Genomic DNA, 111,911 nt, shown 5'->3' with positions numbered 1-111,911 from the left:
GCCTTTGGAGCGCGCGGCAGGCGCGACCACTGGGCCGGGCCGTGCCGGGGCTGGCGGCGTTAGGCATGTTGCTGGGGGCAGGGCTTGCCTGGGGCGGGCTGAGTCTTCCCGGCGTCGAGACCGGAATCTCTCTGTCGGTATTGTTGGCGGGCGTGCTGCTCGCCGGCCTGGTGCGTATGCCCGCGGGTATCAGTGCAATGCTGGTGGTAGCCTTCCTGGTCTGTCACGGTCAGGCTCACGCAGCCGAAATGCCGGTTGGGGCATCGCTGATGGCGTATCTGGCCGGTTTCCTGCTGACAACCTTGTGCATTGGTCAGCTTGGACGGTCAGTCGGTCAGGTGCTGTTGCATCGTGTACCGCACCTTGATCGTGTGGTTGGCGGTCTGGTGGCGCTTGCCGGAGGGCTGCTTGTCATCGGCTGAATGAGACGCTGGATTATTGGCGAGTCGTCAACGCCCGGCCTTGTGCCGGGCGTTGATGTTTGTGAGCCGGGAAAAATCAAGAAAAACGAGGTGTTGCCGATGAGTGTTCAAGAAGGGATCATTGCCCTTCCTACAAGAAGTAAAATAGTCTGCTTTAAGTGGTACTTTCTTCTTGGCGCATGACGTCGACGTATCCCTTGGGCTCAGCCCTCTGGGGGCGCTTGAAGCTGAATTTGGTCGGGAGGACACCAGTCCATGGCGCCACCCCTAGCCTCGGAACAGGTATTTCGCGAGCTGGCTGACGGATTGGCCCTAGACAATCCAACAGACAGTTTCTTTTCGGAGCTTGCTGTCTGTCTGGCACGAATACTGCGAGTCGATCATGTGATCGTCGCCTGCATAGACCCATCGGATAGTAAGATGGCACGTACCCTCGGCCTTTGGTCGCGGGGTCGCTTGCTAAATAATTTCAGTTATCCTTTGGCGGGCAGCCCATGTGAGCAAGTGATCCAAAATGAGCCTTGCCACTACCCGGAAAGGGTCTGTGCGGCCTTTCCGGATGACGACCTGCTGTCTGACCTGGCCGTTGAGTCCTATCTGGGCATGCCTATCATTGATCGCAGCGGCGAAACGCTGGGGCTGATTGCTGTATTGGATATCGCGCCCCTATGGTCGCCTGACCTCGCCAGGGAGGTCCTGCGAATCGCCGCGATGCGCGTGGGAGCCGAGCTTTCCCGTCAACGCACCATGAGCGCCGTGGAAGAGAGCGAACGCCGGCTCTATACCCTGATGAACCATCTGCCCGGGATGGCGTATCAACGACTTCACGACGGTAAGGGCAGTCTCACCTTCGTGAGTCGCGGTGCCGAGGCCCTAACCGGCTACAACGCTTCGCAGTTGACCGCTGATCAGGGCTATCCCTTCATGGACATGGTGCATCCCGACGATCGGCAGCGTATTCATCACCAGATCATGGAGGATGTCGAACGGCGTCGCCCATATCAGTTGAACTACCGCTTGCGAACGGCGGGTGGCGATACTTCCTGGGTGTCTGAGCAGGGGCAGGCCGTTTTCGGTGCCGACGGGGAAACTGTCTGGCTCGAAGGTTTCATCTTCGATAATACCCGTCAGCACGAATCCCGCCGCATCCAGCAGGCGGTGATGCAGATTGCCTCATCGGTCACGGCGATGGGCGGTGAGCTGTTCTTTGATCAACTGGTCGACCACCTGACCCGTGCACTGGATGCTGATGCGGGTATCATCGCGACTCTCGAAGACACCTTGGCTGACGGCTGGATGACGACCCAGGCTGCGGTGGTCGATGGCCGCAAGGTTGAGAACTTCAGCTATGTGCTCAAGGGGACGCCCTGCGCCGAGGTCATGGAAAAAGGGGCCTGTGTCATCACCGACGAGGTCGCAAAAATTTTGCCGCCTCAGGCCGACCGTTTCCTCGGTTGGGCTCGGGGCTATGTTGGTCTGCGGCTGGATCACAGCAATGGAGAGGCGCTGGGTCTGCTGGTGGTCATGTTCCGTTCACCCCTTGAGGATCCCGACTTTGTCACCACGGTTCTGAAGATTTTCGCTGCCAATGCGGCCGCCGAACTCGAGCGACAGATGAGTGGCGACTACATCAAGCGTCTGGCTTTCTCCGATCCTGAAACCGGCTTGCCCAATCGTGCGTCTTTCATGGCACAAGTGGGCGATGCCTTGGAAAAGGCCTGTTGCGAAGATAAGACGCTTGGCCTGTTGTTAATGGACCTCAGGCGCTTCAAGGAGATCAACGATACCTTCGGTCATAGTGTCGGCGACAGCGTGCTGGCGGCCGCTGGGCAGCGCTTTTGTGGCATGCAGCACCAGGATAGCGAGTTGCTGGCACGTCTTGGCGGCGATGAGTTCGCGGTGCTGATCGAGGCGCCGACTGCATCAATGCTGGCTGAACGCATGCTCTGTTATCAGCAGAGCCTGGAAGCACCGCTGCAGGTTGATGAGCGCTGGTTCATGCTGGATGTCAGCATTGGCGGTGCGCTTTATCCCGAACATGGCAAGAGCCCTGGCGAGCTTTTTCAGCATGCCAGTCTGGCGGCGCATCACGCCAAGCGTCAGGGGGAAGGGCGATGGCTTTATGATGATCAATTGGGTAGCGCCATCCTGCGTCGCCAGCAACTGCTTGATGACTTCATCGTGGCGCTGCGCGAAGATCGCTTGATGCTTCAGTATCAGCCTCAAGTGGATATCGTCACTGGAGAACTTACTGGTGCTGAAGTGCTATGCCGTTGGTTCGATGGCGAACGTGGTTGGGTGAGTCCAGCAGAATTCATCCCGCTTGCCGAAGAGAGAGGCCTTATGAAAGAGCTCGGTGGCTGGGTGCTCAAGACGACCAGCCAGCAGCTGCGAGACTGGAAACGGTCCGGGGTGGCAGTGGTGCCCCGTATCTCAGTGAACGTGTCGGCTCAGCAGTTGGAGGATGTGCGCTTTGGCGAAGAGGTCGCGCTGCATACTAAGGGTGTCTGCCCGGCGAACATCGGGCTGGAATTGACCGAGAGCGGCTTTATGCGCGACCCGGAACAGGCCATTGGACTCATGCAGGCGCTCAAGGCCCAGGGGTTTGGTCTCGCCATCGACGACTTCGGCACCGGCTATTCGTCGCTGGCATATCTCAAACGTTTCGCTGCCGATACTCTCAAGATCGATATCTCCTTCGTGCGTGACATGCTCTCTTCGAGCCATGACTACACCATCGTTACCACGATCATTGCGATGGCGCGGAGTATGGGGATGAAGACGGTCGCCGAAGGTGTCGAAACGGCTGAACAGGCTCAAGCGCTTGCAGAACTCGGCTGCGACCAGGCCCAGGGGTTTTACTATGGCCGCCCCATGAGTGCCGATGACTTCGCCATGCAGTGGCTGCGATGACCTTGATGGACAGTGCACTTGCGGCATCGCCACATGCAGGGTTGCGTGCGGTTCTGCGTGATGAAACCAGCGACTTGCATCGACGCGTCGAGCGTCATCCGCTGTTGTCGCCATTGATAAAGCCAGGGCTGACGCATCAAGCCTATGCACTGGTGTTAAAAGCCTTTCATGAATTCTATGTGTCGCTGGAGCCGTGGCTGCTACCAGCGCTGCGAGATGAATGGCCTGACTTGGGGCGATATCATTATCAGAGCCGTGCGGCACTGCTTGCCCGTGACCTTCGTGATCTTGGCTATCGGCCTGCCTCTCCTTCTGCGCGCCCCTTGTCCTGCGAGTCACCTAGCGAGCTTGGCTCTCGTGGAAGCGTGTTGGGAGTGTTATATGTGTTAGAAGGCGCTACTCAGGGAGGAAGCGTCATAGCACCGCGCGTCGTCCGCGAGCTGGCACTGTCGCCTGACGTTGGAGCGCGCTATTTCCATTTGTATGTCGACCAGTGTTGGGATGATTTTCTCGCGCTGATAGCGTCTCCCTCGCTGCAGCCCTGTTCTCGACGCGCGGCGCTAAGTGCCAGACAGACCTTTCTTACCCTGCAGGTTCATCTTGATCACTGGCATCAAGTCGCTATGCGGAGCTGAAATTGTGCCAACCTATTCTGAAGAAGAACTTACAGAGGCGCTGGCCGAATGTGCCCGCGAGCCGGTGCATATTCCCGGCGCGATTCAACCAACCGGTTGTTTGGTGAGCCTTAATGCCGACCTTAGCCGTGTTCTGCAGGTCAGCAGTAATCTACAAGAGCTTCTTGGCATATCGGTTGATGAAGCGCTTAGTCATCCTCCCGCCCACTGCCTTGGCGAGGCGCTACTCACGCGTCTTGATAGCCGCTTGGCGGCGGATGCCGGCACGATAGTCCTGGATGACGTCCAGTTGTCAGCCGGCACTGGTGAGCGCTGTCGCGCCACGGCCTATCGCAGCGGGTCGGGGGTAGTGGTAGAGATCGAGTCGTTGGGGCTATTGGACGAGCTCGAGATTTTGGCCACCGTCAGCCACTGGCAAACGCGCCTTGCCGCCCAGGACAGTGAGGCTGAATTGCTGCAGGCCCTGGTCGAAGGGGTGCGGGCCCTGACACAGTATGATCGGGTGATGGTCTACTCCTTCGATGCCGAATGGAATGGGCAGGTGAAGGCTGAATGCCTCAGCGAAGGGATTGATAGTCTGCTCGGGCACCGTTTTCCGGCCAGCGATATCCCGAGCCAGGTCAGGGCACTCTATGACATCAACCCGGTGCGCAGCATTCCCGATGCCCAAGCCAAGGCTCTGCCGCTGAGGCCGGAGCGATGCCCATTGAGCGGCGAACCACTAGACCTGTCTATGGGAAACTTGCGGGCCGTATCGCCTGTGCATCAGGAGTATCTGCACAACATGGGGGTGGCGGGGTCGCTCTCGGTGGCTATCCACGGAGATAAGGGCCTTTGGGGGCTGGTGGCCTGCCATGCGATGACCCCGCGTACGCTATCACCTGCCTCTCGTGACGCAGCCCATTTGTTGGCGCAGATGGCTATTCAGCGCTTGCAGCGCCTGCGTCTCATGTCTCAGCAGCGCTTTCGCCAGCGTGTTCAAGAGACCCGCGGACTGCTTTTTGAAACGCGCAAAGAGCTGCTGGTCGCCAGCGACCTGGTTCAGCGTCACGGCCATGATTGGTTGACCCTGTTTCGGGCCAGCGGCGTGGGCATGGTCTATGCCGATACGGTGTCGCGAGTGGGTAATTTGCCCGACGCCGATACGCTGAAAAAGGTGGCCGCCTGGTTAGGAGAGTCACAATCGCGAGCGATTGCCTGGCACAGCGATGCGCTGGGAGAGACTCCTTTAGGTGAGTGGATCCCGCCTCAGTGCAGCTGCGGCTTGCTCGCTGTGCCGCTGTCAGTGGATGTCGATCGCCAGGGCTGGTTGATGCTGTTTCGTGACGAACAGCCCGAGACGTCCCTTTGGGCGGGGCGTCCTGAGGACGTTCCCAGGATGAAGGATGGACGGTTGGTGATGTCGCCCCGGCGTTCCTTCGAGGTTTGGCAGCAAGAGCTGACGGGGCATAGCGCACCTTGGCAGGAAGTCGAGGTTTTGGCGGCCCAGGATCTGGGCGAGGATCTTGCGATTGCCGCCTCGGCGAGCGAAATCTTCAACCTCAACGAGACACTTTATCAAGAGCGTAAGGCGCTGGCCGAGGCCAACCGTCGGCTTGAGCGACTGGCGCTTACCGACCCTCTGACCCAGATATGGAACCGTTATCGCACCGAAATGGCACTGGAAGCGGAGCTGAATGCCGCCGCACGCTATGGCCGCGATGTTTCGATTTTGCTGTTCGATATTGATCACTTCAAGTTAGTGAATGATTGCTTTGGCCATGAGGTTGGCGATCGAGTATTGACCTTGCTCGCACAAACGGTGTGGAAGGCATTGCGATCCTGCGATGCAGTTGGCCGTTGGGGCGGCGAAGAGTTTCTCGTGCTTTGCCCCGGGTGCACCGGTGAGGATGTGATGGGGTTGGCGAGTCGCTTGCTGAAAGCAGTTTCAGAAGTGGACTTCGAGGAAGTCGGGCAGGTGACCATCAGTATTGGCGCTGCCTGCTGGAAGCCGGGCGAGTCACAAACCGACCTGATCAGGCGCGCCGATAAAGCCATGTACCAAGCCAAACAAGATGGGCGCAACCGGGCAGAAAAGAGCGAATAGCCTTGTTTGAAGAGGGGGCGAGCATGGCTACGATCACTCTGCTCGTCTGCTCGTCTGCTCGTCTGCTCGTCTGCTCGTCTGCTCGTCTGCTCGTCTGCTCGTCTGCTCGTCTGCTCGTCCGCTCTCAACAAGCTCAGGCCTTGACGCTGAGCAGCTCGCCCCACTGAGTCGTCCACCTCGGGGTTCGATGGGCACAGCGCAGGTGCCAGGCGGCATTTTGGCGGGGCACGCCCAGGCGTACGGTGCCGCGGCCCATCTTCTGGTTCAGTTCGTCCAGGGTGCTCATCAGCCGTTCGCTACGCTCGCGATCGGCGGCGCTGCCGGAACTATCGAGCAGCGAGAGCTGCTCCCGGTGGGCGTCCACCAGGTCAAGTAGCATCACGCCGGCTTTCATGAAGCGATAGCCGGGCCGGTAGATCGCTTCCAGTGCCTGCTGGGCAGCGGCGAGAATCGGCCGGCTGTCGTCGGTGGGCTCGGGCAGCTCAGCGACGATGCTGGGAGAATACTGGGCCAGGTCTTGCCGGTGACGGTGGGTCTTCAAGAATACCAACACGGCGCGAGTGTGGCTCTGCTGGGCGCGCAGCTTCTCGGCGCCACGCTGGGCGTGCTGGCGAATGGCTTCCTGCAGCTCGCTCAGCTCGCCGGTCAGACGGCCGAACGAGCGCGAGGTCATGATGCGCTGGCGGGGTTCATCACTTTCGTTCATCTCGATGCAGGGGGTGCCCCGTAGCTCGCGGGCGGTGCGTTCGAGCGTCACCGCAAAACGCCGGCGAACGGTCTTGGGGTCGGCGCAGCGCAGGTCCCAGGCTGTCTTGATGCCTTGAATGGCCAGCCGCTCGACCAGTCGCTGGCCCACGCCCCACACGTCGCCCAACTCGGTCTGTTCGAGTAGGTGGCGCGTTTCGTCATCATCGCCTGTCAGCATGCATACGCCGCCGTATTCAGGCCGCTCTTTGGCGGCACGGTTGGCGAGCTTGGCCAGGGTTCGGCTGGGGGCCACACCCACGCAGACAGGAATACCGGTGAACTGGCGCACCTTGCGGTACAGGGTGCGGGCCAGGTCGAGAGTGGCGGGATCATCGAAGCCATCGAAGCGCACGAACATCTCGTCGATGGAGTAGGGGTCGACGCCGGCCGAGAACTCCTCGAGGACCTCGCGTACCCGGGCGGACATATCACCATAGAGCTCGTAGTTGGACGACAGCAGATGGATGCGACCCTGGCTGACCCATTGCTGTAGCTGGAAGGCCGGCGTGCCCATCTTGACGCCCAGCGCCTTGAGCTCGCGTGAGCGGGCGATCACGCAGCCATCGTTGTTGGACATTATCCCTACGGGCACGCCTTCCAGGCGCGGCTGAAAGACTCGCTCGCAGCTCACATAGAAGTTGTTGCAGTCCACCAAGCCGATCATCGGGTAGGTCATACCGGGAACTCGTGGATCACCGAACGCACCACGCCCCACACCTGACAGTCCAGATCCGAGACCGGGACCGGCGCGTAGCGATCATTGCCGGAGCACAGGTAAGGCCGCCCACTGAGCAGCTCGTAGCGCTTGACGATCACCTCGCCATCCACCAGCGCTACCAGGATATGGCCGGGCTTGGCATTCACCGAGCGATCGACCACCAGGGTGTCGCCATCCTGAATGCCAAAGCCTTCCATGCTGTCACCAGTCACGGTCATGAAGAAGGTCGCCGAGGGGCGCTTCACCAACCGCTGGTTGAGATCCAGCGTGCGGCCCACGTAGTCCTCGGCGGGGGAGGGGAATCCGGAAATGCCCGCGCGAATGGTGGTCTGTGGGTGCGGCAGTCCCTGGGCAGGTGGCGCCGGGTGCGCCTGGAATATCTCGGAAGCTCGCATGGCTGGCCTCTTGTTGAAGACTGTTCGTATATACAGTATTCGTCAAAAGAGCGGTCTTAGGCAAACGCTAATGTGTGGATGGGTAGGTCCCCGGGGAGGGGAGTGACTTGTCCTGTGGTTTCGCTCGTTGGCATGACTCTAGATACTATGAGTTCGTATTCTCTAATGTGAAAGCGGAGCCGACGGAACGATGAGGACAACTCCCTGGGTGATGGATAGGTGTGTGAAATCAAGTTTCGGCGCGCTTGTGAGCAGCTCGCCGGTAGGTAGGGAAGCAAGCCGGGGCTATCGGTCGAAGTAGGTTAGTGATGGTTGGATCCCAAAGGTGCAATTACCCTGATCGGTCTCTTTAGGCTATATTATGCGCTGAGGGATGGGAAATTTTATAGGATTATCATGGGGATAAGACCTGACACAGCCAGCTGCTTTGGGTTTTCCAGTTGGCGAGGAGCCGGATTCGACATGTCCTCCCCTCTGGGCTATCCTCGAAGATCGGTAATGTGGACGGATTGACATAATTACGCCGCCATGGCAGGGGATTTGCCTACCAAATGCAGGGTACAGCGAAGACCGTCCGCTAGCGCTTCTATAATAAAATCGAATATCAGCGCCCTAATGGAGGAACTTTTTTTATGTCTACTGCGATTGTGAAAAGTTGGTTGAAAAAAAGTGGGATGAAGGCTGATGACGTAAAAGTTGTTAGCGGTCGTAGCGTGTATCTCACAGGCCATGCGATCGAAGAGGCTGTTAATCATTATCGAGATATGCCTAGTGTGGAATCTGCAAAACGTCATTTGTCAGAAAAAGCAAAGCAGCACCACGACGAAGAAAACAAAGTTATGTAAATAGCTTCTATGCCCGGTTATATTTTTCATGGAATTTTTAACTAAAGAGGAGGGCTGGCCCTTCCTTTTTGTCGAAAGGATTCTAGTTTGTACGCACTCCTCCTTCTCCCTATCCTTGTATCTGGCTACATCATATGCCGAAGTCATCCTAGTCATTCTTGGAAATTTCAAAGATATGAGGGGCAGCGTCTCTACTTGCATGTTTGTTTGTATGGCCTTATTTCTTTAGCTGTTTCTTTTATCTGCTTTCTTACTCCTATTGGTCCTTGGTCTCTTGAGCTAATTTCTCTTCACTTTGGTGACGGTTTGAAAGTGGTTTATCATTCTTTAGGAAGGAGTATTGATGAAGAGAAAAGGTTGGTGAGTTTTGCCAATCTTGCTCTTGTATCCTCTTTGTCCATGATGACGGTTTTTGTTGCCCTTCTTTGGAGTGCCTATTGGAAGTTGAAAGGGTTGAAAATGTATTATCCGCAGGCATGGAAGCTTTCATGGTGGAAGAGAATCTTGGTTCAGGTTGCAAGTGATTGGCGTCTCCATGGGTTCATTGGTGCTGTGAATAGCGCTTTAGGAAGATATAAAAAACTTTCTCATGAGGTTGGCCAAGAAAGGCTTTTAGAGAATCTTAGGAAGTCTGTGGAAGATAGTCCTCTTGAGCTTTTTCTTTATCGAAGTTTTATTACTCAGTCTCTGGTTCAAGTCTCAGTGAAAAACGATAAAGTATATGTGGGGCTCATAGTTGCTATGGGGGATCCCGACGGTGGTGAAACTTTTAAGGAAATTGCTTTGCTTCCGATAATGAGTGGCTATAGAGATAAAGAAGAAAGGAAGATTTACCTTTCCAACGATTATCCCCAGTTCTTTTCTGACAGCAATGACAGGTTTATGGGTGCTATTTATATACCTCGTGAGGAAGTATATAGCTATGGTGGTTTTGACCTTGATGTGTATTCGCAAGTTAATGGCGGTAATGATGAAGTATGAAGAAGGTTGTCGGCGAAAGGTGCTTTGTTATATGTTTTCGTTATAAGGGCTTCAGGTACTGCTTCCTAAGCGGCAGGCGGTTGACGGATTTATCCTTCGTACTTGCGCTCTTAACGCTTGCGCCTCGTCTTCTGTTATGTGGGGTTTCAAGGTATCCAAACAATCGCAGTACCATTGCAACATCTCCCGCTGGTGCTCAAGGTGCTCAGCCTGATTATAGACCCCTTCAGCCTTTTCTTCGTGTAGGCCAGCATCGCTTCCGTCCAGTCTGCAGCCCAACTATTGAGCTACTTATGTGAAGCCTATTTCGCTGCCACTGCATTTCGTTAGCTAAGCGGAATGCTCGCGTGAGGGTAACGATAGAGGTGGAAAAGCAAATCCCCGGCCATTTGGCCGGGGATTTGCTGTGTGTATCAAAGCAAGCTGCAGGAACGTCACGCCTTGGGTGCGCGTTCTCACAATTCCTGGGTCTGATCCTTGCTCGCTCCATCTGTCAGGGCATCAAGGTAGTCGCTGTACCACTGCATCATTAACAGAAGGTAAGCCGCCCAGCCCTTCCACGACCGGCGCCCATTCGCTTGCTTGTATCTAAGTTCCCATGACTTCACGCCGTTTTTACGCACGCGCAGATAGAGGCCTTGGCCGTCGAGCTCGCGATAATCCTTGGCTTCGGGTTCCATGGATGTCAGTACGGTGTCGGCGAGAGGTCGCCGCTTAATCTGAGATCGTTTCATGGTCCTGTACCGCCGCGTATACCTCGAACTCTTGGGTACACATAGGTATACACCGTGAGCGCTCGTGGTCTCGATAATTCCGGTTAGGTCAGGTGATAGATTGGAGGGAGAAACGTAGGCGCCGCAAGGGCTTAATGGTATATCAGGTAAGGTCAGATCAATCGATTTGGTGCGGATGGGGAGACTCGAACTCCCACGCGCTAGGGCACTAGAACCTAAATCTAGCGTGTCTACCAATTCCACCACATCCGCAACGCTGCAAAATTATAGAGATAACAGTCGCTAAGTCAAGGTAAATTCGGAAGTTTCAGGTAGCTGGCGGTCTGTTCGGGCAGTATGGCGTTCGGGCCACCGGTAAGGTGCGGAATGCGGCCCAGGCAGGGGCCTGGCAAGTGGTGGCCGAGGCTCGCCAGGTTGTCATCGGCTTCGTCGAAGTCGGTGGTGATGCCATTGGCGACCCAACCGGCAAGTCGCAGGCCTTGAGCCCTAATCGCTGCGGCGGTGAGCCGTGCGTGGTTGATGCAGCCAAGCCGTAGCCCGACGACGAGAATCACTGGCAGTTGCAAGGCGTCGGCCAGGTCGCTCAGGTCTTCGTCATCGTTGAGCGGAACCCGCCAACCGCCTGCACCCTCGATCAGGGTCAGGTCGCGCTTGAGGGCCAGAGCGTCCGCCATGGCGTCTGTCAGCGTCGCTAAATGCAGCCTGTCGCCCGCCTGGCGGGCCGCAAGGTGTGGTGCGATGGCGGGTGCATAAGCAAAGGGGTTGATGGTGGCGTAGTCGACCTCTGGATGGCTGTGAGCCTGCAGGGCCAGGGCATCTTCATTGCGCAAGCCTTCGGCATGCAGGTCACATCCCGAGGCCACGGGCTTGAGGCCCAGGGTCGTCAGGCCGTGACGTTGCGCCAAGGCCAGCAGCCCTGCGGTGACCAGCGTCTTGCCGGCATCGGTGTCGGTTCCGGTGATGAAATAGGTCGCCATGCAATATCCGTAAATCTTCGGGTCGTCAGGTCTTGATGAGCTCAAGTGTCAGGCGTTGATAGCTGACCGGTAGGCCCTGGCTGTCGCGAATTTGCTCGAAGCGCTCCTTGGCACGAGCGACGTCACGCCGGGTCAGGGCGCTGGCAGGTCGCGACAGCTGCGCCCCTACGCCCTTGATCGAGGCCATCACCGCCGTCAGGTCCGGGTAATGAAAGCGCTCCTCGACCTGCTCGAGATCCCTGTCAACGAAGCCGGCTCGCTGCGCCGCTTGCTCCAGTGCCGAGGCAGGCATGAAGGTGAGCAGGGCGCGGGGCCGGGACCAGGCCCAGCCGACTTCGCTAAGGGTGCCAGGGGCTAGGGTGTTGATCAGCGCTCGACCGCCGGGCCGCAGCACTCGCTGGAGCTCTGCCAGCACGGCGTCCAGGTTCGGGCACCACTGGATGGCCAGGTTGGAGAACACCAGGTCCAGGCTCCGGTTAGCAAGCGGAAGACGGGAGGCGTCACCGCACAGCCAGCCCAGCCGCTTGCCATGCTCGGCGCGGGCCCTTTCCAGCATGCCCGGGGCCAGGTCGAGCCCGAGCACCTGGGCAGGCAGGCCTGGGGCCGAATAGCGTTGGGCCAGGCGGGCCGTCCAGTGGCCGGGGCCGCAGCCGAGGTCAAGAATCCGTGTCGCCGTGTCGGGAAGCCGCCGCCAGAGAGCTTGTCCCATGGTCTGCTGTGCCTTGGCCAACTCGCCATAGTGGGGAGCGGCACGGCTGAAGGCGTGGGCGACGCGCCGACGCCAGTCGTTGGAGGCTGCTGATCGTGTCGCGTCCGTTAACGGGTCCGAGAGAGTCGTTGCTAGGTGCACGGAGGCTCCCCGTGAGGCAGTGGGTGGGTGTCCGCATGTAGGTTTATTTCATGCTCGTGGGCCAGTGCGGCCAGCCGGCCGGCCAGGATCTGCGGCTGTGAAAGCTGCGGACAGTGGCCGGCTTGCTCGATTGAACGAGACATATGATGCGCCGAGGCGGGGTCGGCGATTGCGGTCAGCGGATCCCGCTCGCCTGTCACGGTGAGTATCGGGCAGGGGGGAGAGGCACAGATCCCGGTATTGTCGAGTCTTTCTAGCCAGTCGAGGCCAATGGCAAGGCTGGCATAGGTGGCGGGTGGCTCCTTGCCAATCAGCGCTTGCAGTTGGCGATGCGCATGACGGGGGCTTGGCTCTCCGCTTAGCTGCCAGCGCAGGAAGTGGCGCCAGGCGGCCAGCGGGTCATGCTGGAAGGCGTCGTTAAAGGTGGCCAGGGCAGACGGCGTCACGCCGCCTCGTGCTGCGTCCAGGGTCGTGAAACGCTCGCGCATGCCCAGTAACACCAGCGACTTGGGCGCCGGCAAATGCTTCAGCAATGCGGTGGCCAGTAGGCCGCCCAGTGACCAGCCGACCCAAAGGCTGTCTTGGCGAAGGTCATCCGCCATGGCCCTGGCCAATGTCGTCAGATCCTCGGGTGTGTCGGTACCCTGGCGAGTGCCATAGCCGGGCCAGTCCGGCGTGCTCACGTCGATATCGGTGGGCAGTGAGGTCATCAGCGGCTGCCAGATCCGGGCGTCTATGCCCCAGCCGGATAGCAGAACGAGTCGCGTCACGGTGCTTTAGCCTCGAGGAACTTGAGTTCGGCGAGCGCGTCGAGCAACGCCTCGATGTCGTGCGACTCGTGCAGGGCGTTGAGTACGACTCTCAGACGTGCCGTGCCGCGGGGTACGGTTGGGTGACGAATCGCGCCGACCATGAAGCCGGCGTCGCGCAGGGCCAGGCTCCAGCGCATGACGCGCTGATTGTCGCCGAGCAGAATGGGCTGAATGGGGGTGGCGGAATCCATCAGCGGGAGCCCGATGGCCTCGGCTGCCTGGCGGAAATGCTGGACATGGCCATGCAGCCTCTCTCTGCGCTCGGGTTCCTGCTCGCTGATATCTAGCGCGCGCAGCGTTGCATGGGCCACCCCTGGAGGCTGAGCCGTCGTGTAGATATAGGGTTTGGCGAATTGTGTCAGGGCGCTGATCAGCACGTCGTCCCCTGCCACGAAGGCGCCACAGCTGCCAAATGCCTTGCCGAGTGTGCCGACCAGCACGGGTACCTGTCGGCTGGAGAAACGCTGGCCCACCAGGCCGGCACCTTGCTTGCCTAATACGCCGATGCCGTGCGCATCGTCGATCATCAGCCAGGCCCCCTGGCGCTGGCAGGCGGCGGCGAGGCCTGCCACGTCGGCCGTGTCGCCATCCATGCTGAAGACGCCGTCGCTGACCACCAGTTTGGCGGACTCTCGCGGCGCCCGGCTAAGGAGGCGCTCGAGATCGTCAAGGTCACGGTGATGAAAGCGCCGCGAAGGTGATTGAGCCAGTCGCGCTCCATCGAGCAGCGAGGCATGGTTCAGCCGGTCCTGAAATACCCGTGTCTCGCCATCGCATAGGGTCTGGAGTGCGCCGAGATTGGCCATGTAGCCCGTGGAGAAAAGCAGCGCCCTTGGCCGTCCGGTGAGCTCGGCCAAGCGTTCCTCCAGTGCCTGGTGGACAGGAAAGTGTCCATTGACCAAGTGGGAAGCGCCAGCGCCGGCGCCCTCGCGACGGGCGCCGACTGCCATGGCTTCGGCGACCCGCGGATCACGCGCCAGGCCCAGGTAGTCATTGCTTGCGAAGTCGCGCAGCTGGGCCCCTGGATTCGGGGACATACTCAGGCGTTCGCGCCACAGGTCCTGCTGGCGCTGGCGCGCCAGCCGCGCTTCGAGACGGCTCCTGAGCACGTCAGGCGATGTTGTGGGTTTCAGCGGTGGCATCATAGAAAAGCTCTTGGGGGGCCTTGCGTTCGACGACCTGGCGGCGCAATGAGGCATCCAGGGCTGCTTCCTGCTCGGTCTCATCCTGACAAGTCCGGTTTTCCTCGGGATGTAAGCCAAGCTTGTCGAACAGGGTCCGGTCACGCAGAACGTCGGGGTTTTCGGTCGTCAGCAGCTTGTCACCATAGAATATCGAGTTTGCGCCGGCGATAAAGGCCAAGGCCTGTGTCGACTCGCTCATCAGCTCGCGCCCGGCGGACAGACGAACGTGACTCTTGGGCATCATGATGCGTGCCACGGCGATGGCGCGCACGAAATCGATGGGGTCCAGGTCATCGACGTCCTCTAGCGGGGTACCCTTGACCTTGACCAGCATGTTGATGGGCACCGACTCCGGGTGTGGGGACAGGCTGGCCAGTTGCTTGAGCATCGAGGCGCGGTCGCGGGGTGCCTCGCCCATGCCGAGAATGCCGCCGGAGCAGATTTTCATGCCGGCCTCGCGCACGTTGGCTAGCGTCTCGAGGCGCTCGTCATAGCTGCGTGTGGTGATGATCTCGCCGTAGTACTCCGGTGAGGTATCCAGGTTGTGGTTGTAATAATCCAGCCCGGCGGTGGAAAGCTGCTGCGCCTGGTCATCGTCGAGCATGCCAAGCGTCATGCATGTCTCGAGCCCCAGGGATTTGACCTGGCGGACCATCTCCAGCACCACATCTAGATCCTTCTGTCGCGGGCTGCGCCAGGCGGCCCCCATGCAGAAGCGGCTGGCGCCGGCGGCCTTGGCGTCACGTGCCTGCGCGACTACTTTCTCGATTTCGAGCAGCTTCTCCTTGCCAAGTCCGGTGTTGTAGTGGCCCGACTGCGGGCAGTACTTGCAGTCTTCCGGACAGGCCCCGGTCTTGATCGACAAAAGGGTCGACACCTGAACGGCATTGGCATCGAAGTGTTGGCGGTGGACTTGCTGGGCCTGGAAGAGCAGATCATTGAAGGGCAGGGCGAACAGTGCCTCGATCTCGGCGAGGTGCCAATCATGGCGAATGGCAGCGGGGCTGGCTAAGGTCATATCAGAGGCGCTCGTGATGTTTGGTTAACTTTTATTTCGCTTGGGGTTAACAGTGATGATAGAGGCTGCGACGTTGCTGTCAACTGGGTGGCTTTCGATGGTTGACCGTTGGCTGCGGTTTGCTCTGCCCGGGCATTGCGCCTTTTGTCTTGGTACACCACCTCCCGGTGCGCACTGGTGTACTGCCTGCGCGGCGACATTGCCCTGGAATACGCTCGCCTGCGTTGGCTGTGCCGAGCCGATGACAGAAACGTTGATGTCGGGCCGTTATCGGTTCGATGGCGATATTCGCTGCGGTGCCTGTCTGACCCAGCCTCCCACTTTTGATAGTGCTTGGGTGCCGCTGCGCTATGAGCAAGAGGTCGTGCGCCTGGTGCGGGCGTTCAAGTTTTCGGCTTCGCCGCGGGCAGGTACGCTCTTGCTGGCGCTGATCGAGGCGGGTCTGGAAGAGCGTCTTGAAGAGGGGGTTAAAGAGAGAGTCAAGGAGAGAGTCAAGGAGGGAGTGACAGGTGGGGGTGTCGAGGATTCGGCAAGCGCGACGACAGAAAGCAGGGTGTCATCGGCTTTTGGCCGGCGGCCCGACGCGGTGATCCCGGTGCCGCTGCATCCGCTGCGTGCAAGGGAGCGTGGTTTCGATCAGGCTGACTGGCTGGGGCGACGACTCGCCCGCCGATTGGGCTTGCCCTGCATGACGGCGCAACGGGTACGCATGACGCCGACCCAGCGCGGTCTACCGCGCAAGGCGCGCCGTGCCAACCTGCGCAATGCCTTCAGGATCGACCGGCCGTTGCCCGCGCATGTGGTGCTGCTCGACGATGTGATGACCACCGGTGCCACTTTCGATGCCCTGGCGAAGGCCTGCCGGGCGGCGGGTGCTCAGCGCATCGAGACCTGGGCGGTGGCGCGCACTCCCAGGCGTTGATCTCGAGCGCAGTACTTTTCAGACATTGCCTAGTCAGGTGACAAGGGCGATATCTGCTAGCATGCGGGTCTATTCGCCAATCAGGATCACGCCGTGGCCGACGCTCCCCATCCCTTCGAACAGCTAAGTCCCTCACGCATCGTCGATGCCGTCGAGTCGCTGGGCTTCTGGTTGCCAGGCGAACCCTTTGCGCTCAACAGCTACGAGAACCGGGTCTTCCTGTTTCACGATGACGAGCGGCGTCGCTGGGTGGCCAAGTTTTACCGTCCCCAGCGCTGGAGCGATGCACAGATTCAGGAAGAGCATGATTTTCTGGTCGAGCTGGGGGCCGCGGGGGTTCCGGTGGCAGCCCCCTGGCGCGATGCCAAGGGCGTCAGCCTGCATCACTTCGAGGGCTTCCGCTTTGCGCTTTTCCCGCAGCTCAGCGGCCAGGCACCGGAGCTCGATAATCCGGTCCACCTCTTTGCCCTCGGAGATCTGGTCGGTCAGCTGCATGCGGTTGGCGACCAACGGCCCTTCGAGCATCGCCAGCGGCTGGACATGACCCGCATGGTCGAGGAAAGCCGCGAGCAGGTGCTGACATCTCCCTGGCTGAGCCGCCAACAGCGCCAAGCCTACGAGCGTATCAGCGCCACCCTGGGCGAGCAGCTCAAGGCGAGGGCGTTTCCTGCCGATGCGCTGATTCGTACCCATGGAGACTGTCATCTGGGCAATATCCTGGGGCGGGACGAGCACTTTGCGCTGGTCGATTTTGATGACTGCCTGATGGCACCGGCGGTTCAGGATCTATGGATGATGCTGACTGCCCAGCACGATCAGGAAGCACAGATGCAGCTATCCGAGTTGCTCGAGGGCTATGAGCAGCATCGAGACTTTCCCCGCGGCGAGCTGGCCTGGATCGAACCGTTGAGAAGTCTGCGGTTGATCCGCTACGCCGCCTGGCTGGTAACGCGCTGGTCAGACCCAGCGTTCCCCAGGGCCTTCCCTTGGGTAGCCGACGAGGGTTACTGGGATCAGCATCTGCGCACGCTCGAGCAGCAGCGTCAGCTGCTAGAGTCCAAGCCCCGCTGGCTGGCCTGAGGCACTAGACAGTAGAGAGAGCAAGCAGGGAAAAGCGGAGTCACAGGACGTCAAGCAGCAAGCAAAGAGGCGCGCTGATGGCCGCTGGCAATGGCCACGATGCCGATACTCGACCGGGCCTTGGTTGCGGGGCTGACGTTCGGCTTGAAGGTTGCCTACTCGGCTGGCGCTTGATTGGCATTAAGGCGCTGTTCATTGAGGCGACGCGAGGGGTTGTCCTGGGCCTCGATGGCCAGTGCCTGCCCCAGTTCCAGCTGGAACGCATGGGCCGGGCGCAACTCGACGCTCTGGCAGCCTTGTGCGTTGCTTGCGAGGCAGGTGGCAGTGACTCCGAAGTCGCCATTGGTTTCGCGAGCCGCCGCCGAGAGCTTGCCACTGTAGATCTCGCGTGTATCGCCCATCATGTCGATGCAGGTCAGCGTGTTGGCGGATAGCCGTATGCGCCCGTCGACCAGGTGGGCATCGGCGGTGATCAGGCAGTGCGATGGCAGCTGGTGTGATGCCTCTCGTCCGTCGACGGCTGCAGGACTGTCCACGGATTTGCGTACCACCCAGGGTTTAAGCAGCACATTGGCACGGCTGGGGGTCGCCTGATTCAGACTCAGGGTATCGATGACCTGCACGTCGATGCGGGCCTGTGAAGGAAGACGCAGGGTATCGCCCATGGCCAGGCTCGGCAGTATCAGGCTGGCTGCCAGCAGGAGAACATGGCGTTTCATCATAGGAGCATCTCGGTATCCAGCGGGCCTTACAGGTAGAGAAATCCACTTTACCATAGGGCGTTTTGCAGGCATCAGCCACCGAGAGAGGGCTGCACGCGGCATGATGTCACGTCATTGCCGGGGATTCTCCGCGAGCAGCGCTGCATGGTGGCGCCGGGTAGGATAAAATTAACGGCTTTATGACATTTTGATGTTGTACGAAAAAAGAAATCTGTATACCTTTTGTAGATTATTTAGCGTAAAGGCCCCATCATGACTGAACAACTCGCCGATCATTTTCGTCAGATCATCACCGGCCTGGGCGAAGACCCGGAGCGAGAGGGCCTACGCGATACCCCTAAGCGGGCCGCCAAGGCCATGCAATTTTTGACTCACGGTTACGAGCAGTCGCTTGAGTCGCTGATCAATGGGGCCGTTTTCGAATCCGAAACCGATGAGATGGTGCTGGTTAAAGATATCGAGCTTTATTCGATGTGTGAGCATCACATGCTGCCCTTTATCGGCAAGTGCCATATCGCCTACCTGCCGAGCGGCAAGGTACTGGGGCTTTCCAAGTTCGCCCGCATCGTCGACATGTATGCGCGACGCCTGCAGATTCAGGAGAATCTGACCCGCCAGATAGCCGAGGCCGTTCAGCAGGTCACCGATGCTCGTGGTGTGGCGGTGGTCATCGAGGCCAAGCATCTCTGCATGATGATGCGCGGCGTCGAGAAGCAGAACTCCAGCATGAGCAGTTCCGTCATGCTGGGCGCTTTCCGTGCCAACCAGTCGACTCGCCAGGAATTCCTGACCCTGATCAACGGACGCTGAGCCGCTCACTCGAAGGGAGTTCGTCATGCCGCTGCACGCCTTGAACGACCAGCATCTCGATCATGACCTTGCCACCATTCGCATCAAGAACCTCAGGTTGCGAACCTATATCGGCATCAAGGAAGAAGAGATTCGCAACCGTCAGGATGTGGTGATCAATGCGGTGATTCGCTATCGTGCGGATCGTGCGGTGCAGTTCAACCATATCGACCAAGCGCTGAACTATCGCACCATCACCAAGCACGTCATCACGCATGTGGAAGAGAACCGCTTCCTGCTGCTCGAACGCATGACGCGGGAGGTGCTCGATATCATCATGTCCTACGAGCAGGTGCTGACCGCACAGGTCGAAATTGACAAGCTCCATGCCCTGCGTTTCTCTGATTCGGTGTCGATCACGCTGTCTGATTCTCGGGAAGTGGCTGCTGATGTCTGAATGACTTGGTGACAGTGGCCAATTCGGCTTAGCATGGAAGCCAGCGTCGATTGACAGGAGATTCCCTTGGACGGCGACATCCTCGCCTTCGATGATGACGCCCAGCAAGGCGTCGTCGAGGCCACTAACGGTCAGCGATTTACCTTCCAGCTTTCTGACTGGCGTGGCCGGGGCCTGCCTGGGCCTCACATCGCGGTGCGTTTTACGCCGCGAGGTGAGCGAGCCGAGCAGCTGATCAACCGGCCGGAAGCCCAGCTAAGGGCCAGGGCCAGTCAGCCCCATCCCCCTCAAGATGGCGCCGGGAATGCCGTACCTCGACGGCATTCCGGTTTTGCCATTGCGGCCATCAGCGTGGCCTTTCTCAGCATGTTTTTGGACGGACTCGCCCCCTTGTTGGGGCTGGTGGCTGCGGTGCTGGCCGTGTTGGGCCTGAGACAGATCCATCGTGCGCCTCAGCGCTATTCGGGGCGACTATTCTGCTGGGGGGCCATCGGCCTGGCGCTGTTGCTGGCCGTGCTGTCGGTCTTGGTTGATACATCGGTGTCGGTGGAGCCATCGATACAGCCTCCCAACTGATTTGGCATCATCCGCATGCGGTTCGGGTTATCCCGCCGCTTCACAGGAAGGAGAATTCCCATGGAAAATCTGCAAGACAACCCGCTGTTTCGTCCCTTTGCCTATATCGATGGCAGTTGGGTCGCTGCTGACAGCGGCGAGCAGATCGAGGTGCTCAATCCGGCCACGGGTGAGGTGATTGGCCAAGTGCCGCGCCTGGGTCGGGGCGAGACCGAGCGTGCTATCGCCGCCGCCGAGTATGCCTTCCCCGCTTGGCGTGCGCTGACCGCCCTTGAGCGTGCCGACATCCTCATGAAGTGGCACGACCTGATGCACGAGCACCAGCAGGAGCTGGCGCAAATCATGACCCTGGAACAGGGCAAACCGCTCAAGGAGGCCGCTGGTGAAATTGCCTATGCGGCAAGCTTCCTGCGCTGGTTCGCAGAGCAGGCGCGGCGCGTTTATGGCGAGACGGTGCCCGCGGCCAACGCCAACCAGCGGGTTGTGGTCACCAAGTCGCCGATCGGAGTGGTCGGGGCCATCACGCCCTGGAACTTCCCGGCGGCGATGATCACCCGCAAGGCCGGTGCCGCCCTTGCTGCCGGCTGTCCGATTGTGGTGAAGCCGGCCAGCCAGACCCCGTTCTCGGCTACCGCCATGGCGCTGCTGGCCGAGCGTGCGGGAGTGCCGCGCGGGATCTTCAATGTGGTGCCGGGGCAGGCCAGCGCCATTGCGGCTGCCATGACGGAGTCACCGGTGGTGCGCAAGATCACCTTCACCGGCTCTACCGACGTCGGTCGTCAGCTGATGGCGCAGGCCTCGCAGAATATCCAGAAGCTGTCGCTGGAGCTGGGTGGCAATGCGCCCTTCATCGTCTTCGAGGGTGCGGATCTGGATGCCGCCGTTGACGGTGCCATGGCCGCCAAGTTCCGCAACGCCGGTCAGACCTGCGTATGCACCAACCGTTTCCTGGTGCAGTCCAGCGTCGTCAATGCCTTCTGCGAGAAGCTGGCTGCGGCCATGAACTCGGAGCTGCATGTCGGTGACGGCACCCATGAAGGCATCAATATCGGCCCGCTGATCGACGAGAAGGCAGTGGCCAAGGTCAGCGAACACGTCCAGGATGCCGTCGACAATGGCGCCCATGTGCTGCTCGGCGGCCATCCGCATCCGCTGGGTGGCAGCTTCTTCACGCCAACGCTGGTCAACGGCGTTACCCCGGGCATGCGAGTGGCCAAGGAAGAGACCTTTGGTCCGCTGGCGGCGGTCTTCTCTTTCGATGATGAAGAGGACGCCGTCGGCATGGCCAACGACACCGAGTTCGGGTTGGCGGCGTACTTCTATAGCCGCGACCTGGGGCAGGTGTGGCGCGTCTCTGAGGCGCTGGAATATGGCATGGTCGGTATCAATACCGGTGCGATCTCCAATGCCGCCGCCCCCTTCGGTGGGGTCAAGGCCTCAGGTCTTGGACGCGAGGGTGGTCATCAGGGCATCGAGGAATTCCTCGAGACCAAGTACCTGTGCATCGACCTGGGGTAGTGAACCCGAGTAGTGAGCACGAACAGGTAATAAGGAAGCAATAAGTGCGTAAGAGAAAGCCCCTACAGGCACGAGTCCTGTAGGGGCTTTTACGTAGCGGAAGTCACGCTGATGTTGTGTCTTCCGTCTTCCGTCTTCCGTCTTCCGTCTTCCGTCTTCCGTCTTCAGTGACGGAAGTGACGCATGCCGGTAAACACCATAGCGATGCCAGCTTCGTTGGCCGCTTCAATCACTTCGGCGTCGCGCATCGAGCCGCCGGGCTGAATCACCGCGGTAATTCCGGCGGCGGCGGCGGCGTCGATGCCATCCCGGAACGGGAAGAAGGCGTCACTGGCCATCACCGAGCCGGGCACCGAGAGGCCTTCGTCGGCGGCCTTGATACCGGCGATCTTGGCCGAGTAGACCCGGCTCATCTGGCCGGCGCCCACGCCGATGGTCTGGCCTTGCTGGGCATAGACGATGGCGTTGGACTTGACGTGCTTGGCGACTTTCCAGGCAAAGGCCAGATCACGCAGTTCCTGCTCACTGGGCGCACGATCTGTCACCACCTTGAGTTCATCGCGGCCGACCATGCCCAGGTCGCGGTCCTGTACCAGCAGGCCGCCGGTGACGCGCTTGAGGTCATGGGCCGGGTGACGTTCGCCGGGCCAGTGGGCGGCCACGTCGAGCAGGCGGACGTTCTTCTTCTCGGCAACGATGGCCACTGCCTCGTCGCTGACGCCCGGGGCGATGATCACTTCGACGAACTGACGGTCGATGATCGCGCGAGCGGTCTCGGCATCCAGCGGCACGTTGAAGGCGATGATGCCGCCAAAGGCGCTGGTCGGGTCGGTGGCGAAGGCCTTCTCATAGGCTTCGAGCGCTGTCTCGCCGACGGCCACGCCGCAAGGGTTGGCGTGCTTGACGATCACGCAGGCCGTGTCGGTATAGGCCTTGACGCATTCGAAGGCGGCGTCGGTGTCGGCGACGTTGTTGAACGACAGCGCCTTGCCCTGCAGCGAGGTGGCGGTGGCGACACTGGCTTCGCTGGCATCGTTCTCGACGTAGAAGGCAGCCTGCTGATGCGGATTCTCGCCGTAACGCATGTCCTGCTTCTTGACGAACTGGGTGTTGTAGGTGCGCGGCAGGCCGTCGGCGCCGCCCTCGACCTTGGTGCCCAGGTAGTTGGCGATGGCGCCGTCGTAGCGGGCGGTATGCTCGAAGGCCTTGACCGCCAGGTCGAAGCGGGTGGCGTCGCTCACGGCGCCGTTCTGCTCGGCGATTTCGGCTAGCACTCGCGGATAGTCGTCCGCGTCGACCAGGATACTGGTGTGGGCGTGGTTCTTGGCGCAGGCGCGCACCATGGTCGGGCCGCCGATATCGATGTTCTCGATGGCGTCCTCGAGGGTGCAGTCCGGACGGGCCACGGTCTGGGCGAATGGATAGAGGTTGACCACCACCATGTCGATCGGTGCGATATCGTGCTCGGCCATCACGGCATCGTCTTGGCCGCGGCGACCGAGAATGCCGCCGTGGATCTTGGGATGCAGGGTCTTGACCCGACCATCCATGATCTCCGGGAAGCCAGTATGCTCGGACACCTCGGTGACGGTGACGCCTTCTTCCTTGAGCAGGCGGAAGGTGCCGCCGGTGGAGAGCAGTTCGACGCCGTGGGCGACGAGGCCCTTGGCAAACTCGACGATGCCTGTCTTGTCGGAGACGCTGATCAGGGCGCGGCGTACCGGCAGCGGTGAAGGGGCTTGATTGGCCATGGGCGGACTACCATTCGTTGCGTTAAAGGAGGGAGAAACGGCCAAGGGCGCCGCGTGGGCGCCCTTGAGGGGAATCAGATCAGTGCATACTGCTTGAGCTTCTTGCGCAGGGTGCCGCGGTTGAGGCCGAGCATCTCGGCGGCGCGGGTCTGGTTGCCATTGGCATGCTCCATGACCGTGGCCAGCAGCGGCGCCTCGACCTCGGCCATGACCATGGCATAGAGGTCGGTCACCACGCCGCCGTCCAGGTGGTCGAAGTAGCGACGCATGGCGGCATCGACCGCCTCGCGTAGCGGTTGTTCCTGATGATGGGGGGCACTTGCCAGGGCGGTACCGCGTTCGATGGCGGTGAGGCTCAAGGCGTCCTGGCCGGTGGCCATGAGATCGTCGGGCGTTGTCGCTTGCCTACTGGTCATGCTGCACTGGTTCCATCTGTTGTCAGGGTCCGTGGCGAGCCTTCGGCGCCGTGACAAAACAGTTCGTCCACGAAATGAAGTTGATCCCGGGCGCTGTCCAGGATGTTAAAGCGGGCCCGATGGGCCTTGAGTTCATCGGCCGGGCAGTGCCAGGCCAGGTACCACCCGAGGTGCTTGCGTGCGATGCGTACGCCCATGTGTTCCCCATAGAAGTCGTGCAGGGCGTTGAGGTGCCCTTGCATCACTCGGCGACGCTCGTCCCGAGAGGGGGCGGGCAGTGTCGTGCCGTGGCGCAGGTAATGGTCAGTTTCCTGAAAAATCCAGGGATTGCCCTGTGCGCCACGTCCGATCATCACCGCATCCGCACCAGTATAGTCGAGGACGGCGGCTGCCTTGGCCGGAGAGTCGATATCGCCGTTGGCGAATACCGGCATCGACACGGCGGCCTTGATGGCGGCGATGGTGTCGTACTCGGCATAGCCGCTGTAGCGCTGCTGGCGATGGCGACCATGCACGGCGAGGGCCTGAATGCCTGCCTGTTCGGCTAGCTTGGCGACCCGCACGCCGTTGTTGCTGTCGGCACACCAGCCGGTGCGAATCTTCAGCGTCACCGGGATGTCGACGGCATCGACCACGGCGTCGAGAATCTCGGCCACCAGCGCCTCGTCGCGCAGCAGTGCCGAGCCAGCGGCCTTGTTGCAGACCTTCTTTGCCGGACAGCCCATGTTGATATCGATGATCTCGGCGCCCTGGTCGGCGTTGAGGCGTGCCGCCTCGGCGAGCATTTTGGCATCGCCGCCGGCGATCTGCACGCTACGCGGCCCCGGCTCGCCGCTATGATCGAGCCTCAGGCGCGACTTGCGCGTATGCCAGAGGGCGGGATCGGCGGTCACCATCTCGGAGACCACCAGGCCAGCACCCAACTGCCGGCAGAGCTGGCGGAAGGGGCGGTCGGTGACGCCGGCCATGGGGGCCAGGATCACGCGATTGGTCAAGCGGTGCCGACCGATGGCGGGCAGGCTAGCGGACATGGGCGTCACGGGGTTGCTCGAACAGGGGGGCATATCATACCCATCGACCGGCGTCGGGTGAAGGTGAAAATGCGCCTTTGCCGTGCCGGTCGTGGCGTCAGGCGCCAATGCGGTGGCCTTCAAGCCGCACCCAGCCCTCGCGTTCCTCGGGTTCGGCCATGCTGAGACCCTGAGCCAGATAGGCTTCCAGTACCTCGTCGGCCTGATGGGTGAGGATGCCCGACAGGGCCAGGCGGCCGCCGGGGGCAACGTGCCCGGCGATGGTAGGTGCCAGTTCGATCAGCGGGCCGGCGAGGATATTGGCGACGACGATCGGGTAGCGGTCGGCGCCGAGCTGCTCGGGGTAGTAGAGCGCCAGCCGCTCGGCCTCGACCTCGTTGCGCTCGGCGTTGTCACGGCTGGCGGTAAGGGCCTGGGGGTCGATATCGCTGCCGGTGGCTCGCCGAGCACCGAGCTTGAGGGCGGCGATCGCCAGGATGCCCGAGCCGCAGCCCACGTCGAGTACCTCGTGGCCCTCCAGCTCGCCAGCAACCGCCAGGCCATCGAGCCATTCGAGGCACAGGGCGGTGGTGGGATGAGTGCCGGTGCCGAAGGCCAGGCCTGGGTCGAGTCGCAGGTTGACGGCGTCCGCGTCCGGCGCTTCCTGCCAGCTTGGCACGATCCACAGGCGGCTGCCCATCTTCAGCGGGGCGAAGCCGTCCATCCACTCGCGCTCCCAGTCGCGATCGGCCAGCAGCTCATACTCGATCTCAGGGCAGGGCTCGTCGGGGACCTCGGCGGCCCAGGCCGCGCGGACCTGTTCCAGCATGGCGTCGATGCCTTCCAGGTCGTCATAGAGCCCGGTCAGGATCGTCTCGTCCCACAACGGGGTGGTACCTCGGTCGGGTTCGAAAACGGGGTCGTCGTGGGCATCCTGCAGCGTAATGGCGCTGGCGCCCTCGGCGAGCAGCAGCTCCTCGAGAATCTCGGCCTGAGCCGGGGCGATGCGAGCCTTGAGTTGTAACCAGGGCATGGCGTCAGTCTCTCGTTGAAAAGTCTCGGTGAAAAACGCCAGCGGGGCGGCATAGGCCGCCCCGCTGAGGGGAAATCGCTCGACACGCCTGTCGATGGCACCTGTCCTTAACACCTTTCGTTAACACCTTTCGTTAACGCCTATCGTTAACACCTGTCGTTAACATCGGGGGCGAGCGTTAGGCCGCCCCAGGCTCACGTTCAGGTTAGGTTCAGGTTCCGGACTCGAGCTTTTTCTCCAGGTAGTGGATGTTGACCCCGCCCTGCTGGAAATAGCCGTCGCGGACCAGATCCTTCTGCAGGTCGATGTTGGTCTTGATGCCTTCCACCAGCAGCTCGTCCAATGCGTTGCGCATACGCGTCAGGGCGTTCTCGCGATTCTTGCCCCAGGTGATCAGCTTGCCGATCAGGGAATCGTAGTGGGGTGGTACCGAGTAGCCGGTGTAGAGGTGTGAGTCCATGCGCACGCCCAGGCCGCCCGGCGCGTGATAGAGGCTGACCTTGCCCGGCGACGGCATGAAGGTGCGCGCATCCTCGGCGTTGATGCGGCACTCGAAGGCATGACCGTTGAGGGCGATATCCTCCTGGCGAATCGACAGCGGCAGGCCTGAGGCGATGAGCAGCTGTTCCTTGACGATGTCGATGCCGGTGACCATTTCGGTGACCGGGTGCTCGACCTGCACGCGCGTGTTCATCTCGATGAAGAAGAATTCGCCATTCTCGTACAGAAATTCGAAGGTGCCGGCGCCACGGTAGCCGATTTCGATGCAGGCATCGGTACAGGCCTTGAGCACCTGAGCGCGGGCATCAGGGTCGAGCCCAGGTGCCGGCGCTTCCTCCAGTACCTTCTGATGGCGGCGCTGCAGTGAGCAGTCGCGGTCATAGAGGTGCACGGCATTGCCTTGGCCGTCGGCGAGTACCTGTACCTCGACGTGGCGAGGCTGCTCCAGGTACTTTTCCATGTACACGGTGCCGTCGCCGAAGGCGGCATTGGCCTCGTTCTGGGTCACGCTGATCGAGGACAGCAGGTGAGCCTCGCTGTGCACCACGCGCATGCCGCGACCGCCGCCGCCGGAAGCTGCCTTGATGATGACCGGATAGCCGATGCGGCGTGCCACCGCCATCGCTTCTTCCGGGTCTTCGGGTACGGCGCCGTCGGAGCCGGGGACCGTCGGCACGCCTGCCTTCATCATCGCCTCGATGGCGCTGACCTTGTCACCCATCAGGCGAATGGTGTCGGCGCGCGGGCCGATGAAGGTGAAGCCCGAGCGCTCGACCTGCTCGGCGAAGTTGGCATTCTCGGAGAGGAAGCCATAGCCCGGATGAATGGCATCCGCATCGGTGACTTCCGCGGCACTGATCAGCGCCGGGATGTTCAGGTAGGACCTCGCCGAAGAGGCCGGGCCAATGCACACCGCTTCGTCCGCCAGGCGCACATGCATCAGCTCACGGTCGGCCTGGGAATGCACCGCCACGGTCTTGATGCCCAGCTCTTTGCAGGCACGCAGGATGCGCAGGGCTATCTCGCCACGGTTGGCGATGAGTACCTTGTCCAACATCTTGTATCCGCCCAGGTTGGAATGGAAAGAGGAGGTGAGAATGGCGTTAGCCGATGACCAGCATGGGCTGATCGTATTCCACCGGTTCGCCGTCTTCGGCCAGGATGGCTTCGATGACGCCGTCCCTGTCCGCTTCGATCTGGTTCATCATCTTCATGGCTTCGACGATGCAGATCGTTTCCCCTTTCTTGACGCTCTGACCGACTTCGACGAACGCCTTGGCGCCCGGCGCCGGTGCACGATAGAAGGTGCCGACCATCGGCGAGTTCACGGTATGGCCGGTGGGCTCGGCCGGAGCGGCGGGCTCTGCCGGTGCCGCAGGCGCTGCCGGAGCGGCAGCAGCGGGTGCCGCCGGCGCAGCAGGGGCCGAGGCCGGCTGATAGGCCACGCCGTTGGGGTGACGGCTGATACGAACCGACTCTTCGCCTTCCTGAATCTCGATTTCGCTGATGTTGGATTCTTCCAGCAGCTCGATCAGCTTCTTGACCTTGCGGATATCCATGAGTCTGTCTCGATCGGGTGATATGGGGTGGGTCTGGCGGGCAGGTTGATCCGGCTCAGGGCGCTGTCAACCTGCTCAAACTTTGTCTAGATCACGGCATGATGTTGCACGATGCCGCTGATAATCGCCTCTGAACGGCGTGTCGGCGGAGTGTGCCGAAAAAAACGGGTCATGTCCAGTGACGCTCGGGGCCTCTCAGGCGGAGTGCCCGGCGGGCGCATCGCCCTTGCCAAACCATTCCAGCAAGGCGCTCAGGTGATCGGCAAAGGGAGCAGCTTCCACTTCACCTTGAATACGGGCATCCCTGATTTCCTTGCCGGCGTTGAAGAACATCAGGCTGGGAGGGCCGAATAGCTCGAAGCGTTCGAGCAGGGCGCGGCTTTCAGCGTTGCTATCGGTCACATCGACGCGAATACGATAAAAGTCGTCGAGCCGTGCCGCCACCTGCGGGTTGGGAAAAACGTCGCGTTCCATGAGCTTGCAGGATATGCACCAGTCGGCACTGACGTCGACGAAGGCCGGTTGGCCGCTGCGAGTGGCGCGGTCGAGCTCGGCGTTGAGCTCCGCGAGCCCCGTGACCGTGGTGAAGCGTGGCGAGGCAGCCGGTTGGCTGGCGCTGGTGGCAGCCTTGCTGGTTTGCCAGGCCAGCGGGCGCAGCGGGTCTTTTGCGCCGCCGGCCGCGCCGACGACCAGCGTGACCCCCCAGGTCAGCAGCATAAGCCCCCCGGCCTGGCCCAGCCGGGCAACCCCCTTGGGGTGATCTAAGCGCAGAGCGCCCAGCGCCAGGGCGCTGCCAATGGCCAACGCCCCCCATAGCAGCAGCGTCAGCGGTCCTGGCAGCAGGCGCTCAACCAGCCAGATCGCAACACCCAGCAATAGCACGCCGAAGGCGGACTTGACGTGCTGCATCCAGGCGCCGCTGCGGGGCAGCAGCGTGGCCCCGAAGGTGCCAACGATCAGCAGCGGTACGCCCATGCCCAACGCCAGGGCGAGCAGCCCCAGCCCACCCATGGCGGCATCGCCGGTGGAGGAGATGAACACCAGTGCGCCGGCCAGAGGGGCCGACACGCAGGGTGATACCACCAGCACCGACAGGGCGCCGGCGAGCGCCAGTCCCAGCGGGCCACTGCGCTGAGCGCGATCCTGCCAGGCGTCCAGGCGCTGGCTGAGCCTGGCGGGCAGTCGCAGCTGGAAGACGCTGAACATGGCCAGGGCGAACACCACGAATAGCGCGGCGAAGGGAATCAAGACCGCCGGAGATTGCAGGCGCGCCTGGAGGTTGAGGCCGGCACCGAACAGTCCCATCAGCACCCCGACGCCTGCATAGGTCAGCGCCATGCCGGTGACATAGCTACCCGACAGGGCAAAGGCGCGTAGCCGAGAGGGACGCTGGCCGACGATGATCGAGGCAAGGATCGGCATCATCGGCAGTACGCAGGGGGTAAAGGTCAGCCCCAGCCCAGCGAGGAAAAAGAGGCCCAGCACCAATGTCGGAGAGGCATCCTGCAACAGGTTGCTGAACTGGCCGTCTTCGCTGGTCAGCGAGGAGGTCTCAGGCGTTGTCTTGGTGGGGGCGGTCGTGTCTTCCTGTGGGGAAGAGGAGGGCTGGGTAAAGGCCGCCGGAGTGGAGCCAGGCAAGGCCGTCAGCTCGACCTGCTGCGGGGGGTAGCAGAGCCCAGCCTCGGCGCAGCCTTGATAGTGCAAGGTGACGTCGATCGAGTCAGCCCCGCCTTGGGCCTTGATCGGTACCGGGAAAATGACGCGGTCATGAAAGACATAGACCTCGCCCAGGAATTCATCATTCTTGAAGGTGCCGGCAGGCAAGACAGGCTCGCCAAGCGTTACTTCAGAGGTGTCGCTGCTGACGCTAAGCCTGTGGCGGTAAAGATAGTAGCCATCGGCGGATTCGATGCCGACCATAAGCCGGTCGCCATCGATCCAGACCTGGGGGCTGAAGGCCTCCTCTACCGGCAGAAAGTCGCCATTGCCGCCCCCCGAGGGAAACAGTTGGGCCTGTACCGGAAGCGAAAAGGCCAGCAACAGGCCAAAGGCGAGAAAGAAGCGTGAGATCAACATCAACATCCTTGCAGGTATTCGGGGCTTTTAGACAAGCAGAGAGTAAGACGGCAAGTGTTTGAGTCAGGTGTAATTCAGGTATAACTCAGTTATCACGGCAGCCAGAGGTCAGCGCTTGTCTGCGACCGGAACGCCAGGCAGGAGTTCCTTGGCCGTGGAAACCTTTTAGGGCATTCACCTGCTAGGATAACCCATGCGCCTCGTCGCCTGCATGACCAGCATGTGTCGGCAATGGGGGCGAATTCTTTCCCAATCGCCAAGGACCTAGACGATGTCATTGTTCGGATCACGCAAGGCGCGCCCCACCCGGCCCACGGATATTCTGGAGCGCCCCGAGTATGGTTGGGTGTGGAAGCCGCTGCTGGGGCTGGTCGTTGTCTACCTGGTCGTTACCCTGGCGCTGGGTGCCTGGTGGAGCCTGACGCCGGACGGTTTCGACGTACAGCAGGCTAGCGCCGAGCAGCGTGGCCGGCTTGCATCTGACTCGCCCAAGGCGGTGTCACTCGATGCCAGCCCGGCAGGGCGCGGGGCGGTCATCATCGCGACCCAGATGACCCTGCTCGACACGCTGCTCGACAAGCCGGGGGGCTATCTGCGTAACGACATGCTGCCGCCGGGACTATGGCTCGATAACATGCCCGCCTGGGAGCTTGGCGTGCTCAAGCAGGCTCGCGGCGAAGCGCATAGCCTGGTGGAAAAGAGCGCCCGGGAGGCAGGAGCCTTGAGCGAGGCCCAGGAGCGGCTGGACGGTGACAGTCGGGATTGGCTTTATCCTTCCACCGAACACCGGATAGCCAAGGCCCGCGATGCCTACGCCGTAGTGTTGGGTGATCTCAATCAGCAGCGTGATGCGCTGCCGGCAGCGGGCGATGTGCCGGCGTATTGGCTGTCTCGCGTGGCCCGGCGCCTGGATGAGCTGACCTACCGCCTGTCGGCCAGCGTCGCTGACCCAGAGGCCATGCGCGAACTCGAGGTGGATGTCGAGCAATTGCCGGGTCGCACGCCCTGGTACCGGGTCGACGATATTTTCTTCGAGGCGCGGGGTCAGGCCTGGGCGCTGGAGCATCTGCTGGCTGCCATGGTCGCCGACTACGGTGACGTGCTGGCAGCCGCCGATGCCGAGCCCTTGGTGGAGCGCCTGCAGGCCGAGCTCAAGCAGGCGCAGCGCACGCTGTGGAGCCCGGTGGTGCTGAACGGCACGGGGTTTGGCATCTTCGCCAACCATTCGCTGATGATGGCCGCTTATACTCAGCGCGCCGCGAAGCTGGTCGAGGCGCTTTCCGGACGCCTGGCGGGTGTCAGTGTGCCGGACGCCTCGCTGAATCAGTCGGGTGACGCGTCAGCGCAAGCCCCTGTGATCGACCAGCCGGCCACTCAGGCCGGAGCCGAGACAGGTGATGAAGCGCAAGACTCGTCGTCAGGCCGAGATGACAACAGCGCTTCAGCAGCCGACGATGCCTCGAGGGCCGATGACGCAGCGTCATCGGATGCAGAGGCCAAGGCGCCCGACGCCACTTCTGGGGCAGCCGGTTCTTCCGGGGCGGCCGCTGCCGATGAGTCAACGGCTGTGCCATCGTCCAGCAGTGACGATGACAGTGCTGTCGAGCCATCGGCCGGCTCGGCGGCTGATAAGGTGGATACCAACGCGGATAGCTAGGCATCGATAAGCCGCCAGGTCACGCGCTATGGCATACCAGCCAGTCGGAAACGAAGGCGGCTTAGCCAGGCAAGCGTAAGATAGTCAGACGGTACTGAAAAGCAGGTACTGAAAAGGGGCGCTCAGTGAGCGCCCCTTTTGCATTGTGCCCGGTCTTGCGGCACGAGTTTCTTACCTGGCTGCGTAACGATTTGGCTCGTTACCTAGGCGTTCGCCCGTCCACTGAACGATTCCACTGAACGACGCGCGGATCGCTTCAGGCTTTTGCGTAGGCGGCAGCGGCCTTTTCGATGGCCTTGCGAGCGGCGTCGGCGCCGTCCCAGGATTCCACCTTGACCCATTTGCCTTTCTCGAGATCCTTGTAGTTCTCGAAGAAGTGAGCGATCTGCTGACGCAGCAGCTCGGGCAGGTCGGTGACTTCCTCGATGTCATCGTACAGGGCAGTGAGCTTCTGGTGCGGCACGCAGACCAGCTTGGCGTCTTCGCCGGCTTCGTCGGTCATGTTCAGGATGCCAACCGGGCGCGCGCGGATCACGCTGCCGGGTTGCACCGGGTAGGGGGTTACCACCAGTGCATCCAGTGCATCGCCGTCGTCGGCCAGGGTGTCCGGGATATAGCCATAGTTGGCCGGGTAGAACATCGGTGTGGCCATGAAGCGGTCGACCAGCAGGGCATCGAGGTCCTTATCGATTTCATACTTGATCGGCGCATGGTTGGCAGGAATCTCGATGGCGACGTAGATGTCGTTGGGGAGATCTTTGCCGGCGGGAATCTTGTCGAAGCTCATCGTCGCGTCCTTGGGTTGGCAGTAATCGTTGCCTGTTAAGTCTGGCGAATTATACGAACTGCGCGGCGCGATTACCAATGCAACCAAGGCCGTTATGGGCTCCGAGAGGGCCTTTGAGTGTGTATGATAGGCCCAGCCTCCAATAGAGGAGGGGGTATGACCGCCGGATCAAGGAGACAGACAGGTGGATTCCGAGTTAGCGCTGAGCGTGGGGCAGGCCTTCGTGGCGCCGGAGCGTCGTCGTCACCGCAGTTCAATGTCGGTGCGCATTCCCGAGCCACGGTTGTTGGCACTGAAGGGGGCCTGTGCACTGATCAGCGACTCGAATTCGCGTAACGCGATTGCCCATCAGGCCGGCGAGCTCAGCGTGCGGGGCTTTCTTGCCGACTATATTTCCACTCCCGAGCATTGGGATATCAAGACCTCGGCGACGCGGGTGCTAAGGGCGCTCAACGGCTGGTGCCACAGCCAGAGCGGCCATGTCAGCGGCGGCAGCTATGTCTGCTCGCTGTCGGCGATGATCTATCGCGGCCGTGAGGCGCATCTTTTCCATATGGGCGATACGCTGGTCTTTCGCCTGCGCGGGGCCGAGTTCGAGCAGCTCTCTCGTGACCATGTGACGGACCTGGGCGGGTATCGCTATCCCTCCCGCGCCCTGGGCATGGATGGCAACCTGGATATCGACTACATCACCATGCCGCTGAAACAGGGCGATATCTTCCTGTTCACCACCCCGGCCGTGCGCGGCACCCTGATGCCTTCCGACTACGTGCAGTTGATTCGCGAGGATGCAAGCGATCTGGATGCCGCCTGCGAGCGCTTGGCCGCTACCGCACTGGAGCGTGCCCAGGAGCGGGGCTACGGAGGCGAACAGTTCTGTTTCCAGCTGGTTCGTGTCGATCGCCTCCCGGAAGACGAGACCGAGGCCCCGGACAAGCTGTATGGCGACCTGCCGGTGCCGGCGGAGCTCAGCGTTGGGCAGCGTCTGGATGGTCTCGAGGTGCGAGGCGTGCTGTCGCGCACGGCTCAGTCGCGGGTCTATCGGGTCTTTGACCCGGTCAGTCGTCGGGAAATGGTCATGAAGGCACCCAGCCCCGAGCTGTCCAGCCGCAATGCCTATCTCGAACACTTCCTGCTGCAACAGTGGGTGGTCGAGCGCGTCAGGTCGCCTTTCGTGGCGCGCATCATGGAGCCGTCGCGACCGCGCACCCATCTGTATTATTTGATGAACCTGATCGAGGGCGAGCGGCTCTCTGATTGGGCACGGCGCCACCCTCAAGCGAGCCTTTCTCAGCGTTTGGACATCGCGCGTCAGCTGGCCAAGGCGGTGCAGGCGCTGCATCGCCGTGACCTGCTCCATCAGCAGATTCACCCCGACAACGTGCTGGTAGATACCCACGGGCAGGTGGTGCTTGCCGACTTCAGTGCCTGCCGGCTGCGGGAAGGCGACGGTCATAAACATTCACGGGAGCTGGCGCGTCAGCTAGGCCTTACCGAGCACAGTGCGCCGGAATACGCGCTGGATGACGACGTGGGCCGGCGCAGCGATCAGTATGCTCTGGCCTCGACGGTCTATTGGCTGGTCACCGGCGGGCTACCCTACGATATGCCGCCGCATCAGTTGCGAAGCCACACGGATCTGGAGCAGCTGAGCTACAAGAGTGCCCGTGCGTTGAATCCCGAGGTGCCTCAGGCATTGGATGACGCCCTGCGCCGGGCCCTTGATCCGCAGCGGGCGCTGCGCTTCCGTCGCCTTTCGGAGTTGGTGGTCGCGCTGCGGGAGCCTCGCAACAAGGGCGAGGCCGCCAAGGCGACGTCATCGGTCTCCAATCGCTTCTGGCAGGGGATGGCGGGGCTGTTGCTGGCGCTGCTGGTGATCTCCTGGCTGATGCGCTAAAGCCACCCGCTCCGGTTGGCGCCCAAAAGCGCCCCAGCAGGCACACCAAAACGCCCCGTCAAACCGGGGCGTTTTCGTGTTGATCATCGGCTGTCGTCGGGCGAATGCCCGGCGCCATGATGCTTACAGAGTAAAGACAGGCAGTTTGCGCTCGACGCGTTCGAGCTTGAGGCGTGCCACTCGCGGCAGGCCGTTGTCGAACGGCGGGAAATCTTCGCCCTGGATCAGCGGCGACAGGTAGCGGCGGCAGGCCTCGGTGATGCCGAAACCGTCCTCGCGGATGAAATCCTTGGGCATGAATTTCTCGCGGTTGGCGATCTCGCTCAGCGGCGCGGCGCCGATCTCCCAGGCATAGGGCGTATCGCTGACCCGGTCGATGGTCGGCATCATGGCGTTCTCGCCGGCCACGGCAAGCTCCACTGCTTTCTCGCCGACGGCGTAGGCCTGGTCGACGTCGGTCTTGGACGCCAGATGGCGTGCGGCGCGCTGCAGATAGTCGGCGACCGCCCAGTGGTACTTGTAGCCCAGGTCCTGCTTGACCATGCCGGCCAGCGTCGGCGCCACACCGCCCAGTTGGCGGTGGCCGAAGGCATCGGTATTGCCGGAGTCGGCCAGGAAGGTGCCGTCCTCATAGCGGGCCCCTTCGGAGACCACGATCACGCAGTAGCCATAGTGCTTGACCGCTTCCTCGACCCGCGCCATCACCGCCTTACGGTCGAAGGCGACCTCGGGGAAGATCACCAGGTGGGGCGGCTCGCCTTCACCTTCACCGGCCAGGGCGCCGGCCGCGGCGATCCAGCCGGCATGGCGGCCCATGACCTCGAGCACGAAGACCTTGGTGGACGTGGCGCACATCGAGGCGATGTCCAGCGACGTCTCGAGGGTCGAGGTGGCGATGTACTTGGCCACGCTGCCGAAGCCTGGCGAATTGTCGGTGATCGGCAGGTCGTTATCGACGGTCTTGGGCACGTGGATAGCGGTCAGCGGGTAGCCGAGCTTTTCCGACAGCTGAGAAACCTTGAGGCAGGTATCGGCGCTGTCGCCGCCGCCGTTATAGAAGAAGTAGCGGATGTCGTGAGCCTTGAAGACTTCGATCAGCCGTTCGTACTGGGCGCGGTGAGTCTCGATGTCCTTGAGCTTGTAACGGCAGGAGCCGAAGGCGCCGCCTGGGGTGTGGCGCAGTGCAGCGATGGTCTCGTCGGACTCTTGAGACACATCGATCAGGTCTTCGGTCAGGGCGCCGATGATGCCGTTGTGGCCGGCATAGACTTTGCCGATCTTGTCGTCGTGGCGACGGCACGCTTCAATCACGCCGCAGGCGCTGGCATTGATGACGGCGGTGACGCCGCCGGACTGGGCATAGAAGGCGTTGTGCTGGGCCATGGGGCTGCTGAGCTCCTGGAAAGCGGGTCATCGAAGGGACGAATTGTCAGGTCGCCATAGTAGCCCAAAGTGAGGCGCCCTGCACCCGCCGGGGGCGCTGACAGGCACCAGGATGGAGGCGGCGAGGGCGCCATGCTAGTCTGCCTGCCACCCTGGCAGGAGGCACGCGATGCACGTACATATCCTTGGAATCTGCGGTACCTTCATGGGCAGCCTGGCACTGCTGGCCCGTGAGCTTGGCCATCGGGTCAGTGGCTCGGATGCCAACGTCTATCCGCCGATGAGCACCCAGCTTGAGGCTGCGGGGATTACCCTGCAGGACGGCTATGGTGCAGCCAATCTCGCCTCGCGCCCGGATCTGGTCATCATCGGCAACGCCCTCTCCCGGGGCAATCCGGAGGTGGAAGCGGTGCTCGAGGCTCGGCTGCCCTACATTTCAGGCCCCCAGTGGCTCGCCGAGCATGTCTTGCCCGGACGGCGGGTGATCGCCGTGGCCGGTACCCACGGCAAGACCACCACGGCGAGCCTGACCGCCTGGCTGCTCGAGGCGGCGGGTCTCGAGCCCGGCTTTCTGATCGGTGGGGTGCCGCGCAATTTCGGTGTCTCGGCGCGCCTCGGCGGGGAGGGTGCGCCCTTCGTGGTGGAAGCCGACGAATATGATACCGCCTTCTTCGACAAGCGCTCCAAGTTCGTGCACTACCGCCCGGAGATCGCGGTACTCAATAACCTTGAGTTCGATCACGCCGATATCTTCCCGGATCTCGCGGCCATCGAGCGCCAGTTTCATCATTTGGTGCGCACCGTGCCCGGCGACGGCGCGCTACTGGTGGCGGACGGTGAGCCGGCACTGGATCGGGTGCTGGCACAGGGCGCCTGGACGCCGGTCAGCCGCTTCGGGACCGACGTTGAGAGTGACTGGCGGCTTAGCCTGGAGGCGGCCGATGCCCATCATTTTCGTGTGCAGCATGCCGATGAAGGAGGGGGCGAGGAAGCGATGGTGCACTACGGCCTGAGCGGCGAGTATAACGCTCGCAATGCCCTGGCCGCGCTGGCCGCCGCCCGCTGCCTCGGCGTCGGTCTAGAGGAGGGTGCAGCGGCGCTAGCGCGCTTCGAGAGTCCGCGGCGCCGCCAGGAGCTGCGCGGCGAGATCGCCGGGATTCGTGTCATCGATGACTTCGCCCATCATCCTACTGCCATTGCCGCGACGCTTGGCGGCCTCGAGGCCGCTGGTGATGGTCGCCTGCTGGCGGTGATCGAACCCCGCTCCAACACCATGCGGCTCGGCACCCTGCGTGCCCGCCTGGCCGAGAGTGTAGCGGCGGCCGACGCGGTCTGGTGGTACCAGCCCGCAGGGCTCGACTGGTCTCTTGGCGAGGTGGTGGCGGCGAGCCCAGTGGCCTCGCAGGTAGTCGATGACCTCGATGCGCTGGTCGCAGCAATAGTGGCCGAGGCCAGGCCGGGTGATCGCATCGTGGCAATGTCCAACGGTGGCTTCGGCGGTATTCACGAGCGGCTGCTTGCCGCCTTGGAGGTGGCTCATGGCTGAATCTCAGCTATCGCCTCAGCCATCGTCGCCAGGATCGGCGACCGAGGGCTTTGCCTTTCCGGTCAGCGTGGCGCTGACCGGTGCCTCAGGGGCCCAGTACGGCCTGCGCCTGATCGAGGCGCTGGTGGCGGCGAACCATGAAGTTTGGGTGATGATCTCCAAGGCGGCTCATCTGGTGATCGCCACCGAGACCGACGTCAAGCTGCCGGCACAGCCGGAGCGGCTGACAGAAGCGCTGTCGTCGCGCAGTGGGGCGCGCCCGGGGCAGATTCGCTGCTTTGCCCGGGAGGATTGGATGGCACCGGTGGCCTCGGGGTCTGGGGCGCCTTCGGCAATGGTGGTGTGTCCGTGCTCCACTGGGTCGTTGTCCGCGATTGCTTGCGGTGCCAGCAATAATTTGATCGAGCGGGCCGCAGACGTGGCCCTTAAGGAGCGCCGCACCCTGGTGTTGGTGCCGCGGGAAACGCCGTTCTCGGCGATCCATCTTGAGCACATGCTGAGTCTGACCCGCATGGGCGCGGTGATCCTGCCGGCGGCGCCTGGCTTCTATCATCAGCCGACCAGTATTGACGACCTGGTCGACTTTATCGTCGCCAGGATTCTCAACCAGCTAGGCATCGAGCACCGGTTGATGCCCCGCTGGGGAGAGTAGTTTGTGAGCTATTTCAAGGAGGAAGCATAATGGCAGCGGTCACATTGTCGGTATTCGTGCCGACCTTTTTTCTGGTGTCACTGACGCCGGGCATGTGCATGACCCTGGCGATGGTGCTGGGGATGACGCAGGGCGTGCGCCGCGCGCTATGGATGATGCTTGGCGAACTCACCGGCGTTGCTTTGGTGGCGGTATCCGCCGGGGCAGGGGTGGCGACGCTGATGCTGGCCCAGCCGGCGCTGTTCACCGCCTTCAAGTGGCTCGGTGGTGCCTATCTGGCCTACCTGGGCATCATGATGTGGCGCGAACGGGGGCGCATGGCGATCCCCGAGCTCTCCGGCGAGCAGCAAGCGGTTGGACGCCGGACACTGATGATGCAGGGATTCGTGACCGCCATTGCCAACCCCAAGGGGTGGGCCTTTTTCGTGGCTCTGCTGCCGCCGTTTCTCGATGCCAGCCGTCCGTTGGCGTCGCAGCTCATGGTGCTGGTAACGATGATCCTGGCCATCGAGTTCGTCTGTCTGATGCTGTATGCCGCTGGCGGTCGCGGCGCCGGGAGGCTGCTTGGCAGCGCCGGGCGCGTGCGGCTGCTCAATCGCCTGGCCGGGACGCTGATGATCGGCGTTGGTGTCTGGCTGGCGCTGGGCTAAGCGGATCTGGCGATTGGGTTTGGCTGTAGATTCGGGCCAGAGGTTGAGTTTGGGGTTTCGCCCGGAATGGTCGGCATCCTAGATCGGGGGCAGCCAGATAAGCCGAATCACCAGCAGCGCCAGCGACGCCAGGGCAAGGCGAAGCCACGGTGCGTCGTTCATCGGGCGGTGAGGCGTACGATGGTAGCTGATGTTGACCATGGCACAGCCCGTCAGGCCAAGCAGTACGCCACCGATCAGGTCGCTGGCCCAGTGCACGTCCAGCACCAGCCGCGACAGCGCCATTGGCAGACAGGCGAGAATCGCCAGCCAGTAGGCCATATGGCGGCGCTGGGAGGTGAACTCCTGAGCGAAGAAGGCAGCCGTGAGGCCAAACAACAGCACCGATGTCGAGGTATGGGCGCTAGGGTAGGACGCCGAATCGGCCAGGTAGGCCGGGGCCTCGGGCCGCATGCGCCCGATCAGATGCTTGAGCAGGGTGTTGGCCATGGCCATGCCGGCAAGCCCTGCGGCCAAATGCACCAGGGTCGTCGTATGCTGCCTTGCCAGCAGCCACCCGGCCCAGGGCAGGCAGAGCGCAACAATACCGGCTGCATCGCCGATTTTGGCCATCCCCTCGGCCAGCCGCGTCAGCCAGGGCGATTCGATGGCGGCCATCAGGGCGCGAATTTGTTCGTCCATGACCAGCGGTCCGTGGGACTCCAGGACGGCCAGGGTCCACAGGCAGAGCCCGGTGGAAGAAAGCACCAGCAGGCTCAGCGAGGCCAGCGGAATCTCGCCGTGAGGTTTTGAGCCTAGCCGCTGCCATAGCCGGCGACTCCAGGGGCGCGCAAGGGCCAGTCCGGCCAGCTGCCGGTAGAGCCAGCCCTCCTTGGCCAACTGGTGACGCAGCCAGGAAAAAGCCAGTGCTGCTAGGCCGGTGGCGACGGCGAGCAGAACCAGCCACTTATCGCTGCCTACAGGCAGGTCCAGCAGCTGTTTCCAGGTGCGTCCCAAGAGATAGCCCGGCAGCACATAGGCCGGTGCCCAAACCAGCGCCGAGCCGATGTTAGCCCAAGCAAAGGTAAAGGGACGCATGTGCATCATGCCGGCGATCATCGGCACAATCGGACGCACCGGGCCGGCGAAACGGCCGAATACCACTGACAGGGTGCCATGGCGCTGAAAGAAGCGCGCACCGTGTGCGAGCCACTCCGGGTGGCGGGAGAAGGGCCATAGCCTGGGCACGCGGTCACGCTGGGTGTAGCCCAGGGCAAAACTCAGGGCATCTCCCGCCACGGCGCCAAGAAAGGCCGCCAGCAGTACCAGTGGGATCGCCAGCTGCTGATTCCCGGCCAGAGAGGCAGCGGCAGTGATCAGCACTACGCCGGGCACGACCAGTCCGATGACAGCCAGGCTCTCCACCAGGGAAATGACGGCGATGCCCAATAGCAGTAACGGCGGCGAAGGGGTGAGCTGATACAGCCAGTCGACGAGGCTCATGGCGTACTGTCCATTAGGGCGCGTTCCTTGATGCGTAGACGCTGCTCGAAGGCCGACAGGCTCTCGCCCGGGTGCAGGGTGCAGGCGACCACCATGGCGCTGAGATGACCGGTTTCGCTGATCGCGGTGTCATTGAGCGTGGTCAGCAGTCGGTTGCGTGTCATCAGCGCATCGTTTTCGTCGGTGCCGGGCAGCAGCATCCATAACAGGGATTCGCCGGTGCGGCCGAGTGTATCGTCGAGTCGGCAACTGCGGCGAGCCGCCTGGCAGAAGCGCTGCAGCAGCTCAAGACGCAGTCGAGCGCCAAACTGTTCGTGGGCCATTTCAAGCTGCGGCAGATGGATCACCAGTACGCTGAGGCGGCGACCGAGCGCGGTGGCACGTTTGTGCTCCTGAGGCAGGCGCTCAGCGATCATGTCGCTGGACAGGGCGTCGCACTCAGGGTCATGGGGCGAGGTCAGCTTGTCGAGCGTCAGTTGACGCATCATTTCCCAACGAGCCAGGGCGCAGACCAGGCTGACTGCCAGGTAGGACAGGGGCGCGATGAGAGACGGCCAGTGGCCATTGAGCAGCAGCCAGACCGGGGCCATCAGCAAGTTGATGCACAGGGCATTCCGCATAGACAGTAGCAGCGTCGTGAGTACTGGAGGAAAGCCCAGCCAGAGCATGTCAGGCGTCTCCCCGTGGCGCAGCAATTCAGCGCAGAGCAGATAGCTTGACAGCAGGGTGATGATGGCCGCGGCACGCCGCGTCGAGGGTGTGCCCAGGCTCATCAGCGTGGCGGTCAGCAGGGCCATGCTCAGTGCCGCCGGTAATAGGATCCGGTCGAAGTGGCCCATCTGGTAATGCCACAGAGCCGCACCTGCGGTCAGTAGGGTGACCCAGGCGTGAAAAAAGGTGTAGAGCCCCGAGTTAGGCAAGCTGTCTTGTTTCATGGCGCTACCCCTCTTCTATGATGACCAGTGGCTGGCGCTGGTCTCGGAGGGCCTGATATTCGCTGGCCAGGGTCAGCGGTTGAGCCAGGGTGACAATCCGGCTGCGCAGCGGGGTGGGCATGCCATCGAGCAGGGTCTTGCGTCGCGCGCGAGCCTGTTCGAGATCGCGGCTGATCAGCACAGTGGCCAGGGTGCGGTTGTCGAGTTTGTAACAGGCCTCGTAGTCGTTTAGGCGTTGGCTGAGCTTGCTCATCAATGGCCAGAACTGCCGGGCCTGGGTGCGTAAAAGCACCAGTTCGGCGTATGACCCTTCACGTTCGCTGCGAATGATTTCGCGAGTCAGGTCTTCCCCCAACTGATGAGCCGACCACAGGGGGGCGCCGGGTATCAGTCGCCGCCGCCTGCCGATCCGCAGCCAGGCGGACTGTACCTCGCGGGCGCGGGCGAGACCCAATAGCATAAGGCCAACGAGCAACATGGCAACCAGCAGCGTCTGGCCTACGTTGAGGTAGGCTTGCACCTGCCAGACAGCATAACCCGCCACCAGGCTATGCAGGATCATCAACCAGGCAGGCTGCGGCAGCATCAGCAACAGGGCGAAGCACCACAGCCAGATGGCCTGATGCTGGGTATCGACATTGTAAAGGCCTGCCAGCAAGAAACTGGGGAGCAGTTGCCAAGGAACGCTGGACGGCCAGCGGACACTGCACTTCAGCGTCAGGGCGGAGCCTGTCAGCCAAAGTCCTGCGAGCGCCAGAAGCATGCCGCTGGGCAGCATGGGGGCCGACAGCGCGAGCAGAATGAAAAGGAGGGCGCATCCCAGCATAGCCGCTTGCAGTGGGCCGACTTTGTACTTGCTTCCCATGGGCCTTATATTGTTTCCCTTGCGCAATATTGCATGATGATACCGGCCCTGGAGCCGCCTACGAGGAGTTTTCGTTTCGCATGTCAGCACACTACTCAGAGGCCGTCGTCGGCAATGGCGACATGGCGCCGACCGGCGACGTCGACGCCTACGTGACGCAGTTGGGTCAGCAGGCCAGCGTCGCTGCCGCCATGATGCGGCGTTGCACTACGGCTAGCAAGAATTCGGCACTGTTGGCGATGGCTCGACACCTCGATGAGTCGCGCGTCAGCGTTCTCGAGGCGAATCAACAGGATTTGCTGCGCGGACGGGAAGCGGGTCTCGATGATGCCCTCTTGGATCGATTGGCGCTTGATGATGCGCGTGTCGACGCGATGATCAGCGGCCTGGAGCAGGTCGCCGGGCTGCCCGATCCTGTCGGTGAAATCGATGGCTTGCGGGCGCGGCCCAGTGGTATTCAGGTTGGCCAGATGCGGGTGCCTCTGGGCGTGATCGGGATCATCTACGAGTCTCGGCCCAACGTCACCCTGGAAGCGGCCAGTCTGTGTCTCAAGTCTGGCAATGCCTGCATTCTGCGTGGTGGCTCCGAGGCCCGAGACAGCAATGCTGCCCTGGCGCGTTGCATTGCCGCCGGCCTTGCCGAGGCCGGACTGCCGGCGGCGGCCGTGCAGGTGGTGGCGACCACGGATCGCGCCGCGGTAGGGCGTCTTATCGCCATGCCCGAGCACGTCGATGTGATCATTCCTCGCGGCGGCAAGTCGTTGATCGAGCGCATCACGCGCGAGGCACGGGTGCCGGTCATCAAGCACCTTGACGGCGTTTGTCACGTCTATGTCGACGCCACGGCCGATCTGGACAAGGCGCTGGCGATCGCGGTCAATGCCAAGACCCAGCGCTATGGTACCTGCAACACCATGGAGACCCTGCTGTTGGACGCGCCGGTTGCCGAGGTGCTGCTGCCGCGGCTCGCCGCGGCCTATGCCGAGCACGGGGTCGAGTTGCGCGGCTGCCCGCGAACCCAGGCCTTGCTACCCCAGGTGGTGCCGGCCGAGGAGGCCGACTGGCATGCCGAGTATCTGGCGCCGGTATTGGCGATTCGGGTGGTCGACGGCATTGAGGCGGCGATGGATCATATCGGCCATTACGGCTCTCATCACACCGATGCCATCATCACCGAGCACTACGGCCTGGCGCGCCGCTTTCTGGCCGAGGTCGATTCCAGTTCGGTGATCGTCAACGCCTCGACCCGCTTTGCCGATGGTGTCGAGTATGGTCTGGGAGCCGAGATCGGCATCTCCACCGACAAGTTGCATGCCCGCGGCCCGGTGGGTCTCGAGGGGCTGACGACTCGCAAGTACGTAGTGATGGGCGATGGTCATGTGCGAGGCTGAGGAGAGTCCATCGGCCGGCGCGATGAGTCGCCCGCCTCGTGTGGCGATGCTCGGCGGCACCTTCGATCCGGTGCACTTGGGCCATCTGCGCAGCGCCGTCGAGCTGCGCATGCAGTTGGGGCTGGATCGCGTGCACATGATTCCGGCCCATGTGCCGCCCCACCGGGCGGCGCCTGGTGTTTCCAGTGCCGAGCGCCTGGCGATGCTGCGTGCCGGTATTGGCGACACGCCAGGGCTCTATGCCGACGACCGTGAGCTCAGGCGTAAGGGGCCTTCCTATTCTGCCGATACCCTTCAAAGTCTGCGCGAGGAATACGGGCGCGAGGCGCGACTGTCGATGGTCGTTGGCCACGATGCCTTCCTGAAGCTTGCCGATTGGCATGACCCCGAGGCGCTTTTCGCCCAGGCGCATGTGGTGGTCATCGCTCGGCCCGATCACACAGCTCCCTTGCCGCCAGCCCTTCAGGAACTCATCGCCGGTCGCGAGGTCCAGAGCCCCGAGGCGCTGTTTGAAACGCCGCAGGGCCGTCTCATGCAACTGGCGCTGCCCAGTCGTTTGGCGGTGTCCGCCACCGCTATCCGTCGTTGGCTGGGGAGAGGAGAGAGCGTGCGCTACCTGCTGCCCGAGGCGGTGCTCTCGCATATCGCTCGGGGCGGGTTATATCGCGATGCATGAGGCGCTGTCGCCTGGGTCTCAAACGGGTAGAATAGGCGTCGAACCATGCATTCATGAATGAGGCGATATGCACATCGACGTTTTGAAACCCCTGGTCATTGATGCCCTGGAGTCACTGAAGGGCCAGGACATCACCACGCTAGACGTATCCGATTTGACTGATGTGACCGATCAGATGCTGATTGTGAGCGGTACATCCAGCCGTCACGTGGCGGCGCTGGCCAATAACGTGGTCGAGGCCGTCAAGGAACATGACGTCATGCCGCTCGGCGTTGAAGGCCATAGCGGTGCCGACTGGGTGCTGGTCGATCTGGGCGACCTGGTGGTGCACGTGATGCTTCCCGAAACCCGTGACCTCTATGACCTCGAACGGCTGTGGACCGAGTTGCCCCGCGAAGGCGCTCATGAGCGTCAAGGCGGAGGCCAGGCGTGAAGCTGCGCGTGCTGGCGGTCGGCACGCGCATGCCTGACTGGGTGGAGAAAGGCGTTGAGGAGTATCGCAAGCGCCTGCCCCGAGACTTCGCCCTGGAAATACACGAGATAGCCCCCGGCGCTCGGGGCAAGAACGCCGATACGGCGCGAGCCATTGCCCTTGAAGGCGAGCGGATGCGCGACAAGCTGCGCGGCAACGAGCAGCTTGTCGCGCTGGAAGTGGGTGGCAGGCCCTGGAGTACTGAACAGTTGGCCCAAGAGGCTGACCAGTGGCGCCTGGAAGGACGTGACGTGGCCCTGCTGATCGGTGGGCCTGAAGGCTTGGAACCCAAGCTCTCGGCGAGCGCCCACCAGCGCTGGTCGCTGTCACCGCTGACGCTGCCGCATCCGCTGGTGCGTATTCTGCTGGCCGAGCAGCTCTATCGGGCCTGGACCCTGCTGGTCGGCCACCCTTATCACCGTTGAGTCGTCTAAGCCCTAGGGCCTGTCGCTCCCGTGGAGAGTGATCGTTTTGATGTTGTCGGAATCCGCGAGAGTTCCTCATGCGTAAGCATCGTCAGGCGCTGAAGAATGCCCGTCAGGAAATGCATACCTTCCGTGTCCGCTCGCTGGTCGCGGCTTGCCTGGTGGTTCTGCTCACCGGTGCCTTGATGGCGCGGCTCGTTTATCTGCAGGTGGTTCAGCATGATGTCTACATCACGCGCTCGGAGAACAACCGGGTGCGGGTCGAGCCCCTGCCACCCACCCGTGGCCTCATCTATGACCGTAACGGCGAACTTCTGGCCGAGAATCGTCCAACCTACAACCTTACCCTGGTGCGCGAGCGGGTCGATGACATCGATGCCTCCCTGGAACTGCTGATCGATCTTCTCGATCTGCCTGACGCCGAGATCGAGGCGTTTCGCGAGCGCTCCCGGCAGCGCCAGCGACCCTTCCAGCCGGCATTGTTGATGAGTGACCTCAGCGAGGAGCAGATCGCCAAGCTCGCCGTTAATCGCTATCGGCTGCCAGGTGTCGAGGTCGAGGCACAGTTGCTGCGCTATTATCCGGATGCCGAGATCATGTCTCATGCGCTGGGTTTTGTCGGGCGCATCAATGCACAAGAGCTCAAACAGCTGGACCCCGGCAACTACGCCGGTACCCACTTCGTCGGCAAGACCGGGGTGGAGCGTTACTACGAGGACGAGCTTCACGGCCAGGCGGGGCTGCGCAAGGTCGAGACCAATGCTCGGGGGCGGGTGCTGCGCGAACTGGGCCGCACCGACCCCGTGCCAGGAAAGAATCTGACCCTGACCATCGACAAGGATTTGCAGTCCCTCGCCGTAGACCTGATGGATGGGCGGCGCGGTTCGATCGTGGCCATTGCCCCGAAGACCGGCGAGATTCTTGCCATGGTCTCGACGCCCGGGTTCGACAGCAACCAATTCGTGACCGGCATCGATGTGGCGTCCTACCGGGCGCTGCAGAACGATATTGACTTGCCGTTGTTCAATCGCGCTGCTCGCGGCCACTATCCGGCGGGCTCGACGATCAAGCCGTTCATGGCGTTGTCTGGTCTGGTCGAGGGCGAGATCACGCCCAGCGATACCATCTATGATCCTGGCTATTACCAGTTGCCCAACGATTCGCGACGCTATCGCAACTGGCTGCGCTGGGGCCATGGCAAGGTCGACATGGAGCGCGCCATCACGGTGTCCAATAACACCTATTTCTATAGCCTGGCCCATGAGCTGGGCATCGATGCCATCAGCGAGCATATGCATCAATTCGGCTTCGGTGAGCACGTCACTCAGGACGTCTATGGCGAGAGCACCGGCTTGATGCCCTCGCGCGAATGGAAGCGAGAACGCTTCAACCAGCCCTGGTATCCCGGCGAGACCCTGTCGGTGGGGATCGGGCAAGGCTATCTGCAGGTCACGCCGCTTCAACTGGCAACGGCCACGGCCGTGTTGGCGAACCGCGGCCACTGGGTAAAACCTCGACTGGCCAAAAGCATCGGTGACGAAGAGGTGCCGGTCGATCTTCCAGGTACCAAGGATGACATCACCATCGCCAAGGCCGAGTGGTGGGATGACATCTACGCCGGTATGGAGAACGTGCTCTCGGGACGCGAGGGTACGGCGCGTCGCGCCGGCGAGGGCCTTGAGTATCGGATGGGTGGCAAGTCAGGGACGGCGCAGGTGTTTTCGCTGGGTCAGGACGAAAAGTACAACGCCGATGAACTCGCCGAACGGCTGCGTGACCATGCGCTGTTTATCGCCTTTGCGCCGGTGGATGATCCGCAGATCGCGATCTCGGTGGTTATCGAGAACGCCGGCGGGGGCAGCAGTCATGCATCTTACCTGGCACGTGACATGGCGGATGCCTGGCTATTGGGCAACGACGATAAAGACGCTGACGATGACACCCAGGGAGATGACGGATGACGGCGCTTGGTGATCTGACCCGGTCTTTGCGCGCCCGTCCCGTCAGGCCGCCTCAGAGTGGCATGTCGCGGCGCGAGAGCCTATGGATGCGTGTGCATCTCGACCCCTGGTTACTGCTGTTGCTGCTGGTGCTGATGGGGGCCGGATTGGTGGTGCTCTACAGTGCCAGCGGGCAGAGTATGATCGTGGTAGAGGCGCAGGCCATGCGCCTCGGCGTGGCCCTGGTGGTAATGTTCGTACTGGCCCAGCTGTCGCCCGTGACCCTGATGCGCTGGGCGCCACTGGCCTATGGCGGGACCCTGCTGATGTTGATAGCAGTGGAGGTGATGGGAGATGTCGGCATGGGGGCCAAGCGCTGGCTGATCATCCCCGGGGTGATGCGCTTTCAGCCCTCGGAATTGATGAAGCTGGCCATGCCGATGATGCTCGCCGCTTATCTGGGACGACGTCAGCTGCCACCTCGACTGCCGGATTTGTTGGTCTGTGCGCTGATCCTTGCGCTACCCGTAGTGCTGATCGCTCGGCAGCCGGATCTCGGTACCTCGCTGCTGGTGGCGACGGCAGCGGTGTTCGTGGTGTTGCTGGCCGGGTTGTCCTGGCGTTTCATCGCCTTCTTCAGCGTATTGATCGCGTCAGCCCTGCCGCTGCTGTGGATGAACATGCATGACTATCAGCGCCAGCGCGTGCTGACCTTCCTCAACCCCGAGAGCGATCCGCTGGGTGCTGGCTGGAACATTATCCAGTCCACCACTGCCATTGGCAGTGGCGGCTTGTTCGGCAAGGGCTGGCTGGAGGGTACGCAGTCCCAGCTCGAATTCTTGCCCGAGCGCCATACCGACTTCATCGTCGCGGTGCTTGGCGAGGAATTTGGCTTGGTGGGCATGCTGCTGGTGCTGTGCCTGTACCTGCTTATCGTCGCTCGGGGCCTATGGCTCTCCAATGGCGCTCAGGACAGCTTCGGGCGCCTGCTGGCGGGCAGTATCATTTTGACCTTCTTCATCTATGTGTTCGTCAATGTGGGCATGGTCAGCGGTATTCTGCCGGTGGTGGGCGTGCCGCTGCCGTTGGTCAGTTTCGGCGGGACCTCCAGCGTGACCTTGATGGCCGGTTTCGGTATTCTCATGTCCATTCATTCCCATCGGCGGTTGTTGCCCCGTTAGGGGGCATTGACCACGGAGAGCCCTGATCGATGATTGCAGGACGTACGACAAGGAAGCTGTTGCCCCTCATCGCCTGGCTCGGGCTGGGCCTGTGTACCCAGTCAGCGAGTGCCACCGACAGCCAATACGATGAGCGTTTCGATCCTTCCTCGCACCCCAAGGTGGCGGCACTGGTCGATGAGCTGGCGGAGCAGGGCATCGAACGGGCCTGGCTGACTGATGCGCTGAGCGGCGCCGGCTACCGGCAGTCAGTGCTGGACGCCATGGCGGGTGCCGCCGAACGTCATCTGCGCTGGGATCAGTATCGTGCCATTTTCCTCAAGCCCGCCCGCATCGAGCGCGGTGCGGCCTTTATCGCCGAGCATCGCGACGCGTTTGCGCGTGCCGAGGCCGAATATGGTGTGCCGGCGCCGGTGATCGCTGCCATCATTGGCGTCGAGACCGACTACGGGCGAGTGACGGGCAGCCACCGCGTGCTGGATTCGCTGGCGACTCTGGCATTTTATCACCCCAAGCGTGGCGACTTCTTCCGCGGCGAGCTGGCGGCCTTCCTGGATATTACTCACCAGGCCGGCGTGGCCCCGGGAAGCCTCAAGGGCTCCTATGCCGGCGCCATGGGCTATCCGCAGTTCATTCCCACCAGCTATCGCGCCTATGCGGTCGACTTCGACGACGATGGAGTGCGCGATCTGTGGCGCAATCCTGTCGATGCCATTGGCAGCGTGGCCAACTACTTCGCCGAACATGGCTGGCGCCCTGAAGGCGAGCTTTATGTCGAGGCCAGCGGCCCCCAGACGCCACCGGAGACGATCGACTTCAACCAGATACGGCCCCCTTATGCCCGACTCTCAACTCTGGCCGAGGCGGGGGTCGAGGCCGAGTCGCCAGACCGTCTGGCAACCAACGCCGAGGTGATCCCGCTGGCGCTGGATCTGGCCGATGGTGCCTATCGCTACCGGCTTGGCCTGCATAACTTCTATGTGATCACTCGCTACAATCATAGCCACCTCTACGCCATGGCGGTGAGCGAGCTGGCCGAGGCGATTTCCCGGGAGGAGTCGGCATGAAGCGATTATGGATACTGCTGCCGGCCATCGCGCTGCTGGCAGGCTGCGCCGCGGGCGGGGGCAGCGTGCAGTCGGTCAGCTCGTCCGCGCCGCCGGCGGACCCGGGTACCGCCGGCGGCCGCTACGCCATGTCCAGCGATGCCTATCCCGAGACCCCTCCCGACGTGGCCAATGTGCCCGATGCGGTGCCGCGCCCTGAGCCTCGCGCCAGTGGCGGCAATCGTTCGACCTACGAGGTCTGGGGCAAGACCTACCATGTACTCGACGACCCGCGGGGCTATCGACAGGAAGGCACGGCATCCTGGTATGGCAAGAAGTTTCACGGCTATGCCACCGCCAGCGGCGATATCTACGACATGTACGAGATGTCAGCGGCCCACCGCTCCCTGCCGCTACCGAGCTATGTGCGGGTCACCAACCTGGATAACGGTCGCCAGGTGATCGTGCGGGTCAACGACCGGGGCCCCTTCCATGGGAGCCGTGAGATCGACCTGTCCTATGCGGCGGCGGCCCGGCTCGATATTTTGGACCGAGGCACCGGCCGGGTCAGGGTCGAGGCGATCGATCCGGTGGCCTGGCAAGCTCGCCACTCCGGCGGGACGACGGAGGCAAGCGACGATACGTCAGGCACGACGGCCACCGCTCGTCGCAATGCGCCGGTGCAACCGGCGTCGCCTGATCGAGACGCCGCTGAAAATGTCGACACCGACGGTTCGCTTTTCCTCCAGGTCGCGGCCTTGGGGTCTCAGGGTAATGCCCAGGCTCTCAAGACCCGTCTGGAGGGCGAGCTCGACCAGCCGGTTCGCGTGACCAGTGACGCTCGCCTGCATCGCGTGCAGGTGGGCCCGCTGGCCGCTACCGGGGACCTTGAACCGGTGCGCGAAGCCCTGCGTCGTGCAGGCTTCGATCAGGCCCTGGTGATTCATGACGGCACCTGAGACGCGTGCCGCAGTACCATTTAATTCCCTTCGCTCAACGCCACGAGAAATGTTGTCATGAGAGTCTCACTGTTCCGCGCCGGCCTCGGCCAACGCCTGATGTCCGCGCTCCTGCTGTGCCTGTTGTGTTTTGCCCTGCCGCTCCAGGCGCAGGAGGTCGACAGTCCCCAACCACAGACCCTGATTCCGTCGCCGCCGAGTCTTGCGGCCTCTTCCTGGCTCCTGATGGATGCCGACACCGGCAAAGTGCTGGTCAGTCATAATGCCGACGAGCGGTTGCCGCCGGCCAGCCTGACCAAGCTGATGACCGCCTATCTGGTCGAGCACGAGCTGTCGCGCGGCAACATCGATCGCGACGATCAGGTGTTGGTCAGCGAGAAGGCCTGGCGCACTGGCGGCTCGCGGATGTTCATTCAGGAAGGCTCCCAGGTCAGCGTCGATCAGCTGCTCCAGGGGGTTATCATCCAGTCCGGCAACGATGCAAGCGTCGCACTTGCCGAGCACATTGCCGGCGGCGAGTCCGCTTTCGCCGACCTGATGAATCAGCAGGCGGACCGCATGGGAATGGTCAACACCCATTTCGCCAATGCCACCGGCCTGCCGCATGAGAACCACTATTCCTCGGCGCACGATCTGGCCCTGCTGGCTCGCCACATCATTAATGACTACCCCGAGCAGTACAAGGTCTACGCCGAGAAGGAGTACACCTACAACGACATTCGCCAGCCCAACCGCAACCGCCTGCTGTGGCGCGATTCCAGCGTCGATGGCCTGAAGACCGGTCATACCGAAGCCGCGGGCTACTGCCTGGTGGCCTCGGCCAAGCGTGACGACATGCGCCTGATCTCGGTGGTGATGGGCACCGATTCCGATGAAGCACGCGCCCAGGAGTCTCAGAAGCTGTTGAGCTACGGTTTCCGTTTCTATGAGACCATGGAGCTCTATCCGCAAGGCGCCGTGCTCGCTTCGCCGCGCATCTGGGGCGGCGAAAAGAACAACCTGCGCCTGGGAGTCGATCGCGAAGTCCGCATGACGGTCCCCCGTGGCCGTGGCGAAGAGCTGGCAGCGCGCCTGAACCTGCCGGCATCGATCGAGGCGCCGGTAGAAGCAGGGGCGCGCCTTGGCACTTTGGAAATCAAGTTGGGTGACGAGGTGATCGGCGAGCGTCCGCTGGTGGCGCTGGAAAGCATTGATCAGGGCGGCATCTTCAAGCGTCTGCTGGACAGTGTACGGCGCTTCATCAGCGGTCTTTTCGACTGAGCGCGATTAGCCGTGATCAAGACAGCGGGCGGCCATCAGGGTCGCCCGCTCTTGGTTGAGGGGGATAGGTTGAGTAGAATACTCGGACAAACCATTCGTCGAGTACGCTCATGACCGACAAGTCCCTGCGGGACATGCGCCTCGCCGGCGCGCCCGCGTCAGCTCACGCCACCGAACTCGAATACCCCTGTGACTATTCACTTAAGATCGTCGGCGACGCCGTCGACGGGTTGAGCGAGTTGGTAATCAAGATTGTCGAAGACCATGATCCGGCCTTCGATCGACAGACCGTGCGTCTGGTGGACAGCCGTAACGGCAAGTTCCAGTCGGTGCGCCTGACCATCACCGCGACCGGTCCCGAGCAAATCGCCGCCCTGCACGCCGACCTCAAGGCTTCCGGCCGCGTGCACATGGTGATCTGATGGCCGAACTCGAGGTCTATCGGCTCGGTCGGCAGCCTTATCTGCCGGTCTGGCAGGCCATGCGTGAGCTCACCGACCATCGCGGGCCCGACCAGCCCGACCAGATTTGGCTCGTCCAGCATGATCCGGTGTTCACACAGGGGCAGGCAGGGCGCCCCGAGCACCTGCTGATGCCCGGCGACATTCCGGTGGTCGAGACCGACCGTGGCGGGCAAGTGACCTATCACGGCCCCGGTCAGTTGGTGATCTATCCGTTGCTCGACGTCAAGCGGGCCAAGCTTGGCGTACGCAGCCTGGTCACTGCGCTGGAAGAGGCCGTGGTCGATGCCCTCGCGGAGCATGGTATTGCGGCAAGGGCACGCCCGGATGCCCCGGGGGTCTATGTGGGTGATGCCAAGATCGCCTCTCTGGGGTTGCGCATTCGCCGTGGATGCAGTTTCCATGGCGTGGCTGTGAACCTGGCCATGGATCTGTCGCCGTTTGGGCGTATCAATCCCTGTGGCTATGCTGGAATGGCCATGACCCAACTCGCCGACCTGGTCGATGACGCCCCTGACCTAGAGGCTGAGACCCATCGCCTGGTCCGTTGTCTGGCCGCGCGGCTTGGCAACATGCAACTCACCGATAAGCCCGGCATGCCGCCTTCTCTGGTTTCCGACCAGAGCGCGAGTGCCTAACGTTTACGAGCGCAGGATATCCTGATCATGACCGAAAGCACCGCTACCCCCGTGACCCCGTCCACCGCCGATGCTGCCGCCGCCAAGAAGAAGGCCAGGGTCGAGCGTGGCGTCAAGCTGCGCGGCGCCGAGAAGGTCGCCCGCATTCCGGTCAAGGTGATTCCCACCGACAACGTGCCGCGCAAGCCAGACTGGCTGAAGGTCCGCATGCCGATCTCCCAGGAGGTGACGCGCATCAAGCAGACGCTGCGCAAGCATGGCCTGCATACCGTCTGTGAAGAAGCCTCCTGCCCCAACCTGGGCGAGTGCTTCAACGGCGGCACCGCCACCTTCATGATCCTCGGTGACATCTGCACCCGCCGCTGTCCGTTCTGTGACGTCGCCCACGGCCGTCCCAACGCGGTCAACGAGAAAGAGCCGCGGGAGCTCGCCGAGGCGATCGCGGAAATGCGCCTGAACTACGTGGTGGTCACCTCGGTAGATCGCGATGACCTGCGTGACGGTGGGTCGCAGCACTTTGCCGACTGCATTCGCGAGATTCGCAACGACAGCCCGGATATCGAGATCGAGGTGCTGGTGCCGGATTTCCGTGGCCGCATGGAAGTGGCGCTGGACACCCTCGAGCAGACGCCGCCGGATGTCTTCAACCACAACCTGGAGACCGTGCCGTCGCTGTATCGCAAGGTGCGCCCGGGGGCTGATTACCAGTGGTCGCTGGATCTGCTCAAGGGCTACAAAGCGCGTCGCCCGGATGTCATGACCAAGTCCGGCCTGATGCTCGGCGTTGGCGAGACCGACGAGCAGGTCATCGAGGTGATGCGCGACCTACGGGCTCATGGCGTCGATATGCTGACCCTGGGGCAGTACATGCAACCGTCCAAGAACCACCTGCCGATCGATCGCTGGGTGCACCCGGATACCTTCGATTGGTTCGCCGAGCAGGGCAAGGCGATGGGCTTCAAGCACGTGGCGTCCGGTCCGCTGGTTCGCTCGTCTTACCATGCCGACCGGCAGGCTCACGGCATCGAGGTCAAGTAAACCGCGAGCGCAAAACCCTGGCCAGACGGTAGTCATGGCTGGCCAGATGCAAGAAGGCCGCGCCCCGAGGGGCGCGGCCTTTTTCGTCTGGGCGCGGCTCTGGCGTCAGGCGTCGTCGTCTTCCAGGTCCTCGTCGAGCTCTTCGGCGGCATCGGCGTGGGAGAGGCGCAGGCCCTGGGGCGGCAGCGGCGTGCCATCCAGGGTCGGGCCCTGGGCACCCAGGGTGAGGCGACCCTCGAGGAACCAGCGTACCGCGATCGGATAGATCAGGTGCTCGCGGCTCTGGACCTTCTGCTGAAGGCTGTCCTCGGTGTCCTCCGGGGTGACGTCGACGGCCGCTTGAACCACGACCGGGCCGCCGTCCAGCTCCTCGCTGACGAAGTGCACGCTGACGCCATGCTCGGTGACGCCGTCGGCCAGTGCCCGGGCATGGGTGTGCAGGCCCTGATAGGCTGGCAGCAACGAGGGATGGATGTTGAGCATGCGGCCGTAGAAGCGCTGCACGAAGCGCGGCGTGAGGATACGCATGAAGCCAGCCAGCACCACCAGATCCGGCTCGTGGCGCTCGATCACCTTGATCAGGGCGCCATCGAAAGCCTCGCGGCTGTCGTACTCACGGTGGGGCAGGGCGACCGCCTCGATGCCGGCATCCCGTGCGCGCTTGAGGCCGTAGGCATCGGCCTTGTTGGACACCACGGCGACGATCTCGCCGCCCAGCTCGTCGTAGGACTGAGCGTCGATCAGCGCCTGAAGGTTGCTGCCGCTGCCTGAGATCAGCACTACCACTCGAGGCGTGCTGGCCTGCTCGGCTTCGAAACCGTTAAGGGTGTCGGTTGCCTCGCTCATGCCTTGAGGTTCTCCAGCTTGACTTGTTCTTCCTCGCCGCTGCGCGCGACGATCTCACCGAGCCGATAGACGGTCTCGCCCTGTGCGCCCAGGTGCGCCATGGCACTCTCGGCGTCGTCGGCGGAGACGGCGATCACCATGCCGATACCGCAGTTCAGCACCCGGTGCATCTCGTGCTCGTCGACGTTGCCTTGGGCCTGCAGCCAGTCGAAAACCGCCGGACGTGTCCAGGCATTGACGTCGATGCGGGCGCCGAGGGTCTCGGGCAGCACCCGCGGGATGTTCTCGGACAGGCCGCCGCCGGTGATGTGTGACAGCGCATGCACCGAGACGCCGCTTTGCTTGATCAGCGACAGCAGCGACTTGACGTAGATACGGGTCGGGGCGATCAGCGCCTCGCGCAGCGGCACGCCGTCGATGTCGGTATCGAGATCTGCGCCGCTGACCTCGAGAATCTTGCGGATCAGCGAGTAGCCGTTGGAGTGCGGACCGGATGAGGCCAAGCCGAGCAGTACGTCGCCTTCGCCGACGCGGCTGCCGTCGAGAATCTCGTCCTTTTCGACCACCCCGACACAGAAGCCGGCCAGGTCGTAGTCGCTGCCTGTGTACATGCCGGGCATTTCGGCGGTCTCGCCCCCCACCAGGGCACAGCCGGACTGGGCACAGCCCTCGCCGATGCCGGTTACCACGTCGGCGGCGATGTCCACATCGAGCTTGCCCGTGGCATAGTAGTCGAGGAAGAACAGCGGCTCGGCGCCGGCGACCACCAGATCGTTGACACACATGGCGACCAGGTCGATGCCGATGGTGTCATGTTTGCCGAGATCCATGGCGAGGCGCAGCTTGGTGCCGACGCCGTCGGTACCGGAGACCAGCACCGGCTGGCGATAGCCGCTAGGCAACTCGCAGAGTGCGCCGAAGCCGCCAAGGCCACCCATTACCTCGGGGCGAGTGGTACGCTTGGCGACGCCCTTGATGCGATCGACCAGGGCGTTACCGGCGTCGATGTCCACACCGGCGTCCTTGTAGCTCAGCGAGGCGGAATCGGCGGAAGAAGTAGAAGAGGAGTCCGACGGGCTGCGGGTCATGGGCTTTCCTGTCGCAATACGATCATCAAGTGGGGCAAAAGTGGAACGGAATTGTAGCATCGTGAGGGCCGCGCCGCACCGTGGAGAGACACGCGAACAGGGAGAGATGCAATGCGCAGACAGTGGTGGCTAGTACTTGGCCTGGCAGGCTTGATCTGGCTGTTCATCAGTCTTCAGCCGATCCTGACGCCCTTTTTCGTCAGCATGATACTTGCCTACCTGGGAGATCCGCTGGCCGACCGTCTAGAGGCGCGGGGTCTGTCCCGTCGGCTGTCGGTATCGCTGGTGTTTCTGCTGTTAAGCGTCATCTTGCTGCTGGCGCTGTTGCTGTTGGTGCCGGTGCTCGGCCGCCAGCTCGGGCAACTGGTCGAATCTCTACCCGCTATGCTCAACTGGCTGCAGGCCAACCTGGTGCCCTGGATTCAGTCGCTGACCGGCCAGGACTTCAGTACCGACATCGACGCTCTGCGTCAGGCGCTGATGGCCAACTGGAAGGAAACCGGCACCTTCGCCGCCACCTTGCTGGCGCAGGTCTCCCGCTCGGGACTCGCTTTGGCGGCCTGGGTCGGCAATCTGGCACTGATCCCGGTAGTGACTTTCTATCTGTTGCTCGACTGGGACCGCCTTACCGCCAAGCTGCATGGGTCGCTCCCACGCCAGTGGGAGCCGTCGGCCGTGCATTTGGCCAAGGAGTGCGACGAGGTGCTGTCGGCCTTTCTGCGCGGCCAACTGATCGTGATGCTGTGCTTGGGCATCATCTACGCGCTGGGACTTACCGTGCTTGGTCTCCGCTTCGCAGTGCTGATTGGCCTACTGTCGGGGCTCGTCAGTATCGTGCCCTATCTCGGCGTCATCGTCGGTATTTCGGTGGCCGGCGTGGTGGCCATCTTCCAGTTCGATAGCTTGCTGCCGCTACTTGGGGTGGGGGCGGTGTTCGCTGCCGGCCAACTGGTTGAGAGCCTGGTGCTACAGCCCAAGCTGCTGGGCGACAAGATTGGTCTGCACCCGGTGGCAGTGATCTTCGCCGTACTGGCCGGTGGGCAACTGTTCGGCTTTACGGGGGTGCTGCTGGCGCTGCCGGTAGCGGCGGTGATCATGGTAGTGTTGCGCTATCTCCACGAACACTATAAAAACAGTACCTTATATGATGCTCATGGCATCGAACGCCAGGACGAGGAGGCTTCATGAAGCCCGGTGCAGCGCAGCTCCCGCTCGGGGTGGGCATGCGCGACGATGCGACCTTTGCCAACTTCCAGCCTAGCGGCAACGAGACGCTGGTCGGCACCCTGCGTGCCCAGCTCGATGAGACGGGTGAGCCGTTTCTATTTTTATGGGGCGGCGAGGGCGTCGGTTGCAGTCATCTGCTGCAGGCGGCCTGTCACGAAGCCAGCGATCGCGACAAGCGTGCGCTCTATCTGCCGCTGGACGAGCTTGGCCACTTTCCGCCCCACATGCTCGAGGACAGCGAACGCCTTGATCTGGTCGCCATCGATGACCTGCACCGGGTGCTGGGTCGCAAGCGCTGGGAGGAGGCGCTGTTTCATTGCTTCAATCGGCTTCGCGATGCCGGCAAGCGGCTGGTGATCGCCGCACCGGCAGCGCCTCGCCAGCTCGATATCAAGCTGCCGGATCTGGCCTCAAGGCTGACCTGGGGCATGACCTTCCACGTCAAGCCGCTGGACGATGCCGGCCGTTTCGAGGCCCTCCAGCTGCGCGCCCGGGTGCGCGGCATGCAGTTGCCGGACGAGGTCGCCCGTTACATCCTGCATCGGGGGCCGAGGCGTCTAGGGGAGCTTTTGGGCACTTTGGAAACCCTCGATCAGGCATCGCTATCCGCTCAACGCAAGTTGACCATCCCCTTCGTCAAGCAGGCGCTGGACTGGTAATTCGCCGGCACCTGCTAGACTGGCCTGTTGCCAGCCACCCCACCTTGACCATGAGCCCGCTAGCCCATGACCACCACGCCTGATGTTCCTGATCCATCGACGCCCCTATCGATTGACGCCCCTTGTCCCTGTGGCAGTGCCGATCCCTATGGGGAATGCTGCGCCCCTTTGCACCGTGGCGCGGGCGCCAAGACCGTCGAGGCGCTGATGCGCTCGCGCTACAGTGCATTTGTGCTGGGCCTTGAGGCTTACTTGCGCAGGACCTGGCATTCCGATACGTGCCCGACCGAGATGGGGCTGTCGGTCGATACGCGCTGGAAGCGCCTCGAGGTGCTGGACCACGGGCAGCCGGAAGGCCAAGAGGATGGGGAAAAGACAGGCTGGGTGCACTTTCGTGCTACTTTCCAAGAGCATGGTCGCTGGCAGTGCCTGGAAGAGGTCTCACGCTTCATCCGTCTGGACGGCAGATGGGTATACCTGGACGGTACTCCCCAGTTGGCAGCGCTCAAACCTGGCCGCAATGAGTCATGCCCCTGTGGTAGCGGGCGCAAGCTGAAGAAATGCTGTGCCGTCTGAACGACCTCTTAGGCTATGAACGGCAGGCTATGAGCCGGGCAGCCGCAGCGTTTCAAAGTGTTCAAGCAGCACCCGGTATTCGGCGCGTTTCTGATGGAAGCCGTCATGCAAGAATGCCTGCAGTGCCAGCGCGGTGTTGGAGTCACACATGGCTTCGTAGAACTGCTGGGCGCGCTTGGCTGCAGCAATCGTCTTGCTGAATTGTCGACGCGCTGCGCTTACGGGCTCATCATTCTGGACAAGCGATGTCAGGCCGCGAGTGCCTCCTTGGCATCGGGGGCTGGGCATTTCCATGGTGCCGGCCAAGGCCCCTAGCACTTCCAGGCGAGCTTCGCACTCCATGCCCAGTACGGTCAGCAGCCGGCTGGTGGCGGTATCAAAGCTCAGGAAATGAAAGGCCGTGAGACGATAACGTTGCCTTTCCGCCTGCTCATGTGTCCAGAGTGCCTGGATCTGTCGCTGCGGATGTAAATTGCTAGCGAGCAGTGACCCGACGCTATCGGTCATGTTGGCCTCCTTGTTGTCATGGCCGCGCTTAGGTTTGGTTATCCGCCCACACAGCATAAGGGCTTACGCCGGCCTTCATCTTGATGACCATCAATAAAGCGAGCTGCTGAGGTCAAGACTTGCGTTTAATCCATTACCCGCCGTCTGAAAGAAATAGTCCAGGGACCTCCAGGACCGATAGACGTCAAAAGGCCGCCGATCAGGGATCGGCGGCCTTTCGAGCAGAGAGTTGGCCGGCTACCAGCGCGAGGTCGGCCACTCTCTAATGCCGCTTACTGTTGGCGTCTTGGGTTTTTCAACCCTATCGCTCTCAGATAACGCTTACTTGGCGGACTGAGCAGCGGTTTTGACGCTGCTTTCTACCAGCTTCTGGCTCTGCTGGGCGAAGTCCTGATTCAGGGCTACGACCTTCTCAGTGTCGCCCTTGACGCGCTCACCGAGATCCTTGGCGACTTTCTGCTGACCCTCGATGTAGCTGCGCAGGCCGTCGGCATCTTTGATGTCCATGGCGGCGCGCGCCTGGCTCAGGCTGGTATCGCTGTAGGCCTTGATGGCGTCGAATTGAGCGTTGGCGAGCTTCTCGCTGTAGTCCAGAGTCAGCGCCGCATAGGCGCGAGCCGGACCGAAGAAGAAGGTCTCGAGCTGTTCGGTGGTCTTGCCAAAGTTGATGTTGTTCATGAAGTCGTTCATTGCACACCTCCGTAAAATGTCTGGATACGAAGGGTTTTGACCTTCGTTGCAATGCACAATAGCAGGCCCTTTGTTGCAGTGCAACATGCAGCGTGATCACGAACTCCAGAAGCCGGCCATGAGCGGTCGCTATCATCGGGTGAGCTTGGCATGATAGCTCCAGGGATGGGCAAGGAATGGCGACGAGGCACAAGATGGCACAAAAGGATCCGTTACCCCCATTAGTTTGGGACCCGCGCAAAGTGCAGATCAGCGGATTCACGGCCGGGGTCTATCAGATCGAGTGGCTGTTGGTGAGTCTGGTCATCTTCCATCTGGTGGTCGTAGGCTCGCCACAGATAGGGGGGATGTCCATCGTGGTGGGGATCACCGGCTATTTCCTGTTCAGCCTTCTGGCGAGTCGGCTCAAGTATTTTGATGAACGCCGTCGCTGGCTTTTGACCCTGCATACTCTGGTAATGGTCGGTTTCATCACCTGGTTCCTGCATGGCACCAACGGTGTCCAGGGTCCCATGGGAAGTCTCTATCTGCTTGCCGTGGTCACCAGCGCCTTGACCCTGGGAGCGACCGCAACCTTGCTATTGGTAGGGTTGATTGCGGCCTGCTACCTGCTTCTTTTCCAGTTTGATGGTGGGGATTTGCTCAGCGCTGAGGGGCTGATTGTGGCGGGCTCCAACCTGGTGGTCTTTCTGATTACCGGCTATCTCACGGCGGCGCTGGTGGATGCGATTCATCTGTCGAACCGTATGCTGCTGAATATGGCGACCCGTGATTCCCTTACCAACATGCTCAACCGCCGTGCCTTCTTTGAGCTGGTCAGCCCCTTTCATGCCGATGGGGTGCGTTATCAGCGCCCATTCAGTGTGGTGGTCATCGACATGGATGACCTGAAGGCCATCAATGACAGGGATGGTCATGCAGTGGGGGACAGCGCGTTACTGGCGGTGGCGAGCTGCCTGGAAGACTGCAAGCGGGAGAGCGACCTGGTCGCCAGGCTGGGGGGGGATGAATTCGGCATGTTCCTCCCCAATACTGATGAACAGGGAGCCATTGCGATGATCGAGCGCTTGCTCGAGCGGGCCGAGGAGGAGTTGCCCCGCATCAGTGTCGGGGTGGCCTCCTATCCTCAGCATGGCGAGAAGCTAGCGACGCTGATGGAGCATGCCGACCATGCCATGTACTCGAGCAAGGCGGCTGGCGGGCATCGCGTTTCCCTGAGTAGCGTGCCTCAGCAAGTGGCCAACTGATGCCTTCGCAGGCTTCAGATAGTGTTTTCCTAGCCATAAGGACAGCCCAATGAACGATACCCGCACTGAGCATGACAGCATGGGTGAGCTAGAGGTGCCGGCTGATGCCCTCTATGGCGCTCAGACCCAGCGTGCCGTCAATAACTTCCCGGTCAGCGGCCAGCCCATGCCGGTGGCCTTCATTCATGCCATTGCGCGCATCAAGGCCGCGGCGGCCAAGGTCAACGCCGAACTTGGCTTGCTGGATGGGCCGCGTGCCGAGGCGATACAGCAGGCGGCCGAGGCCATCATTGCCGGCGAGTACGATGATCAATTCCCCATCGACGTTTACCAGACGGGGTCGGGCACCTCGAGCAACATGAACGTCAATGAGGTCATCGCCCACTTAGCGTCTCGGGAAGGCCTCGTGGTGGGGCCTAACGATCACGTCAATATGGGACAATCGAGCAACGACGTGATCCCGACGGCGATCCATGTCTCGGCGTCCATGGCCGTGAAGGATGCACTGATGCCGGCGCTTGCGCACCTGCAAGCCACCATCGATGCCAGGGCTGCCGAACTCGATGGCGTGGTCAAGACCGGCCGCACCCATCTGATGGATGCCATGCCGGTGCGCATGAGCCAAGAGCTCGGCGGCTGGTCGAGCCAGATATCTCAGGCCATTGAGCGCTTCGAGGACGGGCAGGTGCGGCTTGGGCGCCTGGCGCAGGGCGGCACGGCCGTGGGCACTGGGGTTAACGCTCATCCTGAGTTTGCCGAGCGCATGGCCACGGCCTTGAGCGATCAGACAGGCTTGGCGCTGATGCCCAACGACAGTGCCTTCGCCGGCCTGGCCGGTCAGGATGCCGCAGTGGAACTCTCGGGGCACCTCAAGACCTATGCCTGTGCGGTGATGAAGATTGCCAACGACCTGCGCTGGATGAATTCCGGGCCGCTGGCGGGCCTCGGCGAGATCGAACTACAAGCCCTGCAGCCCGGCAGCTCGATCATGCCGGGCAAGGTCAACCCGGTGATTCCCGAATCGGCTGCCCAGGCCGCTGCTCAGGTCATCGGCCTGGATGCGGCGGTCGCGGTGGCCGGGCAGAGCGGCAACTTCCAGCTTAACGTGATGCTGCCTCTGATCGCCCACAACTTGCATACCGGCATTACGCTGATGACCAACGTCAGCCGGCTGCTTGCCGATCGCGCCATCGCGACCTTCAACGTGCGCGAGGACAACATCAAGGCTCCGCTGTCGCGCAACCCGATCCTGGTTACCGCCCTCAACTCGGTGATCGGCTACGATGCAGCGGCGGCGATTGCCAAAAAGGCCTATCAGGCGGGGCGACCGATTCTCGACGTGGCCGAGGAAGACACCGATCTGGGGCGCGATGAACTGGAAAGGCTGCTGGACCCTGCGGCGCTGACGCGAGGAGGGATTCCGAAATAGCGGAATTTGTTGGCGTGAAGGTGACTGGCACTGTGTCTCGCTATGCCTTTCGCTCTTTAGTCAGATGCTGCGGAGTAAAACCTTTGCTACTCAATGAGTTTGCTCCTGAATGAGGAAGGCGGCGCCGAAGCGCCGCCTATTACCTCGTATATCGACTCGTGCTCGTGATTATTCCAGAGTTGATTCACCGTCCGCTTTTACTTCACTGCTAGCCCGCTCACGTGCAGCATCGAGCTCGGCGAGCAACCGTACGCCGTCATCGCCATAGTTCACTAAGTATCCGGCTTTGATCGGCTCGGCATAGCGGCGGAACTGCTCCACCTCTGCTGCGGTCGGGGGATAGACCTCTCCACCTGAGGCATTCCACTTTGCTTAGGCCTCAAGCTCCTTACGCGACTGCATGACACCCTCATGGCACAAGTTATCTAACCGTAGATAGAGTTCCTCGCCACGAATGGCGACCTCCACCGCGGTGAGATACTGCCCCTGACACGGCCCCGACACGCAAAGCCCGTCTTTTGGCCGGAACAGGGCGCCGTGAGCGAAACAGGCAATATGCCGGCCGTCACCACTCATGAATCGGTCCTTCTTCCAGGCCATGCGTGCCCCTGACACGTGGGGGCACGCATTACGATAGGCCACCACAAAGGCTTCTCCCGTCCGGACCACGAACAGGCTGTCCCGTCCCTCGCCGCGTGGATCGAACCCCTTCGATTCACCCACGGGAACCTCGTCCAGCCTGGCGAGATGCTGCCAGCTTGGTGCCATCGACTCAGCTCTCCTTGCCTGGCGGCGGGCCTCCCATCGGGGCCCACTTGGGCGTGCTCTGAAACAGGAACAGCTGGGACGTCTCGGCGTTGGAGGGGGCTTCACGCGCCGTCCAGCGCTCGTCGTGCTTGTCCATGTCGGCGTCGTACTCGACATGCACGCCCATCGGCGAGTTGAAGTACCAGAACCAGTTGGAGCCGAACTTGTGCTTGCCCGGCCCCCAGAAGCTTTCGTAACCCTTGTTGATCATGCGGGTGCCGGCCAGCATCAGCTCCGAGGGCCCCTGCATATGGAACGCCACATGCTCCAGCCCCTGCATGTAGTCCGGCGTCTGCAGCAGGAACAGCACATGGTGATCGTCGTTGGCCTGGGGACGCAGGAAGGGGCCGGTGTTGGTGAAGTGATCGGTGACCACGAAGCCCAGCCGGTCGATGTAGAAGCGCTGCATGCGCTCCATGTCCGGGGTGAAGTACACCACGTGTGACAGCGTCCTCGGTAACGCCGGGGCCGTCTCGTCGGCGCCGATCTGATTGGCACCCCGCCCCGGTGCCGCACCTGGCGAGTTGATCCGTTCGGGCGGCAGGTCGAGCGGGCGCCGCACCGTGACCTGGAAGGCGATCTCGAAACCCACGTCGTCCCGGCAGCCGACTCCGCCTCCCGGCAGAGCACGCACCTCGCGGTCCTGCGAGAGTTCCTCGGCGATGGCATCCAACGCCGCCTGGTCCTCCACGCCCCACACCGTCTGGCGCAGGCTGTTGGCGGTCGGCAGCGGAGCGGGCAACCCCTCCGCCTCCCGATGATGAATGCGGATGGCGGTGCCATCCAGCGCGGCGAAACGCAGGCTGCCATCCGCTTGCCGCTGTTCCTCCAGCCCGAAATCCACCAGAAAGGTTCTCGACGCTTCCACATCGTCGACACCAAACACGACCTCGTCGGGTCCCATGATTCGCATAGCTGCCTCGTCGGCTGAGTTGTTGATGTTATGGGATGCTGCGCATCCGCTGTCTCGATGAGGTAACGCTAAGAGGAAGGCCGACGCGTGAAAAATGGTTCCGCGTGATTAGACCAATGGATTGTGTAAATGAATGACAGGCACTCCATTCATTTACATGATCCATGAGTTCATTCATGAGATCCATTTCACAGGGCTTCGCCACAGGAGGCATAAATGATTCATATAACTAAGACAACGACGTTCGTGACACGCCATGCATTTCAATAAGCTTGATCTCAACCTGCTAGTGGCGCTCGACCACATGCTGACGCTCAAATCGGTGAGCCGCGCGGCCGAGCACATGAATCTGACCCAGTCAGCGATGTCGAACGCCCTGACCCGGCTGCGAAGTTACTTCGACGATCCCTTGCTGGTCCAGGTCGGTCGGCGGATGGAACTGACGCCTCGCGCGCAAGCCATCAAGCACTCGGTACGCGATATTCTGGTGCGTATCGAGGCGACCGTCGCCACCGATCTCACCTTCGATCCCAGCCAGTCGACGCGCGACTTCCGCATCATCCTGTCGGATTTCACCATGTCCACGCTGATGCCGAAGGTGCTCGAGCTGGCCGACAGGGAGTCGTCCCGCATCCGCTTCCAGCTTCTTCCTCAAATCGAGTCACCTTATCAAGCCATCGAGAAAGGTGATGCCGATGTACTCGTTGCCCCAGGCCCACTCACGTCTTCCGAGCACCCCAGCGAACACCTGTTTAGCGAAGAATACGTCTGCATCACCTGCGCCAGCAGCCATCATCATGGCAGGCCCATGACACAGGAACGCTACGTCGCGGCTCGTCATGTACAGATGGTGCCGACGAGAGGCGGGGCGACCTTCGAACAACAATGGCTGGAGCACCTAGGGGTCCAGCGTAATGTCGCCCTGACCAGTTATACATTCACGTCGCTTCCTCATCTCATTATCGGGAGTGAACGTATCGCTACCATTCACAAGCACCTGGCACTGCACTATCAGTCATTACTTGCCATCGATATTCACCCGCTCCCCTTCGACATTCCGCTACTGGAGGAGCGCATTCAGTGGCATGCCTATCGCGACCAGGATCCTGGCATTCGCTGGCTGACCAACCTCATGCACAGTGCGGCATCCACCATGGAATGAGTGGCCTATCACTGGTGTAAATATCAGAGATGGGACGCCTCAATTTTTCTCGTGAGTTCTGTCTTATTAGTCTCGCCATAGGAGGTAGTTGATATGACAAAACAAAAGATTCTTGTGGTGGGTGGCGGTATAGGAGGGCTGACTGTTGCCATTGCACTGCGTCGCCAAGGCTTTCCCGTAGTTCTGATAGAAAAGTCACCCCATTGGCCCGCCAGCGGGGTGGGTATCATTCAACAATTCAATGTCCTGCGCGCCATGCAGGAGATAGGCGTTCTCGAGGATTATCTGGCGCAATCCTATGGCTTCGATACCACGCAAGGCTTCGGGCCGCAGGGAGATCCGCTGTTTGCCTTTACCGCCCCCCGCCTGGCGGGAGAACACCTGCCATCGAACGTGGGCATCCGGCGCACCTCGCTGCAGAACATCCTGGCCGGCAAGGCCCGCGAACTGGGAGCCGACATCCGCCTGGGTACCGTCGTCGAACACTGGGAAGACACCAGAGACGTGGTCAAGGTCACCCTGAGCGATGGCAGCCGCGACTCTTTTCATTTGATGGTGGGGGCCGACGGCATCTTCTCGCAGACACGCCAGACCCTGTTCCCGCAGGCCCCGAAGCCGCGCTATACCGGCCAATGGGTATGGCGTTACAACATGCCGCGCCCCACGGATGTGACCGGCATCCAGCTTTTCTACGGCCGTGTCAATGGCGGTCTTACGCCGCTCTGCGACGAGCTGATGTATCTCTTCATGCTCAGCGAAGAGCCCAGCGACTTCCGGTTCGAACCTGAAAGAGCCTGCGCAATGATGCATGAGCGCGCCATCCATGCGGCACCACAGATCCGGAAGCTGATGGACAACGTGACCGAGAGTGCCGAGGTCGTCGCCAAGCCCCTCGAGGTGGTCTTTCTCGAGGACGAATGGCACCGGGGGCGGGTGGTGCTGCTGGGCGACGCCATCCACGCCTCGACTCCTCATCTCGCTCAGGGCGCCGGCATGGCGATCGAGGACGCCCTGGTGCTGGCCGACGAGCTGGCCAACGGCGACGCCCTGGAACCTTTGCTTCGCCGCTACCGAGAGCGGCGTATCGAACGCTGCCGCTTCGTCAACCTCAACTCGCTGGCGATCGGCGACATGCAGATGGGCAAACGCCGCGACGTCGATCCCGCCGCGATCAATGACCAGTGCGTAAAGCTCATGGCCGAGCCGCTCTGATCCCTATCTTCCCTTTCAACTTCAGCAAGGAGCCATTCCGAATGGCACTGTTCGACTATTTTCCCAATTACGTATGGAACCTCTCCGTCGCCATCGCCATGGAGAGCGGCGCCAAACTCGGCGAGATCATGGATATGTGTCAGCCGCTTCTCGAGGCTTCTCGGGAAGGGGAGGACATCGGCACCCAGGCTTTCCTGCAGGCCTGGGTGCGCAAGGCCGACCAGTTGGTGTCGCTGGCAGACGGGGACGGCGCCTCAGGGCGCGGCTTCTCGGCCAGCGACAAGCTGCACCGCGCTTCCCTGTATTACCTGATCGCCGAGCGCATGCAGGCCCAGGGATCCGAGAACCGGCTGGCAACTTTCCAAAAGGGGCGCAAGACCTTCGACGATGGTGCACGGCTGGGCAAGTTGAACGTGACGAGATACGAGATTCCTTATGGCGACAAGCGGATCGCCGTTCTCTTCAGCCAAGCCGAGGGCGTCGAAGGGCCCGCTCCGGCCGTGGTGTTTCTCAACGGGCTGGATAGCTGCAAGGAGCTGCTGTGGTGGTCGCGCCTGCCGGAGGAGCTCGCGCGTCGCGGGATCAGTTGTCTATGCGTGGATCAGCCGGGCACCGGCGAGAGTCTGCGCCTGCAAGATCTGCCCGCTACCTGGCAAGCCGAACAGTGGGGGACACCGGTCTACGAATGGCTGGCGGCCCAGCCCGGAGTCGATGCCGACCGCATCGGCATCACCGGCATCTCGCTGGGCGGCTACTATGCCCCCCGTATCTGCGCCATGGAGTCCCGCTTCGCCTCGGGGGCGGTGTGGGGCGCCAACCACAACTGGGCGGAAGTACAGCAAAAACGGCTGCAGCGCGAGGGGGAGAACCCGGTTCCCCACTACTGGAATCACGTCCAGTGGGTCTTCGGCGCCAGCGATCGCGACGATTTCTTCCGCCGCGCCGCGGGCATGACACTGGATGGTGTCATGGAACGTATCCAAGTCCCCTTCCTGGTAACCCATGGCGCCAAGGATCGCCAGATTAGCCTCGACTACGCCCGCCAATCGTATGATCAATTAATTAATTCCCCACGCCGCGAGTTAAAGATATTTACGGAAAGGGAAGGCGGCGTGGAGCACGTCGGCGCGGATAACATGAGCTTTGGCAAACACTATATTGCCGATTGGTTTGCCGAAACGCTAGGCGGCTGGACTGCCTAATAGCCAACCCTTTCGACCTTGGCCGAAAGGGCTTTTTGTCTATTTAAAACATATTAATCGCATCAATAATTGGCATCGGGGAAAGTGTTTTTTCAACGTAACTCGTGGGTCATATCGTATTAAATAGCCATTCGCTGCACGCAATGAAATGCCTGCGAGTTGGCGCATAAAAATAAAAAAATCATCTCGAATATCACTTCGATAAAATAACGATAGAGAGCTCACGATGTTCAAGACAATCAACTTCCCCGGGGCCGCCGCGATGCTGCTGCTGGTCACTCAACCCGTAATGGCCAAGCCACCGGTATCGCCCGCTCCGATGTCTGGCAATTCCCAGTTGCCACGGCTTTCACAGGGAGCCCGTTCTCTGATCAATCTCGGTGACGCCGGGCTGCTGCACCCCTTCTTCTCCAACGAAAAGTTTGGCGCAGCACAATCACGCATGGGGGCGGCACGCTTTGCCTATGGAGCCAAGGACAGTAATCCAACACTCGATGATTTCCGTGAGGATCATGATGTCCTGATCACTCCTCTCAATGCGATGATCGAGCTTCCCGCTTCTTCCGGAGTCAGTTTTCTGCGCATTAACGGAGAATACACGTACGGGAGCTCCGAGCCCCATGCGCTGGACCTGGAAGACGAACTCTATCATGGCGCCATCGAGTTCCTGCACTTGCCCAACGAGAATGTCATGTGGGGTATTGGGCTGGTCGCCAACAACTTCGAGAGCAAGGACCAACTCAGTGGCACCGAAGTCATCCGCGATAGCCGCGGCCTGCGTCTCGATTATCTACAGAAATTCAACGACCACTGGGGCATCGCCACCCGTGGGATGTATCTGTGGGGGGAAACCGAGAACCGCGCCTATGACATCCCCACGCCCTACGGACCCGCCGACCTTCGCCAGAAGCAGGATGATGACCGCTACTACCTGCAAGCCGACCTGGTCGGTTCCTGGCTAGGAGACGATTCCAGTTGGCTACCGAACGGCACGCTGGCCCATCCACGCTTCGGCGCGCTCTATCACCACAGCGACCTGGGCAGCACCACCCCCCGCCTTGGCGACATCGACTTGCCGGAAGTCAGCGGTGTCAACGGTGCCAATGAGGACTTCGGCTTGGCCTGGGCGCACTTCACGCTGCAGCGGGCGCCGCGCCAAACGCTAGGTTTGCAATGGCTGCCCAGCGCCACGCTCGGTATCGAGCAGGAATACGCAAACTCACTCGACGAACTCAACGACGAATCCACCTACGCCATGATCGGTGCGGGCCTCATCGCGACGATGTACGGACAAAGTATTTTCGCCGACTACAAGCGCTACCAAGGCGTAAACGGCGACAAGGTCGACAACGTCTTCGTCACCGGAGTCACGCTCTCGTTCTGAGGTGACGCCTTGCCGACCACCATCGCGGAGTCGGCGATTCGAGAACGCCAACCTATCTACGGAGATCATCATGCTGACACAAGGCAAGACACTAATCGATTTAGCAGTGAGTCTGACCGCCGGTATCGCCTCTGACCCGCCCGGTCTGGGGCCGCAAATCGACTACATCGACCATGACCAGGGCGCGCGTGACTTCGAGGAGCTCTTCGGCATCGGCGTCGATCAGCAACTGGAAGGCAAGGGCGCCGCCGTCGAACGCTGTGTGATGAGCACCCACACCGGCACTCACATGGATGCCCCCTGGCACTACCACCCCACCATGGACGGCGGCAAACCGGCGATGACCATCGACGAGGTACCGTTGGAGTGGTGTATCGGTACCGGCGTCAAGCTCGACTTCCGGGAATTTCCGGACGGGCACTTGGTGAGCGCCGCCGAGGTCGCTGCCGAGCTGGAGCGTATCGGTCACGAGCTGAGCCCCGGCGACATCGTGCTGGTCAACACCCGGGCCGGCGAACGCTATGGCCAGGACGACTACGTGGCCTCGGGGTGCGGTTTCGGCCGCGAAGCGACGCTCTATCTGACCCAACGTGGCGTGAAGATTGCCGGCACGGACGCCTGGAGCTGGGATCCGCCCCTGGCCAGTCAGGTGGCGCGCGTGCGCGAAACCGGCGATGCGTCGTTTTTCTGGGAAGGCCACAAGGCGGGGGCGGAAACCGTGTTCTGCCACATGGAGAAGCTGGGCAACCTCCATCGGCTGCCCGCCACCGGCTTCGAGGTCATGTGTCTGCCGGTGAAGATCGCCCGCGCCTCGGCCGGCTGGTGTCGGCCGGTGGCGTTGCTACCCAATCAACCAAGGAGTGAGTGATGCGCTTCGCAACGTTTGCCAATGGTCATCCCGATGGCCGCCTGCATCTGGTCTGCCGCCACAACGCCCTGACGGTGGCGACGGAAGCGGCCTCGACGCTGCAGGAGGCCCTGGAGCGCTGGGAGGAAGTGGCGCCACGCCTGGAGGCGCAATATCGGCGTCTCAACGAGGGAAACCTCGACGACGCCCGGCCCTTCGAGCCCACCGAAGCCATGGCGCCGCTACCCAGGGCCTGGCAATGGCTGGATGGGTCGGCCTTCGACAGTCACGGCGAACTGATGGAGCAGGTCTTCAAGCTGGAGGCACGCCATGCGCTGGGACGGCCGCTGATGTATCAGGGCATCTCCGATCGCTTCCAGTCGCCGGCCGAGCCCTGCGTCTTCCCGTCGGTGCAGGACAACATCGACTTCGAGGGCGAGTTTGCGGTGATCACCGGGGCGGTGGGGATGTCCGCCGATGCCGAGGCCGGCATGGAAGCGATACGCCTGATCGTTCAGGTCAACGACTGGAGCCTGCGCTACCTGGGGCCGATCGAGATGAAGAGCGGGTTCGGCATGCTCCAGTGCAAGCCGCGCTGCTCGATGGCACCGGTCGCCGTGACGACCGATGAGCTGGGCGCCAACTGGCGGGAGGGGCGTGTCGCGCTGGATTTGAGGATTTCCCTCAACGATGACCCTTTTGGGCATCCCAACGGCGTTGCCATGGCAGTGGGCTTCCACGAGCTGGTCGCCCATGCGGCCTACTCCCGCGATCTACCGGCGGGCACGGTGATCGGTTCGGGCACCGTGTCGAATTCCGATTTTCGCCGGGTGGGCTCCGCCTGCATTGCCGAACGCCGCGCGGCGGAAATCCTCGACTTGGGTGAAGCGCGCACCCCCTTCCTGCAGGCCGGCGACCGGGTCTGCATGGAGGCGCGCCAAGCCGATGACACGCCGCTGTTCGGTGCTATTTGCCAGCAGGTGGTGGTTCATCAATAAAACCGAGAGACATGGGAATGACAACAACACGACAAACCCGCGAGAACGCCATGACTCAAGAACTGAAACGCGTCATCAGAAAGGAGGCGGTGATCGCCGCCGTGGTAAGTGCCCTGATCAGCGCCGTCTTTGTGTTCGCGCTGTTCGGCGACAGCCACCCGGCACCGCTCTGGGGCGCCGGCGGTGCCGCCGTCGACTTCCTGCCGCAGACGTTCGTGCTATCGTTGATGAGCGCCTTGGTACCGGCGCTGTCCATGCGCCGCAAGTTGGCGCCTGAAAAGCTGGAAGCCGTAGCTGGCAAGGCCTGGCGGTTGCCGCGTCATCCATTTGCGCGCAGCCTGCTGATCGCCGTGCTGGCGACCCTGGCGGGTAGTCCTTGCGGCACCGCTCTCTTGTGGGTCATTGCCGGGGGCAACATCGACTTTGTCGTGTTGCTGGTGACCAAGATGGCCTACAGTGCGCTGGTCGCAACGCTTGTGGCACAGGTCAGCATCAGGGCCACTCTCGCTCAGGCGAGACCATGCTGTAATCCGTGATTATCGATTACCGATTACCGATTACCGATTACCGATATTCGCGATCAACTACATCCAGCGCCTGATCATTGTTGGAGTCCAGGGAGCCATTACCTCGACATTCTGATGCTGGCAGGGTTATCGATTCCGGTGGTGTTGGTGTTCACATGGCTTGGGCGCAAGTATCTCCCCGCTTCCGACTAGTAGCATGCGGCGAGTTGCTTTCGTACTGCTAATGGGGGCCGGTATCGACATCGAAAGTGGAATCGTCTGGCCATCGAAAACGCCGCGCTCAGAAGAGTGCGGCGTTTTTATGCGTAGGCGGCATGCGAGAGGCTGTTGGCTCGGGCGCAGTGGGCACGAACCAAGCGATCAGGCGGCCTGGGCCTCCCTATGGCGGGTGATGTAGCGGCCCAGGCGTTCCACCTCATCCGCCGAGAGGCGCAGCCCCAGTTTGGTGCGCCGCCAGAGGATGTCATCGGCGTCGCGGGCCCATTCCCGCTCCAGCAGGTAGTCGACCTCAGCGGCGGTGAGGCCGGCGCCGAAGGCCTCGCCAAGGTCTTCCTCGCGGCGGGCATCGCCCAGAAAGCTCAAGCAGAGACTGCCGTAGCTTGAGGCCAGACGCCGGGCCCGGGATTCGCCGAGGAAAGGGTAGTCCCTGATCAGGCGCGCCTTAAAGGCATCCTGGCTGCCAATGTCGCCGCCCGGTAGCGGCCGCTCGGCGGTCCAGCTCGCCCCCATATTGGGCAGCACAGGAGCCAGCTTGTCCATGGCGGCCTCGGCCAGACGGCGATAGGTGGTGATCTTGCCGCCGAAAATCGACAGCAGCGGTGCGCCCTCGTCATCCAGGTCCAGGGTGTAGTCGCGGGTCATGGCCGAGGGATCGGCGGATTCGTCGTCGCACAAGGGCCTTACCCCGGAGAAGGTAGTGACAATGTCATCCCGGCTGAGGGTCTGGCGAAAATGTGCATTGACGACGTCGAGGATGTAATCGGTTTCCTCGTCGCTGGCGTCGACCTTGGCCGGGTCGCCCGTGTATCGACGGTCGGTGGTGCCGATCAGGCTGAAGTCCTGCTGATAGGGCAGCACGAAGACGATGCGGCCATCGTGGTTCTGCAGGATATAAGCGCGCTCGTCAGCGTTGATGCGCGGGACGACTAGGTGGCTGCCTTGAATCATGCGAATGCCATAGCGTGACCTGCGTGTCGTTTTGCCGCTGATGAACGACTCCACCCAGGGGCCCGCGGCATTGACCAGGGCCTTGGCGTGGCGGGTTATCTGCCGTCCGGTATCACGATCCTCGAGGGTGATGCGCCAGGCGCCGTCTTCTTCCCGCGCTTCGATGCAACGGGTGCGCGTCATGATCTCAGCGCCCTGTTCCCGAGCCTGAAGGGCATTGAGTACCACCAGGCGGGCGTCGTCCACCCAGCAGTCGGAATACTCGAAGCCTCGGGTAATCGCCGGCTTCAGCGGGCTTTCGGCGTCGAAGCGCAGCCCCTTGGAGCTTGGCAGGCTGGCGCGCTGGCTCAGGTGGTCATAAAGAAAGAGGCCGGCACGAATCATCCAGGCCGGACGCAGGTGAGGCTGGTGGGGCAGGATGAAGCGCAGCGGCCAGACGATATGCGGCGCCTTCCTGAGCAGTACTTCGCGCTCGTGCAGGGCCTCGCGCACCAGGCGGAACTCGCGGTGCTCAAGGTAGCGCAACCCGCCGTGAATCAGCTTGCTGCTGGCAGAGGAGGTGGCGTTGGCCAGGTCTGCTTGCTCGCAAAGCCCGACCTTGAGACCGCGTCCCGCAGCGTCATTGGCGATGCCGACGCCGTTGATGCCGCCGCCGACAACGAATAAGTCGAGAAACTGTTGCTGCTGGGGTTCACGCATAGTTCGCTCCGCGAAAGAGGGCTCAGCGCGGCTCTCGGCGAGACCATGTGCTGGTGAGGCCCGTCATGTGTTCGTTTTAGAAAATACAGTATAGGAAAGCGAACACGGAGGATGCAAATCGAAAACGCTGGTTAGGTATCCAGACCTGGCGGCATATTAGTGCAGCCATATTCAGTCACAGCGCCGGGCAGCGGCAGCCCGCGCCATTGAAGACGGATCTGGAAGACGAGAAGGGCGGGAGCAAGGGAGATTGTCGAGAGTGGAAAGCACCGCCACCCGAATAGGTGGGCGGCGGAGAAGATGGGGGAGTATCAGGCCTCGGAAGACATCGGCGCGATATGCAGGGCCACGTCGTGGCTGTCGAGCAGCCGGCGGATCGCTTCGGGCGGCTCGCGATCCGTGAACAGGGCGTCGATCTGCGTAATGCGGCCCTGGCGGACGACCGCATTGCGGTGAAACTTCGAGTGATCGGCGATCAGGAACACCTGGCGAGAATTCTGGATGATGGCCTGAGCGACCCGTACTTCCTGATAGTCGAACTCCAAAAGCGAGCCGTCCTCGTCGATGCCGCTGATGCCGATGATGCCGACGTCGACCTTGAACTGATTGATGAAGTCGATGGCTGCCTCGCCGATGATGCCACCGTCTCTTGACCGCACCTGACCACCGGCGACGATGACGTTGAAGTCTTCCTTGTGCTGAAGAATCGCTGCCACGTTGAGGTTGTTGGTGATCACCTCGAGGCCCTGGTGGTACTGCAGCGCCTCGGCGACCAGCTCGTTGCTGGTGCCGATGTTGATGAACAGCGAGGCATGGTTGGGTATCTGTGCCGCCAGGTACTCGGCGATCCGGCGCTTGGCCTCGACGTTCAGCGTCTTGCGCGTGTGGTAGGCCGTGTTGACGGTGCTTGATTCCAGGCCCGCGCCTCCGTGCACGCGGCGAATCAACCCCTCATTGGCAAGCGCATTGAGGTCGCGACGGATGGTCTGGGGAGTGACGCCGAAGTCACGGGTCAACTGTTCGATGGAGGCGTATCCCTGGTGCTTGACCAGAGCGATGATGGCATCGTGGCGTTTTTGCTGAATCATGTCAGGCCCGGCCTGGCTGAAGTTAAGTATGAAGCTAAGTAGGGTCGCGATTGGCCGCGTCGGGACTCATCTTAGCAAGAAACGGCATGGCGGTGGTGGCGTGGCATACGCATGGGGTGAGCGTTAGACGATGGTGGTATGCGCTGAAGCCCTTCTGGCAATTGTTGTAAAACGAAAACCACTTTACCCTTTTCTGATTCGAAAACGAAAGGTGTTGCGGCCCGTTCAGGGGCGTCTGCACCGGCTCGCTAAAGGAATCTGCTTCATGGCCTCCTGCATCCTGTCCATCGACCAGGGAACGACCAGTTCCCGCGCCATCCTGTTCAACCGGGAAGGGGAGATTCTGGCCTCGGCCCAGGAGGAATTTACCCAGCATTTTCCCGCCGATGGCTGGGTCGAGCATGACCCGGAGGATCTGTGGCGTACGGTCGAAAACAGCTGTCGAGCGGTACTGGAGAAGGCCGACCTTAGAGCCGACCAGGTGGCGGCGATCGGTATCACCAACCAGCGGGAAACGACCCTGGTATGGGATCGCGCCACGGGCGAGCCGGTCTATCCGGCCATCGTCTGGCAGGATCGGCGTACTCATGAGGTGTGTCGGCGCCTCAATGATCAGGGCCGTGGCGAGTTGATTCGTGAGCGCACCGGTCTGCTTATCGATCCCTACTTTTCGGCGACCAAGCTCAAATGGTTGCTGGATGAAGTGCCAGGGGTTCGTGAGCGCGCCGAGGCGGGCGAGCTGGCCTTTGGTACTGTCGATACCTTCCTGCTGTGGCGCCTGACCGATGGGCGAGTGCATGCGACCGATGCCACTAACGCGTCGCGCACGGCGCTGTTCAATATTCACACCCAACGCTGGGACCATGATCTGCTCGAGCTGTTCGGGGTTCCGGAAAGCCTGTTACCCGAGGTGAAGGATTCCAGTGATGACTTCGGTACCGTCGATGCCTCCCTGCTTGGCGCTCCGGTCCCGGTGGCCGGCATCGCCGGCGATCAGCAGGCGGCGCTGGTCGGTCAGGCCTGTTTCGCGCCAGGAATGGGCAAGAGCACCTACGGCACCGGCTGCTTCATGATCCTCAATACCGGCGACAAGGCCGAGACGTCGCGTAATCGTCTGCTCACTACCGTCGGCTATCGGCTCAACGGCAAGGTCACCTATGCCATGGAAGGCAGCATCTTCGTTGCCGGCGCGGCCATCCAGTGGCTGCGCGATGGCCTCAAGCTGTTCGCCGATGCCGCCGAGACCGAACAGCTGGCCAGCACCACTCGCAGCGGGCACGGCGTTTATTTGGTGCCGGCCTTCACCGGGCTCGGCGCGCCGCACTGGGACCCTCGGGCCCGCGGCGCCATCTTCGGGCTAACCCGTGATACCGGCATCGCCGAACTGGTCGCTGCCGGCCTGCAGTCAGTGTGCTTCCAGACGCGAGATCTGCAGGCCTGCATGGATGACGATATCGCCGCCACCACCGGCACCCTGCGCGTCGATGGCGGCATGGTCGCCAATAACTGGGTCATGCAGTTCCTGGCCGATATGCTGGGGGTGCCGGTTGATAGGCCCCAGGTGCTCGAGACCACGGCGCTGGGAGCCGCGTATCTCGCCGGACTGCATATTGGCTGGTACCGCGACCTCGAGGAGGTCGCGGCCCTGTGGAACGGCGAGCGTACCTTCAGGCCGCAAATGCCCGAAGCGGAGCGAGAAAGACTGTATCAGGGCTGGCGGGAGGCGGTGCGCCGGGTGAGGAGTGACGTTCAGGCCGGCGATGATCAGGTGGTCGCCCTCTGAGAGTGGCTGGTTCCCAAGCGGTTGAGTTGCCGTGAGTTTTTTTTGGCTATGGGCTTGCATTCTGCAGGGTGATGGGTAGAATACGTCTCCGTTGCCGAGGCAAGAAAGGCTTGCCACGCAGCAAAAGATGCAGGACCGTAGCTCAGTTGGTTAGAGCGCCACGTTGACATCGTGGAGGTCAGCGGTTCAAATCCGCTCGGTCCTACCAAGCATCTTTGCCACGGCCAACAGCAGGACCGTAGCTCAGTTGGTTAGAGCGCCACGTTGACATCGTGGAGGTCAGCGGTTCAAATCCGCTCGGTCCTACCAGATTCTAAAACCCCGCAGCCCAAGGCTGCGGGGTTTTTTCGTTCCTGGCGCTTTTCTCTCAGCTTTGTAGCGCCATCCCCCGCGTTACCGCTTAGAGCGTCGAAAGGTCGGTACGCGCAGCGAATACCGCCATCAGCGCTTCGATGCCGGCCTGGTCGTGCTCGTCGAAGCGGCCGGGCAGGGGGCTGTCGAGGTCCAGAAGGCCCCAAAGGCCATCATCGCCGAGGATGGGGATGACCAGTTCCGAGCGGGAGGCCGCATCGCAGGCGATGTGGTCGGCCACCGCGTGGACATCTTCGACCCGTTGGGTTTCTCGGCTACGGGCGGCGGCGCCGCAGACGCCTTTGCTGAAGGGAATCGGGTTGCAGGCGGGCTTGCCCTGGAAGGGGCCTAGAACCAGCGTCTCGGGCAGGCGGTGCAGGTAGAAGCCGGCCCAGTTGAGGTCGGCCACACTCTGCATGATGAAGGCGCAGGTTTGGGCGCTGTTGGTCAGGGCATCGCGGGTATCGAGCAGGGCGTCGAGCTGGCGTGCCAGCAGGCCGTAGTCGGTCGTGGGCAGGTCGGTGCGGCGTTCGGTCATGAGCGTTCCTCGTCTCATTAAGTAGAAGGTGTCATGGGCTGTCGAGGATAAGGGCGAGTCGCAGATGACAAAACGCCAGCGCACCTGGCGCTGGCGTTTTGCATTTAGCGGTCGGTATGCGGTCTGGCGATTACTTCCAGCCGGGCACCGCGGCACCCTTGAACAGTTCTTCGGCCTTGGCGATCACGGCGTCGCTCTGATAGGCGTCGACCAGTTGCTGGATCGCTTCGCGGTCTTCATCGCCGCCACGCACCACGATCAGGTTGACGTAGGGAGACTCGGGGCCTTCCTTGATCAGAGCGTCGTCCAGGCTCAGGCCGGCCGGCTGGGCAAAGGTGTTGTTGATGAAGGCCAGGTCGACGTCGGGCAGCACGCGCGGCAACTGGGCGGCCTCGATCTCGCGGAACTCGAAGTCGTTCGGGTTATCGATGATATCGATCGGCGTGGCTTCCAGATTCTGCGGGTCTTCGAGCTCGATCAGTCCCTGGTTGTGCATCAGGATCAGTGAGCGGCCTTCGTTGGACGGGTCGTTGGGCAGGGCGATGACAGCGCCTTCCGGCAAGTCTTCGATGCGCTCGAACTTTTCAGAATATGCGCCGATCGGGTAAACGAAAGTACGGCCGGCAATCGCGAAGTCATAGCCGCGGTCTTCGACCATGCTCTGCATGTACGGCTCGTGCTGGAAGGCGTTGGCATCCAGGCTGCCGTCGGCCAGGGCGGCGTTGGGCGAGACATAGTCGGTGAACTCGACGATCTCTGCGTCCAGGTCGTACTTCTCCTTGGCAATGCCGAGGGCTACCTGCATGACCTCGGTCTCGGGGCCGGCAACGGTGCCGATCTTGAGCGTCTGGTCTTCGTCACTGCTGCAGCCGGCAAGCAAACCGGTACCGACGAGTGCTGCGGCCGCCAGCAGGCGGGTGGGGCGAAGCAGGGTTGCCAGGGTGTTGGTCATCGTGATGCTCTCCCTTGGGGCTAAAAAGCCGCGAATGATCTCTCGCCGGGTGGGCGAGCTTTTAATGGCAAGCCGGACGGTTGGCGTCCGGCGCCGTCGTGCAACCTGCCTTCCCGGCAGGTCGCGATCGTTACTTGTGGTCGGCCTTGCGGACCAGGTGGTCGCCGAGGCTCTGAAAGCCCTGCACCATGACCACCAGAATGGCCACTGTGATCAGCATGACGACCGGGTCGAAGCGGTTGTAGCCGTAGCGTATGCCCAGGTCACCTAGCCCGCCACCACCGACCGCGCCGGCCATGGCCGAGTAGCTGATCAGCGTCACCACGGTGATGGTCATGCCGTTGATGATGCCGCCCTTGGCTTCGGGTAGCAGCACCTTGGTGATGATCTGGTAGGGCGTGGCGCCCATCGACTGCGCCGCCTCGACCAGCCCCGGCGGCACTTCGTTCAGCGCACCTTCCACCAAGCGGGCGACGAAGGGGATCGCGGCGATGGTCAGCGGCACGATGGCGGCGTTGGTACCGATCGAGCTGCCGGCGATCAGTCGCGTGAAAGGAATGATCGCCACCATCAGAATGATGAAGGGGATCGAGCGGCCTACGTTGGTGACGATGGCCAGTACTTTCTGAGTCAGGGGGTTGGCAAGGATCTGCCCAGGGCGTGTGACGTAGAGCAGCACGCCCAGTGGGATCCCGGCAGCCGCCGCGATCAGCCCGGCGATGCCGACCATGTACAGGGTCTCGAGAGTGGCCTCGAGTATCAGTTCAAGCATCGCGTTGGACATGACCAAGCACCTCCACTTTCAGATCGTGGGCTTCCAGGTATTTGAGGGCCGCGCGGGTGTCGTGTGAATTGCCGATCAGTTCGGCGATCATCAACCCCAGCGTCCGGCCCTGAATCGACTCGACCTTGGCCTGCAGGATGCTGACATCCACGCCGCATTCCCGGGCCAGGCGTGACACCAGTGGGGTGGCCACGGCGTCGCCACTGAAGGCCAGGCGCACCACCGGGTGGCTGTTCGCGCTAGGCTCTGCCTCGAGCCGCTCGACCAGTGCCCCGGGCGGTTCAAGCTCCAGGAAGTCGTTGAGGAACTCGCGGCCTAGCTGAGTCCGTGGCGCGGTGAAGAAGTCGCCGACGTCGGCCTCTTCGACCAGCTCGCCATCGGAAATCAGGCCGACCCGGTGGCAGATGGTCTTGACCACTTCCATCTCGTGGGTGATCAGCAGAATGGTTAGCCCCAGCTGCTGGTTGATGTCCTTGAGCAGTTCGAGGATGGAGCCAGTGGTCTGTGGATCCAGCGCTGAGGTGGCCTCGTCGCAAAGCAATACCTTGGGGCGGCTGGAAAGTGCTCGGGCGATGGCCACGCGCTGCTTCTGGCCACCGGACAGCTCGGCCGGGAACTTGTCGGCCTTGTCGGCAAGGCCGGTCAGGTCGAGCAGCGGCAGTACGCGTTCCTGAATGGCGTCCTTGCTCATGCCCACCAGCTCCAGCGGCAAGGCGATGTTGTCATAGACGCTGCGCGAGGCCAGCAGGTTGAAGTGCTGGAAGATCATGCCGATCTGATGGCGGGCCTGGTTGAGGCTCGGACCACTCAGCCGGGTGAGCTCCTCGCCGTCGACCTGGACGCTGCCGGTAGTGGGACGTTCGAGCAGGTTGACACAGCGAATCAGCGTTGACTTGCCTGCACCGGACAGGCCGATGACGCCGTGAATGCTGCCTTTGGGGACATGCAGGTCGACGTGCTTCAAGGCCTGAATGGCATGAGCGCCGCTGCCGTATGTCTTGGAGACGTTTTCGAGTCTGATCATGGGTCCGTCGTCGCTTGCCGATCGAAGTGGCTGCGGCACCGCAAGGCAGGGAAGGGCAGTCCAGGAGGCAAAAAAAAGGCCACCCTGACGGGTGGCCATCAACGCTGGACACACCCTTTTAGCTGCACTTCCCGCTCGGCTCGATGAATCGAGCCAGACGAGGGCGCCCGCAAGCCGGGTACAAATCGGCGCCTAAAAAAAGTGGGGTGAATCTTAGGGCGCCCACCGTGGGGTGTCAACGACCCTGGTACAAGTTTCGGCTAATGGCGCCCATAACCAGTGCATATCGCTGTCAGCAAGGCGAGATGCGCCAGATGTATATCATAAGGCGCGCGGCGTGCCTTGCGTCAGGCATTCCCTGCATTTATCAAGGACGTTGCCTGGAACGATGCCAAGCCCCATGGCGAGATGTCACCTGACTCCCTCAACGCTCTGGGCTTTCTCGACTCTCTCGATAAGACCCTGCTGGATGGGCGCTTAGGCTGGTAGAATCGACCGTTTGGGGGCGCCGAGTCGCCCGGATGATGTCGCACGCAGAGGATCGCCATGTTTACCGGTATTGTTCAAGGCACCGCCACCCTGGTGTCAGTGACCGACAAAGAAAACTTCCGGACCTTCGAAATGGCACTGCCGCCTGAGCTATGCGAAGGGCTTCAAACTGGCGCCTCGGTGGCGCATAACGGGGCCTGCCTGACCGTGACGGCCATCGAGGGTAGTCATGTATGGGTGGACCTGATGCGCGAGACGCTGCGACTGACCAACCTTGGTGCAGTGGAAGTGGGGGATCGCATCAATATAGAGCGTGCAGCGCGCTTTGGTGACGAGATCGGCGGCCATGCCATGTCAGGCCATGTGGTCTGCATGGCAGAGCTGGTCGAGCTGGAGGAGGCGCCCAACAATCGTCGCCTGTGGTTCGAGGTGCCTGCTGCCCATGGCCGCTTCCTGTTCGACAAGGGCTACGTTGGCGTGGACGGCATCAGCCTGACGATCGGCGAAGTGCGGCCTGGTGACGGGGCGGCAGCGCCGCGCTTCTGCGTGAATTTGATCCCCGAGACCCTGGCACGGACCACGCTTGGCGACCGCAAGCCCGGCGATTACGTCAATATCGAGATCGATCCCCAGACCCAGGCGATCGTCGAGACCGTCGAGCGGGTAATGGCCAGCCGTGGCTGATTGCAGGCGCGACGGAGTTGACCATTTCGTCAACTTTTCGTTGGCGGGTCTGTGTGTCCCTGGCCCGGCGATTGCTTGTAGATAGTCTAGCGAATGCCATGACAGCGCAGGATGCCTGTCATGACCCATAGCAGCGGCCGGTGATCCCATGAGGCTCGCCGGCCGTGTCGTATCAGGATGCCGCCTATCGCATCGGCCTTGGCCGATGGGGTAAGATATGCGGCTTTTCTCGCACCCGGACCATCAGAGTCCACGCGCCAGGGTAGGGTAACGCCGATGTTGAAACGACTGCTCGACAACCACTTCAAGCTCAGCGAACACGGCACCAATGTTCGCACCGAGATCATCGCCGGGGTCACGACCTTCCTGACCATGGCCTACATCATCTTCGTCAACCCTAGCATCCTGTCGGAAGCCGGGGTCGACTACGGCGCAGTGTTCGTCGCTACCTGTGTGGCGGCCGCCATCGGCTGTCTGATCATGGGGCTGTGGGCCAACTATCCCATCGCCATGGCGCCGGGCATGGGGCTCAATGCTTTCTTCACCTACGGCGTGGTGCTGGGCATGGGGTACTCCTGGGAGACCGCTCTTGGCGCCGTCTTCCTGTCGGGCCTGACCTTTTTTCTGCTCAGTGTCTTTCGCATCCGCGAGTGGATCATCAACTCGATCCCCATGACCCTGCGCCTGGGGATCGCGGCGGGTATCGGCCTGTTCCTGGCGATGATCGCGTTGAAGAACGCCGGTATCGTGGTCGATAACCCGGCAACCCTGGTATCGCTCGGTGATCTGACCCAGCCATCGGCGCTGTATGCCCTGGGGGGCTTCTTCGTGATCACCGCGCTGTCCTACCTGCGGGTCACCGGCGCGGTAATGATCGGCATCCTGGGTGTTACCGTGCTGTCGATGCTGCTGGGCCACAACGATTACGGCGGTGTGATGTCGATGCCGCCCTCCGTGGCACCGACCTTCATGGCCATGGATGTTGCCGGTGCCTTCAACGTGGCGATGTTCAGCGTGATCTTCGCCTTTCTGTTCGTTGACCTCTTCGACACCTCCGGCACCCTGATCGGCGTTGCTCATCGGGGCGGGCTGCTCGACAAGGATGGCAAGCTGCCACGGCTGGGTCGTGCCATGATGGCCGACTCCACCGCTTCGATGGCGGGTGCTGCACTGGGTACCTCGACCACCACCAGCTACATCGAGAGCGCGTCGGGTATCGCCGCAGGCGGACGCACGGGTCTCACCGCCGTAGTGGTGGGTGCGCTGTTCCTGATCAGCCTGTTCTTCTCGCCGCTGGCCGGCTCGATTCCCGCCTATGCAACGGCCGGGGCACTGCTTTACGTGGCATCCTTGATGGCGGGCAGCCTGGCGCATGCCGACTGGGATGACGCCACTGAGGCCGCGCCGGTGCTGATTGCCGCGCTTGCCATGCCGCTGACCTTCTCGATTGCCGAGGGTATCGCGCTTGGGTTCATCAGCTACGCTGCCATCAAGGCCCTGTCAGGCCGCTTCAGCGACTTGAACCCGGCGGTAATCGTGCTGGCGATTGTCTTTGCCCTCAAATTCTTCTTCCTCGACTGACCACTGGACTCGATCTTCGATGAGCATCTACGGCGACTACATCAAATCCGTGATTCGCACCGTCCCCGACTGGCCGAACCCGGGGGTCAACTTCCGTGATATCACGCCGCTTTTGCAGAACAGTGCGGCTTTTCGCAAGCTGATCGACAGCTTCGTGCATCGCTACCAGGAAATGGATCTGGACGCGATCGCGGCTATCGACGCCCGCGGCTTCATCATCGGCGCACCCTTGGCCTATGAACTCGGTTGCAGCTTCGTGCCGGTGCGCAAGAAAGGCAAATTGCCGTTTCGCACCATCAGCGAGACCTACACCCTCGAGTACGGTCAGTCTGAAGTCGAGCTGCATGCCGATGCCTTCCAGCACGGTGATCGCATCCTGCTCGTCGATGACCTGATCGCCACCGGCGGCACCATGTGTGCGGCGGCCAAGCTGATCACCCGCTCCGGCGGTCACGTGGTCGAGACCGCGACCATCATCGACCTGCCAGAGCTCGGCGGTTCCGACAAGATCCGCGAGGCCGGTTTTGGCGTCTTCGCTGTCTGCTCTTTCACCGAGGACGAGTAAGCCTCGTCCCCCGTTACGTTTTTGGTAATTCGTCATGAGCGCCAACCGCTATCAGCAACACTTCATCGTTTCCTGGGACCAGCTGCATCGCGATGTCCGCGAGCTCTGCCATCAACTGGTCGAGCGCGACTTCAAGGGCATCGTCGCCATCACTCGCGGTGGTCTGATCCCGGCCGCCTTGATCGCCCGTGAGCTCAACCTGCGCCTGATCGATACCGTGTGCATCAAGAGCTACGACCACATGGACCAGGGGGGCCTCGATGTCATGAAAGGCGTCGATCACGACGGCGATGGCTGGTTGCTGGTGGATGATCTGGTCGATACCGGCAAGACGGCTCGCAGGGTGCGCGAAATGCTGCCCAAGGCCCACTTCGCGACCGTCTACGCCAAGCCGGATGGCCGTCCGCTGGTCGATCAGTTCCTGACCGAAGTGGGGCAGGATTGCTGGATACAGTTCCCCTGGGACATGGGCGTGGCCTATGTCGAGCCGTTGGCCGATCGCGTGCGTGGCGAGGCCTCCGGCGAAACCGATGCCTGAGGTCGAGATGTCGGAAAGCATGTCAGCGCAACACCCCTTGCCGGAAAGCTGGGATCGTCATCTGGGGGCAGAGTTCGACGCCCCCTACATGCAGGCGCTGCGTGACGCCCTGGCCAAGGACAAACGCGAGCGGCGGATCATCTATCCGCACTCGTCGAACTGGTTTCGTGCCTTCCAGCTGACGCCGCTCGACCAGGTCAAGGTCGTGATTCTCGGCCAGGACCCTTATCACGGTCCGGACCAGGCGCACGGGCTGTGCTTTTCGGTGCAGCCTGGGGTCAAGCTGCCGCCGTCGCTTCGGAACATCTACAAGGAGCTGGCCAGCGACCTTGGCTGCACGCCGGTCGATCACGGCCATCTCGAGTACTGGGCGCGCCAGGGCGTGCTGTTGCTCAATACTGTGTTGACCGTCGAGGCGGGGCAGGCGGCGTCACACCGGGGGCGCGGATGGGAAACCTTCACCGACAGGGCGATCGCCGCCGTCAATAAGCACTGCGCGCCCTGTGTCTTTCTGCTTTGGGGCAGTCATGCCCGCCAGAAGAAGGCGCTGATCGATACCGGTCGCCATCTGGTCCTGGAGTCGCCGCACCCGTCGCCGCTCTCGGCCCATCGTGGTTTCTTTGGCAACCACCATTTTTCACAGGGCAATGCCTTCCTCGCTGCACATGGCCGTGACCCCATCGACTGGCAGCTGCCCACTCAGCCTTAACCTCGTCGACCGATGCGGGTAGAATGTTGCGCAATTTGTGCATGATCTTCATGCGACAAAGCCGTCATTCGTCCCCATCCCGTCGCCCGAAGAGGTCCGCCGCCATGAGCGTTCACGCCATCAACCATCCCTTGGTCAAGCACAAGCTCGGCCTGATGCGCGCCAATGACATCAGCACCAAGAGCTTCCGTGAGCTGGCTGGAGAAGTGGCCAAGCTGCTGACCTACGAAGCCACTCAGGACCTGGAGCTCGAGCCGACCACCATCGAGGGCTGGAGCGAAGAGCCGATCCAGATCGACCAGATCAAGGGCAAGAAAGTCACCATCGTACCGATCCTGCGTGCGGGTCTCGGCATGCTCGACGGCGTCACCGACCTGATTCCCAGCGCCCGTATCAGCGTGGTGGGGCTCTATCGCAATGAAGAGACGCTAGAGCCGGTGCCGTACTTCGCCAAGTTCGCCAACGATATCGAAGAGCGTCAGGCCATCGTCATCGACCCGATGCTGGCCACTGGCGGCTCGATGGTGGCGACGCTGGACATGCTGCGCGAGCGCGGCTGCCAGCAGATGAAGGTCATCGTGCTGGTTGCGGCCCCGGAAGGGATCAAGCGTGTCCAGGAGTCTTACCCGGACATCGAGATCTACACCGCGGCTATTGACGAGCGCCTCGACGAGAACGGCTATATCGTGCCGGGCCTCGGTGATGCCGGCGACAAGATCTTCGGGACTCGCTGAATCGTGATCTGATAGAGCAAACGCCCCTGACGTCACCACGCAGGGGCGTTTTGCTGTGCGCTGCTTTTTCCTGAGCCCTGATGGCAGGGCCTGGTTGCTTTGTTTATCACCTTTTGTTTATCACCTTTTTGTTTCTGGCCTTGGAGAACCTGATATGACCGATACGGTGGCCGGCCGTCAGCCGACACAATCCTTGCCGCGCACCCTGCTGACCGGGGTGCAGATGCTGTTCGTCGCCTTCGGTGCCCTGGTGCTGGTGCCGCTGCTGACGGGGCTCGATCCTAACGTGGCGCTGTTCACGGCGGGGGTGGGCACGCTGGTGTTTCACGGCGTTACCCGCCAGAGCGTGCCGGTGTTCTTGGCCTCGTCGTTTGCCTTCATCGCGCCTATCCAAGGCTCGGTTCAGAGCTTCGGCATTCCCGCGACCATGGGCGGCCTGATGGCGGCGGGTCTGGTCTATGTGGTGATTTCCCAGTTCGTGCGGCTCAAGGGGACCGCCTGGCTGCATCACTTGCTGCCGGCGGTGGTGGTAGGGCCGGTGATCATGGTCATCGGTCTGGCGTTGGCCCCGGTGGCCGTGGACATGGCAACCGGCGAGACCAGCGACGCCATCGGCTATGGCCAGGCACTGGTGTTGTCCATGGCAAGCCTGCTGGTGACGCTGGTACTGGCGGTCTTCGGTCGTGGCCTGATTCGCCTGGTGCCGATCATGGGTGGCATCGCTACCGGCTATGTACTGGCGTTGTTGATGGGGGTGGTCGACTTCACGCCGGTCAATGAGTCGGCCTGGCTGGCGCTGCCGTCCTTCACGGCCCCGACTTTTCATTGGGCTGCGATCCTGTTCATGATCCCGGTGGCCATCGCACCGGCGGTGGAGCATATCGGCGATATGGTCGCCATCGGTTCGGTGACCAAGAAGAACTACCTCGAGAAACCGGGTCTGCATCGCACCCTGCTGGGCGATGGCCTGGCCACCAGCGTGGCGGCACTGTTCGGGGGACCGCCCAATACGACCTATTCCGAAGTGACCGGTGCCGTGACCCTGACGCGAGCCTTCGACCCGCGGATCATGATGATCGCTGCCGTGACCGCCATCGTGCTGGCTTTCCTCGGCAAGCTCGGCTCGCTGTTGCAGACCATCCCCGCTCCGGTGATGGGCGGTATCATGACGCTGCTGTTTGGCTCGATCGCGGTGGTGGGCATGAACACCCTGGTGCGCGCTGGCCACTCGCTGACGGCACCGCGCAACCTGGTGGTGGTATCGCTGATTCTGGTCTTCGGTATTGGCGGCATGCAGGTGGGTGGCGGTCAGTTCACTCTGCAGGGCGTGAGCCTGGCCGCGCTGGTGGGCATCGTGCTCAACGCCGTGTTGCCGCCGGCCAAGGAAGGAGAATAGGCCCCAAGCTGAACACCGAAGGGGCTGTCGACCTGAAAGATCGAGGCCTCAGACGTGATGTTGCTCATCCCCGCCGTCAGAGAAGGACGGTGGGGTATTGGCGCTGACGATCACGCATTCGCTGTCGCCTGTATTGCGAAAGCGGTGGGGCAGGCGTGAGTCGAAGTAGTAGGCGTCGCCTGCCTGCAACTGCCGCACCTCATCGGCGACCTGCAGTTCGATGGCGCCGGCGATCACCACGCCGCCTTCTTCTCCCTCGTGCTCCAGCATCTCCTCACCGGTATCCGCACCGGGGGGGTAGTGCTCGTGGATGATCGACATGCTGCGGTTGGGCCTGCGCGCGCCCACCAGCTTCCACGAAAGGGTGCCGTCGCCGATCTCGGTAAGTTCGCTGGAGGGATAGAAGACCTGCTCCTGAGACTCGCTTTCACCGGCGAAGAACTCGCTGATCGATACCGGCATGGCATCGAGAATCTTCTTCAGCGAGCTGACCGAAGGGCTGACACTGTTCTGCTCGATCAGCGAAATGGTGCTGTTGGTGACTCCGGCCCGTTTGGCCAGTTCGCGTTGTGACAGCTCTCGCGACAAGCGCAATTGCTTGAGGCGATTGCCGACGTCGAATCCACTCATGGTCGGCCCTTGTTGAACATCTTTGACAGCATGATACCCACTCATGAGCGGGAACTTAAGTGCGCGGCGGTTTCTTATCTAAGACCATGGTGGGCAACTTGCATCATGAGGGTTCGTGGCGGGAAGCTTTGCGTTAGGCTGTCACCAGCGATAATCCTTGTGAATCAGGGATAAAACGAGGGCTTAAGATGACGCATGATGAAGTGACAGGTCTGATTTTGGCCGGCGGCCAGGGGCGACGCATGGGCGGTCGTGACAAGGGGTTAGAGCCCTTTGGGTCCGCGCGGCTGGTCGAACATGCCAGACGCTGTCTCGAGGGCCGGGTGGCCGAGGTGCTGATCAATGCCAACCGGCATCTCGATGAGTATCGGACGCTGGGCAGTCGGGTGGTCTGTGATCGAGAAAGCGGTTACCAGGGCCCCTTGATGGGCATCTGGAGTGGCCTCGAGGCCGCCGACACACCTTGGGTAGTCGTCGTGCCCTGCGATAGCCCGGCGCTGCCTGAAGACCTGGTGGAGCGCCTGATCGCCGCGATCGGCGAGGCCGATATCGCCGTCGCCCATGATGGCGAGCGGGATCATCCGGTAGTGGCCTTGATTCGCCGAGACCTCGCCGAGGATCTTGGCGAGGCTCTGCGCGAGGGCGAGCGCAAGATCGACCGCTGGTACGCTCGTCATACCTGGACCCGGGCGGATTTCAGCGACTGCCCCGCCGCCTTTGCCAATCTCAATACCGAAGCCGACAAGGCCCGGCTGGCCCAGCAGCTGCGAGCCGATGACGCCTGAGCCGGCAAGCAGATGCCGCATGACAAGCCATTCATGACAAGGTGCCCATGACTCTGCGTCTTCAAACCAGGTCGTCATCAGAACATCGGTCACCGGATAGAGTCGTTACGCTAGGCGTTGCAAACAGAAGAGTCATCAAATGAAAGGTCGTCACACTAAGGGGAGCCGCAGGACATGAGCGAGCAGGCCGAACATCGATTGCCGCTGGCCGATGAGCCCTTGCCGTTGCTATGCATTGCGGCCTGGAGCGGCACGGGCAAGACGACCCTGTTGGAGGCGCTGCTGCCGAGGCTGGCGGCGCGGGGTATTCGTGCGGCGGTCATCAAGCATGCCCATCACCAGTTCGATATCGATCAGCCGGGCAAGGATAGTCACCGCCTGCGCGAGGCGGGCGCTGCGCCGATGCTGATTGCTTCGCGCTCCCGCACCGCGCTGATGCTCAACACGCCGGGCCAGGATGAGCCCGACCTGGCGGCGCTGATCGAGCAGGTGCGACCGTTGAGCCCGGACCTGGTGCTGATCGAAGGCTTCAAGGCCTGGCCGTTGCCCAAGCTGGAACTGCACCGCCCATCGCTTGGTAAACCGCTGCGCGCCGTCGCGGATCCGTGGGTGAGGGCGGTGGCCAGCAGTGCACCGCTGAGTCTGCCGGCGGGCGTGGAGTCGCTGTTCCTGGATGACCTGGAGGCGCTCACCGACTGGGTGGCGGCCTGGCCCGGCCGCTGGCCTGAGCAGCGCGGCTTGCCGGCACGCCAGCTGAATGCTTCCCAGGGGGCGTCGACATGAGCCTGTCCTGCTTCGACCTCGGTGAACGCATGCTGTCGGTGGAGGAAGCCCTGGAGGCGATTCTCGGTTTCTCGGCTAGCTCCTCTCCGGCGCAGGAAACCTTGCCTCTGGCGTCATCGCTGGGGCGCGTGTTGAGTGAGGACGTTACCTCGCCGGTCAACGTGCCCCAGAATACCAATGCGGCCATGGATGGCATTGCCGTGGCATGGCCCTTGAGGCCACAAGAGCAGGCGCAAGGCCAGCCAAGCAGTCAGGCACACGGCTCACCGGCGCTTCCCGAGTCCTGGACGCTAGTCGGAAAGTCTCTGGCCGGCCATGGCTATCACGATGCCGTGCCCGAGTACGCCGCCGTGAGCATCACCACCGGCGCCCCGATGCCGCCGGGCACCGATACGGTGATCATGAGCGAGCAGCTCGAAGAAGCACCACCCGAGGGCGGTCACGAGCGAGTGATCGTGACGCGGCCAGAGACGGTCAAGATTGGCCAGCATGTGCGTCAGGCGGGGGAAGACGTGCCGCGGGGAGCGGTAGCCCTGACCGCCGGCACTCGGCTTGCTGCCGAGCACCTTGGGTTGCTGGCCTCGCTGGGTGTCGATCGCGCCCGAGTGGCGCGGCAATTGAGGGTGGCGATCTTCTCGACCGGCGACGAGGTCACGGCTCCTGGCGAGCCGCTGCCTGCAGATGGCATCTTCGATGCCAACCGCTTCTCACTGCGCGGTCTGCTGACGGCCCTCGGCGTCGAGGTCATCGACCTTGGCATTCTCGCCGATGCGTCGCAGGGGATGGTCAGGGCGCTGGAAGAGGCGGCCGCAGTGGCAGACATGGTTATCACCAGCGGCGGCGTCTCAGTTGGCCAGGCGGACTGGATCAAGCCGGCGCTGGCCGAAACCGGCGAGCTGGGTTTCTGGCGTATCGCCATGCGCCCAGGCCGACCACTGGCCTTCGGGCGGCTCGGCGCTGAGCGCGTGCCCTTCTTCGGTCTGCCGGGAAATCCGGTGGCGGTGATGGTGACCTTTTTGCAGTTCGTCCAGCCGTTGATCAGACGCCTGCAGGGGGAGCATGCCTGGCAGCCGCTGCGGCTCATCGCCCGCGCCGAGGAATCGCTCAAAAGTCGCAGCGGACGCGTGGACTTCCTGCGCGGGGTCTATCACGCTGATGAGAGCGGGCAGCTCTGGGTGCGCAGCACCGGTCGCCAGGGGTCCGGTATCCTGTCTTCAATGGTTGCCGCCAACTGCCTGATCGAAATCTCGGCACCTTGCGCGGGCATCGAAGCCGGCGAAACGGTGACGCTTCAGCCATTTATGCATCGCGGCTAAGGGTGCGATACTGTGTGGTATCCGATCCACTTTACTAGCGGGTGATCCTGTATGAGCCTGACCCACCTTAACGCCCGCGGCGAAGCCCATATGGTCGACGTGGCCGACAAGGCCGAGAGCCGGCGAGAGGCCGTCGCCAGTGGGCGCATTCGCATGCATCCCGAGACGCTCGCGCTGCTGGCCGATGGTGAATTGCCCAAGGGCGATGTGCTGGCCACGGCGCGCATCGCCGGCATTCAGGCGGCCAAGCGCACCCCTGAGCTGATTCCGCTCTGCCATGCGCTGCCGTTGTCCAAGGTGGCGATCGAGTTCCGTCTCGATGAGCCGACTTCAAGCGTCGAGGTCAGCGCCACCTGCCGGCTCAATGGCCGCACTGGCGTCGAAATGGAAGCGCTGACGGCTGTGTCGGTGGCCTGTTTGACGCTGTACGACATGTGCAAGGCTGTCGACAAGGACATGGAAATCGGCGAGATACGCCTGGAAAGCAAGACCGGAGGCAAGTCAGGCGACTACCGCCGCCAAGCGATATCGTCGCCCATCGTTACCGGCGCCTCGCGCCATGCCGATCCGGGGCTGGCGCTGGATACCGCTGCGCCCTGCATTCACATCAAGTGCCTGGCAGAGCTGCGTGAACGTCTGGGTGTCAGCGATCTCGACCTTCCTTTCGATGCGCTGCAAAGTGCCGATATTGCCGGGTTGAAGGCAGCGCTCACGGCCAAGGATGCCCGTTTTGCCGGACTCAATGAAGGGCGGGTACTCTGCGCGGTCAACCAGGTGATGGGCGGGGATCAGACCCCGCTGACCGATGGTGATGAGGTCGCCTTTTTCCCACCGGTAACGGGAGGTTGATGATGATCCGGGTGCAGCAGGAGGCCTTCGATGTCGGCGTCGAGCAGCAGGCCCTGCTGCAGGGGCGCAGCGATATCGGCGCCACGGTCAGCTTTACCGGCCTGGTGCGTGACTTCAACGAACGACCCGAAGTGACGGCCCTGACCCTCGAGCATTATCCCGGCATGACCGAAAAGGCACTGGAAGCCATTGTTGAAGACGCCTGTGGTCGCTGGCCCCTGCAAGGAGTGCGTCTTATTCACCGCGTGGGATGCCTGGCACCAGGCGACCCGATCGTGCTAGTGGTGGTCGCCAGTGCGCACCGTCGTGCGGCCTTTGAGGCCTGTGATTTCATCATGGATTATCTCAAAACGCGCGCTCCCTTCTGGAAGAAAGAACACACTGCGAGCGGCAATTACTGGGTCGCAGAACGCTCGAGCGATTATCAAGATGCCGCGCGTTGGGAGGAAGCATGGAACAACTGATCGATGACTTCGGTCGCCGCGTCAGCTATGTGCGGATCTCAGTCACCGACCGCTGTGATTTCCGCTGTGTCTACTGCATGAGCGAAGAAATGACCTTTCTGCCGCGTGCTCAGGTGCTGACCCTCGAAGAGCTGGAAATGGTGGCACGCGCCTTTGTCGAGCTCGGTGTCGAGAAGATTCGGCTGACCGGCGGCGAACCTCTGGTCAGGCGTGGTATTGGCCAGTTGGTCGGTGATATCGGTGCGCTGCCCGGGCTCAAGGATTTCGCCATGACCACCAATGGCGCCAGCCTCGACAAGCATGCTCAGGTGCTGCGCGAAGGGGGGCTCGAGCGGCTCAATATCAGCCTCGATTCACTGGACCCCGAGCGCTTTCGCCAACTCACCAGAACCGGCGAGCTGGAGAAAGTGATAGCCGGTATTCGCGCCGCCAAGGCCGCCGGTTTTTCGCGCATCAAGCTCAACGCTGTCATCCTCAAGGGCCGTAACGACGATGAAGTGCTGGATCTGGTGGAGTTTGCCCGCGAAGAGGGGCTCGATATCAGTTTCATCGAAGAGATGCCGTTAGGCGATGTCTCCGACCATTCCCGGGCAGAGACCTTCTGCTCGAGCGATGAAGTGCAGGCGCTGATCGAGTCGCGTTACCCGCTCCTGGCCTCGGCTGAATCCACCGCAGGGCCTTCACGGTATTTCCGCATGGCCGACAGCGAGACTCGCATCGGCTTTATTTCGCCGCACAGTCACAATTTCTGCTCCTCCTGCAATCGCGTCAGGGTCACGGTAGAAGGGCGTTTGCTGCTGTGCCTGGGTAACGAACACTCCGTGGACCTTCGCGAAGTGCTGCGCCGATATCCCGGTGATATGGAGGCGCTCAAGGCTCGGATCATCGAGGCGATGCCGCTCAAGCCTGAGCGACATTACTTCACCACCGACGGTGACGTGCAGGTGGTTCGCTTCATGAACATGACCGGGGGCTGAGCCTTTTTCAGCGACATACCGAGAGCGTTATAAATAAAAACCGACCCACGGGGCCGGTTTTTTTTATGAATAAAGAGGCGGCTATTTCTTGCCAAGTAACGCCCTGTGCATATACTTTTCTTTTCAGTAGTTAACGGTTCTTTAGCACTGACACGTGGAGAAGCCAATGTCATCGGAAACCCTTGAGCGTATCGCCCGCAATAAGAATGTCGCGCGCGCAGCCGCACGGCAGCTGAGCATGGAGCAGCTTCACAAACTGGCTGAAGTCATTGGCGAAGTCATCGAACACAAGCAGGAAGAAGAGCGTGAGCGTCAGCAGGAAGAGCGAATGAAGGAGCAGAAGCTCGCTGAGATTCGTGAAGCCATCAATGATGCCGGGCTTTCCGTGGATGATCTGGTGCCAGAGCAGCCCAAGCGCCGTCGTGGCCGCCCACCGAAGGATGCCAAACAGTCCTGATCATTGGCTGTCGCGTGATGTTCCACGGTAAGGGCTGATGTTCGTCCAATAGCGAATCGCGAAGAACGTCATGACACGGATGGTAAAGACCGAGCGGGTAGGCGGGGCAACCAGGATAGGCCAAGTTGGCTGGCTTGGACAGTTATTGCCTAAACTCGTCTCTCTTAAGGTCTCTTAAGGTCTCTTAAGTTCACGAGGTGTTGGCCTTGTTCAGGGCGTGCTGGCGAATGTCGCTTCGCTGGGCGGCTCGGCGGCCAGCAGCTGCAAATGCACCGCCGGAAGCTGGCGCAGGTGTTCGCCCAAATAATGCATCAGGCTAGGATGCAGCTGGCGGCGAAGTTCGGCGAGATTATCGGCCGATAATTCGCCGAGTCGATCGTCCAGCCAATCAGCGAAAGCGTCTTCGTCGAGCGGCGTCGATGTGGAAACGTCGAGCAACAGGCGACCGATCCGCGCCCAGCCTTCATCCATCGGCGTGACCGGCAGGACCAGAAAGAGGCTGCCGTGCCGTTCGCGGCGACCGGCCTTGGGGTCGTCGAGATCCGGCACCGGGGTGACCGCTTCCTGGCTGATGATGCAGGGTGGCTGGGGATGGCGCGACTCCCGTGTCAGGCCGTCACCGTCCAGGCGGATGAGATCGCCGTTGACCGGCACCAGTGGAGCCGCAATGCCGCGTGCTTCGGCCAGTTCCCGATGCGCTTGCTGATGGCGATGCTCACCATGTACCGGCAGCAGGTGGCGAGGCTTCACCCATTCGTAGAAGGTGTTCAGCTCGTCTCGAGCCGGGTGTCCAGAGGCATGCAGCTCAGGGTGCTCGCGTTCTTCGAAGAGAGTGACGCCGAGCTGGCGTAGGCCGTGCTGCAAGCGCTCGATCAATCGCTCGTTGCCCGGAATCGCCTTGGCGGAAAAGATCACGCTATCGCCCGGCGCGAGCTCGAAATCTCCGTGGCGGCCGCGAGCAAGCCGCGAGAGTGCCGCGCGTGGTTCACCCTGGCTACCGGTGGCGATCACCAGGACTTCCTCGGGAGGCAGATAGCCAAGATCTCGCACCGGCACCAGGGGAGGAAAGTCGTCGAGATAGCCAAGCCCGCGGGCAACGCCCACCATGCGCTCCATGGAGCGCCCCATCAGGCTCACCCGACGGCCACAGCGCTGGGCGGCAAGGCCGATGGCCAGCACCCGGTCCAGGTTGCTGGCGAAGCAGGACACGATCACCCGACCGCTGCAGGCAGCGATGGTGCGTTCCAATGCCTCGGCGACGTCACGCTCGCTGCGTGAGTGGCCGGGCAGGGGCGCATTGGTGGAATCGCCGACCACCAGGTCGACCGGTGCCAGCGCCCGGTAGAGGCTCTCATCGACCGGCTTGCCGATCATCGGCGCCGGGTCTAACTTCCAGTCACCGGTATGCAAGACACGCTGTTCGGGGGTGGTGATCAGCAGCGAGCAGCTCTCGGGGATAGAGTGCGTCAGTGGCAGGAAGCGCAGCCCGAAGGGGCCGGTCTCCATGGCCTCGCCCGGGTCGATGACACGAATGGCGTCGGTGGCCAGGCCGCGTTCGGCGAACTTGGCCCGCAGCAGGCCGGCCGCCAGCGGGGTGGCATGAATCGGACAGCCCCATTGGGGCCAAAGCCAGGCGGCGGCGCCGATATGGTCTTCGTGGCCATGGGTGATGATCAGGGCCTTGGGGCTGATATCGAGGGTGCCGAGTGTCGTCAGGTTGGGCACCTGTAGCGGGCTGTCGGGCAGGTCCTGGCGGATCATCATGCCGCAGTCCACGGCGATCCAGTGTCCGTCATAGCCGTAGAGGTTGAGGTTCATGCCAATCTCACCGCACCCGCCTAGAGGCAGGAAGTGCAGCGGGGGGCGGCGGCGAGGACGAATCTGGACACGAGGTCGGGACATGACAAACACGATGTAGCAAAGAGTCGCCTCATCATACGCATCTGGTAAGGCTAGCGACAACGCGAGGCGCCGCGGACAGAGTGTTTCGAGGCGGTTGAATTCGTTACACTTGCCAGCCTGGCGCCTTGCCAGCAGCCTTCTTCGTGTTTTTCTCTTCTGGTTATCAACTGACGGTCAATCCATGTCTCATTACTATCGCTTGGTGGTTTCCTGCCCTGATCGTGTCGGTATCGTGGCGCGTGTTTCTAACTTCATCGCCGGCCAGGGCGGCTCGATCACCGAAGCCAATCAGCACTCGGACCTGACCAGCGGCCGCTTCTTCATGCGCTATGAGGTGGTGGCGGAGTCGCTGCCGCTCGACGCTGAGGGCTTTCGCCAGGCATTTGCGCCGATCGCTGACGAATTCGAGATGCAGTGGAAGCTGACCGATACCCGCCGTCCTCAGCGGGTGGCCATGCTGGTGTCCAAGGAATCCCACTGCCTGGTTGATCTTCTGTATCGCTTTACCGCAGGCGAGCTGGATTGCGAGATCCCCTGCGTGATTTCCAACCACGACGATTTACGCTCGCTGGTCGAGTGGCATGGCATCCCCTTCCATCATGTGCCCGTCGACCCCAGCGACAAGGCCCCGGCCTTCGCGGAAGTCGAACGCCTGGTCGAAGAGGTCCAGGCGGACACCGTGGTGCTGGCCCGTTACATGCAGATTCTGCCGCCGGCCCTGTGCGAGCGCTATGCCGGACGGGTGATCAACATCCACCACAGCTTCCTGCCGTCCTTCGCCGGCGCACGGCCCTATCACCAGGCCTATGAGCGCGGGGTCAAGCTGATCGGCGCGACCTGCCACTACGTGACCGAGGAACTGGACGCCGGCCCGATCATCGAGCAAGACATCCAGCGTGTCAGCCACTGCCATACCGCCAATGATCTGGTGCGCTTCGGCCGTGACGTGGAGAAAGCCGTTCTGGCCCGTGGTCTGCGCTGGCACCTTCAGGACCGCGTGCTGATCCACGGCAACAAGACCGTGGTCTTCGCCTGATCGTCGGCCAAGGATAACTTGGCAAGCCGTTTATAAGTCGCTATCATCACTAGCGTTTTGGGGGAGTAGTTACTTTCCAACCGCCTTCCTGCGGCGTGTACAGCGGCTTTACCTGAAAGGCTGTTAAAAGCCCGCTAAGTTGCCTGCGACACGCGCGTAAGAAGCGACCGAGAATGGTCGATGTCAACAAATTTGGTCGCCACGACCATGGCATCGACGACCCGGGGCCCGGTACTTGATATCGGGCAGCCTAAAGGTCAAACGAGACTCAGAACATGGTGTGCTTCCGGGGCCGGCGGCACACCATGTTCTGTATCGTCTTTTGGCCGGCCCGGGGGAATCATTCATTGGACGCTCTCATCACTTCCGGCCTGGCCATCGGATTGGCTGAAATCGGCGACAAGACCCAGCTGCTCACCTTGTTGCTGGTGGCGCGCTTCGCTCGTCCCTGGCCGATCTTCTGGGCCATCGTGGCCGCTACCCTGATCAATCACGGTGTATCTGCCTGGTTCGGCGCCACATTGGTCGATCTGATCGCCCCGCGCCTGATGACGGCCCTGGTAGGCCTGGCCTTTATCGGCATGGGGTTGTGGTTGCTCAAGCCCGACGATGACGATGGCCTGGAGGCTGGCCCGCCCGGTCATGGTGTGTTTCTCACCAGTTTCGTGCTGTTCTCTCTCGCCGAGATCGGCGACAAGACCCAGATCGCCACCGTGTTGCTGGCCGCTCGCTTCGACGATGTGCTGCTGGTAACCCTGGGCACCACCCTTGGCATGCTCGCCGCCAATGCGCCGGTACTCTGGCTGGGCGCGCGGTTCTGCGAACGCCTGCCGATTCGTGCCATTCACGTGCTGGCGTGCTCGGTATTCATCCTGCTCGGGCTGTGGGTGGTGCTGGTTGAGGCCAAGGCCTGGCAATGGCTGCTGGGCTAGGCATCGGACTCGAACAGCGATAGCTGGCGGCGGGCATCGGCGGATACCAGGCGCACCCCCACGCCCAACAGGCGCACCGGTTGTGCCGCCCGCGACCAGGCCTGCTCGAGCAGACGCTGGAAAAGCGCCGGGCTGGGGATGGCGCTGGGGCATTCGAGGCTTGTCAGGGTGAAGTCGCTGAAGCGCACCTTGATGAACAGCTTGTCCAAAGGCGGGTGCCCGTGTCGTTCGATCCGGCCGGCGAGACGTTCGATCAGCGGTAGCAGGGCGTCTTGGCAGGCCGCCAGGTCCGGAAGGTCATGGTGAAAGGTCGTCTCGACGCTGACCGACTTGCGCTCGCGGTGGGTGCGTACTTCGCGCTCGTCGATACCCCGGGCGAGCTCGAAGAGCCGTTTGCCGAACTTGCCGAAGCGTTCGAGCAGGGTCTCGATGGGCCAGGTGCGCAGATCCTCGCAGGTGGCGATGCCCATTGCCTCAAGCTTGGCGGCGGTGGCGGGGCCTACGCCGTGTAAGCAATTCACCGGCAGGGCGGTGATAAAGGCGTCGACGTCATCGGGGGTGATGACGGTCAGGCCGTCGGGCTTTTCCCAGTCGCTGGCGATCTTGGCGAGAAACTTCGAGGGCGCCACGCCCACCGAGATGGTGATGCCGGTGCGCTTCAGGGCCTCGGCCTTGAGCCATTGCGCCATCCAGGTGGCGCTGCCCTGAAAATGTTCGACCTCGCTGACATCGAGGAAGGCTTCATCGAGGGAAAGGGGTTCTACCAGCGGTGTCAGCTCATGGAAGATCGCCTGGATCTGGCGGGAGACCTCCCGGTAGCGCTCGAAGTCGCCGCGTACCAGCACGAGATCAGGACACAGGCGCAAGGCGCGGGCGGTAGGCATGGCCGAGCGAACGCCAAAGGCGCGCGCGGGATAATTGCAGGTGGCAATGACCCCGCGCTGGTCGACCCCGCCACCGACGGCGATCGGCACGTCTCGCAGGGCCGGGTTGTCGCGCATCTCGACCGCGGCATAGAAACAGTCGCAGTCGGCATGCAGGATCTTTCTCGGCGTGCCGGCCATGTCTGTCGTTCCGTCAGTGGCGTGAAAGCGGGCGTATCAGTGCAGGGCCTGACCGTTGCCGCCGCGAATCACGCCTACACCGACCCCTTCGATTTCCAGCGCCTGATGGCGTAGGTCGATCTCGATGGGCGTGAATTCCTCGTTCTCGGCCATCAGCCAAACGGTATGCCCCTGGCGTTTGAAACGCTTCACCGTGACTTCATCTTCGATGCGTGCCACCACGATCTGACCGTCGCGGATGCGCTCGGTGCGGTGCACGGCCAGCAGGTCGCCCTCGAGAATGCCGATATCCTTCATCGACAGCCCGCGCACTCGCAGCAGATAGTCGGCGCGCGGCGTGAAATAATCGGCCGGTAGCGGGCAATAGCGGTCGATATGGGCGGTGGCGAGAATCGGGCTGCCCGCTGCCACTTCACCGATGATCGGCAGCCCCTGAGCGTTTGTCTCGGCTGTATTGACGGCCTTGGGCTCGTTTTCCGCTGCCTCGACTTCCATCGCCGGCAGGCGAATCCCCCGCGATGTGCCCGGCACCATGCGAATGGCGCCTTTCTTGTCCAGTGCGCGCAGATGTTCCTCGGCGGCATTGGGAGAGCGGAAGCCCAGGGCGCGGGCAATTTCGGCGCGGGTCGGGGGGTAGCCCAACTCGCTCATGGTCTTGACGATAAAGTCATAGACATTCTGCTGGCGCGGTGTCAGGGGGCGTGTCATGCGGCCTCCGCCGGTGGTCACTGGGAGTGTTTGGTCAAGTATACAGTATGTGATTGCATCCAGTAATACGGCAAGCCTCTTTCACCCGTTCCCTTCTCAGTTCCCGTATCAGTGCTCTTCTTCATCAGGCCTGATCAGGCCGCTATGGCGTGCGTTGATGGGCCCAGATGGATTTTCCGCGCCGTTGTGACATCCTGATTCACAACATAGAATCAGGTAATGTTTTAAACATTCGTTTATTGGTGACAGGTGAAGAGGCATGAGCATGGCCCAGACCGATACTGTGACGCGGATTCTCGATACCGCAGAGGTGCTGTTCGCCGAGCGAGGCTTTGCCGAAACCTCCCTGCGGACCATTACCAGCAAGGCCAAGGTCAATCTGGCGGCGGTGAACTACCATTTCGGTTCCAAGAAGTCGCTGATCCAGGCGGTCTTCGCTCGCTACCTGGATCCCTTCACCGAGCGCTTTCACGCCGCCCTGGATGCGCTGGAGCAGGACTACCAGGGGCAAACCATTCCCCTCGAGGTGCTGCTCGAGACCATGGCGCGCTCGGTGCTGGAAGTGCCTGCCGAACGTAACAGCCTGAAGGTGTTCATGAAGCTGCTGGGCCTTGCCTACAGCCAGGCCCAGGGCCACCTGCGCCGCTATATTCAGGAGCACTACGGCAGCGTCTTTACCCGTTTCACCGGCCTGGTGCGCAAGGCCACACCGGAACTGCCGGATTCTGAACGCTTCTGGCGACTGCACTTCGTGCTCGGCACGGTAATCTTTACGCTTTCCGGCCTGGATGCGCTGCGCGATATCGCCGAGAAGGATTTCGACGAGCACGTCAGCGTGCGCGATCTGGTGCGCCGCCTGAGGCCGGTGGTCGTGGCTGCGCTCCAGGCGCCGTTGCCAGAAGGCGCCACCGAATCCATCAAGGCCGCGGGGTAGAGGATGCACACGCCACGACTCGAGGCCTTGCCGCCGGCGGAGGGTATCTGGCTCGACATCGATCTCACGACGCAGCGTCTCATCGTCTGGCAGGGCGCTAATCGTCACGCCGAATATGCGATCTCAAGTGGCCTCGCCGGACACGGTCAGCACCAGGGCAGCGGCCAGACGCCTCTCGGCTGGCACTATGTGCGCGCCGCCATCGGCGAGGGGCAGCCACCCGGCTGCGTCTTCAAGGGCCGTCGGCCGACCGGCGAAGTCTATTCGCCTGAGCTTGCCGCCGCGCATCCCGCCCGCGATTGGGTACTCACCCGCATCCTCTGGTTATGTGGCCTAGAGCCTGGCCATAACCGCGGTGGTGACGTGGACTCCCAGCGTCGCTACATTTATCTGCATGGCACGCCGCCCGCCGAGCCCATGGGTGTGGCCGCCTCCCACGGCTGCATTCGACTGCGCGATGAGGCCCTGCTCCAGGTCTTCTCCTTAGCCCCGCCCGGAACGCCGGTTTGGCTGCATGATTGAGCAGTGCCTGTTGTCCGGCGAAACATTGCTCTAGAATCCCCCTCCTTCAACGCCAAGGAAGACCAAGATGACGCAACCGCTGGGTTCAGTGATGTTGGATCTCGAGGGTCCCCAGCTGACGCCGGAAGAAGCCGATCTGCTCATGCGCCCCGAAGTGGGCGGGGTGATTCTGTTCGGTCGCAACGTCGAAGATGCCACCCAGGTGCAGGCCCTGTGCAGCGCGATTCGTGCGGTACGGCCGGACTTATTGCTGGCCATCGATCAGGAAGGCGGGCGCGTGCAGCGGCTATGTCGCGGCGTTACTCGTCTGCCGGCCATGGCACGGCTGGCCGAAGGCTTCGAGACCAACTCACAGGCAGCCTTGCAGCATTGTCAGGATGCCGGCTGGCTGCTGGGCATGGAAATGGCCGCCTGCGGGCTGGACATCACCTTTGCCCCGGTACTCGACGTCGACGGTGGCGAGTCCACCGTGATCGGCGATCGCAGCTTTTCGAATGATCCTGAGGTGGTCAGTCGTCTGGGCGGCGCCTTTATCGCCGGGCTCAACGAGGCCGGCATGGCCGCCGTGGGCAAGCATTTCCCCGGACACGGCGGCGTGGCCGCTGACTCCCATCTCGAACTGCCTGTCGACCCGCGTCCGCTCAAGGAGCTGCGCGAGCATGACCTGGTGCCCTTTGCCGACCAGGCCACGCGACTTGGCGGCGTGATGCCCGCGCATGTGGTCTATTCCGCCTTCGATGCCCGTCCGGCCTGTTTCTCGCCCAGTTGGCTGGGCTTCCTGCGTGAGGAGATCGGCTTCAAGGGCGCGATCTTCTCCGACGACCTGTCGATGGCCGGTGCCCACGTCGCCGGTGGCCCCGGCGAGCGTGCCCTGGCGGCGCTGGAGGCCGGCTGCGACATGGTGCTGATGTGCAACGACCGCGCCGCCGCGCTGGAAGCGCTCGACGCCTGCGCCGGTCGCGGCAGCAAGCGTCAGGCCAAGCTGCGCTATGCGCGTGCCCGGCCAAGCCTCGATAACCTGCCGGCGCTGTCGCGCTGGCGCCGCATCCATGCCCGGCTGGAAGCCCTGGCCAATGGCGAATCTTCCTCTTCATTCCCAACCGACTCGTGACCCCATGACTCAACAAGCTTCTTCCGCCGACGCGTCCCTGGCCGCCATGCGCGACATCATGGACAACGCCGACTGCCTGATTTCCCAAGAGGCGGTCGAGCGGGCGCTGGACCAGATGGCCGAGAGGATCACCGCCGATCTCGGCGACAAGCTGCCGGTGTTCTACTGCGTGATGAATGGCGGCCTGATCACTACCGGCCACCTGCTGACCCGGCTCGGCTTTCCGCTGGAGGTCGATTACCTGCACGCCACCCGCTATCGCGGCGGCACCCGTGGCGGCGAGCTGTTCTGGCGCGTTTCGCCGGAGGTGCCGATGGCCGGCCGCCATGTGGTGATCGTTGACGACATCCTTGACGAGGGCTCGACCCTGGCCGCCATCCTGGCCTACTGTCGGGAAGCTGGCGCCGCCAGCATTTCCACCGCCGTGCTGGTCGACAAGCACCACGACCGCAAGGCCGTACCGGGCCTCAAGGCCGATTACTGCAGCCTGGATGTCGAGGACCGCTACGTGTTCGGCTTCGGCATGGACTACAAGGGCTACTGGCGCAACGCGCCGGGGATCTTCGCGCCCCAGGGCATGTAAGCCCGGCGCGGCGGTCATAGAGGCGGTCATCGATAAGGAGGAGGGGCAGCATGCTCGCGATCATCGGAGGCACCGGCCTCACCCAGATGCAGGGGCTGGAAGTGACCAAGCGCCACAGCGCCGAGACGCCGTTGGGTTCGGCTTCCGGTAGCGTGTTGCAAGGCCAGCTCGGCGAGCACGAGGTGCTGTTCCTGGCCCGCCACGGGCATCCCCACAAGCTACCGCCGCATCGGGTCAACTATCGCGCCAACCTATGGGCGCTGAAACAGGCCGGCGCCAGCCGCATCGTCGGCGTGAATGCCGTGGGCGGCATCGACCCCGCCCATGACCCCGAGGCCCTGGTGGTGCCCGATCAGTTGATCGACTACACCAGCGGGCGCGAATCGACCTACTTCGATGGCCGCTTCAAGAGCCTCAAGCACATCGACTTCTCCTGGCCCTATGATCACGCTCTGCGCCAAGCCGTGCTGGAGGCGGGCAGGGCGGCCGGCGAGGCCCTGCACGATGGCGGCATCTATGGCTGCACCCAAGGGCCGCGCCTCGAGACCGCCGCCGAGATCGCCCGCATGGCGCGAGACGGCTGCAGCCTGGTTGGCATGACCGGCATGCCCGAGGCCACGCTCGCCCGTGAGCTGGAAATCCCCTATGCCTGCCTGGCGCTGGTGGTGAACCCCGCCCCCGGCGTGGTCAAGCGCGAGATCACCATGGCCGAGATCGAGGCCGCGCTGGTCGGTGGCATCGAGCGGGTCAAGCGCGTGCTGGGTACCTTGCTGGAGGCGGAGTAACGATAGCTGGCCGCCAATAATAGGGCGGCCATTCTTTTATGGAGACTGGCTCAAGGTGGCTGCTTCAAGAGCTGGGGCTCAAGAAAGATATTCGACAGGCTCTTGAAGCGACACCGCCGTACCTGACACCTCAATCCCTCCCGAGGCCGGTATGGTGACCTCGAGTCGACTCGGCCGACCCATTGCTTCGCCCTGCAGCAGCGTCAACTGCGCGGGTGCCTCTATTAATCCCGCATCGCGCAAATAGCCTCCCAATGCCGCCGCCGCTGCTCCGGTAGCCGGATCCTCTATCACGCCACCGACCGGAAACGGGTCGCGCACATGAAAGCGTGTCGATGACTCCTGCCACACTAGCTGAAGCGTGGTGAGATTCTCACTTAGCATCAAGGCCTTGAGTGATCCGAAGTCATAGGACAGGGCATCGAGTCGCGCCTTGGAGGCGGTGGCTAGCATAAGGTGCCAGGCGCCGGCATAGGCCACTGCCGGCGGCAGGTTCGAGTCCAGCTCATCCGCCTGCCAGCCAAGACTCGCCAGTGCCGCCTCCACCAGGGCGGGGTCGGCGCCCCGGTGCTCTGGCGCCACCGAGAACAGCGAAGCGTGCCAGTCGCCGTCGATCTGCTCCACGGCAACCGGTACCTCGCCGACTGCCGTGGCAAGCCGATAGGTGCCTGCCCCATTGAGGTGACCCAGCACCACGCCGGCGGCGATGGTGGCATGGCCACAGAAGCTGACCTCTGCCTCGGGGCTGTAGTAGCGCGCCGTGTGCATGCCGTCATGCACTGGGCCGAGGAAGACCGTTTCGGAATAGCCCACCTCGGCGGCAATGCTAAGCATGGTTTCCGCATCGGGCAGGGCTTCACCGATCCAAACGCCGGCAGGGTTGCCGCCCTTGGGGTCATGGGTGAAAGAGGATAAACGGTAGAGAGTGCCTGTCATGTCAGTGCTCCTGATCGAGGGGGGTAACTGGCATTATTGGCCTAAAATATATAACAGCAACGTATCGTTTCTCACCCATAGGCTTAACCGGAGTAAGCCATGTCGTCTTCCTCTCGGCTACCCTTGGCCGCTCTTCAGGCCTTCGAGGCGGCGGCGCGCCACGGCAGTTTCAGTGTGGCCGCCGATGAGTTGCATGTGACCGCTGCCGCCGTCAGCCATCGCATCAAGGCGTTGGAGGAGAGCCTGGCCCTGCGGCTGTTTGAGCGGAAGGCACGTGGGGTGGTCCTCACCGAGGCTGGCGTGCGCTACCAGGCGCGCATTGCCGAGGCCTTCACTCTCATCGATCGCGCCACCCGTGAGCTGAGTCAGCCGAGTGTCGACGGCCCGCTATGGGTGTCTGCGCCCCAGGCTTTCCTGCAACATGCCCTGATGCCGCGAGTAGGCGAACTGTTGCGTCGCCATCCGGGGTTGGATCTCACGCTGATTGGCGACAACCGGATGGCCGATCTCCGCGCTGGCAAGGTCGATGTCGCGATTCGGTTTGGCAACGGAGACTACCCCGGCCTGAGTGTCGTGCCCCTGCTTGACGATGCCATCACGGTACTGGCTCCCGCGCATGGTGATGGGGAGCACGAGGATTGGCGGCACACCTGCTTCATCGAGGACGCAAGCGCCTTGCCCACCGAACCCTGGAGCCACTGGCATCCATGGTGGCGCGAGGCGGGGCTGCATGCGCCGCAGGAGTTGCGACGACTCAAGGTCTCGGACAGCGGGCTGGCGCTCGCCGCTTGCCGTGAAGGGCTGGGGTTGTGTCTGTCACGCCTCTCGGTGGCCCAAGAGGCAATCGATCACGGAGAGGTCATTGCCTTGCGCCCCTGGCGGCGCACGGAGTTCAGCTACTATCTGGTCAGCCTGCCAGGGGCGGCGGATACTCCTCGACTCGTCGCCTTTCGTGACTGGCTAGAAGAGACACTGCACGACTTGCGTCAGGCGATGAGGGCGGCGATTCGTCAGCCAGCAGCCTAGCGGGCCGCTGCGCGATGCTGTGCTGGGCTCATCCCCCTGACACGCTTGAAGGCGGCGCTGAAGGCATAGGGCGTGGCATAGCCGACTTGCTCCGCCACGCCGCTCACCGTGGCATCGGGCTGGCAAAGCAGGTCCGCCGCCAGGGCCATGCGCCAGTGCTTGAGGAAGGTCATGGGCGGCTCGCCGACCCGCTCATGGAAGCGCCGCGCCAGAGCGGCTCGCGAGGCGCCAGCCTCCATCGCCAGAGTCTCCAGCGTCCATGGGTGTGCTGGGCGGTCGTGCATCATGCGCAGGGCATGCTCCACGATGCGGTCGCCCTGATGGCGCCACCAGGCCGGTCGCCCCGCCTCCTCTCGGGCGAACCAGGCCTTGAGCACGGCGGTAATCAGCAGGTCGAGCAGGCGGTCGAGCACCGCCGCCTGGCCCGGCTCGTCGATCGCCATGGCGTCGCACAGTAGTGCCACCAGCGGCGATTCCCAGTCCTCGCGGGACAGCATCAGTACCGGGGGCAGGGCGCGCAGCAGGCGATCGCTGATATCGCTCAGGTGCTCGTAGGCGCCGACCAGAAACATCGTATCGCCCGCAGGATCGTTGCCCCAGGTGCGCACCCCGTAAGTCATGGCGTCATGCACCGATTCTCCTGCCAGGTCGCGGCATTGCTGTCCCGGATGGATGACCACCTGCGGGGGAGCGTCGGGGGCGTGGGCGATGGTGTAGTGAACAGGAGAGCGGGTGACGGCGATATCCCCCGGGCCGATGCGCAGCGGTGCGCCCTCATCCGGCAGCAGCCATGCCTCGCCGGTCATGCCGGCGATAAGCGTCAGCGGCGATTCGGCGAGGATGCGCAGTGACCAAGGGGCACGCATCACCGTGCGCAGGGCGAAGGCGCCTCGCGCCCTTGGGGCGTCCAATAATCCACCTAGCGTATCCATCGCTCGATTATAGACGGATGCGTATGTATCTGAGCACCTCGAGCATGGTGGCAACGTAACGCGCTCCTTACTCTTGAGCGGTATGGCAACCGTCATCATCGCCCCTAGAGAGGAGGGCCCTCATGAACGCTACATCAACTTCCCATCAGACTTCCCGTCAGGCCCAGGACGAGCTCGTGCTGGTGCTGGGCGGCACCGGCAAGACCGGGCGCCGCGTCGCCGAGCGACTCAAGGCGCGCGGCATTTGCACCCGGATCGCTTCACGTAGGACGCTGCCAGCCTTCGACTGGCAGGATCCAAGTGGCTGGAAGGCCGTGCTCCAGGGCGTATCGGCGGTCTACATCACCTACGCCCCGGACCTGGCGATCCCTGGTGCCAGCGAGGCGATCCGGCGCTTCGTGGACGAGGCCGTTTCCAGCGGCGTCCAGCGCCTGGTGCTGTTGTCGGGACGAGGCGAGGAGGAGGCCCAAGCCTGCGAGCGGATCGTTCAGGCGGCAGGTGTCGAGTGGACGGTGGTGAGAGCGAGCTGGTTCCTGCAGAACTTCTCGGAAGGCGAGTTTCTCGGCATGGTACGAGAGGGCGCTATCACTCTGCCCGCCGCGGACATTCCCGAGCCCTTCATAGACGCCAACGATATCGCCGATGTAGCGGTGGCGGCGCTGACCGAACCGGGCCATGCCTATGAGACGTACGAGGTCACCGGGCCTCGCTGTCTGACCTTCACCGAGTTGGCCGACGAGATATCCCGTGCGGCCGGGCGCGAGGTGCGCTTCACACCAATCCCTAGGGACGCCTTCGCCCAGGCGCTTACCGAGTCCGGTGCCCCGGGTGAGGTCGTCTGGCTGCTGAACTACCTGTTCGAGACCGTGCTCGACGGGCGCAATGCCCATGTTGGAGATGGGGTGCAGCGGGCGCTGGGGCGTGCACCCGTCGATGTGACGGCCTTTGCCCGCCGCATCGCCGCGCGTGGCACCTGGCAGGCAGCGGGCGAAGCCGCGACCGCCTGAACCGCGAAGGCTGTAATCGGGTAGGGGCCAATTGCCCGCTCGTTATGCGCCCAATCATGGGGCGGGCAATTTAACTACTCTTTCTTTCTGCTACTGGTTCGCTCATGAGGCAAAATGCATAGCTCTATCGTACGGGAAATCAGCAATAAGAACTTGGCATCTAGGTTGGCCTTGCAGCGATCAAGCTAACCGCAGAATTTTCTCTGCCAAGGCTGCAAGCGCCTTATCATCCGCACGCTTATAGTCGTGAGACGAAATATAGCCCTCATAGCGGTCAAAGTACTTGTCTACGCGAGAAGCTATCGGCTGGAATTCTGAAGTCTTTCCGGTGCCATGCATAGGAAAGAGCTTCGCATGTAAATGGTCGACTCCATAGCCTTCGAACATCATTCCTGTACGTGCGACACCATCCAAGGCTTCGTCTAGCAACAAAGCAACCTTTTTAGAAGCCAATACCAAAGAGGTCACGACATCATCATCTTGAGCGAACAAGTAGCTTGAGGCATGACGTTTCGGGATGACGACCGAGAATCCGGGTGTATTGGGGAAGATGGAAAGAAAGGCCAAGTGCTCGTCATCTTCCCATATCTTATGGCTTGAAGCCTTGCCGCTTACGATATCGCAAAAAATGCAAGTCATGATTTCTTCACTTTTAAAACGGTTGTGCTTATTTGGTGATGCTTACCTCAGGCAGACATCAATGATCACACCTTGACGGAATACTTGAGGTCTCGCGCCTCATCGCCTGTCATACCCCGAAAGCCCCAACAGTGAGGCGGCTGCTCCTTTATCGTGATCTCAACGTCCACGGGCGAAATGCCCACATTGGACTCTATCTTGCTGAAAAGCGCCTTGATCAGTGCCTTCTGCGTCTCAGGGGTACGCCCCTGCATCATGTTGATTTCAATCGCTGTGTAGGCGGGCGTTCTACCACCCGGATAGTAGAAATCCTCTGCATTCATCGGTATGAAGCGATGAGCTCGCTTGTCTTCGGGCATGCCGAGAACTGACTGCATGCAGCCGTGAATGACCTCGGAAAGCTGGGCCTTAACCGGGTTTAGATGTTCCTTGATTCCATAGACGACGATCACGATGCCTCCATGCGTGTTTTTAATTTGTAAGCCGCAACCAGTTGAAAGACTGCCTAAGGAAATCTTCGGCATTCTCTTCAATGATTAATCCGTGGGCTAAGATGATTTTTTCGGGCTTCCAGCTAAGGATCGTCTCAATGTGGCGTCGTATCTCTGCCTTGTTTAGGTAAAAACTGTAACGCCAGTCTATTGGCATTTTTCCATTGGGTGCCAATATGCCTGATAGTCTCGCGACTTGTCTCTTGAAGAACGGGAGGGCTTTTGGGGAGAAGTTTTCGATAAGATCCGTTACGATCAAGACGCCGGAAGTTTTGTGGAAGAAAACACATTCCTTCATGGCAGGAGAGCCCGTCACCAGCAACTGACCTATTTCCCGATCCCAAGGTGAGATCGTTGCATTGTCGAGAGTGCCGTCGAAAGAGAGGTCACTACGTTTATTGATCACTTCCTCAGTGCCATACACCAGGGCTTCTGGATAAGCCTGCTGCCATTGTTTAATGAATAGGTGATGTAGGCGGTTCGGCGCAATGATGTACTTTACCCGCCCAAGCGCTTCAACCTCGGCTTGTATAGCTGGCTCCAACTTTATAGGGCTATGGATCCATAGGTCTCCGCTGGAGAGCGCAATAACCGTCATCCGTGTAGTGTATGGTAGCGAATAGAACTTTACTGCCTCACCATCAAATATCCAGATGTTTTCGGCAATATACCTCATTCCCATTCTATATTCCTCTGGGTATATGGTGCTTCATTAAGGTAGAAAAGCGCCACTTAAAGCATAAGGTTTTTGCGGTGAAAGCCAGCCAAGCCCAATAATTTTTATTTCTCCGCGGTCAATCCAGCAAATGGCCAAGTCCGGAATAAAGCATCCAAACACCAACGCTTAACAGCATTGCACCATAAACCAAGTTTTGTTTCCGTAAAAAATCTTGATTTTTGATGAGCTGGTCAGATATTTGACCGACTGTGCTCCAAAGTAGGTGGCCGACGAGACAAACGAGTACGAAGCATACCGACAGCAGGGCTGAAGAGGTAAAAGTTTCATTTGGAAATTGAGAATAAATGACAACCAGAACCGTAACTACTTTGAAGTTCAGAGAGCTGATCACCAATCCAGCCTTGAACCCATATTGAACTCGGTCAACCTCACTACCTGAGGATGACCTTATTAGGCTGAGACCTAAATACACGACATAGATAGCCCCTAAAACCGAAAAGAAAGAAGCTATTTGAGGGCTTTTGCTTAATACTACAGATAGCCCAAGTCCGGTTAAAATGGAGTAAATGAAAATAGGAGTATTCAAGCCCAATATGAAAGGCGCAGATCCTTTTATCCCCTGTTTTGCCCCGACAGTAGCGCACATGACATTGTTTGGCCCTGGACTCCATACCAGTGGGATCATCATTGCCAAGAAAAGAGCTGCCGTTTCGAGCATGTTATCTCCTGGTGCGGAGTTATCGATGCGTGTCCGCTGAAGTGGGGAAGTCCAGAACGATTTTCAACGCCTTGTTAGTTGTTGAATTTTATCGCGATTTATTTCGCCAAAAAGTATCCCCTTTAGGATATCGTCAGAAACCTCTTCGCCTACATAGAGAAGCGCTGATTCAGCCCCAGAGTCTTTCGCTAAAGATTTTAACCCAGCTCTTTCTATATAAGTTAGGTCGCCTTCAATTTTCTCCATTGGATGAATAAGAGCTATGGGTGAAAATAAAAAAGAGCTTCTTGTTTTCTTGAAGACATATTTTAAGAGTTTCTGAGCAGCTGGTGCGTCAGCCAATAACATTCTAGGATGAGAGAATGGATTAAATAAAATTGCATTTTCTTCGATTGCATTTAAAGCATCATTACCATATGCAATAATTTTTTTACCACCTTTAGACTCCGGCTTGATTGCCATATAGGGAGGTTGGTCAAAAATTTTTCCGTCCATTAAGTTTGTTACTTTAAGCCTGCTTTCCCATATCTGAACATATAAGACACCTCTTGTTTTCATTACAAGCTTGTTATACATCTAGAATAGTTCCTTATTGCGGCAATGAGCTAAAAAATTCGGTGAGCACCGACAACTAACGCTGAGCGAAGCGGCGGCCCGTCAGGGACGTCCGCCTTACGCGACTGGTTAGTTCACTCACGGCGAGCCAGTAGCAGCCCGATCCCAGCACTCCCAAGAAATCCAGCACAGATCCTATTGAACAGTTGACGCATAGCCGGACGAGAAAACCAGTGGCGCAACATCTTACCAAAGAAGGCGTAGGTGCCTATTGCGATCCATTCAAGCATCAGAAAAAGAGCACCCAAAACCAGGAACTGAAATCCTACTGAGCTTGAAGGATCGACAAACTGAGGAAGGAAGGCCGTAAAGATCAAAATGGCCTTTGGGTTCCCAGCAGCCAAAAGAAATTCTTGCTTCGCCAATTGGAGTATGTTTTTACCCGCCGGTGACTCGTCATCGGCAACAGTCGGGTCTGCTGTCCAAAGCTGGAAAGCCAGCCAAAGAAGGTACAGGCCGCCGATGACTTTTATAGCAAGAAATAACTTCTCAGACGTGTACAGCACTGTTGCTAAACCTGTAGCTGCGAGAGTAATCATACCCACAAAAGCAACAAGTCGACCAATGCCAGCACAGCAGGCCGCGTAGACGCCATAACGTTTGGCATTCGCCATTGAAAGAAGATTGTTTGGTCCTGGAGCCATGTTTAAAGCAAAGCTCGCTGGTATGAATAAAAGGATCGTCGATAAGGTCACAGTTGATTCTCCTTTTTGAAAACGCCAGCAGCATGCGCGCCCATGAAATGAAGCCGAAGGCGCAATGTAATGGGTGTCGCCGTGCCTGCATTGGTTATGCCTAAAGTACTCGATTGATGATGAACGGCAAGAATATTTCATCAGAATTTTCTTGTAATTCATGACCTACGCGGCAATCAACATTAACGTGGAAATTTCCGTCAGAAAATTGAACATTCTTTCGATGACCGTCCTCGCGCTTAAGCAACATGTCGATTGCTTGCTCAGGAATCTTTCCTTTTAACTGTTTGAGTATTTCTTCGCCGAAGTCAAATGTCATTACATAACTATCACCCTCTTCGGATTCTATTCCTGAACCTGTTGTAAATAGGTCTGGATCTAGCTGTGCAATAAACCCAACGGGTACATTGGGAAAAATTAAACTCTCAAACTCATGAAATCCAAGCCGCTTCAGGTGTAGGCCAAAGTCTTTGGCCAACTTAAAATCAGCTTTAGTAACATTCTCTGGAGAAACATATTTTTTCAGGTTGTCAAAGTATTTGGCTAATGACCTCATATCGAAATGTAGAATCGGCTCGCCCTTGCTGATGTGGTAAAGAGCGAACTCTCGTCCGTTGCATAACGCAAATATCGGTGCTCGAATTTCACTGTGAATGGCATATGAGTACGCTTGCTCCACATGCTTTCCGTCGAGAATATTCTCGTTTGGCCCTTTAGCTTCGAGAACCCAAGCAAACTCACCATTCACTTCGAATAGGTAGTCCGGGATGCACGTAATTTTCTTTCTGGCGCTACCAACTGAAACGAAGGGGTGCTTCAGAGGCTTGCTTCGAATTATCTTGAAAGGCCTCGCTGTGCTGTAACCAACAGCTTTTATGATGGGAGAGATAATTTCTTCCCTCACCGAATCCTCTCTGAAATCAGAGTCTTCTAGAGCCTCAAAATCAAAGTCTTCAATAGGATTAAAGGCTTTCTCGAATTTCAAAATTGCTCTCCGTTTCAAAGGGAATAACGCCAAAATATGCGGCGCCCGACGTAGGAGGGCGTCCGGCGCGTGAAACGCGCGTACATCATTTGCTTGTTAGCATCTTCGCCATACGTTCTAAGTCGGTTGCTACCCCTTCCAATCCAAAAAAGTTAGTAGGATGCTCATAAAGCATATCGTGAGTCATCGGGTCGGGCTGATATTCGGACAGCCTCGTCCTTAGCTCATCCCTCAACAGGATCGCATCGACCTTATACTCCCTCGAATACTCACCGAGAGCCATACCCATAACCCGCATCAAAGGATCAGCAGCCTCCTGACGCCATTGTTCGTCATCGTCGCCATGTTGGTCATCCTGACCTCTACTGACATTGGTAATAGCCTCCTCATAGGCCGACTGATACTTGTCTTTGATATCCCGAATACCTCGCACCACACCTAGCGCCTTGTCCCGCAGGGCTTCCTCTGTAGTATCCACCACTTCCATATGCTTATCTTCAAGCTGCAGTGCGCGAGAGCGGTACTGATCTACTTGCTCATCTTTCAGGTGAATTCTCTCTCGTAGAGTCTCGTTGGTCGCACGAAGTTGCTCAACAACAGAGCCGTATCGCCACCGAGCCAATGCATAAGCAGCCATCAACACCAGCACGGCAAGAATCACGAAAGCAAGCGGCGCCTGTGAAAGCGCATCCCATTCACTTGATAGGTGATCGATTAGTTTATCCATTAATTCACAATACCGTTGCTAACGACCGACTCACGCGCTGGTTTGGAGCCGTAGCGCGGCGGAAAACCGGTCGCCGTGCAGCCGATTGTTAGCTCTTATCCTTTCTGTCGATCATAAGAGAGCTAGGAGCAAACGTCTCGCAAAAGACTTCTGCACCAAACTTGATCGCCAGTGCGGCCGCACTGGCAGCGACCATTGCTACAGTAATGCTCGCAGAGTTGAATGCCGCCACTATGGCTCCGGCGATATACTTTTTATCGTAGACAACCGATAATCCTTGGCTCCACGCTTTGAAAATATCACTATCGGGACTACACACAGCTCTCCAGGCAACCCGCTTTAAGGCAGAACTTGCACGTTTCCCGAGTGCCTCCTTGTTTTCCTCTGTTATAGGAGGTGGAAGCATTTTCCTGTCAGGGCCTGAAAGCCGCAAATTATAGGTATTTCTGACATCCTTAAGTAGATCAACTGATCGTTGCGGAACGGCCCGCCCCATTTCGAGATATATTTGGTTCTCGGATTTCGTCATCACAAGCTGAACTGACTGATGATCAACTTCATCCAGATCAAGCTTCTCTCCTGATTCCTCCTTCAAACCTACTAGGATGCTTTCTTCTTCGAGCCTCTCAATTAGGCGCCTGTGGAACTGCTCTCTTCTATCTGGAGACTTAATGTTGTTGATGTTCTTTACGGCTCTGATAATCATGTCCCGAGCCTTTTCCAGGTTGCCCTCTCGCAGATAGCAAATTGCTAGAAGAGAGGTCGCTTCAAGGTTTAGCCGTGTTCTCGAGCTGCTTTTCTGTATTGCTCCCTCAAACCCCATTTTGGCGAACGTCAAGCTGCCGGCTTCCATTGCAGTCTCATAAAGCCAGTTTTTAGCTTGGAGAATGCGAGTTTCATGACCAGTTGGCCGCAACAATTCTTGAATTTGGGCTGTTATCCTCTTGGCTCGATTCAGATCAGCGGCTCCCACACACGACCTCAGCTGTGGCTCGAGTTTCGCCAGCCTTTCTTTCTGCGCTTTTGATAGCGGTTGATTTTCAGTCATAAATCTAAGATGTCCGAAGGAGGAGTTAACTGTTCAGCATTTCTTCGCCGTGCGGAGCATGGCGTATAAATGCCTGTTGGACTAAGCCGCCCATCAGGCTGCTA

General features: G+C 61.3%; 114 protein-coding genes and 3 tRNA genes (1 of these 117 running past the window's edge). 68 read left to right on the top strand and 49 right to left on the bottom strand.

The features are described from left to right. The 4 genes from HUS66_RS13190 to HUS66_RS13175 all read left to right on the top strand — a co-directional run. A protein-coding gene (locus tag HUS66_RS13190) for a HupE/UreJ family protein (protein WP_175071362.1) crosses the window boundary here: on the top strand, positions 1-422 show its 3' portion. Its footprint begins 169 nt before the window's first position; only the last 422 of its 591 coding nucleotides appear in the window; the start codon falls outside the window, past its left edge; it ends in the stop codon at positions 420-422. Positions 423-677: 255 nt separating this feature from the next. After that, complete coding sequence (locus HUS66_RS13185; RefSeq protein ID WP_175071361.1) at positions 678-3,335, top strand: bifunctional diguanylate cyclase/phosphodiesterase; 2,658 nt, start codon at positions 678-680, stop codon at positions 3,333-3,335. Next, positions 3,332-3,970 (top strand): biliverdin-producing heme oxygenase, encoded by a 639-nt coding sequence (locus tag HUS66_RS13180; RefSeq protein ID WP_175071360.1) that lies wholly within the window; start codon positions 3,332-3,334, stop codon positions 3,968-3,970. The genes HUS66_RS13185 and HUS66_RS13180 overlap by 4 nt, the downstream gene beginning before the upstream one ends. 4 nt (positions 3,971-3,974) lie before the next feature. Further along, positions 3,975-6,056 carry a sensor domain-containing diguanylate cyclase gene (locus tag HUS66_RS13175; RefSeq protein WP_175071359.1) on the top strand — a complete coding sequence of 694 codons (2,082 nt, stop codon included), beginning with the start codon at positions 3,975-3,977 and terminating at the stop codon, positions 6,054-6,056. A 133-nt stretch (positions 6,057-6,189) separates the two neighbouring features. On the opposite strand, the gene HUS66_RS13170 is transcribed toward HUS66_RS13175, so the two are convergent. Together HUS66_RS13170 and HUS66_RS13165 are read right to left on the bottom strand one after the other, a co-directional pair. Continuing rightward, positions 6,190-7,467, bottom strand: coding sequence for a Y-family DNA polymerase (locus HUS66_RS13170; protein ID WP_175071402.1), 1,278 nt, complete (start codon positions 7,465-7,467; stop codon positions 6,190-6,192). Between the two features lie 8 nt (positions 7,468-7,475). Continuing rightward, positions 7,476-7,916 carry a LexA family protein gene (locus tag HUS66_RS13165; protein ID WP_175071358.1) on the bottom strand — a complete coding sequence of 147 codons (441 nt, stop codon included), beginning with the start codon at positions 7,914-7,916 and terminating at the stop codon, positions 7,476-7,478. A gap of 632 nt (positions 7,917-8,548) precedes the next feature. Here HUS66_RS13165 and HUS66_RS13160 point away from each other — a divergent pair. Further along, positions 8,549-8,761 carry a hypothetical protein gene (locus tag HUS66_RS13160; RefSeq protein ID WP_175071357.1) on the top strand — a complete coding sequence of 71 codons (213 nt, stop codon included), beginning with the start codon at positions 8,549-8,551 and terminating at the stop codon, positions 8,759-8,761. An 87-nt stretch (positions 8,762-8,848) separates the two neighbouring features. After that, positions 8,849-9,742 (top strand): hypothetical protein, encoded by an 894-nt coding sequence (locus tag HUS66_RS13155; RefSeq protein ID WP_175071356.1) that lies wholly within the window; start codon positions 8,849-8,851, stop codon positions 9,740-9,742. A 455-nt stretch (positions 9,743-10,197) separates the two neighbouring features. Here the strand turns inward: HUS66_RS13155 and HUS66_RS13150 are convergent, their stop codons facing one another. The 7 genes from HUS66_RS13150 to bioB all read right to left on the bottom strand — a co-directional run bounded on the left by HUS66_RS13150 (position 10,198) and on the right by bioB (position 15,317). Continuing rightward, complete coding sequence (locus tag HUS66_RS13150) at positions 10,198-10,476, bottom strand: Arm DNA-binding domain-containing protein (RefSeq protein WP_217488016.1); 279 nt, start codon at positions 10,474-10,476, stop codon at positions 10,198-10,200. A gap of 167 nt (positions 10,477-10,643) precedes the next feature. Beyond that, a tRNA-Leu gene (locus HUS66_RS13145) sits at positions 10,644-10,728 on the bottom strand. 35 nt (positions 10,729-10,763) lie between these two features. Then, positions 10,764-11,453: a dethiobiotin synthase gene (gene bioD / locus HUS66_RS13140; protein ID WP_175071355.1), complete on the bottom strand. Its 690-nt coding sequence runs from the start codon at positions 11,451-11,453 to the stop codon at positions 10,764-10,766. A 25-nt stretch (positions 11,454-11,478) separates the two neighbouring features. Continuing rightward, on the bottom strand, positions 11,479-12,303 hold the full coding sequence (locus tag HUS66_RS13135) for a methyltransferase domain-containing protein (RefSeq protein WP_282847337.1): 825 nt from the start codon (positions 12,301-12,303) through the stop codon (positions 11,479-11,481). Further along, entirely contained in the window at positions 12,294-13,073 is a 780-nt protein-coding gene (locus HUS66_RS13130) for an alpha/beta fold hydrolase (protein ID WP_175071354.1), read from the bottom strand. The genes HUS66_RS13135 and HUS66_RS13130 overlap by 10 nt, the downstream gene beginning before the upstream one ends. After that, the gene (gene bioF / locus HUS66_RS13125) at positions 13,070-14,260 is read right to left on the bottom strand and encodes an 8-amino-7-oxononanoate synthase (protein WP_254628829.1); all 1,191 of its coding nucleotides are present in this window, start codon (positions 14,258-14,260) and stop codon (positions 13,070-13,072) included. Before bioF ends, HUS66_RS13130 begins: the two co-directional genes overlap by 4 nt. Next, positions 14,226-15,317, bottom strand: coding sequence for a biotin synthase BioB (gene bioB / locus HUS66_RS13120; RefSeq protein WP_175071352.1), 1,092 nt, complete (start codon positions 15,315-15,317; stop codon positions 14,226-14,228). Before bioB ends, bioF begins: the two co-directional genes overlap by 35 nt. Positions 15,318-15,573: 256 nt before the next feature. Here bioB and HUS66_RS13115 point away from each other — a divergent pair, with 256 nt between their 5' ends. Together HUS66_RS13115 and HUS66_RS13110 are read left to right on the top strand one after the other, a co-directional pair. Then, a complete protein-coding gene (locus tag HUS66_RS13115) occupies positions 15,574-16,239 on the top strand; it encodes a ComF family protein (RefSeq protein ID WP_254628828.1) in 666 nt (221 codons plus the stop codon). Positions 16,240-16,332: 93 nt separating this feature from the next. After that, positions 16,333-17,319, top strand: coding sequence for a serine/threonine protein kinase (locus tag HUS66_RS13110; protein WP_175071351.1), 987 nt, complete (start codon positions 16,333-16,335; stop codon positions 17,317-17,319). Positions 17,320-17,474: 155 nt separating this feature from the next. On the opposite strand, the gene HUS66_RS13105 is transcribed toward HUS66_RS13110, so the two are convergent. Further along, positions 17,475-18,041: a hypothetical protein gene (locus tag HUS66_RS13105; protein ID WP_175071350.1), complete on the bottom strand. Its 567-nt coding sequence runs from the start codon at positions 18,039-18,041 to the stop codon at positions 17,475-17,477. Between the two features lie 252 nt (positions 18,042-18,293). Here HUS66_RS13105 and folE point away from each other — a divergent pair, with 252 nt between their 5' ends. The 4 genes from folE to HUS66_RS13085 all read left to right on the top strand — a co-directional run bounded on the left by folE (position 18,294) and on the right by HUS66_RS13085 (position 21,381). After that, positions 18,294-18,851 (top strand): GTP cyclohydrolase I FolE, encoded by a 558-nt coding sequence (gene folE, locus HUS66_RS13100; RefSeq protein ID WP_092527316.1) that lies wholly within the window; start codon positions 18,294-18,296, stop codon positions 18,849-18,851. A gap of 25 nt (positions 18,852-18,876) precedes the next feature. Continuing rightward, on the top strand, positions 18,877-19,287 hold the full coding sequence (gene folX, locus HUS66_RS13095; RefSeq protein WP_175071349.1) for a dihydroneopterin triphosphate 2'-epimerase: 411 nt from the start codon (positions 18,877-18,879) through the stop codon (positions 19,285-19,287). Between the two features lie 66 nt (positions 19,288-19,353). Next, positions 19,354-19,863, top strand: coding sequence for a hypothetical protein (locus HUS66_RS13090; protein WP_175071348.1), 510 nt, complete (start codon positions 19,354-19,356; stop codon positions 19,861-19,863). A gap of 60 nt (positions 19,864-19,923) precedes the next feature. After that, positions 19,924-21,381, top strand: coding sequence for an NAD-dependent succinate-semialdehyde dehydrogenase (locus tag HUS66_RS13085; RefSeq protein WP_175071347.1), 1,458 nt, complete (start codon positions 19,924-19,926; stop codon positions 21,379-21,381). Between the two features lie 164 nt (positions 21,382-21,545). Here the strand turns inward: HUS66_RS13085 and purH are convergent, their stop codons facing one another. The 7 genes from purH to dsbD form a co-directional block, all read right to left on the bottom strand. After that, positions 21,546-23,132, bottom strand: a complete 1,587-nt coding sequence (gene purH, locus HUS66_RS13080) for a bifunctional phosphoribosylaminoimidazolecarboxamide formyltransferase/IMP cyclohydrolase (protein ID WP_175071346.1) — start codon at positions 23,130-23,132, stop codon at positions 21,546-21,548. 74 nt (positions 23,133-23,206) lie between these two features. Then, a complete protein-coding gene (fis, locus tag HUS66_RS13075) occupies positions 23,207-23,548 on the bottom strand; it encodes a DNA-binding transcriptional regulator Fis (protein ID WP_254628827.1) in 342 nt (113 codons plus the stop codon). After that, a complete protein-coding gene (gene dusB / locus HUS66_RS13070) occupies positions 23,545-24,579 on the bottom strand; it encodes a tRNA dihydrouridine synthase DusB (RefSeq protein WP_175071397.1) in 1,035 nt (344 codons plus the stop codon). Before dusB ends, fis begins: the two co-directional genes overlap by 4 nt. Before the next feature lie 97 nt (positions 24,580-24,676). After that, complete coding sequence (gene prmA, locus HUS66_RS13065) at positions 24,677-25,591, bottom strand: 50S ribosomal protein L11 methyltransferase (protein ID WP_175071345.1); 915 nt, start codon at positions 25,589-25,591, stop codon at positions 24,677-24,679. A 211-nt stretch (positions 25,592-25,802) separates the two neighbouring features. Then, positions 25,803-27,149, bottom strand: a complete 1,347-nt coding sequence (gene accC, locus HUS66_RS13060; protein ID WP_175071344.1) for an acetyl-CoA carboxylase biotin carboxylase subunit — start codon at positions 27,147-27,149, stop codon at positions 25,803-25,805. 46 nt (positions 27,150-27,195) lie between these two features. Further along, complete coding sequence (gene accB, locus HUS66_RS13055; RefSeq protein ID WP_175071343.1) at positions 27,196-27,651, bottom strand: acetyl-CoA carboxylase biotin carboxyl carrier protein; 456 nt, start codon at positions 27,649-27,651, stop codon at positions 27,196-27,198. A 195-nt stretch (positions 27,652-27,846) separates the two neighbouring features. Further along, positions 27,847-29,727, bottom strand: a complete 1,881-nt coding sequence (gene dsbD, locus HUS66_RS13050) for a protein-disulfide reductase DsbD (protein ID WP_254628826.1) — start codon at positions 29,725-29,727, stop codon at positions 27,847-27,849. Between the two features lie 271 nt (positions 29,728-29,998). Here dsbD and HUS66_RS13045 point away from each other — a divergent pair, with 271 nt between their 5' ends. After that, the gene (locus tag HUS66_RS13045; RefSeq protein WP_254628825.1) at positions 29,999-31,384 is read left to right on the top strand and encodes a DUF2333 family protein; all 1,386 of its coding nucleotides are present in this window, start codon (positions 29,999-30,001) and stop codon (positions 31,382-31,384) included. Positions 31,385-31,640: 256 nt separating this feature from the next. On the opposite strand, the gene ppa is transcribed toward HUS66_RS13045, so the two are convergent. After that, entirely contained in the window at positions 31,641-32,171 is a 531-nt protein-coding gene (gene ppa, locus HUS66_RS13040; RefSeq protein WP_175071341.1) for an inorganic diphosphatase, read from the bottom strand. A gap of 256 nt (positions 32,172-32,427) precedes the next feature. Here ppa and HUS66_RS13035 point away from each other — a divergent pair, with 256 nt between their 5' ends. Next, the gene (locus tag HUS66_RS13035; RefSeq protein ID WP_175071396.1) at positions 32,428-34,068 is read left to right on the top strand and encodes a bifunctional protein-serine/threonine kinase/phosphatase; all 1,641 of its coding nucleotides are present in this window, start codon (positions 32,428-32,430) and stop codon (positions 34,066-34,068) included. A 123-nt stretch (positions 34,069-34,191) separates the two neighbouring features. Here HUS66_RS13035 and HUS66_RS13030 read toward each other — a convergent pair whose 3' ends face one another. Continuing rightward, positions 34,192-35,451: a 6-phosphofructokinase gene (locus HUS66_RS13030; RefSeq protein ID WP_175071340.1), complete on the bottom strand. Its 1,260-nt coding sequence runs from the start codon at positions 35,449-35,451 to the stop codon at positions 34,192-34,194. 169 nt (positions 35,452-35,620) lie between these two features. Between HUS66_RS13030 and mpl the strand changes: the two genes are divergently transcribed. From mpl to HUS66_RS13015, 3 genes are read left to right on the top strand one after another with little or no spacing between them, the layout of a single operon-like run. Then, positions 35,621-36,997: a UDP-N-acetylmuramate:L-alanyl-gamma-D-glutamyl-meso-diaminopimelate ligase gene (gene mpl / locus HUS66_RS13025; protein ID WP_175071339.1), complete on the top strand. Its 1,377-nt coding sequence runs from the start codon at positions 35,621-35,623 to the stop codon at positions 36,995-36,997. Next, entirely contained in the window at positions 36,990-37,649 is a 660-nt protein-coding gene (locus HUS66_RS13020) for a flavin prenyltransferase UbiX (RefSeq protein WP_175071338.1), read from the top strand. Before mpl ends, HUS66_RS13020 begins: the two co-directional genes overlap by 8 nt. A 29-nt stretch (positions 37,650-37,678) precedes the next feature. Next, the gene (locus HUS66_RS13015) at positions 37,679-38,299 is read left to right on the top strand and encodes a LysE family translocator (RefSeq protein WP_175071337.1); all 621 of its coding nucleotides are present in this window, start codon (positions 37,679-37,681) and stop codon (positions 38,297-38,299) included. A 78-nt stretch (positions 38,300-38,377) separates the two neighbouring features. Here HUS66_RS13015 and HUS66_RS13010 read toward each other — a convergent pair whose 3' ends face one another. From HUS66_RS13010 to HUS66_RS13000, 3 genes are read right to left on the bottom strand one after another with little or no spacing between them, the layout of a single operon-like run. After that, a complete protein-coding gene (locus tag HUS66_RS13010; RefSeq protein ID WP_175071336.1) occupies positions 38,378-39,781 on the bottom strand; it encodes a bifunctional DedA family/phosphatase PAP2 family protein in 1,404 nt (467 codons plus the stop codon). Beyond that, positions 39,778-40,716, bottom strand: a complete 939-nt coding sequence (locus tag HUS66_RS13005) for a diguanylate cyclase domain-containing protein (protein WP_175071335.1) — start codon at positions 40,714-40,716, stop codon at positions 39,778-39,780. Before HUS66_RS13005 ends, HUS66_RS13010 begins: the two co-directional genes overlap by 4 nt. 4 nt (positions 40,717-40,720) lie before the next feature. Then, the gene (locus HUS66_RS13000; protein ID WP_175071334.1) at positions 40,721-41,542 is read right to left on the bottom strand and encodes a hypothetical protein; all 822 of its coding nucleotides are present in this window, start codon (positions 41,540-41,542) and stop codon (positions 40,721-40,723) included. A gap of 119 nt (positions 41,543-41,661) precedes the next feature. On the opposite strand from HUS66_RS13000, the gene HUS66_RS12995 reads away from it, so the two are divergent. The 12 genes from HUS66_RS12995 to lipA all read left to right on the top strand — a co-directional run bounded on the left by HUS66_RS12995 (position 41,662) and on the right by lipA (position 53,068). Further along, positions 41,662-42,972: a glutamate-5-semialdehyde dehydrogenase gene (locus HUS66_RS12995; RefSeq protein ID WP_175071333.1), complete on the top strand. Its 1,311-nt coding sequence runs from the start codon at positions 41,662-41,664 to the stop codon at positions 42,970-42,972. 22 nt (positions 42,973-42,994) lie between these two features. Continuing rightward, entirely contained in the window at positions 42,995-43,648 is a 654-nt protein-coding gene (nadD, locus tag HUS66_RS12990) for a nicotinate-nucleotide adenylyltransferase (RefSeq protein ID WP_175071332.1), read from the top strand. Positions 43,649-43,715: 67 nt separating this feature from the next. Beyond that, entirely contained in the window at positions 43,716-44,081 is a 366-nt protein-coding gene (gene rsfS / locus HUS66_RS12985; protein ID WP_175071331.1) for a ribosome silencing factor, read from the top strand. Continuing rightward, on the top strand, positions 44,078-44,545 hold the full coding sequence (rlmH, locus tag HUS66_RS12980; RefSeq protein ID WP_175071330.1) for a 23S rRNA (pseudouridine(1915)-N(3))-methyltransferase RlmH: 468 nt from the start codon (positions 44,078-44,080) through the stop codon (positions 44,543-44,545). Before rsfS ends, rlmH begins: the two co-directional genes overlap by 4 nt. A 77-nt stretch (positions 44,546-44,622) precedes the next feature. After that, entirely contained in the window at positions 44,623-46,506 is a 1,884-nt protein-coding gene (gene mrdA / locus HUS66_RS12975; protein WP_175071329.1) for a penicillin-binding protein 2, read from the top strand. After that, entirely contained in the window at positions 46,503-47,666 is a 1,164-nt protein-coding gene (gene rodA / locus HUS66_RS12970) for a rod shape-determining protein RodA (protein ID WP_175071328.1), read from the top strand. Before mrdA ends, rodA begins: the two co-directional genes overlap by 4 nt. A gap of 59 nt (positions 47,667-47,725) precedes the next feature. Beyond that, positions 47,726-48,733 carry a lytic murein transglycosylase B gene (gene mltB, locus HUS66_RS12965; RefSeq protein WP_254628824.1) on the top strand — a complete coding sequence of 336 codons (1,008 nt, stop codon included), beginning with the start codon at positions 47,726-47,728 and terminating at the stop codon, positions 48,731-48,733. Then, a complete protein-coding gene (locus HUS66_RS12960) occupies positions 48,730-49,671 on the top strand; it encodes a septal ring lytic transglycosylase RlpA family protein (protein WP_175071326.1) in 942 nt (313 codons plus the stop codon). The genes mltB and HUS66_RS12960 overlap by 4 nt, the downstream gene beginning before the upstream one ends. 57 nt (positions 49,672-49,728) lie before the next feature. Next, positions 49,729-50,931: a D-alanyl-D-alanine carboxypeptidase family protein gene (locus HUS66_RS12955; protein ID WP_425340087.1), complete on the top strand. Its 1,203-nt coding sequence runs from the start codon at positions 49,729-49,731 to the stop codon at positions 50,929-50,931. 110 nt (positions 50,932-51,041) lie between these two features. Then, entirely contained in the window at positions 51,042-51,353 is a 312-nt protein-coding gene (locus tag HUS66_RS12950) for an HP0495 family protein (RefSeq protein WP_175071325.1), read from the top strand. After that, positions 51,353-52,030, top strand: coding sequence for a lipoyl(octanoyl) transferase LipB (lipB, locus tag HUS66_RS12945; RefSeq protein ID WP_175071324.1), 678 nt, complete (start codon positions 51,353-51,355; stop codon positions 52,028-52,030). Before HUS66_RS12950 ends, lipB begins: the two co-directional genes overlap by 1 nt. 27 nt (positions 52,031-52,057) lie before the next feature. Next, entirely contained in the window at positions 52,058-53,068 is a 1,011-nt protein-coding gene (gene lipA / locus HUS66_RS12940; protein WP_175071323.1) for a lipoyl synthase, read from the top strand. A gap of 105 nt (positions 53,069-53,173) precedes the next feature. On the opposite strand, the gene purN is transcribed toward lipA, so the two are convergent. After that, positions 53,174-53,914 (bottom strand): phosphoribosylglycinamide formyltransferase, encoded by a 741-nt coding sequence (gene purN / locus HUS66_RS12935; protein ID WP_175071322.1) that lies wholly within the window; start codon positions 53,912-53,914, stop codon positions 53,174-53,176. After that, on the bottom strand, positions 53,911-55,002 hold the full coding sequence (gene purM / locus HUS66_RS12930) for a phosphoribosylformylglycinamidine cyclo-ligase (protein WP_175071321.1): 1,092 nt from the start codon (positions 55,000-55,002) through the stop codon (positions 53,911-53,913). Before purM ends, purN begins: the two co-directional genes overlap by 4 nt. A gap of 111 nt (positions 55,003-55,113) precedes the next feature. On the opposite strand from purM, the gene HUS66_RS12925 reads away from it, so the two are divergent. The 3 genes from HUS66_RS12925 to HUS66_RS12915 all read left to right on the top strand — a co-directional run bounded on the left by HUS66_RS12925 (position 55,114) and on the right by HUS66_RS12915 (position 57,464). After that, positions 55,114-56,190: an AI-2E family transporter gene (locus HUS66_RS12925; RefSeq protein ID WP_175071320.1), complete on the top strand. Its 1,077-nt coding sequence runs from the start codon at positions 55,114-55,116 to the stop codon at positions 56,188-56,190. Beyond that, positions 56,187-56,888 (top strand): DnaA regulatory inactivator Hda, encoded by a 702-nt coding sequence (gene hda / locus HUS66_RS12920; protein ID WP_175071319.1) that lies wholly within the window; start codon positions 56,187-56,189, stop codon positions 56,886-56,888. The genes HUS66_RS12925 and hda overlap by 4 nt, the downstream gene beginning before the upstream one ends. 66 nt (positions 56,889-56,954) lie before the next feature. After that, on the top strand, positions 56,955-57,464 hold the full coding sequence (locus HUS66_RS12915) for a YchJ family protein (protein WP_175071318.1): 510 nt from the start codon (positions 56,955-56,957) through the stop codon (positions 57,462-57,464). 27 nt (positions 57,465-57,491) lie between these two features. Here HUS66_RS12915 and HUS66_RS12910 read toward each other — a convergent pair whose 3' ends face one another. Beyond that, on the bottom strand, positions 57,492-57,971 hold the full coding sequence (locus HUS66_RS12910) for a hypothetical protein (RefSeq protein ID WP_175071317.1): 480 nt from the start codon (positions 57,969-57,971) through the stop codon (positions 57,492-57,494). A 321-nt stretch (positions 57,972-58,292) separates the two neighbouring features. Further along, a complete protein-coding gene (locus tag HUS66_RS12905; protein WP_254628823.1) occupies positions 58,293-58,661 on the bottom strand; it encodes a phasin family protein in 369 nt (122 codons plus the stop codon). A gap of 194 nt (positions 58,662-58,855) precedes the next feature. On the opposite strand from HUS66_RS12905, the gene HUS66_RS12900 reads away from it, so the two are divergent. Continuing rightward, the gene (locus tag HUS66_RS12900; RefSeq protein WP_175071316.1) at positions 58,856-59,908 is read left to right on the top strand and encodes a GGDEF domain-containing protein; all 1,053 of its coding nucleotides are present in this window, start codon (positions 58,856-58,858) and stop codon (positions 59,906-59,908) included. A gap of 49 nt (positions 59,909-59,957) precedes the next feature. Then, entirely contained in the window at positions 59,958-61,337 is a 1,380-nt protein-coding gene (locus HUS66_RS12895) for a class II fumarate hydratase (RefSeq protein WP_175071315.1), read from the top strand. A gap of 372 nt (positions 61,338-61,709) precedes the next feature. On the opposite strand, the gene HUS66_RS12890 is transcribed toward HUS66_RS12895, so the two are convergent. After that, positions 61,710-62,105, bottom strand: coding sequence for a Rieske (2Fe-2S) protein (locus tag HUS66_RS12890; protein ID WP_175071314.1), 396 nt, complete (start codon positions 62,103-62,105; stop codon positions 61,710-61,712). 4 nt (positions 62,106-62,109) lie between these two features. Continuing rightward, positions 62,110-63,057, bottom strand: coding sequence for a VOC family protein (locus HUS66_RS12885; protein WP_175071313.1), 948 nt, complete (start codon positions 63,055-63,057; stop codon positions 62,110-62,112). A 256-nt stretch (positions 63,058-63,313) separates the two neighbouring features. On the opposite strand from HUS66_RS12885, the gene HUS66_RS12880 reads away from it, so the two are divergent. From HUS66_RS12880 to HUS66_RS12850, 7 genes are all read left to right on the top strand, one after another. Beyond that, the gene (locus tag HUS66_RS12880) at positions 63,314-64,219 is read left to right on the top strand and encodes a LysR family transcriptional regulator (protein WP_175071312.1); all 906 of its coding nucleotides are present in this window, start codon (positions 63,314-63,316) and stop codon (positions 64,217-64,219) included. 93 nt (positions 64,220-64,312) lie between these two features. Continuing rightward, on the top strand, positions 64,313-65,431 hold the full coding sequence (locus HUS66_RS12875; RefSeq protein WP_175071311.1) for an FAD-dependent monooxygenase: 1,119 nt from the start codon (positions 64,313-64,315) through the stop codon (positions 65,429-65,431). A gap of 41 nt (positions 65,432-65,472) precedes the next feature. Next, the gene (locus tag HUS66_RS12870; RefSeq protein ID WP_175071310.1) at positions 65,473-66,633 is read left to right on the top strand and encodes an alpha/beta hydrolase family protein; all 1,161 of its coding nucleotides are present in this window, start codon (positions 65,473-65,475) and stop codon (positions 66,631-66,633) included. Between the two features lie 226 nt (positions 66,634-66,859). Further along, positions 66,860-68,017: a hypothetical protein gene (locus HUS66_RS12865; protein WP_175071309.1), complete on the top strand. Its 1,158-nt coding sequence runs from the start codon at positions 66,860-66,862 to the stop codon at positions 68,015-68,017. Positions 68,018-68,087: 70 nt separating this feature from the next. Beyond that, on the top strand, positions 68,088-68,885 hold the full coding sequence (locus HUS66_RS12860; protein ID WP_175071308.1) for a cyclase family protein: 798 nt from the start codon (positions 68,088-68,090) through the stop codon (positions 68,883-68,885). After that, on the top strand, positions 68,885-69,862 hold the full coding sequence (locus tag HUS66_RS12855; protein WP_175071307.1) for a fumarylacetoacetate hydrolase family protein: 978 nt from the start codon (positions 68,885-68,887) through the stop codon (positions 69,860-69,862). The genes HUS66_RS12860 and HUS66_RS12855 overlap by 1 nt, the downstream gene beginning before the upstream one ends. Positions 69,863-69,912: 50 nt before the next feature. Further along, entirely contained in the window at positions 69,913-70,398 is a 486-nt protein-coding gene (locus tag HUS66_RS12850) for a hypothetical protein (RefSeq protein ID WP_175071306.1), read from the top strand. Positions 70,399-70,749: 351 nt separating this feature from the next. Here HUS66_RS12850 and glpD read toward each other — a convergent pair whose 3' ends face one another. Beyond that, positions 70,750-72,255 (bottom strand): glycerol-3-phosphate dehydrogenase, encoded by a 1,506-nt coding sequence (gene glpD / locus HUS66_RS12845; protein ID WP_175071305.1) that lies wholly within the window; start codon positions 72,253-72,255, stop codon positions 70,750-70,752. A gap of 311 nt (positions 72,256-72,566) precedes the next feature. Beyond that, entirely contained in the window at positions 72,567-73,343 is a 777-nt protein-coding gene (locus HUS66_RS12840) for a DeoR/GlpR family transcriptional regulator (protein ID WP_175071304.1), read from the bottom strand. A gap of 265 nt (positions 73,344-73,608) precedes the next feature. Here HUS66_RS12840 and glpK point away from each other — a divergent pair, with 265 nt between their 5' ends. The 3 genes from glpK (at position 73,609) to HUS66_RS12825 (ending at position 75,435) form a co-directional block, all read left to right on the top strand. Further along, on the top strand, positions 73,609-75,126 hold the full coding sequence (glpK, locus tag HUS66_RS12835; protein ID WP_175071303.1) for a glycerol kinase GlpK: 1,518 nt from the start codon (positions 73,609-73,611) through the stop codon (positions 75,124-75,126). A gap of 131 nt (positions 75,127-75,257) precedes the next feature. After that, positions 75,258-75,334: transfer RNA gene (locus tag HUS66_RS12830), tRNA-Val, on the top strand. 24 nt (positions 75,335-75,358) lie between these two features. Further along, positions 75,359-75,435, top strand: a tRNA-Val gene (locus HUS66_RS12825). A 91-nt stretch (positions 75,436-75,526) separates the two neighbouring features. On the opposite strand, the gene HUS66_RS12820 is transcribed toward HUS66_RS12825, so the two are convergent. From HUS66_RS12820 to HUS66_RS12805, 4 genes are all read right to left on the bottom strand, one after another. After that, entirely contained in the window at positions 75,527-76,015 is a 489-nt protein-coding gene (locus HUS66_RS12820; protein ID WP_175071302.1) for a GAF domain-containing protein, read from the bottom strand. Between the two features lie 130 nt (positions 76,016-76,145). Continuing rightward, positions 76,146-76,967 (bottom strand): MetQ/NlpA family ABC transporter substrate-binding protein, encoded by an 822-nt coding sequence (locus HUS66_RS12815; protein WP_175071301.1) that lies wholly within the window; start codon positions 76,965-76,967, stop codon positions 76,146-76,148. A 130-nt stretch (positions 76,968-77,097) separates the two neighbouring features. Beyond that, on the bottom strand, positions 77,098-77,751 hold the full coding sequence (locus tag HUS66_RS12810) for a methionine ABC transporter permease (RefSeq protein ID WP_175071300.1): 654 nt from the start codon (positions 77,749-77,751) through the stop codon (positions 77,098-77,100). Next, the gene (locus tag HUS66_RS12805) at positions 77,732-78,775 is read right to left on the bottom strand and encodes a methionine ABC transporter ATP-binding protein (protein WP_175071299.1); all 1,044 of its coding nucleotides are present in this window, start codon (positions 78,773-78,775) and stop codon (positions 77,732-77,734) included. Before HUS66_RS12805 ends, HUS66_RS12810 begins: the two co-directional genes overlap by 20 nt. Before the next feature lie 342 nt (positions 78,776-79,117). Here HUS66_RS12805 and HUS66_RS17670 point away from each other — a divergent pair, with 342 nt between their 5' ends. The 8 genes from HUS66_RS17670 (at position 79,118) to HUS66_RS12770 (ending at position 85,471) form a co-directional block, all read left to right on the top strand. Beyond that, positions 79,118-79,264, top strand: a complete 147-nt coding sequence (locus HUS66_RS17670) for a hypothetical protein (protein ID WP_217488013.1) — start codon at positions 79,118-79,120, stop codon at positions 79,262-79,264. A gap of 57 nt (positions 79,265-79,321) precedes the next feature. Next, a complete protein-coding gene (locus HUS66_RS12800) occupies positions 79,322-79,948 on the top strand; it encodes a riboflavin synthase subunit alpha (RefSeq protein WP_175071298.1) in 627 nt (208 codons plus the stop codon). A 276-nt stretch (positions 79,949-80,224) separates the two neighbouring features. Continuing rightward, positions 80,225-81,529 (top strand): NCS2 family permease, encoded by a 1,305-nt coding sequence (locus tag HUS66_RS12795; RefSeq protein ID WP_175071297.1) that lies wholly within the window; start codon positions 80,225-80,227, stop codon positions 81,527-81,529. 19 nt (positions 81,530-81,548) lie between these two features. Then, positions 81,549-82,094, top strand: a complete 546-nt coding sequence (locus HUS66_RS12790) for an adenine phosphoribosyltransferase (RefSeq protein WP_175071296.1) — start codon at positions 81,549-81,551, stop codon at positions 82,092-82,094. 34 nt (positions 82,095-82,128) lie between these two features. After that, a complete protein-coding gene (gpt, locus tag HUS66_RS12785) occupies positions 82,129-82,632 on the top strand; it encodes a xanthine phosphoribosyltransferase (protein ID WP_175071295.1) in 504 nt (167 codons plus the stop codon). A 19-nt stretch (positions 82,633-82,651) separates the two neighbouring features. Beyond that, positions 82,652-83,341: a uracil-DNA glycosylase gene (ung, locus tag HUS66_RS12780; RefSeq protein ID WP_175071294.1), complete on the top strand. Its 690-nt coding sequence runs from the start codon at positions 82,652-82,654 to the stop codon at positions 83,339-83,341. Positions 83,342-83,445: 104 nt separating this feature from the next. Continuing rightward, entirely contained in the window at positions 83,446-84,075 is a 630-nt protein-coding gene (gene upp, locus HUS66_RS12775; RefSeq protein WP_175071293.1) for a uracil phosphoribosyltransferase, read from the top strand. A 154-nt stretch (positions 84,076-84,229) separates the two neighbouring features. Then, entirely contained in the window at positions 84,230-85,471 is a 1,242-nt protein-coding gene (locus HUS66_RS12770) for a uracil-xanthine permease family protein (RefSeq protein WP_175071292.1), read from the top strand. Positions 85,472-85,519: 48 nt separating this feature from the next. On the opposite strand, the gene HUS66_RS12765 is transcribed toward HUS66_RS12770, so the two are convergent. Then, the gene (locus HUS66_RS12765) at positions 85,520-86,101 is read right to left on the bottom strand and encodes a cupin domain-containing protein (protein WP_175071291.1); all 582 of its coding nucleotides are present in this window, start codon (positions 86,099-86,101) and stop codon (positions 85,520-85,522) included. A 188-nt stretch (positions 86,102-86,289) separates the two neighbouring features. Between HUS66_RS12765 and mobA the strand changes: the two genes are divergently transcribed. The 7 genes from mobA (at position 86,290) to HUS66_RS12730 (ending at position 91,732) form a co-directional block, all read left to right on the top strand. Beyond that, positions 86,290-86,886: a molybdenum cofactor guanylyltransferase MobA gene (mobA, locus tag HUS66_RS12760; protein ID WP_175071290.1), complete on the top strand. Its 597-nt coding sequence runs from the start codon at positions 86,290-86,292 to the stop codon at positions 86,884-86,886. Between the two features lie 174 nt (positions 86,887-87,060). After that, positions 87,061-87,669: a molybdopterin-guanine dinucleotide biosynthesis protein B gene (mobB, locus tag HUS66_RS12755; protein WP_175071289.1), complete on the top strand. Its 609-nt coding sequence runs from the start codon at positions 87,061-87,063 to the stop codon at positions 87,667-87,669. Continuing rightward, positions 87,666-88,985 (top strand): gephyrin-like molybdotransferase Glp, encoded by a 1,320-nt coding sequence (glp, locus tag HUS66_RS12750; protein ID WP_175071288.1) that lies wholly within the window; start codon positions 87,666-87,668, stop codon positions 88,983-88,985. Before mobB ends, glp begins: the two co-directional genes overlap by 4 nt. Before the next feature lie 51 nt (positions 88,986-89,036). Beyond that, positions 89,037-89,834, top strand: a complete 798-nt coding sequence (gene moaC, locus HUS66_RS12745) for a cyclic pyranopterin monophosphate synthase MoaC (RefSeq protein ID WP_175071287.1) — start codon at positions 89,037-89,039, stop codon at positions 89,832-89,834. Positions 89,835-89,836: 2 nt separating this feature from the next. After that, a complete protein-coding gene (moaE, locus tag HUS66_RS12740; protein ID WP_175071393.1) occupies positions 89,837-90,298 on the top strand; it encodes a molybdopterin synthase catalytic subunit MoaE in 462 nt (153 codons plus the stop codon). Next, positions 90,286-91,275 (top strand): GTP 3',8-cyclase MoaA, encoded by a 990-nt coding sequence (gene moaA, locus HUS66_RS12735; RefSeq protein ID WP_175071286.1) that lies wholly within the window; start codon positions 90,286-90,288, stop codon positions 91,273-91,275. Before moaE ends, moaA begins: the two co-directional genes overlap by 13 nt. Before the next feature lie 166 nt (positions 91,276-91,441). Beyond that, positions 91,442-91,732 carry an H-NS family nucleoid-associated regulatory protein gene (locus HUS66_RS12730; protein WP_112053093.1) on the top strand — a complete coding sequence of 97 codons (291 nt, stop codon included), beginning with the start codon at positions 91,442-91,444 and terminating at the stop codon, positions 91,730-91,732. Positions 91,733-91,942: 210 nt separating this feature from the next. Here the strand turns inward: HUS66_RS12730 and HUS66_RS12725 are convergent, their stop codons facing one another. Continuing rightward, on the bottom strand, positions 91,943-93,550 hold the full coding sequence (locus HUS66_RS12725) for a ribonuclease J (RefSeq protein WP_175071392.1): 1,608 nt from the start codon (positions 93,548-93,550) through the stop codon (positions 91,943-91,945). Positions 93,551-93,815: 265 nt separating this feature from the next. Between HUS66_RS12725 and purU the strand changes: the two genes are divergently transcribed. Together purU and HUS66_RS12715 are read left to right on the top strand one after the other, a co-directional pair. After that, a complete protein-coding gene (gene purU, locus HUS66_RS12720) occupies positions 93,816-94,670 on the top strand; it encodes a formyltetrahydrofolate deformylase (protein WP_175071285.1) in 855 nt (284 codons plus the stop codon). Between the two features lie 347 nt (positions 94,671-95,017). After that, a complete protein-coding gene (locus tag HUS66_RS12715) occupies positions 95,018-95,602 on the top strand; it encodes a TMEM165/GDT1 family protein (protein ID WP_217488012.1) in 585 nt (194 codons plus the stop codon). Here HUS66_RS12715 and dinB read toward each other — a convergent pair. Further along, positions 95,599-96,666, bottom strand: a complete 1,068-nt coding sequence (gene dinB, locus HUS66_RS12710; protein WP_175071283.1) for a DNA polymerase IV — start codon at positions 96,664-96,666, stop codon at positions 95,599-95,601. The genes HUS66_RS12715 and dinB overlap by 4 nt on opposite strands. A 36-nt stretch (positions 96,667-96,702) precedes the next feature. After that, entirely contained in the window at positions 96,703-97,374 is a 672-nt protein-coding gene (gene lexA / locus HUS66_RS12705; RefSeq protein ID WP_175071282.1) for a transcriptional repressor LexA, read from the bottom strand. 265 nt (positions 97,375-97,639) lie between these two features. Between lexA and HUS66_RS12700 the strand changes: the two genes are divergently transcribed. The 5 genes from HUS66_RS12700 to HUS66_RS12680 all read left to right on the top strand — a co-directional run bounded on the left by HUS66_RS12700 (position 97,640) and on the right by HUS66_RS12680 (position 101,309). Further along, a complete protein-coding gene (locus HUS66_RS12700) occupies positions 97,640-98,308 on the top strand; it encodes a TetR/AcrR family transcriptional regulator (RefSeq protein WP_175071391.1) in 669 nt (222 codons plus the stop codon). A gap of 3 nt (positions 98,309-98,311) precedes the next feature. Beyond that, positions 98,312-98,830 (top strand): L,D-transpeptidase, encoded by a 519-nt coding sequence (locus HUS66_RS12695; RefSeq protein ID WP_175071281.1) that lies wholly within the window; start codon positions 98,312-98,314, stop codon positions 98,828-98,830. A gap of 67 nt (positions 98,831-98,897) precedes the next feature. Further along, positions 98,898-99,941 carry a beta-N-acetylhexosaminidase gene (nagZ, locus tag HUS66_RS12690; protein WP_175071280.1) on the top strand — a complete coding sequence of 348 codons (1,044 nt, stop codon included), beginning with the start codon at positions 98,898-98,900 and terminating at the stop codon, positions 99,939-99,941. A 4-nt stretch (positions 99,942-99,945) separates the two neighbouring features. After that, entirely contained in the window at positions 99,946-100,524 is a 579-nt protein-coding gene (locus HUS66_RS12685) for a hypoxanthine-guanine phosphoribosyltransferase (RefSeq protein WP_092527484.1), read from the top strand. 50 nt (positions 100,525-100,574) lie between these two features. Next, complete coding sequence (locus HUS66_RS12680; protein ID WP_175071279.1) at positions 100,575-101,309, top strand: S-methyl-5'-thioinosine phosphorylase; 735 nt, start codon at positions 100,575-100,577, stop codon at positions 101,307-101,309. Between the two features lie 78 nt (positions 101,310-101,387). Here the strand turns inward: HUS66_RS12680 and HUS66_RS12675 are convergent, their stop codons facing one another. Then, positions 101,388-102,245 (bottom strand): PhzF family phenazine biosynthesis protein, encoded by an 858-nt coding sequence (locus HUS66_RS12675; RefSeq protein ID WP_175071278.1) that lies wholly within the window; start codon positions 102,243-102,245, stop codon positions 101,388-101,390. A 99-nt stretch (positions 102,246-102,344) separates the two neighbouring features. Here HUS66_RS12675 and HUS66_RS12670 point away from each other — a divergent pair, with 99 nt between their 5' ends. Further along, positions 102,345-103,271 (top strand): LysR substrate-binding domain-containing protein, encoded by a 927-nt coding sequence (locus tag HUS66_RS12670; protein ID WP_175071277.1) that lies wholly within the window; start codon positions 102,345-102,347, stop codon positions 103,269-103,271. On the opposite strand, the gene HUS66_RS12665 is transcribed toward HUS66_RS12670, so the two are convergent. Next, complete coding sequence (locus HUS66_RS12665; RefSeq protein WP_175071276.1) at positions 103,268-104,203, bottom strand: AraC family transcriptional regulator; 936 nt, start codon at positions 104,201-104,203, stop codon at positions 103,268-103,270. The two genes, HUS66_RS12670 and HUS66_RS12665, sit on opposite strands and share 4 nt — an antisense overlap. Before the next feature lie 122 nt (positions 104,204-104,325). Here HUS66_RS12665 and HUS66_RS12660 point away from each other — a divergent pair, with 122 nt between their 5' ends. Further along, positions 104,326-105,210 (top strand): NAD(P)H-binding protein, encoded by an 885-nt coding sequence (locus HUS66_RS12660; RefSeq protein ID WP_175071275.1) that lies wholly within the window; start codon positions 104,326-104,328, stop codon positions 105,208-105,210. A gap of 180 nt (positions 105,211-105,390) precedes the next feature. Here HUS66_RS12660 and HUS66_RS12655 read toward each other — a convergent pair whose 3' ends face one another. The 9 genes from HUS66_RS12655 to HUS66_RS12615 all read right to left on the bottom strand — a co-directional run bounded on the left by HUS66_RS12655 (position 105,391) and on the right by HUS66_RS12615 (position 111,612). Continuing rightward, the gene (locus tag HUS66_RS12655) at positions 105,391-105,849 is read right to left on the bottom strand and encodes an HIT family protein (protein ID WP_175071274.1); all 459 of its coding nucleotides are present in this window, start codon (positions 105,847-105,849) and stop codon (positions 105,391-105,393) included. 65 nt (positions 105,850-105,914) lie between these two features. After that, on the bottom strand, positions 105,915-106,301 hold the full coding sequence (locus HUS66_RS12650; RefSeq protein ID WP_175071273.1) for a tautomerase family protein: 387 nt from the start codon (positions 106,299-106,301) through the stop codon (positions 105,915-105,917). A 19-nt stretch (positions 106,302-106,320) separates the two neighbouring features. Next, positions 106,321-107,016, bottom strand: a complete 696-nt coding sequence (locus HUS66_RS12645) for a DUF4336 domain-containing protein (RefSeq protein WP_175071272.1) — start codon at positions 107,014-107,016, stop codon at positions 106,321-106,323. A gap of 118 nt (positions 107,017-107,134) precedes the next feature. Continuing rightward, complete coding sequence (locus HUS66_RS12640) at positions 107,135-107,737, bottom strand: LysE family translocator (RefSeq protein WP_175071271.1); 603 nt, start codon at positions 107,735-107,737, stop codon at positions 107,135-107,137. A 63-nt stretch (positions 107,738-107,800) separates the two neighbouring features. Beyond that, positions 107,801-108,313 (bottom strand): rod shape-determining protein, encoded by a 513-nt coding sequence (locus tag HUS66_RS12635; RefSeq protein ID WP_175071270.1) that lies wholly within the window; start codon positions 108,311-108,313, stop codon positions 107,801-107,803. 113 nt (positions 108,314-108,426) lie between these two features. Next, positions 108,427-109,047, bottom strand: a complete 621-nt coding sequence (locus HUS66_RS12630; RefSeq protein WP_175071269.1) for a LysE family translocator — start codon at positions 109,045-109,047, stop codon at positions 108,427-108,429. A 100-nt stretch (positions 109,048-109,147) separates the two neighbouring features. Continuing rightward, complete coding sequence (locus tag HUS66_RS12625; protein ID WP_175071268.1) at positions 109,148-110,032, bottom strand: type I restriction enzyme HsdR N-terminal domain-containing protein; 885 nt, start codon at positions 110,030-110,032, stop codon at positions 109,148-109,150. Between the two features lie 85 nt (positions 110,033-110,117). Continuing rightward, entirely contained in the window at positions 110,118-110,759 is a 642-nt protein-coding gene (locus HUS66_RS12620; RefSeq protein WP_161463178.1) for a hypothetical protein, read from the bottom strand. 88 nt (positions 110,760-110,847) lie between these two features. Beyond that, positions 110,848-111,612 (bottom strand): hypothetical protein, encoded by a 765-nt coding sequence (locus tag HUS66_RS12615; RefSeq protein WP_217488009.1) that lies wholly within the window; start codon positions 111,610-111,612, stop codon positions 110,848-110,850. Between the last annotated feature and the right edge of the window lie 299 nt (positions 111,613-111,911).

The organism is Onishia taeanensis, assembly GCF_013349955.1.
Lineage (GTDB): Bacteria > Pseudomonadota > Gammaproteobacteria > Pseudomonadales > Halomonadaceae > Onishia > Onishia taeanensis_B.
The sequence above is the reverse complement of the archived record's forward strand: the minus strand, read 5'-3'. Positions and strand labels throughout refer to the sequence as shown.

Coding starts and splice junctions, on each gene's coding strand:
- HUS66_RS13185 (WP_175071361.1), top strand. CDS start 678: ATGGCGCCACCCCTAGCCTCGGAACAGGTATTTCGCGAGCTGGCTGAC.
- HUS66_RS13180 (WP_175071360.1), top strand. CDS start 3,332: ATGACCTTGATGGACAGTGCACTTGCGGCATCGCCACATGCAGGGTTG.
- HUS66_RS13170 (WP_175071402.1), bottom strand. CDS start 7,467: ATGATCGGCTTGGTGGACTGCAACAACTTCTATGTGAGCTGCGAGCGA.
- HUS66_RS13165 (WP_175071358.1), bottom strand. CDS start 7,916: ATGCGAGCTTCCGAGATATTCCAGGCGCACCCGGCGCCACCTGCCCAG.
- HUS66_RS13160 (WP_175071357.1), top strand. CDS start 8,549: ATGTCTACTGCGATTGTGAAAAGTTGGTTGAAAAAAAGTGGGATGAAG.
- HUS66_RS13150 (WP_217488016.1), bottom strand. CDS start 10,476: ATGAAACGATCTCAGATTAAGCGGCGACCTCTCGCCGACACCGTACTG.
- bioD (WP_175071355.1), bottom strand. CDS start 11,453: ATGGCGACCTATTTCATCACCGGAACCGACACCGATGCCGGCAAGACG.
- bioF (WP_254628829.1), bottom strand. CDS start 14,260: ATGATGCCACCGCTGAAACCCACAACATCGCCTGACGTGCTCAGGAGC.
- bioB (WP_175071352.1), bottom strand. CDS start 15,317: ATGACCTTAGCCAGCCCCGCTGCCATTCGCCATGATTGGCACCTCGCC.
- HUS66_RS13115 (WP_254628828.1), top strand. CDS start 15,574: ATGTCGGGCCGTTATCGGTTCGATGGCGATATTCGCTGCGGTGCCTGT.
- HUS66_RS13105 (WP_175071350.1), bottom strand. CDS start 18,041: ATGATGAAACGCCATGTTCTCCTGCTGGCAGCCAGCCTGATACTGCCG.
- folE (WP_092527316.1), top strand. CDS start 18,294: ATGACTGAACAACTCGCCGATCATTTTCGTCAGATCATCACCGGCCTG.
- folX (WP_175071349.1), top strand. CDS start 18,877: ATGCCGCTGCACGCCTTGAACGACCAGCATCTCGATCATGACCTTGCC.
- HUS66_RS13085 (WP_175071347.1), top strand. CDS start 19,924: ATGGAAAATCTGCAAGACAACCCGCTGTTTCGTCCCTTTGCCTATATC.
- purH (WP_175071346.1), bottom strand. CDS start 23,132: ATGGCCAATCAAGCCCCTTCACCGCTGCCGGTACGCCGCGCCCTGATC.
- fis (WP_254628827.1), bottom strand. CDS start 23,548: ATGACCAGTAGGCAAGCGACAACGCCCGACGATCTCATGGCCACCGGC.
- dusB (WP_175071397.1), bottom strand. CDS start 24,579: ATGTCCGCTAGCCTGCCCGCCATCGGTCGGCACCGCTTGACCAATCGC.
- prmA (WP_175071345.1), bottom strand. CDS start 25,591: ATGCCCTGGTTACAACTCAAGGCTCGCATCGCCCCGGCTCAGGCCGAG.
- accC (WP_175071344.1), bottom strand. CDS start 27,149: ATGTTGGACAAGGTACTCATCGCCAACCGTGGCGAGATAGCCCTGCGC.
- accB (WP_175071343.1), bottom strand. CDS start 27,651: ATGGATATCCGCAAGGTCAAGAAGCTGATCGAGCTGCTGGAAGAATCC.
- dsbD (WP_254628826.1), bottom strand. CDS start 29,727: ATGTTGATCTCACGCTTCTTTCTCGCCTTTGGCCTGTTGCTGGCCTTT.
- HUS66_RS13045 (WP_254628825.1), top strand. CDS start 29,999: ATGTCATTGTTCGGATCACGCAAGGCGCGCCCCACCCGGCCCACGGAT.
- ppa (WP_175071341.1), bottom strand. CDS start 32,171: ATGAGCTTCGACAAGATTCCCGCCGGCAAAGATCTCCCCAACGACATC.
- HUS66_RS13035 (WP_175071396.1), top strand. CDS start 32,428: ATGTCGGTGCGCATTCCCGAGCCACGGTTGTTGGCACTGAAGGGGGCC.
- HUS66_RS13030 (WP_175071340.1), bottom strand. CDS start 35,451: ATGGCCCAGCACAACGCCTTCTATGCCCAGTCCGGCGGCGTCACCGCC.
- mpl (WP_175071339.1), top strand. CDS start 35,621: ATGCACGTACATATCCTTGGAATCTGCGGTACCTTCATGGGCAGCCTG.
- HUS66_RS13020 (WP_175071338.1), top strand. CDS start 36,990: ATGGCTGAATCTCAGCTATCGCCTCAGCCATCGTCGCCAGGATCGGCG.
- HUS66_RS13015 (WP_175071337.1), top strand. CDS start 37,679: ATGGCAGCGGTCACATTGTCGGTATTCGTGCCGACCTTTTTTCTGGTG.
- HUS66_RS13010 (WP_175071336.1), bottom strand. CDS start 39,781: ATGAGCCTCGTCGACTGGCTGTATCAGCTCACCCCTTCGCCGCCGTTA.
- HUS66_RS13005 (WP_175071335.1), bottom strand. CDS start 40,716: ATGAAACAAGACAGCTTGCCTAACTCGGGGCTCTACACCTTTTTTCAC.
- HUS66_RS13000 (WP_175071334.1), bottom strand. CDS start 41,542: ATGCTGGGATGCGCCCTCCTTTTCATTCTGCTCGCGCTGTCGGCCCCC.
- HUS66_RS12995 (WP_175071333.1), top strand. CDS start 41,662: ATGTCAGCACACTACTCAGAGGCCGTCGTCGGCAATGGCGACATGGCG.
- nadD (WP_175071332.1), top strand. CDS start 42,995: ATGAGTCGCCCGCCTCGTGTGGCGATGCTCGGCGGCACCTTCGATCCG.
- rsfS (WP_175071331.1), top strand. CDS start 43,716: ATGCACATCGACGTTTTGAAACCCCTGGTCATTGATGCCCTGGAGTCA.
- mrdA (WP_175071329.1), top strand. CDS start 44,623: ATGCGTAAGCATCGTCAGGCGCTGAAGAATGCCCGTCAGGAAATGCAT.
- rodA (WP_175071328.1), top strand. CDS start 46,503: ATGACGGCGCTTGGTGATCTGACCCGGTCTTTGCGCGCCCGTCCCGTC.
- HUS66_RS12960 (WP_175071326.1), top strand. CDS start 48,730: ATGAAGCGATTATGGATACTGCTGCCGGCCATCGCGCTGCTGGCAGGC.
- HUS66_RS12955 (WP_425340087.1), top strand. CDS start 49,729: ATGAGAGTCTCACTGTTCCGCGCCGGCCTCGGCCAACGCCTGATGTCC.
- HUS66_RS12950 (WP_175071325.1), top strand. CDS start 51,042: ATGACCGACAAGTCCCTGCGGGACATGCGCCTCGCCGGCGCGCCCGCG.
- lipB (WP_175071324.1), top strand. CDS start 51,353: ATGGCCGAACTCGAGGTCTATCGGCTCGGTCGGCAGCCTTATCTGCCG.
- lipA (WP_175071323.1), top strand. CDS start 52,058: ATGACCGAAAGCACCGCTACCCCCGTGACCCCGTCCACCGCCGATGCT.
- purN (WP_175071322.1), bottom strand. CDS start 53,914: ATGAGCGAGGCAACCGACACCCTTAACGGTTTCGAAGCCGAGCAGGCC.
- purM (WP_175071321.1), bottom strand. CDS start 55,002: ATGACCCGCAGCCCGTCGGACTCCTCTTCTACTTCTTCCGCCGATTCC.
- HUS66_RS12925 (WP_175071320.1), top strand. CDS start 55,114: ATGCGCAGACAGTGGTGGCTAGTACTTGGCCTGGCAGGCTTGATCTGG.
- hda (WP_175071319.1), top strand. CDS start 56,187: ATGAAGCCCGGTGCAGCGCAGCTCCCGCTCGGGGTGGGCATGCGCGAC.
- HUS66_RS12915 (WP_175071318.1), top strand. CDS start 56,955: ATGACCACCACGCCTGATGTTCCTGATCCATCGACGCCCCTATCGATT.
- HUS66_RS12910 (WP_175071317.1), bottom strand. CDS start 57,971: ATGACCGATAGCGTCGGGTCACTGCTCGCTAGCAATTTACATCCGCAG.
- HUS66_RS12905 (WP_254628823.1), bottom strand. CDS start 58,661: ATGAACGACTTCATGAACAACATCAACTTTGGCAAGACCACCGAACAG.
- HUS66_RS12900 (WP_175071316.1), top strand. CDS start 58,856: ATGGCACAAAAGGATCCGTTACCCCCATTAGTTTGGGACCCGCGCAAA.
- HUS66_RS12895 (WP_175071315.1), top strand. CDS start 59,958: ATGAACGATACCCGCACTGAGCATGACAGCATGGGTGAGCTAGAGGTG.
- HUS66_RS12890 (WP_175071314.1), bottom strand. CDS start 62,105: ATGGCACCAAGCTGGCAGCATCTCGCCAGGCTGGACGAGGTTCCCGTG.
- HUS66_RS12885 (WP_175071313.1), bottom strand. CDS start 63,057: ATGCGAATCATGGGACCCGACGAGGTCGTGTTTGGTGTCGACGATGTG.
- HUS66_RS12880 (WP_175071312.1), top strand. CDS start 63,314: ATGCATTTCAATAAGCTTGATCTCAACCTGCTAGTGGCGCTCGACCAC.
- HUS66_RS12875 (WP_175071311.1), top strand. CDS start 64,313: ATGACAAAACAAAAGATTCTTGTGGTGGGTGGCGGTATAGGAGGGCTG.
- HUS66_RS12870 (WP_175071310.1), top strand. CDS start 65,473: ATGGCACTGTTCGACTATTTTCCCAATTACGTATGGAACCTCTCCGTC.
- HUS66_RS12865 (WP_175071309.1), top strand. CDS start 66,860: ATGTTCAAGACAATCAACTTCCCCGGGGCCGCCGCGATGCTGCTGCTG.
- HUS66_RS12860 (WP_175071308.1), top strand. CDS start 68,088: ATGCTGACACAAGGCAAGACACTAATCGATTTAGCAGTGAGTCTGACC.
- HUS66_RS12855 (WP_175071307.1), top strand. CDS start 68,885: ATGCGCTTCGCAACGTTTGCCAATGGTCATCCCGATGGCCGCCTGCAT.
- HUS66_RS12850 (WP_175071306.1), top strand. CDS start 69,913: ATGACTCAAGAACTGAAACGCGTCATCAGAAAGGAGGCGGTGATCGCC.
- glpD (WP_175071305.1), bottom strand. CDS start 72,255: ATGCGTGAACCCCAGCAGCAACAGTTTCTCGACTTATTCGTTGTCGGC.
- HUS66_RS12840 (WP_175071304.1), bottom strand. CDS start 73,343: ATGATTCAGCAAAAACGCCACGATGCCATCATCGCTCTGGTCAAGCAC.
- glpK (WP_175071303.1), top strand. CDS start 73,609: ATGGCCTCCTGCATCCTGTCCATCGACCAGGGAACGACCAGTTCCCGC.
- HUS66_RS12820 (WP_175071302.1), bottom strand. CDS start 76,015: ATGACCGAACGCCGCACCGACCTGCCCACGACCGACTACGGCCTGCTG.
- HUS66_RS12815 (WP_175071301.1), bottom strand. CDS start 76,967: ATGACCAACACCCTGGCAACCCTGCTTCGCCCCACCCGCCTGCTGGCG.
- HUS66_RS12810 (WP_175071300.1), bottom strand. CDS start 77,751: ATGTCCAACGCGATGCTTGAACTGATACTCGAGGCCACTCTCGAGACC.
- HUS66_RS12805 (WP_175071299.1), bottom strand. CDS start 78,775: ATGATCAGACTCGAAAACGTCTCCAAGACATACGGCAGCGGCGCTCAT.
- HUS66_RS12800 (WP_175071298.1), top strand. CDS start 79,322: ATGTTTACCGGTATTGTTCAAGGCACCGCCACCCTGGTGTCAGTGACC.
- HUS66_RS12795 (WP_175071297.1), top strand. CDS start 80,225: ATGTTGAAACGACTGCTCGACAACCACTTCAAGCTCAGCGAACACGGC.
- HUS66_RS12790 (WP_175071296.1), top strand. CDS start 81,549: ATGAGCATCTACGGCGACTACATCAAATCCGTGATTCGCACCGTCCCC.
- gpt (WP_175071295.1), top strand. CDS start 82,129: ATGAGCGCCAACCGCTATCAGCAACACTTCATCGTTTCCTGGGACCAG.
- ung (WP_175071294.1), top strand. CDS start 82,652: ATGTCAGCGCAACACCCCTTGCCGGAAAGCTGGGATCGTCATCTGGGG.
- upp (WP_175071293.1), top strand. CDS start 83,446: ATGAGCGTTCACGCCATCAACCATCCCTTGGTCAAGCACAAGCTCGGC.
- HUS66_RS12770 (WP_175071292.1), top strand. CDS start 84,230: ATGACCGATACGGTGGCCGGCCGTCAGCCGACACAATCCTTGCCGCGC.
- HUS66_RS12765 (WP_175071291.1), bottom strand. CDS start 86,101: ATGAGTGGATTCGACGTCGGCAATCGCCTCAAGCAATTGCGCTTGTCG.
- mobA (WP_175071290.1), top strand. CDS start 86,290: ATGACGCATGATGAAGTGACAGGTCTGATTTTGGCCGGCGGCCAGGGG.
- mobB (WP_175071289.1), top strand. CDS start 87,061: ATGAGCGAGCAGGCCGAACATCGATTGCCGCTGGCCGATGAGCCCTTG.
- glp (WP_175071288.1), top strand. CDS start 87,666: ATGAGCCTGTCCTGCTTCGACCTCGGTGAACGCATGCTGTCGGTGGAG.
- moaC (WP_175071287.1), top strand. CDS start 89,037: ATGAGCCTGACCCACCTTAACGCCCGCGGCGAAGCCCATATGGTCGAC.
- moaE (WP_175071393.1), top strand. CDS start 89,837: ATGATCCGGGTGCAGCAGGAGGCCTTCGATGTCGGCGTCGAGCAGCAG.
- moaA (WP_175071286.1), top strand. CDS start 90,286: ATGGAACAACTGATCGATGACTTCGGTCGCCGCGTCAGCTATGTGCGG.
- HUS66_RS12730 (WP_112053093.1), top strand. CDS start 91,442: ATGTCATCGGAAACCCTTGAGCGTATCGCCCGCAATAAGAATGTCGCG.
- HUS66_RS12725 (WP_175071392.1), bottom strand. CDS start 93,550: ATGAACCTCAACCTCTACGGCTATGACGGACACTGGATCGCCGTGGAC.
- purU (WP_175071285.1), top strand. CDS start 93,816: ATGTCTCATTACTATCGCTTGGTGGTTTCCTGCCCTGATCGTGTCGGT.
- dinB (WP_175071283.1), bottom strand. CDS start 96,666: ATGGCCGGCACGCCGAGAAAGATCCTGCATGCCGACTGCGACTGTTTC.
- lexA (WP_175071282.1), bottom strand. CDS start 97,374: ATGACACGCCCCCTGACACCGCGCCAGCAGAATGTCTATGACTTTATC.
- HUS66_RS12700 (WP_175071391.1), top strand. CDS start 97,640: ATGGCCCAGACCGATACTGTGACGCGGATTCTCGATACCGCAGAGGTG.
- HUS66_RS12695 (WP_175071281.1), top strand. CDS start 98,312: ATGCACACGCCACGACTCGAGGCCTTGCCGCCGGCGGAGGGTATCTGG.
- nagZ (WP_175071280.1), top strand. CDS start 98,898: ATGACGCAACCGCTGGGTTCAGTGATGTTGGATCTCGAGGGTCCCCAG.
- HUS66_RS12685 (WP_092527484.1), top strand. CDS start 99,946: ATGACTCAACAAGCTTCTTCCGCCGACGCGTCCCTGGCCGCCATGCGC.
- HUS66_RS12680 (WP_175071279.1), top strand. CDS start 100,575: ATGCTCGCGATCATCGGAGGCACCGGCCTCACCCAGATGCAGGGGCTG.
- HUS66_RS12675 (WP_175071278.1), bottom strand. CDS start 102,245: ATGACAGGCACTCTCTACCGTTTATCCTCTTTCACCCATGACCCCAAG.
- HUS66_RS12670 (WP_175071277.1), top strand. CDS start 102,345: ATGTCGTCTTCCTCTCGGCTACCCTTGGCCGCTCTTCAGGCCTTCGAG.
- HUS66_RS12665 (WP_175071276.1), bottom strand. CDS start 104,203: ATGGATACGCTAGGTGGATTATTGGACGCCCCAAGGGCGCGAGGCGCC.
- HUS66_RS12660 (WP_175071275.1), top strand. CDS start 104,326: ATGAACGCTACATCAACTTCCCATCAGACTTCCCGTCAGGCCCAGGAC.
- HUS66_RS12655 (WP_175071274.1), bottom strand. CDS start 105,849: ATGACTTGCATTTTTTGCGATATCGTAAGCGGCAAGGCTTCAAGCCAT.
- HUS66_RS12645 (WP_175071272.1), bottom strand. CDS start 107,016: ATGAGGTATATTGCCGAAAACATCTGGATATTTGATGGTGAGGCAGTA.
- HUS66_RS12640 (WP_175071271.1), bottom strand. CDS start 107,737: ATGCTCGAAACGGCAGCTCTTTTCTTGGCAATGATGATCCCACTGGTA.
- HUS66_RS12635 (WP_175071270.1), bottom strand. CDS start 108,313: ATGTATAACAAGCTTGTAATGAAAACAAGAGGTGTCTTATATGTTCAG.
- HUS66_RS12620 (WP_161463178.1), bottom strand. CDS start 110,759: ATGGATAAACTAATCGATCACCTATCAAGTGAATGGGATGCGCTTTCA.
- HUS66_RS12615 (WP_217488009.1), bottom strand. CDS start 111,612: ATGGAAGCCGGCAGCTTGACGTTCGCCAAAATGGGGTTTGAGGGAGCA.